Annotated in this window: 89 protein-coding genes, 7 pseudogenes and 1 riboswitch (1 of these 97 cut by a window edge); of the genes and pseudogenes, 41 read left to right on the top strand and 55 right to left on the bottom strand. The window is 71.6% G+C overall.

What is annotated here, in order from left to right; translation table 11 throughout:
- The 4 genes from ACP4J3_RS32165 to ACP4J3_RS32150 form a co-directional block, all read left to right on the top strand.
- On the top strand, positions 1-1,739 hold the 3' portion of the coding sequence (locus ACP4J3_RS32165; protein WP_426539654.1) for a putative Ig domain-containing protein. It extends 43 nt beyond the left edge of the window; only the last 1,739 of its 1,782 coding nucleotides appear in the window; the start codon falls outside the window, past its left edge; it ends in the stop codon at positions 1,737-1,739.
- A 16-nt stretch (positions 1,740-1,755) separates the two neighbouring features.
- Positions 1,756-5,085 (top strand): alginate lyase family protein, encoded by a 3,330-nt coding sequence (locus ACP4J3_RS32160; protein WP_426539652.1) that lies wholly within the window; start codon positions 1,756-1,758, stop codon positions 5,083-5,085.
- Between the two features lie 26 nt (positions 5,086-5,111).
- Positions 5,112-6,368, top strand: a complete 1,257-nt coding sequence (locus tag ACP4J3_RS32155) for an alginate lyase family protein (RefSeq protein WP_426539651.1) — start codon at positions 5,112-5,114, stop codon at positions 6,366-6,368.
- Positions 6,369-6,490: 122 nt separating this feature from the next.
- Positions 6,491-8,077, top strand: coding sequence for a carboxylesterase/lipase family protein (locus tag ACP4J3_RS32150; protein ID WP_426539650.1), 1,587 nt, complete (start codon positions 6,491-6,493; stop codon positions 8,075-8,077).
- On the opposite strand, the gene ACP4J3_RS32145 is transcribed toward ACP4J3_RS32150, so the two are convergent.
- Positions 8,045-8,884 carry a helix-turn-helix transcriptional regulator gene (locus ACP4J3_RS32145; protein ID WP_426539649.1) on the bottom strand — a complete coding sequence of 280 codons (840 nt, stop codon included), beginning with the start codon at positions 8,882-8,884 and terminating at the stop codon, positions 8,045-8,047. The two genes, ACP4J3_RS32150 and ACP4J3_RS32145, sit on opposite strands and share 33 nt — an antisense overlap.
- A gap of 142 nt (positions 8,885-9,026) precedes the next feature.
- On the opposite strand from ACP4J3_RS32145, the gene ACP4J3_RS32140 reads away from it, so the two are divergent.
- The 3 genes from ACP4J3_RS32140 to ACP4J3_RS32130 all read left to right on the top strand — a co-directional run bounded on the left by ACP4J3_RS32140 (position 9,027) and on the right by ACP4J3_RS32130 (position 13,200).
- Complete coding sequence (locus tag ACP4J3_RS32140) at positions 9,027-9,764, top strand: SDR family oxidoreductase (RefSeq protein WP_426539648.1); 738 nt, start codon at positions 9,027-9,029, stop codon at positions 9,762-9,764.
- Positions 9,765-10,365: 601 nt separating this feature from the next.
- Positions 10,366-10,485: riboswitch (guanidine-I (ykkC/yxkD leader) on the top strand.
- Between the two features lie 49 nt (positions 10,486-10,534).
- Positions 10,535-11,689, top strand: a complete 1,155-nt coding sequence (locus ACP4J3_RS32135; RefSeq protein ID WP_426539647.1) for an agmatinase family protein — start codon at positions 10,535-10,537, stop codon at positions 11,687-11,689.
- On the top strand, positions 11,686-13,200 hold the full coding sequence (locus ACP4J3_RS32130; RefSeq protein WP_426539645.1) for a sodium:solute symporter family protein: 1,515 nt from the start codon (positions 11,686-11,688) through the stop codon (positions 13,198-13,200). The genes ACP4J3_RS32135 and ACP4J3_RS32130 overlap by 4 nt, the downstream gene beginning before the upstream one ends.
- Positions 13,201-13,268: 68 nt before the next feature.
- Here ACP4J3_RS32130 and ACP4J3_RS32125 read toward each other — a convergent pair whose 3' ends face one another.
- From ACP4J3_RS32125 to ACP4J3_RS32115, 3 genes are all read right to left on the bottom strand, one after another.
- Positions 13,269-14,321 (bottom strand): LacI family DNA-binding transcriptional regulator, encoded by a 1,053-nt coding sequence (locus ACP4J3_RS32125; RefSeq protein WP_426539643.1) that lies wholly within the window; start codon positions 14,319-14,321, stop codon positions 13,269-13,271.
- Between the two features lie 88 nt (positions 14,322-14,409).
- A complete protein-coding gene (mmuM, locus tag ACP4J3_RS32120; RefSeq protein ID WP_426539642.1) occupies positions 14,410-15,330 on the bottom strand; it encodes a homocysteine S-methyltransferase in 921 nt (306 codons plus the stop codon).
- A gap of 190 nt (positions 15,331-15,520) precedes the next feature.
- On the bottom strand, positions 15,521-17,638 hold the full coding sequence (locus tag ACP4J3_RS32115) for an autotransporter (protein WP_426539641.1): 2,118 nt from the start codon (positions 17,636-17,638) through the stop codon (positions 15,521-15,523).
- 243 nt (positions 17,639-17,881) lie between these two features.
- Here ACP4J3_RS32115 and ACP4J3_RS32110 point away from each other — a divergent pair, with 243 nt between their 5' ends.
- Both ACP4J3_RS32110 and ACP4J3_RS32105 read left to right on the top strand, forming a co-directional pair.
- Positions 17,882-18,973 (top strand): glycoside hydrolase family 43 protein, encoded by a 1,092-nt coding sequence (locus ACP4J3_RS32110; RefSeq protein WP_426539639.1) that lies wholly within the window; start codon positions 17,882-17,884, stop codon positions 18,971-18,973.
- 1 nt (position 18,974) lies between these two features.
- Complete coding sequence (locus tag ACP4J3_RS32105; RefSeq protein ID WP_426539638.1) at positions 18,975-20,387, top strand: RICIN domain-containing protein; 1,413 nt, start codon at positions 18,975-18,977, stop codon at positions 20,385-20,387.
- Positions 20,388-20,394: 7 nt separating this feature from the next.
- Here ACP4J3_RS32105 and ACP4J3_RS32100 read toward each other — a convergent pair whose 3' ends face one another.
- Positions 20,395-22,059 carry a rhamnogalacturonan lyase B N-terminal domain-containing protein gene (locus tag ACP4J3_RS32100; RefSeq protein ID WP_426539637.1) on the bottom strand — a complete coding sequence of 555 codons (1,665 nt, stop codon included), beginning with the start codon at positions 22,057-22,059 and terminating at the stop codon, positions 20,395-20,397.
- Between the two features lie 187 nt (positions 22,060-22,246).
- Here ACP4J3_RS32100 and ACP4J3_RS32095 point away from each other — a divergent pair, with 187 nt between their 5' ends.
- The 4 genes from ACP4J3_RS32095 to ACP4J3_RS32080 all read left to right on the top strand — a co-directional run bounded on the left by ACP4J3_RS32095 (position 22,247) and on the right by ACP4J3_RS32080 (position 26,384).
- On the top strand, positions 22,247-23,272 hold the full coding sequence (locus tag ACP4J3_RS32095) for a rhamnogalacturonan acetylesterase (RefSeq protein WP_426539636.1): 1,026 nt from the start codon (positions 22,247-22,249) through the stop codon (positions 23,270-23,272).
- 69 nt (positions 23,273-23,341) lie between these two features.
- Positions 23,342-25,030, top strand: coding sequence for a DUF2264 domain-containing protein (locus ACP4J3_RS32090; RefSeq protein WP_426539635.1), 1,689 nt, complete (start codon positions 23,342-23,344; stop codon positions 25,028-25,030).
- Positions 25,031-25,094: 64 nt separating this feature from the next.
- Positions 25,095-25,892 carry an isocitrate lyase/PEP mutase family protein gene (locus tag ACP4J3_RS32085; RefSeq protein ID WP_426539634.1) on the top strand — a complete coding sequence of 266 codons (798 nt, stop codon included), beginning with the start codon at positions 25,095-25,097 and terminating at the stop codon, positions 25,890-25,892.
- Between the two features lie 72 nt (positions 25,893-25,964).
- Complete coding sequence (locus ACP4J3_RS32080; RefSeq protein WP_426539632.1) at positions 25,965-26,384, top strand: NUDIX hydrolase; 420 nt, start codon at positions 25,965-25,967, stop codon at positions 26,382-26,384.
- A 24-nt stretch (positions 26,385-26,408) separates the two neighbouring features.
- On the opposite strand, the gene ACP4J3_RS32075 is transcribed toward ACP4J3_RS32080, so the two are convergent.
- The 5 genes from ACP4J3_RS32075 to ACP4J3_RS32055 are packed head-to-tail and all read right to left on the bottom strand — an operon-like array spanning position 26,409 to position 30,834.
- Complete coding sequence (locus ACP4J3_RS32075; protein WP_426539630.1) at positions 26,409-27,134, bottom strand: hypothetical protein; 726 nt, start codon at positions 27,132-27,134, stop codon at positions 26,409-26,411.
- A 37-nt stretch (positions 27,135-27,171) separates the two neighbouring features.
- Complete coding sequence (locus tag ACP4J3_RS32070) at positions 27,172-28,593, bottom strand: hypothetical protein (protein ID WP_426539629.1); 1,422 nt, start codon at positions 28,591-28,593, stop codon at positions 27,172-27,174.
- 59 nt (positions 28,594-28,652) lie between these two features.
- Positions 28,653-29,255 (bottom strand): TetR-like C-terminal domain-containing protein, encoded by a 603-nt coding sequence (locus ACP4J3_RS32065; RefSeq protein WP_426539628.1) that lies wholly within the window; start codon positions 29,253-29,255, stop codon positions 28,653-28,655.
- Positions 29,256-29,314: 59 nt separating this feature from the next.
- Positions 29,315-29,995, bottom strand: a complete 681-nt coding sequence (locus ACP4J3_RS32060; RefSeq protein ID WP_426539627.1) for a response regulator — start codon at positions 29,993-29,995, stop codon at positions 29,315-29,317.
- Positions 29,992-30,834: a sensor histidine kinase gene (locus tag ACP4J3_RS32055; RefSeq protein ID WP_426539626.1), complete on the bottom strand. Its 843-nt coding sequence runs from the start codon at positions 30,832-30,834 to the stop codon at positions 29,992-29,994. Before ACP4J3_RS32055 ends, ACP4J3_RS32060 begins: the two co-directional genes overlap by 4 nt.
- Positions 30,835-30,973: 139 nt before the next feature.
- Between ACP4J3_RS32055 and ACP4J3_RS32050 the strand changes: the two genes are divergently transcribed.
- The 3 genes from ACP4J3_RS32050 to ACP4J3_RS32040 all read left to right on the top strand — a co-directional run bounded on the left by ACP4J3_RS32050 (position 30,974) and on the right by ACP4J3_RS32040 (position 35,021).
- On the top strand, positions 30,974-31,681 hold the full coding sequence (locus tag ACP4J3_RS32050) for an ABC transporter ATP-binding protein (protein ID WP_426539625.1): 708 nt from the start codon (positions 30,974-30,976) through the stop codon (positions 31,679-31,681).
- Positions 31,678-33,993 (top strand): ABC transporter permease, encoded by a 2,316-nt coding sequence (locus tag ACP4J3_RS32045; protein ID WP_426539623.1) that lies wholly within the window; start codon positions 31,678-31,680, stop codon positions 33,991-33,993. Before ACP4J3_RS32050 ends, ACP4J3_RS32045 begins: the two co-directional genes overlap by 4 nt.
- 155 nt (positions 33,994-34,148) lie before the next feature.
- Positions 34,149-35,021: an alpha/beta fold hydrolase gene (locus ACP4J3_RS32040; RefSeq protein ID WP_426539621.1), complete on the top strand. Its 873-nt coding sequence runs from the start codon at positions 34,149-34,151 to the stop codon at positions 35,019-35,021.
- 7 nt (positions 35,022-35,028) lie between these two features.
- On the opposite strand, the gene ACP4J3_RS32035 is transcribed toward ACP4J3_RS32040, so the two are convergent.
- Positions 35,029-36,348 (bottom strand): jacalin-like lectin, encoded by a 1,320-nt coding sequence (locus ACP4J3_RS32035; RefSeq protein ID WP_426539620.1) that lies wholly within the window; start codon positions 36,346-36,348, stop codon positions 35,029-35,031.
- 217 nt (positions 36,349-36,565) lie between these two features.
- Here ACP4J3_RS32035 and ACP4J3_RS32030 point away from each other — a divergent pair, with 217 nt between their 5' ends.
- Together ACP4J3_RS32030 and ACP4J3_RS32025 are read left to right on the top strand one after the other, a co-directional pair.
- The gene (locus tag ACP4J3_RS32030) at positions 36,566-38,296 is read left to right on the top strand and encodes a PHP domain-containing protein (protein ID WP_426539701.1); all 1,731 of its coding nucleotides are present in this window, start codon (positions 36,566-36,568) and stop codon (positions 38,294-38,296) included.
- Positions 38,293-38,805 carry a hypothetical protein gene (locus tag ACP4J3_RS32025; protein WP_426539619.1) on the top strand — a complete coding sequence of 171 codons (513 nt, stop codon included), beginning with the start codon at positions 38,293-38,295 and terminating at the stop codon, positions 38,803-38,805. Before ACP4J3_RS32030 ends, ACP4J3_RS32025 begins: the two co-directional genes overlap by 4 nt.
- Positions 38,806-38,837: 32 nt before the next feature.
- Here the strand turns inward: ACP4J3_RS32025 and ACP4J3_RS32020 are convergent, their stop codons facing one another.
- The 9 genes from ACP4J3_RS32020 to ACP4J3_RS31980 all read right to left on the bottom strand — a co-directional run bounded on the left by ACP4J3_RS32020 (position 38,838) and on the right by ACP4J3_RS31980 (position 50,395).
- A complete protein-coding gene (locus ACP4J3_RS32020; protein ID WP_426539700.1) occupies positions 38,838-39,632 on the bottom strand; it encodes an ABC transporter permease in 795 nt (264 codons plus the stop codon).
- A 16-nt stretch (positions 39,633-39,648) separates the two neighbouring features.
- Positions 39,649-40,455 (bottom strand): ABC-2 family transporter protein, encoded by an 807-nt coding sequence (locus ACP4J3_RS32015; RefSeq protein ID WP_426539617.1) that lies wholly within the window; start codon positions 40,453-40,455, stop codon positions 39,649-39,651.
- A gap of 1 nt (position 40,456) precedes the next feature.
- Complete coding sequence (locus tag ACP4J3_RS32010) at positions 40,457-41,464, bottom strand: ABC transporter ATP-binding protein (protein ID WP_426539616.1); 1,008 nt, start codon at positions 41,462-41,464, stop codon at positions 40,457-40,459.
- Between the two features lie 78 nt (positions 41,465-41,542).
- Entirely contained in the window at positions 41,543-44,419 is a 2,877-nt protein-coding gene (locus tag ACP4J3_RS32005; protein WP_426539614.1) for a glycoside hydrolase family 2 TIM barrel-domain containing protein, read from the bottom strand.
- Between the two features lie 28 nt (positions 44,420-44,447).
- Positions 44,448-45,332, bottom strand: coding sequence for a carbohydrate ABC transporter permease (locus tag ACP4J3_RS32000; RefSeq protein WP_426539699.1), 885 nt, complete (start codon positions 45,330-45,332; stop codon positions 44,448-44,450).
- A gap of 8 nt (positions 45,333-45,340) precedes the next feature.
- The gene (locus ACP4J3_RS31995; protein WP_426539613.1) at positions 45,341-46,306 is read right to left on the bottom strand and encodes a carbohydrate ABC transporter permease; all 966 of its coding nucleotides are present in this window, start codon (positions 46,304-46,306) and stop codon (positions 45,341-45,343) included.
- 20 nt (positions 46,307-46,326) lie between these two features.
- Positions 46,327-47,583: an ABC transporter substrate-binding protein gene (locus ACP4J3_RS31990; RefSeq protein WP_426539611.1), complete on the bottom strand. Its 1,257-nt coding sequence runs from the start codon at positions 47,581-47,583 to the stop codon at positions 46,327-46,329.
- Between the two features lie 187 nt (positions 47,584-47,770).
- Entirely contained in the window at positions 47,771-49,015 is a 1,245-nt protein-coding gene (locus ACP4J3_RS31985) for an ROK family transcriptional regulator (protein ID WP_426539609.1), read from the bottom strand.
- Between the two features lie 126 nt (positions 49,016-49,141).
- On the bottom strand, positions 49,142-50,395 hold the full coding sequence (locus ACP4J3_RS31980; RefSeq protein ID WP_426539607.1) for an FAD-binding protein: 1,254 nt from the start codon (positions 50,393-50,395) through the stop codon (positions 49,142-49,144).
- Positions 50,396-50,519: 124 nt separating this feature from the next.
- Between ACP4J3_RS31980 and ACP4J3_RS31975 the strand changes: the two genes are divergently transcribed.
- Positions 50,520-51,527 carry a hydroxyacid dehydrogenase gene (locus ACP4J3_RS31975; RefSeq protein WP_426539606.1) on the top strand — a complete coding sequence of 336 codons (1,008 nt, stop codon included), beginning with the start codon at positions 50,520-50,522 and terminating at the stop codon, positions 51,525-51,527.
- A 28-nt stretch (positions 51,528-51,555) separates the two neighbouring features.
- Here ACP4J3_RS31975 and ACP4J3_RS31970 read toward each other — a convergent pair.
- The 3 genes and pseudogenes from ACP4J3_RS31970 to ACP4J3_RS31960 all read right to left on the bottom strand — a co-directional run.
- Positions 51,556-51,823 (bottom strand): annotated as a pseudogene (locus ACP4J3_RS31970) (transposase); the annotation flags it as partial.
- Between the two features lie 119 nt (positions 51,824-51,942).
- Positions 51,943-52,353 carry a DUF6069 family protein gene (locus tag ACP4J3_RS31965; protein ID WP_426539605.1) on the bottom strand — a complete coding sequence of 137 codons (411 nt, stop codon included), beginning with the start codon at positions 52,351-52,353 and terminating at the stop codon, positions 51,943-51,945.
- Positions 52,350-52,889, bottom strand: a complete 540-nt coding sequence (locus ACP4J3_RS31960) for a TetR/AcrR family transcriptional regulator (protein ID WP_426539698.1) — start codon at positions 52,887-52,889, stop codon at positions 52,350-52,352. The genes ACP4J3_RS31965 and ACP4J3_RS31960 overlap by 4 nt, the downstream gene beginning before the upstream one ends.
- A gap of 313 nt (positions 52,890-53,202) precedes the next feature.
- On the opposite strand from ACP4J3_RS31960, the gene ACP4J3_RS31955 reads away from it, so the two are divergent.
- From ACP4J3_RS31955 to ACP4J3_RS31935, 5 genes are all read left to right on the top strand, one after another.
- Positions 53,203-54,522, top strand: a complete 1,320-nt coding sequence (locus ACP4J3_RS31955) for a radical SAM protein (RefSeq protein ID WP_426539604.1) — start codon at positions 53,203-53,205, stop codon at positions 54,520-54,522.
- Between the two features lie 190 nt (positions 54,523-54,712).
- Complete coding sequence (locus ACP4J3_RS31950; RefSeq protein ID WP_426539603.1) at positions 54,713-56,194, top strand: cellulose binding domain-containing protein; 1,482 nt, start codon at positions 54,713-54,715, stop codon at positions 56,192-56,194.
- A 255-nt stretch (positions 56,195-56,449) separates the two neighbouring features.
- Positions 56,450-57,541, top strand: a complete 1,092-nt coding sequence (gene rsgA / locus ACP4J3_RS31945; RefSeq protein ID WP_426539602.1) for a ribosome small subunit-dependent GTPase A — start codon at positions 56,450-56,452, stop codon at positions 57,539-57,541.
- A gap of 84 nt (positions 57,542-57,625) precedes the next feature.
- Positions 57,626-59,326, top strand: a complete 1,701-nt coding sequence (locus ACP4J3_RS31940) for an AlkA N-terminal domain-containing protein (protein ID WP_426539697.1) — start codon at positions 57,626-57,628, stop codon at positions 59,324-59,326.
- Between the two features lie 5 nt (positions 59,327-59,331).
- Positions 59,332-59,829 (top strand): methylated-DNA--[protein]-cysteine S-methyltransferase, encoded by a 498-nt coding sequence (locus ACP4J3_RS31935; protein ID WP_426539601.1) that lies wholly within the window; start codon positions 59,332-59,334, stop codon positions 59,827-59,829.
- Positions 59,830-59,878: 49 nt separating this feature from the next.
- Here the strand turns inward: ACP4J3_RS31935 and ACP4J3_RS31930 are convergent, their stop codons facing one another.
- Both ACP4J3_RS31930 and ACP4J3_RS31925 read right to left on the bottom strand, forming a co-directional pair.
- A complete protein-coding gene (locus ACP4J3_RS31930) occupies positions 59,879-60,361 on the bottom strand; it encodes a DUF456 domain-containing protein (protein ID WP_426539599.1) in 483 nt (160 codons plus the stop codon).
- Positions 60,362-60,426: 65 nt separating this feature from the next.
- Complete coding sequence (locus ACP4J3_RS31925; RefSeq protein ID WP_426539598.1) at positions 60,427-61,416, bottom strand: helix-turn-helix transcriptional regulator; 990 nt, start codon at positions 61,414-61,416, stop codon at positions 60,427-60,429.
- A 402-nt stretch (positions 61,417-61,818) separates the two neighbouring features.
- Between ACP4J3_RS31925 and ACP4J3_RS31920 the strand changes: the two genes are divergently transcribed.
- On the top strand, positions 61,819-63,156 hold the full coding sequence (locus ACP4J3_RS31920; RefSeq protein WP_426539597.1) for a PP2C family serine/threonine-protein phosphatase: 1,338 nt from the start codon (positions 61,819-61,821) through the stop codon (positions 63,154-63,156).
- Between the two features lie 7 nt (positions 63,157-63,163).
- On the opposite strand, the gene ACP4J3_RS31915 is transcribed toward ACP4J3_RS31920, so the two are convergent.
- Complete coding sequence (locus ACP4J3_RS31915) at positions 63,164-64,447, bottom strand: helix-turn-helix domain-containing protein (RefSeq protein ID WP_426539595.1); 1,284 nt, start codon at positions 64,445-64,447, stop codon at positions 63,164-63,166.
- 190 nt (positions 64,448-64,637) lie between these two features.
- Between ACP4J3_RS31915 and ACP4J3_RS31910 the strand changes: the two genes are divergently transcribed.
- Both ACP4J3_RS31910 and ACP4J3_RS31905 read left to right on the top strand, forming a co-directional pair.
- A complete protein-coding gene (locus ACP4J3_RS31910) occupies positions 64,638-65,252 on the top strand; it encodes a hypothetical protein (protein ID WP_426539594.1) in 615 nt (204 codons plus the stop codon).
- A 587-nt stretch (positions 65,253-65,839) separates the two neighbouring features.
- Positions 65,840-66,334 (top strand): ATP-binding protein, encoded by a 495-nt coding sequence (locus ACP4J3_RS31905; RefSeq protein ID WP_426539593.1) that lies wholly within the window; start codon positions 65,840-65,842, stop codon positions 66,332-66,334.
- An 81-nt stretch (positions 66,335-66,415) separates the two neighbouring features.
- Here the strand turns inward: ACP4J3_RS31905 and ACP4J3_RS31900 are convergent, their stop codons facing one another.
- Positions 66,416-67,459, bottom strand: a complete 1,044-nt coding sequence (locus tag ACP4J3_RS31900; RefSeq protein ID WP_426539592.1) for a DUF2637 domain-containing protein — start codon at positions 67,457-67,459, stop codon at positions 66,416-66,418.
- A 305-nt stretch (positions 67,460-67,764) separates the two neighbouring features.
- Entirely contained in the window at positions 67,765-68,616 is an 852-nt protein-coding gene (locus ACP4J3_RS31895) for a (2Fe-2S)-binding protein (RefSeq protein WP_426539591.1), read from the bottom strand.
- Positions 68,617-68,782: 166 nt separating this feature from the next.
- On the opposite strand from ACP4J3_RS31895, the gene ACP4J3_RS31890 reads away from it, so the two are divergent.
- Entirely contained in the window at positions 68,783-69,601 is an 819-nt protein-coding gene (locus tag ACP4J3_RS31890) for a GntR family transcriptional regulator (protein WP_426539590.1), read from the top strand.
- A 349-nt stretch (positions 69,602-69,950) separates the two neighbouring features.
- Here the strand turns inward: ACP4J3_RS31890 and ACP4J3_RS31885 are convergent, their stop codons facing one another.
- Both ACP4J3_RS31885 and ACP4J3_RS31880 read right to left on the bottom strand, forming a co-directional pair.
- Positions 69,951-70,739: a hypothetical protein gene (locus ACP4J3_RS31885; RefSeq protein ID WP_426539588.1), complete on the bottom strand. Its 789-nt coding sequence runs from the start codon at positions 70,737-70,739 to the stop codon at positions 69,951-69,953.
- Between the two features lie 153 nt (positions 70,740-70,892).
- Positions 70,893-72,575, bottom strand: coding sequence for a PucR family transcriptional regulator (locus tag ACP4J3_RS31880; RefSeq protein WP_426539586.1), 1,683 nt, complete (start codon positions 72,573-72,575; stop codon positions 70,893-70,895).
- 377 nt (positions 72,576-72,952) lie between these two features.
- On the opposite strand from ACP4J3_RS31880, the gene ACP4J3_RS31875 reads away from it, so the two are divergent.
- The 5 genes from ACP4J3_RS31875 to ACP4J3_RS31855 all read left to right on the top strand — a co-directional run bounded on the left by ACP4J3_RS31875 (position 72,953) and on the right by ACP4J3_RS31855 (position 79,647).
- A complete protein-coding gene (locus tag ACP4J3_RS31875) occupies positions 72,953-73,846 on the top strand; it encodes an FAD binding domain-containing protein (protein ID WP_426539585.1) in 894 nt (297 codons plus the stop codon).
- Positions 73,846-74,430 (top strand): (2Fe-2S)-binding protein, encoded by a 585-nt coding sequence (locus ACP4J3_RS31870; protein WP_426539584.1) that lies wholly within the window; start codon positions 73,846-73,848, stop codon positions 74,428-74,430. The genes ACP4J3_RS31875 and ACP4J3_RS31870 overlap by 1 nt, the downstream gene beginning before the upstream one ends.
- 5 nt (positions 74,431-74,435) lie before the next feature.
- Positions 74,436-76,832 (top strand): xanthine dehydrogenase family protein molybdopterin-binding subunit, encoded by a 2,397-nt coding sequence (locus tag ACP4J3_RS31865; protein WP_426539583.1) that lies wholly within the window; start codon positions 74,436-74,438, stop codon positions 76,830-76,832.
- Between the two features lie 150 nt (positions 76,833-76,982).
- Positions 76,983-78,440 carry an NCS2 family permease gene (locus ACP4J3_RS31860; protein WP_426539582.1) on the top strand — a complete coding sequence of 486 codons (1,458 nt, stop codon included), beginning with the start codon at positions 76,983-76,985 and terminating at the stop codon, positions 78,438-78,440.
- A 52-nt stretch (positions 78,441-78,492) separates the two neighbouring features.
- A complete protein-coding gene (locus ACP4J3_RS31855) occupies positions 78,493-79,647 on the top strand; it encodes an XdhC family protein (protein ID WP_426539581.1) in 1,155 nt (384 codons plus the stop codon).
- A 15-nt stretch (positions 79,648-79,662) separates the two neighbouring features.
- Here ACP4J3_RS31855 and ACP4J3_RS31850 read toward each other — a convergent pair whose 3' ends face one another.
- The 7 genes from ACP4J3_RS31850 to ACP4J3_RS31820 all read right to left on the bottom strand — a co-directional run bounded on the left by ACP4J3_RS31850 (position 79,663) and on the right by ACP4J3_RS31820 (position 90,658).
- Positions 79,663-80,103: an SRPBCC family protein gene (locus ACP4J3_RS31850; RefSeq protein ID WP_426539580.1), complete on the bottom strand. Its 441-nt coding sequence runs from the start codon at positions 80,101-80,103 to the stop codon at positions 79,663-79,665.
- Between the two features lie 76 nt (positions 80,104-80,179).
- Entirely contained in the window at positions 80,180-81,589 is a 1,410-nt protein-coding gene (locus ACP4J3_RS31845; RefSeq protein ID WP_426539696.1) for a family 43 glycosylhydrolase, read from the bottom strand.
- Between the two features lie 68 nt (positions 81,590-81,657).
- Entirely contained in the window at positions 81,658-83,157 is a 1,500-nt protein-coding gene (locus tag ACP4J3_RS31840; RefSeq protein WP_426539579.1) for a family 43 glycosylhydrolase, read from the bottom strand.
- A gap of 117 nt (positions 83,158-83,274) precedes the next feature.
- Positions 83,275-85,944: a SpoIIE family protein phosphatase gene (locus tag ACP4J3_RS31835; RefSeq protein ID WP_426539578.1), complete on the bottom strand. Its 2,670-nt coding sequence runs from the start codon at positions 85,942-85,944 to the stop codon at positions 83,275-83,277.
- A gap of 281 nt (positions 85,945-86,225) precedes the next feature.
- The gene (locus ACP4J3_RS31830) at positions 86,226-87,362 is read right to left on the bottom strand and encodes a PP2C family protein-serine/threonine phosphatase (RefSeq protein ID WP_426539577.1); all 1,137 of its coding nucleotides are present in this window, start codon (positions 87,360-87,362) and stop codon (positions 86,226-86,228) included.
- A gap of 103 nt (positions 87,363-87,465) precedes the next feature.
- Positions 87,466-88,245: an IclR family transcriptional regulator gene (locus ACP4J3_RS31825; RefSeq protein WP_426539576.1), complete on the bottom strand. Its 780-nt coding sequence runs from the start codon at positions 88,243-88,245 to the stop codon at positions 87,466-87,468.
- Positions 88,246-88,588: 343 nt separating this feature from the next.
- Positions 88,589-90,658, bottom strand: a complete 2,070-nt coding sequence (locus ACP4J3_RS31820) for a SpoIIE family protein phosphatase (RefSeq protein WP_426539575.1) — start codon at positions 90,656-90,658, stop codon at positions 88,589-88,591.
- Positions 90,659-90,867: 209 nt separating this feature from the next.
- On the opposite strand from ACP4J3_RS31820, the gene ACP4J3_RS31815 reads away from it, so the two are divergent.
- The gene (locus ACP4J3_RS31815; RefSeq protein WP_426539574.1) at positions 90,868-93,339 is read left to right on the top strand and encodes a SpoIIE family protein phosphatase; all 2,472 of its coding nucleotides are present in this window, start codon (positions 90,868-90,870) and stop codon (positions 93,337-93,339) included.
- 201 nt (positions 93,340-93,540) lie between these two features.
- On the opposite strand, the pseudogene ACP4J3_RS31810 reads toward ACP4J3_RS31815, so the two are convergent.
- The 4 genes and pseudogenes from ACP4J3_RS31810 to ACP4J3_RS31795 form a co-directional block, all read right to left on the bottom strand.
- Positions 93,541-94,386, bottom strand: a pseudogene (locus ACP4J3_RS31810) (MFS transporter); the annotation flags it as partial.
- 464 nt (positions 94,387-94,850) lie between these two features.
- Positions 94,851-95,999: a hypothetical protein gene (locus ACP4J3_RS31805; protein WP_426539572.1), complete on the bottom strand. Its 1,149-nt coding sequence runs from the start codon at positions 95,997-95,999 to the stop codon at positions 94,851-94,853.
- A gap of 156 nt (positions 96,000-96,155) precedes the next feature.
- The gene (locus ACP4J3_RS31800; RefSeq protein WP_426539571.1) at positions 96,156-96,854 is read right to left on the bottom strand and encodes a LuxR C-terminal-related transcriptional regulator; all 699 of its coding nucleotides are present in this window, start codon (positions 96,852-96,854) and stop codon (positions 96,156-96,158) included.
- A 279-nt stretch (positions 96,855-97,133) separates the two neighbouring features.
- Positions 97,134-97,535: pseudogene (locus ACP4J3_RS31795) on the bottom strand (cyclic nucleotide-binding domain-containing protein).
- 296 nt (positions 97,536-97,831) lie between these two features.
- Between ACP4J3_RS31795 and ACP4J3_RS31790 the strand changes: the two are divergent.
- Complete coding sequence (locus tag ACP4J3_RS31790; RefSeq protein ID WP_426539570.1) at positions 97,832-98,122, top strand: hypothetical protein; 291 nt, start codon at positions 97,832-97,834, stop codon at positions 98,120-98,122.
- A gap of 150 nt (positions 98,123-98,272) precedes the next feature.
- On the opposite strand, the gene ACP4J3_RS31785 is transcribed toward ACP4J3_RS31790, so the two are convergent.
- Positions 98,273-98,641 (bottom strand): winged helix-turn-helix transcriptional regulator, encoded by a 369-nt coding sequence (locus tag ACP4J3_RS31785; protein WP_426539569.1) that lies wholly within the window; start codon positions 98,639-98,641, stop codon positions 98,273-98,275.
- Positions 98,642-98,724: 83 nt separating this feature from the next.
- Between ACP4J3_RS31785 and ACP4J3_RS31780 the strand changes: the two genes are divergently transcribed.
- Together ACP4J3_RS31780 and ACP4J3_RS31775 are read left to right on the top strand one after the other, a co-directional pair.
- Complete coding sequence (locus ACP4J3_RS31780; protein ID WP_426539568.1) at positions 98,725-99,060, top strand: ArsR/SmtB family transcription factor; 336 nt, start codon at positions 98,725-98,727, stop codon at positions 99,058-99,060.
- Entirely contained in the window at positions 99,060-99,788 is a 729-nt protein-coding gene (locus ACP4J3_RS31775; protein ID WP_426539567.1) for a cation transporter, read from the top strand. The genes ACP4J3_RS31780 and ACP4J3_RS31775 overlap by 1 nt, the downstream gene beginning before the upstream one ends.
- A 43-nt stretch (positions 99,789-99,831) precedes the next feature.
- Here ACP4J3_RS31775 and ACP4J3_RS31770 read toward each other — a convergent pair.
- Positions 99,832-100,130, bottom strand: a pseudogene (locus tag ACP4J3_RS31770) (DUF302 domain-containing protein).
- A gap of 104 nt (positions 100,131-100,234) precedes the next feature.
- Here ACP4J3_RS31770 and ACP4J3_RS31765 point away from each other — a divergent pair.
- Positions 100,235-101,602 carry an MBL fold metallo-hydrolase gene (locus ACP4J3_RS31765; RefSeq protein ID WP_426539566.1) on the top strand — a complete coding sequence of 456 codons (1,368 nt, stop codon included), beginning with the start codon at positions 100,235-100,237 and terminating at the stop codon, positions 101,600-101,602.
- A gap of 237 nt (positions 101,603-101,839) precedes the next feature.
- Positions 101,840-101,991 (top strand): annotated as a pseudogene (locus ACP4J3_RS31760) (sulfite exporter TauE/SafE family protein); the annotation flags it as partial.
- Positions 101,992-102,176: 185 nt separating this feature from the next.
- Here the strand turns inward: ACP4J3_RS31760 and ACP4J3_RS31755 are convergent.
- From ACP4J3_RS31755 to ACP4J3_RS31740, 4 genes are read right to left on the bottom strand one after another with little or no spacing between them, the layout of a single operon-like run.
- Positions 102,177-102,473 (bottom strand): metal-sensitive transcriptional regulator, encoded by a 297-nt coding sequence (locus tag ACP4J3_RS31755; RefSeq protein ID WP_426539565.1) that lies wholly within the window; start codon positions 102,471-102,473, stop codon positions 102,177-102,179.
- A gap of 45 nt (positions 102,474-102,518) precedes the next feature.
- Positions 102,519-103,007: a hypothetical protein gene (locus tag ACP4J3_RS31750; RefSeq protein WP_426539564.1), complete on the bottom strand. Its 489-nt coding sequence runs from the start codon at positions 103,005-103,007 to the stop codon at positions 102,519-102,521.
- On the bottom strand, positions 102,893-104,170 hold the full coding sequence (locus ACP4J3_RS31745) for an aminotransferase class V-fold PLP-dependent enzyme (protein WP_426539562.1): 1,278 nt from the start codon (positions 104,168-104,170) through the stop codon (positions 102,893-102,895). The genes ACP4J3_RS31750 and ACP4J3_RS31745 overlap by 115 nt, the downstream gene beginning before the upstream one ends.
- A 21-nt stretch (positions 104,171-104,191) precedes the next feature.
- A complete protein-coding gene (locus ACP4J3_RS31740; protein ID WP_426539561.1) occupies positions 104,192-104,464 on the bottom strand; it encodes a hypothetical protein in 273 nt (90 codons plus the stop codon).
- Between the two features lie 339 nt (positions 104,465-104,803).
- On the opposite strand from ACP4J3_RS31740, the gene ACP4J3_RS31735 reads away from it, so the two are divergent.
- Positions 104,804-104,965, top strand: coding sequence for a hypothetical protein (locus ACP4J3_RS31735; RefSeq protein WP_426539560.1), 162 nt, complete (start codon positions 104,804-104,806; stop codon positions 104,963-104,965).
- On the opposite strand, the pseudogene ACP4J3_RS31730 reads toward ACP4J3_RS31735, so the two are convergent.
- From ACP4J3_RS31730 to ACP4J3_RS31695, 8 genes and pseudogenes are all read right to left on the bottom strand, one after another.
- Positions 104,956-105,824 (bottom strand): annotated as a pseudogene (locus ACP4J3_RS31730) (sulfite exporter TauE/SafE family protein). The gene ACP4J3_RS31735 and the pseudogene ACP4J3_RS31730 sit on opposite strands and share 10 nt — an antisense overlap.
- Positions 105,821-106,402 (bottom strand): rhodanese-like domain-containing protein, encoded by a 582-nt coding sequence (locus ACP4J3_RS31725; RefSeq protein WP_426539559.1) that lies wholly within the window; start codon positions 106,400-106,402, stop codon positions 105,821-105,823. Before ACP4J3_RS31725 ends, ACP4J3_RS31730 begins: the two are co-directional and overlap by 4 nt.
- 171 nt (positions 106,403-106,573) lie before the next feature.
- On the bottom strand, positions 106,574-107,959 hold the full coding sequence (locus tag ACP4J3_RS31720; RefSeq protein ID WP_426539557.1) for an MBL fold metallo-hydrolase: 1,386 nt from the start codon (positions 107,957-107,959) through the stop codon (positions 106,574-106,576).
- A gap of 123 nt (positions 107,960-108,082) precedes the next feature.
- Entirely contained in the window at positions 108,083-109,279 is a 1,197-nt protein-coding gene (locus ACP4J3_RS31715; protein WP_426539556.1) for an FAD-dependent oxidoreductase, read from the bottom strand.
- Between the two features lie 430 nt (positions 109,280-109,709).
- Positions 109,710-109,754 (bottom strand): annotated as a pseudogene (locus ACP4J3_RS31710) (hypothetical protein); the annotation flags it as partial.
- Positions 109,755-110,051: 297 nt separating this feature from the next.
- Positions 110,052-110,507 (bottom strand): DUF6069 family protein, encoded by a 456-nt coding sequence (locus ACP4J3_RS31705; RefSeq protein ID WP_426539555.1) that lies wholly within the window; start codon positions 110,505-110,507, stop codon positions 110,052-110,054.
- A gap of 57 nt (positions 110,508-110,564) precedes the next feature.
- A complete protein-coding gene (locus ACP4J3_RS31700) occupies positions 110,565-111,563 on the bottom strand; it encodes an RNA polymerase subunit sigma-70 (RefSeq protein WP_426539554.1) in 999 nt (332 codons plus the stop codon).
- A 220-nt stretch (positions 111,564-111,783) separates the two neighbouring features.
- On the bottom strand, positions 111,784-112,926 hold the full coding sequence (locus ACP4J3_RS31695; RefSeq protein WP_426539552.1) for an amidinotransferase: 1,143 nt from the start codon (positions 112,924-112,926) through the stop codon (positions 111,784-111,786).
- A gap of 372 nt (positions 112,927-113,298) precedes the next feature.
- Between ACP4J3_RS31695 and ACP4J3_RS31690 the strand changes: the two genes are divergently transcribed.
- On the top strand, positions 113,299-114,117 hold the full coding sequence (locus tag ACP4J3_RS31690) for an SAM-dependent methyltransferase (protein WP_426539551.1): 819 nt from the start codon (positions 113,299-113,301) through the stop codon (positions 114,115-114,117).
- Positions 114,118-114,286 lie beyond the last annotated feature (169 nt).

Genomic DNA, 114,286 nt, shown 5'->3' with positions numbered 1-114,286 from the left:
TCCAGGCCGCCGGCGCCACCGCCGCCGCTTACTCCCTGATCGGTACGGCGGCGGCCGGCACCGCGAGCGCGGAGGACAGACCGGAGGCCGCCGACCGGCTCGTGGTGCACCCCGTGCCGGGTGCCATGCCGATCAACACCAGCTATGTCGTCAAGGCCCGTACCCCCGGCGGCCAGTGGAAGCCGGTTCCGGTGCTGCGCGCCACCACGAAGACCATCAACGAGAAGACCGGCGGCGGCATCGTCCGGCCGACCTCGGTCGCCGGCCTCGACTTCACCGGCACCGTGGAGGTGCGGGTCACGTCCGCCAAGGGCGCGATCGGCAGCGCCCGCATCCGCCCGCTGTCGTACGACATCCAGCACGAGGTCAGCGGCGACACCATCACCTTCAGCCTCACCGAGCCGCGCAACCTCTCCATCGAGATCGACGGCGACATCTACGACAACCTGCAACTGCACGCCAACCCGATCGAGAAGACGCGGCCGGACGCGGACGACCCCGACGTCATCTACTTCGGCCCGGGTATGCACACCCCCTCGGGCGGTGTGGTGAAGGTGCCCAGCGGCAAGACGGTGTACCTGGCCGGCGGCGCGGTGCTCAAGGCCCGGGTGGAGTTCATCGACGTGGAGAACGCCCGCCTGCTCGGCCGGGGCATCATCACGGGCTCGGACGCCGCCACCCTGATCAAGTTCTCCAAGAACATCGAGATCGACGGCATCCTCGTCCTCAACCCGAAGTCCGGCTACTCCTGCACCATCGGCCAGTCCAAGCAGGTCACCGTCCGCAACCTGCACTCCTACAGCTCCGGCCAGTGGGGCGACGGCATCGACGTGTTCAGCAGCGAGGACGTCCTGATCGAGGGCGTCTGGATGCGCAACAGCGACGACTGCATCGCCATCTACGCCCACCGCTGGGACTACTACGGCGACTGCCGCAACGTCACCGTCCGCAACTCCACCCTGTGGGCCGACGTCGCCCACCCGGTGAACATGGGCACGCACGGCAACCCGGAGAACCCCGAGACGATCGAGAACATCGTCTTCAGCAACATCGACGTCCTCCAGCACCGCGAGCCGCAGGTCCTCTACCAGGGCTGCTTCGCCCTCAACCCGGGTGACAGCAACCTCATCCGCAATGTCCGCATCCAGGACGTCCGGGTCGAGGACTTCACCTGGGGCCAGCTGTTCAACATGCGGGTCATGGCCAACCGGTACAACGCCTCGCCCGGGCGTGGCATCGAGGACGTGTACGTGCGCAACCTCACCTACAACGGCAAGAACGAGCACATGCCGATCGTCGTGGGCTACGACGCGGACCGCCGGATCAAGAATCTCACCTTCCAGAACATGTCGATCAACGACACGGTCATCGCGGACACCATGCAGAAGCCCCGCTGGTACCTGACGCCGGACATGGTGCCGATGTTCGTCAACGAGCATGTGACAGGCCTGCGTTTCCTGAAGGACAGCGAGGCCGCCGCCACGGTGGCGCCCGAGATCACCAGCGCCGGCGAGGCCACGGCCACCGCACGCCAGGTCTTCAACCACCTCGTCACCGCGAGCGCGCTGCCGACGTCGTACGGCGCCGAGGGGCTGCCCGCGGGCCTGAAGGTCGACGACAGGACGGGCCAGATCTCCGGCATCCCGCAGGTCCCCGGCACCTACACCGTCACCGTCTCGGCCACGAACACCGTGGGCACCGCGACCAAGTCCCTCTCGATCACCGTGCAGCACCCGTAAGCCAGGAGACAGTTCCATGCAAGCCCTCAGCCGACGGACGTTCCTCGGCGCGGCAGGACTCGCGGGCGTGGCCGGGAGCGGACTGCTGTCCGCCCTCGCCGCCACGCCCGCGTGGGCCCAGGCCGCCGACGCGGCGTTCTCCTTCGCACACCCCGGTCTGCTGCACTCCTCCGCCGACCTGGACCGGATGAAGTCCGCGGTCGCGGAAGGCCGCGATCCCATCGCCGCCGGATTCGCCGCCCTGGCCGCCGACTTCCGTTCCCAGCACACCTACGGCATCCGCAACACCGGACAGATCACCACCTGGGGCCGCGGCCCCACCAACTGGACCCGTCAGGCCGCCGACGACGCGGCCGCCGCCTACCACAACGCCCTCATGTGGGCGGTCACCGGCGACATCCGCCACGCCGACAAGGCCCGCGACATCCTCGACGTGTGGGCCGGCTCCCTGACCGGCATCACCGGCGCCGACGGCCAACTCGGCGCCGGCATCCAGGGCTTCAAGCTCGTCAACGCCGCCGAGATCCTCCGGCACAGCGGCTACGACGGCTGGCCCGAGGAGTCGATACGCCGCTGCGAGCGCTCCTTCACCGACGTCTGGTACCCGTCCCTGTCCGGCTACTGCCTCTACGCCAACGGCAACTGGGACCTCGCGGCGCTGCGCACCATCCTCGCCATCGCCGTCTTCTGCGACAACCGCGTGATGTTCGAGGACGCGCTGCGGTTCGCGATCGCCGGCGCCGGCAACGGCTCGGTGCTGCACCGCGTCGTCACCGCCGCCGGCCAGGGCCAGGAGTCCGGCCGCGACCAGGCCCACGAACAACTCGCCCTCGGCCTGCTCGCCGACGCGGCCGAGGTCGCCTGGCAGCAGGGCGTCGACCTGTACTCCTTCGCCGACGACCGGATCCTCGCCAACTTCGAGTACTTCGGCCGCTACAACCTCGGCGACGACTCGGTCCCCTTCACCCCCGACCTCGACCGCACCGGCAAGTACATCAAGACGTCCGTCAACAACCGCCAGCGCGGAGTGTGGCGGCCGCTGTGGGAGATGGCGTACGCGCACTACGCAGGCCGGCTCGGCAAACCCGCCCCCTACACCGAGAAGGTCGTCTTCCGGGGCACCGGCGGAACGCGAGTCGTCGAGGGATACCAGGAGGACCACCCGGGCTGGGGCACCCTCACCTACGCCGGCACGACGGCCGCCTCGCCCACCGCGCCGACGGCCCCCGCCGGTCTCACAGCGACCACCGAGGGCCACTCCGTCACCGTGAGCTGGCTGCCGACCGCCTGGGCGAAGACGTACACCGTCCGCCGGGCCACCCGCCTGGAGGGCCCGTACGAGGAGGTAGCCTCCGGCGTCGACAAGCCGGCGTACCAGGACACCGACGTACGCGCGGGACGGACGTACTACTACACGGTCAGTGCCGCCAACTCCCATGGCAGCGGCGCCGATTCGCTCCCGACCGCACTCACTGCGGGCCTCCCCGAGCCCTGGGAGACCCAGGACCTCGGCGAGGTGAGGCTCCCCGGCTCGGCCGTCTTCGACGGCGAACGGTTCGTCCTGGAGGCGAGCGGCACCGCCGACACCTACCGCATCACCCACCTCCGGCTGCCCGGCGACGGCGCCATCACCGCGCGGATCGTCTTCCCGCTCAGCTCGCAGTACTCGAAGATCGGCGTCACCCTCCGCGCCTCCGTGGACCCGGACGCCGCGCACGCCGCCATGCTGATCCAGGGGCTGCCGCTGCACACCTTCAGCGGCGTGTGGAGCGTGCGTCCGAAGGCGGGGGCGGCCGTCTCCGGCACCGGCAGCACGCCCGTGCCGCCGTCCCAGCAGACGGCGATCACCAGCTCGGCCGCCTTCCCGATCTCCGACCTCGGCGCGCTGCCCGAGTCGGCGACGCCGCTTCAGGCCCCCTACGTCGAGGGCGCGGGCGACGGCTACCGGCTGCGGGCCCCGTACTGGGTGCGCGTGACCCGCAAGGGGCGGCGCTGCACCGGCGCGATCTCCCCGGACGGCATCCGCTGGACCGAAGTCGGCACCACCGAGGTCGAGTTGGGGCACACCGCGTACGCGGGCCTGGTCCTCACCTCCTGCCTCGGCGTCGACGAGGAGTACGCCGAGACCGGCACCGGCGCCTTCGACAACGTCTGCGTCTCCTCCGCGGCCATCGGCGAGATCTGGTCCCCGCCCCGCCCCGGCCGCACCGCCACCGGCCTCACGGCCGCCACCGGCGCCGACGCCGTCGAGCTGGCCTGGTCCGACCCGGACCTCTCCGCCCGCTACAAGGTGCTGCGCTCCGCCGCCCCCGACGGCCCGTACGAGACGATCGCCACCGGCATCGGCGCGGTCGGCTTCGGCACCCGCGTGCGGTACGCCGACGCCACCGGCAAGCCCGGGACGACGTACCACTACACCGTCGCCAAGACGAACTGCGGTGGCCGCGGCCCGCTCTCGGAGTCGGCCGCCGCGCCGATGCCGACCCCGAGCGTGCCCCAACTCACCTCCGCCACCAGCGCGTTCGCGAACCAGGGCGACGCCTTCCGGCACGTCCTGCGCGGCTCGCACGAGCCCATACGGTTCACCGCCGACGGCCTGCCCGACGGCCTCCGCCTCGACAGACGCACCGGTCTGATCACCGGAACGCCCACCGAGAGGGGCGAGTTCACCGTCGTCACAGGCGCAGGCAACGCGGCGGGCGACGGCACCGGCAAGCTCACCCTGACGGTCGGCACGCCCCCGCCCGCCCCGTGGACGTACGGCGACCTGGGCGATGTCGTCCTCGACGAACGGGACTTCGGGACCTTCGGTGTGGCGGCGATCCACACGCCGGGCAGCACGTCGTACACCGACGGCACCTTCACCGTGCGCGGCGCGGGCGTCGACCTGTCCACCAACAACCAGGGAATGACCGGGCAGTTCGTACGCCGGCCGGTGACCGGCGACTGTGAGATCACCGCCCGGCTCGTCTCCCGCACGGGCGCGAGCGCCGACCGGGTGGGGCTGCTGATGGCCAAGTCGCTGTCGCCGTTCGACCAGGCCGCCGGGGCGATCGTGACCGGCGGGACCACCGCGCAGCTCATGCTGCGCACGACCGTGGCCGGAAGGTCCACCTTCACCGGGAGCGGAACCGCCACCCTGCCCTCCCTGCTGCGGCTGAAGCGCGTCGGGACCGCCTTCACCGCAGCCCTGTCCACCGACGACGGCGCCACCTGGACCCCCCTCGCCGAGGGCTCGGTCCCCGGCTTCGGTGACGCCCCCTACTACGTGGGCCTGGTCTGCTCACGCAACCAACTGGCCCGCTGCACCACCGAGTTCGACGAGGTGAGCATCATCCCCATGTAGATCCTCCACGGAATGGAGATCCACGAATGAGCCGCACTTCCCCCCACAGGAATCTCCCCACACCACAGGTGAGCCGCCGCGGTCTGCTGAAGACCGCCGGCGGCCTCACCGCCGCCCTCGCCGTCGGCGGGTCCGCGGCCGTGCTGACGGGCAGCACGGCCGACGCGGCGCCCGCGACCTTCACCCACCCCGGCATGCTGCACAACTGGGGTGACATCAACCGCGCCAAGGCCAGGGTCGCCGCGGGCAACGACCCCTGGGCGTCCGGCTGGCGGCGGCTGACCGCCAACGGCCGTTCCCACTCCACCTGGACGCCCCGCCCCCAGGCCACGGTCCTCCGCGGCGGCACGGGGGACAACTACGGGATCCTCTACAGCGACATCGCCGCCGCCTACCAGAACGCCCTGCGCTGGCACGTGGGCGGCACCGCCGCCAACGGCGACTGCGCCGTGCGCATCCTCAACGCCTGGTCGTCCACCCTCACCGAGGTCACCGGAAACGCCGAGCGGTACCTGGCCGCCGGCCTGTCCGGCTGGCAGTTCGCGAACGCCGCCGAGCTCATGCGCGGCTACGCCGGATTCGACCTGAACCGGTTCAAGACGATGATGCTCAACGTCTTCTACCCGCTCAACGACGGCTTCCTCCGCAAGCACAACGACGCCTGCATCACCAACTACTGGGCCAACTGGGACCTGTGCAACATGGCCTCGATCATGGCCATCGGGATCCTGTGCGACGACGGCGCCAAGTACGACCAGGCCGTCAACTACTTCAAGAACGGCGGGGGCAACGGCGCCATCCGGCGCGCCGTGCCCTTCCTCTACAGCAACGTGGAGGGCTACGACCTCGGCCAGTGGCAGGAGTCCGGCCGCGACCAGGCTCACACCATCATGGGGATGGGTCAGATGGGCGCCCTGTGTGAGATGGCCTGGAACCAGGGCGACGACCTGTACTCCTACGACGGCCGCCGCTTCATGAAGGCCGCCCAGTACGTCGCCAAGTACAACCGGAACATGAACGTGCCCTTCACCACCTACACGTGGGGCACCGGCCAGAACTGTGCGCAGCGGTCACAGACGGTGATCAGCCCCAGCAGCCGCGGCGAGGTCCGCCCCGTCTGGGCGATGCTCCACTACCACTACAACCGGCGCCTGCACCTCGACGACAAGTACATCGCCGACATGTGCTTCTCGATAGCGCCCGAGGGCGGAGGAGGTGACTACGGCTCCGGCAGCAGCGGCTTCGACCAGCTCGGCTTCGGCACACTGATGTACGCCAAGTAGCCGCCAGGCAACCAGATAGGCCGAACAGCCCCTCACAACCGCTCGTGCGCCGGAATATCGGGCCACAATGAGTTGCTCTGATCTTCACGGTGCACGAGCGCGGTGAGGAGGCTGGTGGGCGTATGACGGCAGTCCAGACAGACCCCGTGGGCCCCGTGGTGAGCACGCCCTACGGTGCGGTACGGGGCCGGTACGACAACGGCGTCGCGGTGTTCCGGGGCATCCCCTATGCGGCGCCCCCCTTCGGTCCGCTGCGCTTCCGCCCACCCGCACCGCCCGAACCCTGGGACGGTGTGCGCGACGCCGGAACCTTCGGGCCGACGCCGCCGAAACCGCCGTACTCCGAGGCCTTCGCGCAGTACCTGTCGGACCCCGTCGTGCCCGGCGACGACTGTCTCAACCTCAACGTCTGGACCCCCGAACCCGGCCCCGGCGCCCGGCTGCCGGTCATGGTGTGGCTGCACGGCGGCGCCCTGACCCGCGGCTCCTCCGGCGTGCCCGTGTACGACGGTCGGCCCTTCGCCCGGGACGGGGTCGTGCTCGTCTCGGTCAACTACCGGCTGGGCGTCGAGGGCTACGGCTACTTCCCGGACGCCCCCGCCAACCCCGGCCTGCGCGACCAGCTCGCCGCCCTGACGTGGGTCCACGAGTCCATCGCGGCCTTCGGCGGCGACCCGGACCGCATCACCCTGTTCGGCCAGTCCGCCGGAGCGATCAGCATCGGCGCGCTGCTCGCCGCCCCGCAGGCCCAGGGCCTGGTCCGGCGCGCGATCCTGCAGAGCGGGCCGCCCGAGGCCGCCGAGCGGGACAAGGTGCGGCGGATGGTGCGCCGGATGGCGACCCGGCTGAAGATCCCCGCCACCGCCGCGGCCTTCGCCGAGATCGACCGTGAGCTGCTGCTGCGCACCCAGGCCGAGGTGGGCCGGCTCAGCAGCCCGGTGCTGGGCGGGCCCGCCTTCGGGATCGTCGTCGACGGGGACGTGGTGCCGCGCGATCCGATGGAGGCCCTGGTCGAGGGCGAGGCGGCCCGCGATGTCGGTCTGATGACGGGCTGGACCCGGGACGAGTACCGGCTGTGGCTGGTGCCCGGCGGCCTCCTCGAGCGCGTCGACCGGCTCGGCGCGGTTGCCCTGGCCGGCGCCATGGCCCGCTGCCACACCGGCGCGGAGGTGCCCCGCGGCTACCGCGCCCTGCACCCGGAGGCCGGCACCGCCGAGATCGTCGGCCAGATGGTCACCGACCACCTGCTGCGCATCCCCCTGCACCGCCTGGCCGACGCCCGCCCGGGAACGTACGTGTACGAGTTCGCCTGGCCCTCCACCCTCCCCGGCCTCGGCGCCTGCCACGCCCTGGAACTCGGCTTCGTCTTCGACACCGGGGACGTCCCCGAGTCCCGCAAGCTGGCCGGCGAGGGCGCCCCGCAGGAGCTGGCGGACGAGATCCACCGGGCGTGGGTGCGGTTCGCGGTCGAGGGCGGCCCGGGGTGGCAGGGCTGGGACGAATCGCATCCGGTACGGGTCTTCGGCGACGGCGGGACCCACACCGCACACGGCCCACGAGACCCCGAACTCGCCCTGTGGACCGCGCCTGCCCCGGCCCGGGAATCCAGCGCCGTGCCGGTCGCGGCCGACGGCTCGCCCCAGCGCGCCACGGAACTACGCTCGGTCGTCCGCCGACTACGGCTGCCGGGCGCCGTCCGCCGGCACTGAGAGGTGGCTGGGGACGGAGGAACTGCTGTCGAAATAGACGACCAGCGTGTGCTCCGGCTGTTCGGCCAGGTGAAAAGCGGTGTACGCATAATCGATGGCTCCCCGTCGCGGGTGCCGTAGCCGTTTTCGGCCGCTGTGCCGGGCCTGCACCTCGTACTGCGGCCACCAGTCCCGCACCTGTGGGCTGCCCTCGTTCAGGTCCTCGATCAACCGGGTGTAGCGCGGGTCGTCGCCATGGCGTGCCGCCAGCGTCCGAAGCCGGCCGAGCAGACCGCGGGCTTCGGGTTCCCAGTCGACCAGGACGTCCCGGGCCACCGGTTCGAGGAACACCCAGCGGGCGAAGTTGGCGGGCCGGTCCGCCTCGGTGATGAGCCTCGGGAACAGTTCGTGGGCCGCCTGGTTGTGACTGAGGACGTCATAGTTGCCGCCGATGATGTACGCCGGGTTCGGCTGGAGCAACAGGGGGACGGCACCCGCCTCGGCCGTCAGCGGCTCGTGTTCCTCGGCTTCGGCCGCAGGCGCGTGACCGGCGAGCCGGAGAAGGTGATCGCGCTCGTGCCGGTCGAGCCGCAGCGCCGCGGCGAGGGCGTTGAGCACCTGTTGCGAGACGCGGATGTCCCGCCCCTGCTCCAGGTACGTGTACCAGGTGGCGCTGATCCCGGCCAGCAGCGCCAGTTCCTCTCGGCGAAGTCCCGGAGTCCGACGGCGGCCGGTCTGGGGAAGGCCAACCTCGTCAGGGGTCAGGCGCTCTCTGCGGCTGCGCAGGAATTGACCGAGCTGACGGCGTTGGTCCGGCTGCGTGGGCATGGCGGGTGGCACCTTCAGTTCCAGAACAAATACGGTCTGGATACCAGGCTAAGTCCACCGGAGACTGGTCTGCGAACACGGGCCGCGGCACGGCCTCACATGGTCACACCGGCACCCGGCCGTCCGAGGGAGAGTGCAATTCATGTCCGGAATCAAGGGCAAGACGGTGGCGATCACGGGAGCCGGCAGTGGCATCGGCGAGGCGACCGCGCTGCTGCTCGCCGAGCGCGGCGCGCGACTCGTCCTCGGCGCACGCCGGTCCGAACGCCTGGCGGATCTGGTGTCCCGGATCGAGAAGGCGGGTGGCACGGCCGTGCAGATCCGCACCGACGTGACCCGGCGGGACGACCTGCAGGCCCTGGTCGCGCTGGCCGGTGAGCGCTTCGGCCGACTCGACGTGCTCGTCAGCAATGCCGGAGTCGGCACCATCTCGCCTCTCGACGATCTGCGCGTCGAGGAGTGGGACCACATGGTCGACGTCAACGTGAAGGGCGTGCTGCACGGGATCGGCGCCGCGCTGCCGGTCTTCCGGGCGCAGGGAACCGGCCACTTCATCACCACCGCCTCCACGGCCGCGTTTCGCATCGTGCCGACCATGGCCGTCTACGCCGGTACCAAGGTCGCGGTCCGGGCCATCTGCGAAGGACTGCGCCAGGAAGCCGGCGACTGCCTGCGGGTGACCACCGTCTCACCTGGTGCGACTGCGACCGACTTCGCCGAGGCGTCAACCAACCGCCAGGTCAGAGCAGAGATCACGAAGATGCGGGACGACATCGCGATCCCGCCCGACGCGATCGCCCGGGCCATCGCCTTCGCGATCGAACAGCCTGCCGCGGTCGACGTGAACGACATCGTCGTCCGGCCCACCGCCCAGAGCTGACCTCCCCCGCCCTTCCGGCGCGGACACCCCCAGGCCGTCGCCTGCGCTCTCCCGTAGCGGTCGGTGACCTGTGCCGTCTTGGTGTCCGGCACGCCCCAGGTGGCCGGCTCGGCGATGTCAGGCACCTTCCCGTCGCTGCCCGTTGCGCCACCACCCGGCAGTGCCTCACGCGCCTCGGCCGCGTCGGCCACCACCGGATCGCCCGCGGACACCCGGTCCGCGAACTGTCGCCGCTCCAGATCCATCCCACACGGCCAGCCCCGCCAGGCCGGCGTGGGGCTCGCCCCCCGCTACGGCTGCCCCTGCTGTGGCCAGGGGAGCTGTGGCGCTCATCGCGGCGGTCGCTACGACGGCGGCCAGCTTTCGCAGGCGCAGGACAGAGTCCTCTCCGGCGTCCTCGCCGACGCGTGCATGCACGGCGGTGATCAGTGCGAGCCCTGTACCCGAGCCATGCGTCGGTGCTCGCGGCGAAGATCCGGCGCCCGGCGTTGCCGGCCGGTAACGCCGGCCGGGCGATTCGGCCGGATCGCTGACGCGACGGAAATACGGCCGTCATCCCGCCCTCAAACCCGGCGGGTGTACTACTCGGCGACTCACACCGGTGAGGCGCACCTAGGGTTCCGTCGCCACCGCGGTCGCATCCGCACGGCGAGTCTGGTCCGAGAGGTGCAGGCGGGCCATGTCAGGGCCCGTTCCACGGCGGGACAAAAGCCCGGGAGGTCAGCCACGCTCGGCTGCCTCGCGGCCGGGCGTCGACCGTGGAGCAGCCGATGGTCCACTTCCACCAGCACTATCACGACAACTACGGGCCCGAAGCCCGCCGTGCCGTCGAGGCGGAGGCGAGCCTGCCCACCACCCGGCACGCCGAGGAGATCGCTCGCGGCCTCGAACTCGGACTGCCCGGCGCGGACTCGATCGTCGACCGCACGATCCCCACGTTCTCGCGCGGAGAACTGCCGCACTTCGCCGGGATCAACACCTTCCTCAAGGCCCCGTACATCGAGGACGTGCGGCGCTGCGGCGAGTACGACGTGGCGGTGCTCGGCGCGCCGTTCGACGGGGGCACCACCTACCGTTCCGGCACCCGGTTCGGTCCACAGGGGATTCGCAAGATATCCGCGCTCTACGGCCCGTACAGCTTCGAACTGGGCGTCGATCTGCGGGAGTCCATCACGATCGCGGACCTCGGCGACGTGTTCACCATTCCCGGCAACATCGAGAAGACCTTCGACCAGATCTCGAAGGCGGTGGGGCACGTCTACGCCTCGGGTGCGTTCCCCGTCGTGCTCGGCGGAGACCACTCGATCGGCTACCCGACGACCCGCGCCGTCGCCGAGCACCTCGACGGCGGCAACCTCGGCATCATCCACTTCGACCGGCACGTCGACACACAGGAGACCGACCTCGACGAGCGGATGCACACCACGCCGTGGTTCCACGCCACGGACATCCCCAACGTGCCGCCGAAGAACCTCGTGCAGATCGGCATCGGCGGCTGGCAGGCCCCGCGCCCCGGCGTCAGGGTCGGCCGGGAGCGCGGCACGACCGTCATGACTGTCACCGACTGTGTGGAGATGGGCATCGAGGCCGCCGCCCAGCGGGCCCTCGACGTCGCGTGGGACGGCGCCGACGCGGTCTGGCTCTCGTTCGACGTCGACTGCCTCGACGCGGCCTTCGTGCCCGGCACCGGCTGGCCCGAGCCGGGCGGATTCCTGCCCCGTGAGGTGCTCAAGTTCATCCAGCTGATCGCCGAGCGGCCGCTGGCGGGGATCGAGGTCGTCGAATGTGCCCCGCCGTACGACAACGCGGAGATCACCTCGCTCATCGCCACCCGCGTCATCTGCGACACGCTCGGCTGCCTCGTGCGCGCGGGGCACCTCCCACGCTCCCGGCCTGACGGCCGCTCCTCCAGGAGACAGCCATGATCCTTCTCGGTGTCGGCCTCAGCGTTCTCGCCATTGTCGCCGTCGGACTGTCCGTCGCGCGCAAAGTGGACGGTGACGCCACCAACTTCCTCGTCGCGGGCCGCTCGCTCGCGCTGCCGCTGTCCGCCGCGGGGCTCATGGGCCAGGCGGTGGACACCAACGCGACGCTCGGCAACACCGACCTGTCGGCGGCCGGCGGGTTCTGGGCCGGCGCGAGCCTGCCCATCGGGCTCGCGATCTGCCTCGTGCTGACCGGTCTCTTCTTCGCCAAACGCATGAACCGGATGAAGCTGCTGACCATCGGCGACTTCTATCGCCGCCGCTACGGGCGCGGCGTGGAGATCGCGGCGTCCCTGATGATGATCTTCAGCTTCTGCATTCTGCTCGCCGGGAACCTGGTCGCGGGCGGCTACCTGTTCGAGCAGTTCCTCGGCACCAGCTACACGCTCGGCGTGCTGCTGATCGTGCTCGTCGTGCTGGTCTACACCGCCACCGGCGGCATGTTCAGCGACGCCTACACCGCGTTCGCCCAGATGGTCATCACGGTGTGCGCCACGCTCGGGCTGTTCGTCTGGGTGGCCGTGCGGTACGGAATCAGCGTGCCCGAGGGCATGGGCCCGTTCGACCTCGGCCAGCTCGGCGACACCGCGCAGGGCGCGCCGCTGAACTGGGCGACACTGTTCGCCCTCGGTGTCGGCGACATCGTGGCCATCGACTTCATGCAGCGGATCTTCTCCGCGCGCTCGCCCCAGGTCGCGCAGCGGGCGTGTTTCGTCGGCGCGCTCGGCACCCTGGTCGTGGGCGTGCCGTTCTCTCTCGTGGCGCTGTCCGGCGGCGCGATCCTCGGCCCCGACGGCGCCGACGGGCCGGTGCTGTTCGCGATCCTGGAGCAGGCCGCCCCGACGGGGCTGACGATCCTCGTGCTGGCGGGCATCGTGGCCGCGTCGTGTTCGACCGCGAACGGCGCCATCCTCGGCACGTCGGCGGTCACCGCGCACAACGTGTTCGGAGTGCAGATCGGCGAGCACCAGTCCGGACGGGACCAGCTGCTCCGGGCGACCAGGATCACGCTGCTGCCGGTCGTGGGCATCGCGGTTCTGTTCGCACTGAAGGTGCCCGAGACCGGGATCCTGCTGACGCTCGCGTTCGACGTGATGCTCGCCGCGCTCACCGCGCCGTTCATCTTCGGGCATTACTGGCGGCGCAGCTGCGCACCGGCCGCGGTGGCCGCGATCGCGGTCGGCACGACCGTGCGGCTGGTGCTGTTCGTGCTCACGCCGACCATGTACGGGGCGCCCAACACGCTCTGGCACATCTCCAACGATCTCGTCGGCGCCGACTTCGACGGCTGGGGGACGTTCCTCGCGGCGGGCGCCTCGTTCGGGGCGTTCGCCGTGGTGGCCCTGGCACGCCGGCCCCGGCCGGTGCCGGACATGTTCGCCGTCGAGGAGGGCCCCGAGCCGAGCGGCGTGGCGGGCATCGCGTCGCAGCCTCATCCACAGGAGACGTAGAGCAACCGGCGAAAAGCTGCCCGGTCGGCGGGCATCGACGCCTGGTGGTGGTCCTCAACCGCCGTTCCCTACTCCACCCCCGCCACCGAATCCCGCACCACCACATGCGTGCCCAGCAGCAGATGCTCGTCCGGGTGCTCCGGGGTACGGCCCAGGGCCGTGCGTACCGCGAGGCGGCCCAGTTCCTCGTACGGGACGTGCACCGTCGTGAGCGCGGGGTGCAGGTCGCGGGCGAACGGGATGTCGTCGTAGCCGGCCAGTGACACATCGCCGGGCACGTCCAGGCCGGCCTCGTGCAGGGCGGTGAGCGCGCCCGCGGCGACCATGTCGGTGGCGGCCACCACGGCCGTGAACTCCAGCCCCTCCTTCAGGGCCTCCCGCATCAGGCGGTGGCCGGAGTCGCGGGTGAAGTCACCGTGCCGCAGCAGCACCGGGTCGGGGTCCAGGCCCCGGGCGCGGTGGGCGGCGAGATAGCCGCGCTCGCGGCCCTGCGCCGTGGTGTGGTCCGCCCCGCCGCCGAGGAACAGCACACGCCGGTGGCCCTGGGTGAGGACGTGGGCGACCAGCGCGTAGGCGCCGCCCTCGTTGTCGTACTCGATGACCGTGACCGGCGCCCCGGGGCCCAGCGGCGGCCTGCCGCACAGCACCAGCCGGGAGCCCGCCGACGCCAGCGAGTCGGCCATCCGGCGGGTGCGCTCGCGGTACTCGGGGGTGTCGGCCGAGCCGCCGACCAGGATCACGGCGGCGGCCCGCTGGGCGCGCATCATCTCGACGAACTCGACCTCGTGCTGGACATCGCCCTCCGTGGTGCACACCAGGCACAGATGCCCGAGCCGCCTCGCCTCCCGCTCCACCCCGTACGCCATGTGCGCGAACGACGGCCCGGTGATGTCCTCCAGCACGAACGCCAGCGTGGGCGTGCCGACCCCCGCCACCGCCTTGGCGCGCGCGTCCGCGACGTAGTCCAGGTCACGGACCGCCCGCTGCACACGCGAGCGGGTCGACGCGCTCACCGGATACACCCCGCCGAGCACCCGGGACACGGTCGACGCGGACACCCCCGCACGCGCCGCCACGTCCCGGATGGTGCTGCGCCCGGCGTCCTCGCTCTTTCTGGTCATGTCTGCCTCGCCCCCTGGAGCTGCGGGAACACGGCAGCAACCGGTTCCCGACCGGAGGCTAGCAGTGCGGTGGCAGGGCTGACAGGCGTTACGCCTTCAACACCCTCGCGATGGACGCGACCGCGTCCGGGCCCACCCGGCAGCAGCCGCCGATCAGCCGCGCACCGGACGCCCGCCACCCCAGGACCTCCTCGGCCGTGAAGGTGGCGCGCCCGTCCCAGGCCCGTGCCTCGGCGTTCCAGGCCTCACCGCTGTTGGGGTAGACGACGACCGGCTTGCCCGTGGCCCGGGCCGCGATCTCGACGGCGCCCTCGACGTCCCCGGGCGCACAGCAGTTCACGCCGACCGCGATCACCTCGTCCGCGTCCGCGGCCGGGGCGAAGGCCTCCTGAAGCGGCTGCCCGGCGCGGGTGCGCTCCCCGGCGACGGAGTACGACAGCCAGGCCGGGACGCCGAGCCCGCGCACCGCCCGCAGCAGCGCCCGCGCCTCGTCGGCGTCGGGAACCGTTTCCAGGGCGAGGACATCGGGCCGGGCCGCCGCCAGCACTTCCATGCGCGGCCGGTGGAAGCGCTCCAGCTCGTCCACGCTCAGCCCGTATCGGCCCCGGTACTCGGAGCCGTCCGCCAGCATCGCCCCGTACGGACCGACCGAGGCGGCCACCCACAACGGGCGCGTGACGCCCTCGGCCCGCGCCCGCCGCACCGCCTCGCGCGCCGACTCCACGCTCAGCGCGAGCAGTTCGGCCGCCCGTTCCCGACCGATGCCGCGCCGCGCGAACCCCTCGAACGTGGCCTGATAGCTGGCGGTGATCGCCACGTCCGCGCCCGCCCGGAAGTAGGCCAGGTGCGCCTCGGTGATCGCCTCCGGCGACTCCGCGAGCAGCCGCGCCGACCACAGTTCGTCACTCAGGTCGTGTCCGGCGGACTCGAGCTGGTTGGACATCCCGCCGTCGAGGACGACCGTCCCGGCGGCGAGGGCTGCGGCGAGGGGGATGGCGATGCTGGTCATGGTCTCGACGGTAGTCGAGACGGGGCCGGCCGCCGGAGCAGGGCCTGAGCTGAGCCGGGGGAGTCGGCCGCGGTTCGGCGGCGCCTTGAGAGTGCGCGGGGCTGCCGCCGGCCACGACCAGTCCGCGGACGGCCGACGGCACATCGCGGCCCCGCGGCGGAGCCGCCGACCGGCACAGCCGGCGGAGCGCTCAGCCCTGCGCCGCGTGCCGCCCGCCCCGCCGTCGGCCGCGCCCGCGTCCCCACCGCGTCGCCGGCACCATCAGCCCCACGAGCAGCCCGGCGGCCAGGACGTACGGCCACCAGCCGAGGCCGTTGCCCGCGGCGCTCGTGGTGCGGTCGCCGGGGGAGGCGGCCGTGTCGGCGGCGGTGCGGGGGCTGTCGGAGCCGGGGGAGGGGCTCGCGGTGACGGCCGTGAGGACCACGTCGTTGCCGTCGCCGCCCCGGTAGGAGATGCGGTACGTGGTGTCGTCGAGTTGGAGCCTGTCGCCCTCGTCGAGGCCGGTGAAGGTGCCGGTCGTCCTGGCCCGGCCCCGGTGGTCGAGGACCGTGATCGTGCGGGCCGGCTCGCTCGAGGTGGCGGCGGACGCGAGGTCCAGGTTCCCGGCCAGGCGGACCGTGCCGGTCACCTTCAACGGGCCGTCGCGCAGCACCAGTTCGCCCTTCGCCGACTGCGTGTAGTCGCCGGCGACGGTCAGCCCGGTCGCGACCACGCCGTCATTCGTCACCGCTCCCGCGACGGTGCCCTTGCCGCTCAGCGTCGTCGCCACGCGAAGGCCCGACGTGCCCGCGTCCAGGCGGGAGCCGGCGGAGGAGAGCGTGATCGCCCTGCTGCGGTCGAGGGTCGCGCCGCCGCGCAGCGCAAGGGTGCCCTTCTTGACCGTCGTCTTGCCGGTGTACGACACCGAGGTGCCGGTCAGCGTCGCCCTCGCGGACCCCGCCTGGGTCACCGAACCGGTGCCGCTGACGCGGGAGAGGGTGAGGGGCTTGCCGACGTTGTTCAGGACCAGCGAGCCGTTGTTGACGACCTTGTAGCTGCCGCCCTTCGTGTAGAGCCCGCCGTCGCCGCCCCGCTTGCCGCTGCCCAGCCGCAGCACCGCGCCCTTCTCGACCGTCGTCGAGCCGTCGTAGTACTGCACGGCCGCGAAGGTGACGTCGTTGCCCTTCGTGCCCTTGAGGACGATGTCGCCGGCGCCGGGCGCGGAGAGCGTGTCGTGGAACACTCCGCCGCCGATGGGGGCGCCCAGCGTCACCGGGCCGTTGTAGTTGAAGGTGAGGAGCGAACGCGACCTGGCCGCCAGCAGGTTGATGTAGACCGTCTCGGCGGTCCCGGGCATGAAGATCTTGTTCGTCGTCCCGTCGCCCCACTGGACGTTGGCGCCCTTGATGTTGGTGCCGCGCTTGTTGACGTTCTTGCGCGCCGGTGTCCAGTTCAGGGCCGGGTCGCTGAGCGAGGGGTTGGTGTCGCCGCCCTGGTCGGACCAGCTGTACTGGCCGGTGAGCACGACCTTGCTGCCCGGCCGGGACTGGACGTTGATGTCGCTGCCGTACTCGCGCTGGTAGAAGTCCATGCCCATGGTCACGGTCTGACCGAGCGGCGTGTCCACGGTCCAGGTGCCCTGGTTGAGGACCTTGCGCATGTTCGGCAGCGATGTGGCGAACTCCGGCGCGCCGGCGTTGAGCTGCGTGCCGTTGTCGATCACCCCGGAGAAGGAGTGGGTGCCCGACAGGGCCCAGCTGCCCCAGAGGAAGCGTGGCTGGGTGATCAGTCCGGAGCCGCTGATCGTGCCCAGGTTGTAGGCGCTCGTCAGGGACAGCCGCAGGGTGCCGTCGACCCGGATGTTGTTCTGGTTGAGCCGGAACGCCGGGGTGTTGTACGGGAAGTGGCCGATCAGCCCGCTGGTGCCGCCGTTGCCGTACTGCAGGGTCGCCCCGCGCTCGACGGTGATCGCGGGCGGGTCGGGGCGGGTCGTGGTGACGTAGGGGTGGTTGCCGCCGCGGACGCTCACCTTCTGCCGCTGCCGCGACTTCGGCAGCGTGAAGTCGCTGTCCCTGGTCAGGATCAGCGTGCCGGTGCCGCGCACGGTGAGGGTGCCCGCGCCGCGGAAGACGCCGTCGTACGTCGTCGTTCCGGGCGGCACGGTCACCACCGTGTCGCCGTCGAGCGTCACGTCCCGGCCCCCGAGCACATCGGCGGATATGTCCCGGGGGCCGGCGGCCACCGCCGTGGGGGAAGCGGTGACAGTGAGGGCGGCGACCGTGGCGAGGGCGCCGGCGGCCGCTGCTGTCTTGTGGGTAAAGGTGCGCACGGTATGGGAGACGGGGCGGGAGGCGGGCGATAACAAAAAATCGCACCCGGGACAGAAAATCGCACCCGGGACAGAAAGCGCGACCAGAAAGCGCTCTCCCTCATCCCGTCCGACCCGTTGACCTCCACGTTCCACGCCCTTACCTTTTCGGCGTTCGTAATGACAGATCATGCCCGGTATTTCGAACATCCCCATGGGGTCCCCCATGAGATCCCCCATAAGAACCCCCGAGAGGCAGTCCGTATGAGCCGCGAAAACGACCTGCCCGAACCCCCCAGCCGCAGGCTGCTGTTGAAGGGCGCCGCGGCCGCCGGCGCCCTGACCGCCGCCTCGGCCGTCCCCGGCGTCGCCCACGCCGCGCCCCGACGGGCCGTCCCGTACGAGAACCCCCTCGTCCGGCAGCGCGCCGACCCCCACATCCACCGCCACATCGACGGGCGCTACTACTTCACCGCCACCGCCCCCGAGTACGACCGGATCATCCTGCGCCGCTCCCGCACCCTGAACGGCCTGTCCACGGCCGCCGAGTCGGTCATCTGGAGGGCCCACCCCACCGGCGACATGGGCGCCCACATCTGGGCCCCGGAGCTGCACCGCATCGGCGGCAAGTGGTACATCTACTTCGCCGCCGCGCCCGCCGAGGACGTGTGGCGGATCCGTATCTGGGTCCTGGAGAACGCCCATCCCGACCCGTTCAAGGGCACCTGGGTGGAGCGGGGCCAGGTCAAGACGGCCTGGGAGACCTTCTCCCTGGACGCCACCACCTTCACCCACCGAGGCACCCGCTACCTCTGCTGGGCGCAGCACGAGCCCGGCATGGACAACAACACCGGCCTCTTCCTGTCGAAGATGGCGAACCCGTGGACCCTGACGGGTCCTCAAGTGCGGCTGTCCACCCCGGAGTACGACTGGGAGTGCATCGGCTTCAAGGTCAACGAGGGCGCGTACGTCCTCAAGCGCAACGGCCGGATCTTCCTCACCTACTCGGCCTCCGCCACCGACTCCAACTACTGCGTCGGCCTGCTGACCGCCGACGCCGACGGCGACCTGATGGACCCGGCGAGCTGGGCCAAGTCGCCGACCCCGGTCTTCACCAGCAACGACACCACCCAGCAGTACGGCCCCGGCCACAACTGCTTCACCGTCGCCGAGGACGGCCGCACCGACGTCCTCGTCTACCACGCCCGCCAGTACAAGGAGATCGACGGCGACCCGCTCAACGACCCCAACCGGCACACCCGCATCCAGAAGCTGAACTGGAACGCGGACGGCACCCCGGACTTCGGCATACCCGTGGCGGACACGTCCGCCGTGACCGTGGAGGAGAGTGCTTGAGATGAGACGTGTGTACGCGGTTCTGCTCGCCCTCTGTCTGGCCCTGGCCGGCGCCCTGGCCACCGCGGGTCCGGCCGCGGCGGCGCCGCAGACCGTCACCACCGGCACGCAGTTCACCGACACCTCGGGCAACCCGGTGCACGCCCACGGCGGCGGGGTCATCAAGGTCGGCTCCTACTACTACTGGTTCGGTGAGAACCGCAACGCCGACAACACGTTCCGGTACGTGTCCGCCTACCGCTCCACCGACCTGAAGAACTGGGAGTTCAGGAACCACGTCCTGACCCAGTCCAGCCACTCGGAGCTGGCCACGGCCAACATCGAGCGCCCGAAGGTCATGTACAACGCGGCCACCGGCAAGTTCGTGATGTGGATGCACAAGGAGAACGGCGTCGACTACAGCGAGGCCCGTGCCGCCGTCGCCGTCTCCGACACCGTGGACGGCGACTACACCTGGCAGGGCAGCTTCCGCCCGCTCGGCCGGCACATGTCCCGCGACATCACGGTGTTCGTCGACACCGACGGCACCGGGTACATGGTCTCCGCCGCCCGCGAGAACTACGACCTGCACATCTACCGTCTGACCAGCGACTACACCGGCATCGCCGCGCTGGTCGCCGACCCCTGGCACGGCGGCCACCGCGAGGCCCCCGCCCTGTTCAAGCGGGGCGGCGTCTATTTCATGCTGACGTCGGGCGCCACCGGCTGGTACCCCAACCAGCAGCAGTACGCCACCGCCACCAGCCTCGCCGGCCCGTGGACCGCGATGAGGAACGTCGGCGACTCCACGACCTACGGCTCGCAGACGGCGTACGTCCTGCCCGTACAGGGCAGTTCGACCACCTCGTACCTCTACCTCGGCGACCGCTGGGGCAACTCCTTCGGCGGCAAGGTCAACGACTCCCGCTACGTCTGGCTGCCGCTGGCCTTCCCGTCCTCGACCTCGATGTCCATGTCCTGGTCCCCGGAGGTCACCGTCGACACGGCCACCGGCTCGATCGGCGGCACCAGCGCCACGTACCACACGCTGACCGCGCGGCACAGCGGCCGGTGTGCCGATGTCACCAGCCAGTCGCAGTGGCAGGGCGCCCAGATCAAGCAGTACGACTGCAACGGCGGCACCAACCAGAGGTACTGGTTCAAGTCCGTCGGCAGCGGCTACTACCAGCTCGTCACCCGGCACAGCTCCCTGTGCGTCCAGGAGAACGCGAGCACGGTCACCCAGGAGAACTGCAACAGCTCCGCGACCGGCCAGCAGTGGTCGCTCACGACCACCGGCTCCTACGTGAACATCAAGTCCCGAGCGACCGGCGAGTGCCTGGACGTCAGCGGCGCGTCCACCGCCAACTCCGCCGCGGTCATCACCTACACCTGCAACGGAGGTACCAACCAGCAGTGGACGCGCGGGACGTGAGGTGCCGTCAGGCCAGCAGGTCGATCGCGTCGATCGCCGTGCCCGCGCTGAGATAGCCGGTCAGCCCCGAACCGCTCACCACGTCGATCCTGAGCACGTTGTACTGGCCGGTGTCCGTCTTCCAGGCGGACGCCGGCACGCTGTAGGTGAACGTGTGGTTGTTGCCCCGGTAGGAACCGTTGGTCAGCGACCGGGTGTTCGGCTGGGTGGGCGGGGAGGGGACGGCGGACGTCCAGGCGTCGTTCACCGTGATCTGGGGGCGGCCGTTGGCGTACGCCGTCGTCACTCCGATCCGCAGCGTGTGCGCGGCCGCCGCCTGGGCCGCCGTCAGCCGGAAGTACACCAGGATCCCGCTGTTGACGTCCTTCCAGAGATAGCAGGGGAAGGCCGACGTCTCGTTGTTGCCGATGACGACATTGCCGGTCCAGGGCGCCGCCCGGACGTCGGACGGATGCGCGTACGTCATCAGCTCGGCGTTCTTGAAGCCGCTCGGCGTGCCGTTCCAGTCGCCGATCCGCCAGATGGCCGCGGCGTTGGCCGGGTCGTTGGAGGACGGGATCGTGAGGGTGTTCAGGGTGGTCGTGGCACCGGCCGTAACCGTCACCGACCCCGTGTGCACGGCGAGTTCGCCCTTGAAGACGGTCAGGGTGTACGTCCCCGGCAGCACGCCCCCGATCGAGAAGTAGCCGTCCGAGGAGCGCGCCGAACCCCAGTACTGGGCCGCCGAGTTGGCGAGCCCGACGGTGTACGGGTACGCCGTGTTCCGCCCGGCGATCCCGACCCCGGCCACCTTGCCGCGCCCGCCCGCGCCGACGTACCCGGACATGCCGAGCGAGTCCGCCCACGAGGTGGTCAGCGTGCCCGGGAACAGCGACGCGGAGGGCGCCCCGCCGTCCGTGAGGGCGATGACGTACGGGCCCTGGAGGCCGAAGCGCTGGGCCTCGGTCTGGTTCTGGCCGTAGTACAGGATCTCGTACAGGCCGCCGCCGTCCGCGCTCTGGTGGCGCAGCAGGGAGCGGTAGAACGGGCCGCCGGAGGCCTTCTCGTGGTTGCTGCGCACGATCCACAGGCCGACGCCGCCGCCCGACCAGCCGATGTAGTCGTAGTCCATGACCCGCAGCCTCGAATAGTGCTTGGAGCGGGTCTGGCCGTCGGACTTGGCGAACACGTCCGAGGCCTCGACGGTGGTGGGCGCGTAGGTGTAGGAGTCGGGCTCGTCGTTGAGGAACAGGCCCTTGCGCACCCGCAGGATGTAGCGGGTCGCCGAGACGGACGTGTCGGCCTTGTTCGTCCACAGGTAGATGTTGTTCTCGCCGCTGCGGGCCGCGTAGTAGTGCCGCAGCGTGCCGTACGCGACCGAGATCAGGATCGTCGAACCCGACTGCCTGATGGACACCGTGGAGCTGCCGAGGCCGGACTCGATGTGCGAGTTCTTGCCTCCGTAGCCCTGGTACTCCGTGCCCCGGTAGATCAGCGAGGTCAGGTCGCCGTTGGACTTGCTGACCTTGAAGACGAGGTCGGCGCCGGTGTCGACGACGTAGTTCGAGCCGTCGTCGCGCCAGCCGAAGGCCGCGGCGCGCGCCGTGCCGGCGAGTGCCGCCGTGCCTGCGGCGGCCGTGGCGCCGAGGACGAAGGTGCGGCGGTGAACGGATCTGTCGGGGGATCCGGACATGGGGGTGCCTCCTTCGGTGTGGGGGTGCGAGTGCTGTGCAGAGTGACAGTTGAATCGATTTCGCGAAAGGGCTTGCGCCAAGGTTGGACTGGCATGTTCTGTTGTCTGGGTGCACGGTCTAGAAAGCGCTTGTCGAAACGGGTACGGTCCAGGCGCACGCCGGGTCCGTCCGAGCGAGGAGTCGCGTATGAGACGTTTCAGCACCGCCGTACTGGTGGCGGCCACCCTGGGAACCGCGTTGACCGCGACACCGGCCCAGGCCCGCGCCGACGCCCACTGCACCGCCACCGCCTGCCACTTCGACGTCCCGCCCGGTACCTACGACGTGAAGGTCCTCCTCGGCGGCGAGGCGGAGTCGAGCACGAGCATCGTCGGGGAGACGCGTCGCACCCTGCTCCCCGAGACATCCGCACCGGCGGGGCAGCGGGTGGCGCGCAGCTTCACCGTCGACGTGCGCACCCCCGAGGGTGAGCCGACGGGCCCCGAGGGCACCCCCGGCCTCGACCTGCTGCTCGGCGGCGCGGCCCCCGCACTGGCCGACATCAAGGTCACTCCCGCCCGCCGTGCCCGCCAGATCCTCCTCGTCGGCGACTCCACACTCTGCGACCAGCCCGGCGACCCGTACTCCGGCTGGGGCCAGCAACTGCCGCAGTACCTGCGCAAGGGCCTGTCCGTCGCCAACCACGCCGACTCCGGCGAGAGCACGGTCAGCTATCTCGCCGACCCCCGCCTGTGGGCCACCGTCGAGCCCCGCATCCGCCCCGGCGACCTGGTCCTGATCCAGCTCGCCCACAACGACAAGACGACCGACGGGGCGACGTACCGCGCGAATCTGGAGACACTGGTGGACGGCGTGCGCGCCAAGGGCGGCGAGCCGGTCCTCGTCACCCCGATCGTGCGCCGCTGGTTCAACTCCGACGGCACGCTGAACAATGGCACGGCCCTGCTGGTCAACGGCCTGGGCGTGAACCACCCCGCGGTCATCCGCTCGGTCGCCGCCGACCGGGAGGTCCCCCTGATCGACCTGACGGCGAAGACCAAGGCGCTGGTGGAGTCCCTGGGCGTGGAGGCGTCCAAGGCGCTGTACCTCTACAACGAGAAACGGGACAACACCCACACCTCGGTGCACGGCGCCACGGTGTACGCGAGCCTCGTCCGCGACGAACTCGTCGCCCGGCATCTGGTGCCCCAGGGCCAGGTGCGGGTGGGATGAACCCCTGGGGCGTCTCGACCGGAACCGGGGCGCCCCAGGTCCGATCTTTCTCGAGCCGGAATGAGAACCATGCACCTGCCGCCCGACGACCGCACCCTCAGCCCGTACACCGGCTACACCCGCGCCCACTGGGAGGCGGCCGCCGACGCCCTGCTGGCCGCGGTGGAGCCGTACGCCACCGAGGACCGCGCCCTCTACCACTTCCCCGGCGACCGGGAGAGCTGGTCGGGCCGTCTCTCCGACGGCCTGGAGGGGTACGCCCGGACGCTGCTGCTCGCGGCCTTCCGCCGGGACGAGACCGCGTTGGAGCGGTACGCCGACGGGCTCGCGGCCGGCACGTCAGGAGTCTGGCCCCGGATCGAGGACCGCAGCCAGCCGCTGGTCGAGGCGGCGTCGATCGCGCTCGCGCTGCGGCTGACCCGGCCGCTGCTGTGGGACCGGCTGGACGACGACGTACGACAGCGGGCGGCGGCCTGGCTCGGAGACGGGCTCACCGCCGAAGCCTGGCCCTGCAACTGGGAGTTGTTCCCGGTGACGGTGGGCGGCTTCCTGAAGGAGATCGGGTACGAGACCGAGGAGTCCGGCAAGGCGATCGACCGGGGCCTGGAGCGGATCGAGGACTGGTACGTCGGCGACGGCTGGTACACGGACGGCGACGGCCGGAAGTACGACTACTACAACGGCTGGGCGATGCACCTGTATCCGGTGCTGCACGCGTGGCTGGCCCGGGACGAGAGGCTGCTGGAGCTGTACGGGGGACGGCTCTCGCGCCATCTCGACGACTACGCCCGCCTGTTCGGCGGCGACGGCGCGCCGATGCACCAGGGCCGCTCCCTGACGTACCGGTTCGCGACGACGGCTCCGCTGTGGCTGGGCGCGCTCACCGGCCGTACGCCGCTGTCGCCGGGCGAGACCCGGCGGCTGGCCTCCGGTGCGCTGAGGTACTTCCTCCAGCGGGGCGCGGTGGACACGAACGGCCTGCTCACCCTCGGCTGGCACGGCCCCGACGAGACGGTCCTGCAAGGCTATTCGGGTCCGGCCTCCCCGTACTGGGCGAGCAAGGGCTTCCTCGCCCTGCTCCTGCCGGCGGAGCACGAGGTCTGGACGGCGACGGAGGAACCGGGCCCGGCCGAGCGCGCGGACGCGATCACGCCGATCGCCGCCCCCAACTGGCTGCTGCAGTCCACGAGTTCGGACGGCGTCGTGCGGCTCCACAACCACGGCAGCGAGGACGTCCGCTACGACCCGTACTACACGCGCCTCGCCTACTCGACGGCCACCCGGCCCGCACCGTCGTACGACAACAGCGTGCTCGTCGGCGGCGACCCGAGCCGTACGGACATCGTGCCGCTGGGGGCCGGGGAGGGCTGGGTGGCATCCCGGCACTCGGTCGGTGAGTCGGTCCGGGTGACCAACGTGGTGCTCGCGCAGGGGGCCGTGGAGGTGCGGGCCCATCTGGTGGCGGGGGCGGAGCCGGGGACGCCGGTGCGGGTCACCGGGTGGGCCTGCGGGGACGGTGTACGCGCCGAGCTGCGGCCCGTCACCGGTCTGAGCCGCGACCTCTCCGGTGTCACCGGCGACGGACCCACCCTCTTCGTCGCCCTCGCCCGCCTCACGGCCGAGCCGGACCCCGCGCCGCTGGAGGAGCTGGTGTCCGTGCACGTGGACGGCGAGGACGGGCTGCGCGTCCGCTGGAGCGACGGGCGTGAGGTCCGGGTGCGGTTGGTGGACGGGGAGGGTGTCGGCGTACGGGGCTGACGGGTCTTGCGGAAGTCATGCACTTCGGTGGCCACCGAACTGACGTGGGCCTAGCGTGCCTGACATGACGGAATCCGCCCACAAGCACCCGTTCGCCGAACTCCATCACGGCGACGAACCCCTGCTCCTCCCCAACGCCTGGGACCACGCCTCGGCGCGGGCGCTCGCCGCGCAGGGGTTCCCCGCGATCGGCACGACCAGCCTCGGGGTCGCGGCGGCCGTCGGCCTGCCCGACGGGGCGTCGGCCACCCGCGACGAGACCCTCCGCCTGGCCTTCGCCCTCGGCTCGGGACCGTACCTGCTGACCGTCGACGCGGAGGACGGCTACAGCGACGACCCCGACGAGGTGGGGGAGTTCGCCCGGGAGCTGGCCGCCGTGGGAGCCGTCGGCATCAACCTGGAGGACCGTCTCGGCCCGCCCGCGCCGCACGCCGCGAAGATCGCCGCCGTCAAGGCCGCCGCCCCGGTCCTCTTCGTCAACGCCCGCACCGACACGTACTGGCTGGGCGGCGGGGAGGCGGACACGAAGGACCGCCTCGATGTCTATCAACAGGCGGGCGCGGACGGGGTGTTCGTGCCGGGAGTCACCGAACCACGGCAGATCGCCGACCTGGTGAGACACCTCGACGTCCCCCTCAACATCCTCTACACCCCGGCCGGCCCCACCGTCCCCCAACTCGCCGGCCTCGGCGTCCGCCGCATCAGCCTCGGCTCGCTGCTCTACCGGCGGGCGCTGGGCGCGGCGGTGGAGGCCATGGGGGAGATCCGGGAGGGGCGGACGCCGGGTGGGGTCGTGCCCTCGTACGGCGATGTGGACGCGCTCAGCCGGCGAAGCGACCTGACTCACAGCGACGAGGCGTAGGCCCTGTTAGGCTTGAAGCTTTCCCGGGTATCAGACACTTTGGACTCATCACCGGCGAGGGACCGAGGAACCATGACCATGGACATCCCCGGCGACAGGCGACTGGCGGCCGCCGTCGTGATGGACGACCAGCAGCGGGTGCTCCTGGTGCGCCGCAGCGAGAAGGAGCGGTTCCTGCCCCGGGTCTGGGGTGTTCCCTGCGGGAAGCTGGAGCCCGGTGAGAGTCCCGAGGACGGCGCCCTGCGCGAGCTGAAGGAAGAGACCGGGCTGCTCGGCGAGATCGTCAGCCGGATCGGCGAGTCGTCCTTCGTCAGCGACTACCAGGGGCACGAGATCAAGAACTGGCAGGAGAACTTCCTGGTCAGGCCCTTGACCGGGGCGATCACCCTGCCCGAGCCCGACCAGGACTCCGCCTGGCTCGCCCGCGCCGACCTGACGAGCGTCGACATCGACGCGTACAACCTCGACATCGTCCGGCAGGCCTTCGCCTGAGTGACCTGAGCCGACCTGAGTGACCTATGTGCGGAGCTGCTCCGCCAGTCCTCGCAGCGCCGCCAGATACTCCGCCGTCGTCAGCGGCACCTTCGCCACCGCGCCCGGATGCGGGCCCGCCGCCGTGAACACATCGGTGTGGCTGCGCCGTTCGGCGCCCGTCTCCAGGAACAGCGTCACCGTCGGCGCGTCCGTGTCGCACCACGCCCGGTGCAGGGTGTGCGCGGGCAGGGCATAGGAGCTGCCCGCCGCGTACTGGCCCACATGCGTCAGCCGCAGCCGCGCCGGACCGGCCGGCGTGAGCACCCAGTCGGCCGAACTCTCCGCCAGCGACTCCTCGTACCGCGCCGCCGCGACCCCGCCTGCACTGTCGTCGACCTCATATAGCTCCATCGCCAGTCGGCCCCGCACGACACAGGAGGCCAGCGGAGAACGGTGGTTGTGGATGTCCTCCTTGCCGATCGCCCCGGCGCCGGGGTGCCACACATGCGCTCGCAGCATCTGGCGCGGGCCGCCGTCGATCAGCAACAGCTTGTCGAAGCCGAGCACATGACGGTACGACAGTGGGGCGCAGCTCTCCGGATCGCCCTCGCCGGAGGCGAGTTCGGCGATCAGCTCCAGCAGCCGCTCGGGGGAGCCGAGTTCGGTGACTACGGAGCGTGCCGCGGTGACCAGCTCGTGCCCGGGCGGGTCATCGCCCAGCGCCCCGGACAGCAGCCGCTGCGCCGCCAGGACCTGCCGACCACCCATGCACCCGTCCTCCGACTCCCGCTCTTCAACAGCGACTTCAGCCACCCGGCTGGTACATCCATACGGCATGCGCGCGCAGCGCCGAAAGACCTTGATAGGTCATCCACATCGGCCGCCGCTCCTCGGTGCTCTCACCCGGGCCCCACCGCCAGATGCCGTCCGTCTGCCCCGCCCACACCGCGGCCATCGCCCCCTCCAGCCGCACCCGCAGCTCGTCCTGAAGCCCCTCGGCGCGGGCGATCTCCAGGGCGCCCGGCGAGAGCAGGGCGCGGGCCAGCCAGGAGGCGGTGAAGTGCCGTACGTTCAGCACCTCGTGGCGGGTCGGGTCGTCCGTGCGGGGGCGGCGTACCTCCTCGTGGAGGTTGGCCAGGTCCGGGCAGGTGTCGTGCGGGGCGTCCGGGCAGGACAGCAGCCAGCGGATGCCGTCCTCGCGGGCGGCACGGGCGCGGGCGGCGCGCGCGTCGCCCTCCTCGCCCAGCGCCCGGGCGGCCCGGTCGAGGGCGACGACGGCCTGGGCGGTGTGCAGCGGGGACGGGCTGCCGTACGGGGGCTGGAGGCGGTAGCCCCAGGCGCGCAGATGGTCGCGGCGGGGGTCGCTGATCGCGCCGTCCGCGAGGGCCTCGCGCAGCACGGGCAGGATGTCGGAGCGGGGCGCGGCGCGCAGCAGCCCGCGCAGCACGGTCGTCACGACATGGGTCGACTCGTGCCCGGTGCGGTCGAGTCGGCGGGTGAACCCGTTGGCGCAGCGGTCCACCTCCGCCGCCAGCAGCTCCGCGGAGGCGCCCGCCCGGGCCAGCGCGCCCAGCACCAGCGCGGTGACCTCCGGACGCGGCTCGGACCCCTGCGAGCGCGCCGACCAGCCGCCCTCGGGCAGCCGCAGCCGCCACAGCGTGTCCACCAGGTCGCCGGTGCTCAGCCGTCCCTCGGGCACGCCGAGGTCGAGCATGATGTGCAGGCCGTACGCGGTGCCGACGGGCGTGGGCCGCGACGGAGTGTCCTCGCCGAGGGAGTGCGGCCAGCCGGTGAGCCGGCCGCGCTCGGGGTCCGGCACGACCGACACCTGCTCGACGAGGGTGTCGTAGGCGGCGGCGAAGACCCGCGGCAGCGGTCCGGGCGCCCCCGGAGCCATCGCGGCCGGCCCCACGACGGGGGCCGCGGCGGGAGCGGCCGCCGCCCGCGCCCGCAGCAGGCCCGCCGCCAGCCAGGCCGCGACGAAGGTGCCGAGTCCGCTGACGCCGGAGATCAGATACCGGGCGGCCGCACCGTCGATGGAGTCGGGCAGCACGCTGAACAGAAACTGGAACACGCCGTACCCGGCGGCCGCTGCCCCGAGCCCGCCGAGCCAGCCGACGAAGCGCGCCGGAGGCGAGTTGTCCGAGCGTTCCCCGTCGGGAGCGGGCGGCGTGGGGCCGGGGCGACGGGACCTCAAAGGGCCGCGTCCGAGCTGCTGTTGGGACAAGACGCTCCCTCCCCCGTGGTGGCGGCGTGTGACCTCCGCGAAGTTTCCAGTCTAAGTGGTCAGGGTGACAACTGGGGTGGGCGCCGGTCGTGCTCCTTGCGCGGCCAGTTCGCGAGCGCCACGTGCAGGGCGTCGACAGTGCGCTCCCACGACTCGCGTACGTCGCGGGGGTCGCCGAACGCGCCGGTGGACTCCAGGGAGCAGAAGCCGTGGAAGGTGCTGCGCAGCAGGCGGACGGCGTCGGTGAGGTCGGGTTCGGCGAGGCCGTAGGCGCGCAGCATGCCGTAGGTGATCTCGGCGGTGCGGCGCATGGCGGGGGAGTCGGCGACGAGGCTCTGGTCGATGCGGATCTGGGTCGCCGCGTAACGCCCCGGGTGCTCGAGCGCGTAGGCGCGATACGCGTCCGCGAACGCCACGAGCGCGTCCTTGCCGGCGCGTCCCGCCACCGCCGCGGCGATCCGGTCGATCATCTCGCCGCCGGCCAGCAGCGCGACCCGCGTCCGCAGGTCCTGCAGATTCCTGACGTGCGAGTACAGGCTCGCGTCCTTCACCCCGAACCGCCGGGCCAGCGCGGACAGGCTGACCTGGTCGAATCCGACCTCGTCGGCCAGCTCGGCCGCCGCCGCGGCGAGGCGGTCGGCGGTGAGTCCTGCGCGGGCCATGGGCGTGTGTCCTCCTGCGTTCTCCGACCACAGAAAACCTAGGGTGTCCAGGCGAGATGCTAGTGCCCGGCGCCGTCGCCCGCCCGCACCAACCCCGTCTCATACGCCAGCACGACCGCCTGGGCCCGGTCCCGCAGGGACAGCTTGGCGAAGATGCGGGCCACGTGGGACTTCACCGTGGCCTCGCTCAGGGTGAGCCGGGCGGCCAGTTCCGTGTTGGACAGGCCCCGGCCCAGGAGGGTCAGGACCTCCAGTTCGCGGGGTGTCAGGCTCGCCAGGTCGGCGGGGACGGTGGGCGGATGGGCGGCTGGGTCCTTCGCGAAGCGTTCCACCAGGCGGCGGGTGATGGCGGGGGCCAGCAGGGCGTCGCCGGTGCCGACCAGGCGTACGGCCGCCGCCAGGTGCTCGGGCGTGACGTCCTTGAGGAGGAAGCCGCTCGCCCCGATCGACAGGGCGGTGTAGACGTAGCGGTCCAGGTCGAAGGTCGTCAGCATCAGCACCCGGCAGTCCGGGGCCTGTCGGAGGATGCGCCGGGTGGCGTCCAGGCCGTCCATGTTCGGCATGCGGATGTCCATCAGCACCACGTCCGGGGCGAGTTCGCGCGCCATCGACACCGCCTCCACGCCGTCCGCCGCCTCGCCGACCACCTCGATGCCGCGGACGGTCAGGATCAGCCGGAACCCGGTGCGGATCAGCGTCTGGTCGTCGACGATCAGGACGCGGGGAGCAGGTTCGGTCACGGGCGGTCCAGGGGGATGCGGGCCCGCACGCGGTAGCCGCCGCCGAGCCGCCGTCGGGCGTCCAGATCACCGCCGTACACCGCGACCCGCTCCCGCAGCCCCAGCAGGCCGCGCCCGGTGCCCTCCCGCAGCCGCGGCCGCTTCGGTGCCGTGCCGGTCAGCACGCTCGGGCCGGTGTTCAGCACCTCCACCCGCAGCGCGTGGTCCGCGTACCGCACGGTGACCTCGGCCTTGCCCCCGTCGCCGTGCCGGAGCGCGTTGGTGAGCGCCTCCTGGACGATGCGGTACGCCGTCACGTCGATGCCCTGCGGAAGTGGGCGGGGCTCTCCGGAGACACGGACCTCGACCGGCAGGCCCGCGAAGGAGACGCGGTCGACCAGTTGGCCGAGCCGGTCCAGGCCGGGCTGAGGGGTGAGGTCGGCGGCGGGCTCGTCCCGTGTGCCGTCCGTGCCTTCGTCCTCGCCGCTCGCCGACGGGGCCAGCAGTCCCAGCAGATGCCGCAGGTCCGTCATCGCGCCCCGCCCGGCGTCCTCCACCGCCCGCAGGGCCGTCGAGGCCTCGTCCGGCATCGTGACCATCGCCTCGCGGGCGGCGCCGGCCTGGACGACCATGAGGCTGACGGTGTGGCTGACGATGTCGTGCAACTCGCGGGCGATCCGGTCGCGTTCGGCCGTCACCGCCGCCCGGGCCGCGCTCTCCCGCTCCCGCTCCAGCAGCCAGCCGCGCTCCCCGACGGCATCCCGCCAGCGGCGCCGCGTCCGCAGCAGAGCGACGGCCAGCACCAGTACGGCCGCACCCGCCACCGCCGCCGTGACCCAGCCCGCATCCCAGTCCCCCATGGGGTTCACCCTGGCAGACGGTCAGCGCGAGCGCATCGGCCGGGAGATGCAGGCCCTGCATCCACAGGATGAGGCGCCCGGCCAGGAGCCATCGGGAGAGGGATGTCCGGGCCCGGGCCCGCCTCGTAGCGTCCTGTCCATGAGCGGTGAGGACAGCAGGACACAGGCCGTCGTACGACTCGACGGCGTGCGCAAGGAGTACGGCGAGACCACCGCGTTGGCCGGTGTGTCGCTGGAGATCCGGGCCGGGGAGGCGGTCGCGGTGATGGGGCCGTCGGGGTGCGGGAAGTCCACGCTCCTCAACATGATCGCCGGCCTCGACCGGCCGACGGACGGCACGGTCGTCGTGCACGGGGAGAACGTGGGGGAGCTGAGCGAGAAGGGGCTCGCCCTGTACCGGCGGCGCCGGATCGGCATGATCTTCCAGTTCTTCAACCTGGTCGACGACCTGTCGGCCCTCGACAACGTGGCGCTGGCCGCGCAGTTGACGGGCACCCCGGCCCGGCAGGCCCGCCGCCGCGCCCTGGAGCTCTTCGACGAGCTCGGCATCGCCGACCGGCGGGGCGCCTACCCGGCCGTGCTCAGCGGCGGCGAGCGCCAACGCGTCGCCGTGGCCAGGGCGTTGATGAACCGCCCCGCCCTGCTGCTGGCCGACGAGCCGACCGGCGCCCTGGACAGCCGCTCCGGGGAGCAGGTGATGGACCTGCTGCTCGACCTCAACCAGATCGGCCAGACCCTGATCCTGGTCACCCACGACGAGCATCTCGCCCGGCGCTGCGCCGGCCGCCTCGTCGAGTTCGCCGACGGCCGGGTCACCGGCGAGCACACCCTGGAGCCGTCCGCATGAGGGCCGTATGGCGCGCCGCCCGCGCGGCAGTACGGCGGCGCAGGCTCCAGACCCTCGTCATCGCGCTGGTCACCCTGACCTCGACCGTGGCCATGGTGGTGGCCCTCGGCCTGCTCGACGCGGCCTCCGCACCCTTCGACAAGGCCTTCGGCAAGCAGCGCGGACCGCATGTGGTCGCCGTGTTCGACCCGGCGAAGGTCTCCGAGGAGCGGTTGGCCGAGGCGGCCCGGCGGCCCGGCGTCGAGGCCGCCGCCGGTCCCTACGCGCAGGCCACGGTCGAACTCGCGGACAACACCCTGCACTTCGGCCTCGGCGCCGAGATCACCGTCGTCGGCCGCGCCGACCCCGGCGGCCCCGTCGACCGGCTCGACCTGTGGGCCGGCCGCTGGGCGACCCGGCCCGGCGAGGTCGTGCTGAACCGGCAGTCCGACTGGACGGCGGACGACCTCGGCAAGCGGCTCCCGATGCCCTCGGGCGGACCGGACCTCACCGTCGTCGGGTTCGCCTTCGACCTGAGCCGCACCGCGGACGCCTGGGTCGCGCCCGAGCAGATCGACGCCCTGCGGCCGACGGCCACCCAGATGCTGTTCCGCTTCCCGGACGCGTCCTCGGACGACCGGCTGCGCGCACAGCTCGGCACGGTGACCGACGCGCTCCCCGCGGACGCGCTCACCGCCTCCCGGTCGTACCTCACCCTCAAGCACCAGGTGAGCAGCTCGGCCCGGGCCTACACCCCGTATCTGATGGCCTTCGGCATCCTGGGCATCGCGGTCGCGGTGCTCATCATCGCCAACGTGGTCAGCGGGGCCGTGATCTCCGGGTTCCGGCACATCGGCGTGCTCAAGGCGATCGGCTTCACGCCGGGGCAGGTGGTCGCCGTCCACCTCACGATGATCTCCGTGCCGGCGGTGGCCGGGTGCGTGCTCGGCACGGCCGTCGGCAACCTGATCGCGCGCCCCTTCTTCGAGTTCGTGTTCATGGGACCCGACGCCGGGGTGCTGCACGACAGTGTCTCCGTCGCCGCCTGGGTGAACGCCCTCACCCTGCTCGGCATGCCCGCGGTCTGCCTCCTCGCCGCGCTCGCCCCCGCACTGCGCGCCCACCGGATGCCGGCCGCCCGGGCGATCAGCGCGGGCAGCGCCCCACGCGCCGGCCGCGCCCTGGGCATCCAGCGCAAGCTGGCCGGCAGCAGGCTGCCGCGCTCGGTGAGCCTCGGCATGGGCCTGCCGTTCGCCCGGCCCGGCCGCAGCGCGCTGACGCTGGCCGCCGTGGTCCTCGGCGTGACCACGGTGACGTTCGCGACCGGCCTCGCGACGACCATGAACCGGTTCGGCAACGCCGGCCGCGACGCCTATCAGGTGACCGTGTACGCCTCGAACTTCAAGAACGGCAAGGAGATCCAGCCGGAGCACGACGACCCCGAACTCCAGTCGCTGCTGGGCGGTTTGCCGGGCGCGAGCGCGATCACCGCCCGGGCTTCCGTCGACGTACGCCTGGCGGGCTCCGCGCATCCGGTGATCCTCGAAGCCCGCCGCGGCGACCGGCCCGCTCTGGGCAATGTGCTCACCGACGGCCGGTGGATGCGGGCGAGCGGCGAGATCGTCGCCGGTTCGGCCTTCCTGCGGCAGAACGGCGTACAGGTCGGCGACCGGGTGCGCCTGGAGAAGGGCGGGCGGTCCGAACGGGTGCTGGTGGTGGGGGAGTTCATGGAGAGCAACGCCCGGGTCGTGGCCGCCGACTGGCCGACCCTGACGGCGCTGGCGCCGGACGAGAAGCCCATCGCCTACCACGTCGCGCTCCGCGCCGGCACCGACCCGGCCGCCTACGCCCGAGCCGCCCGCGCCGCCGACGCCGGGACCACACCGGATGTGCGGGGCGCCAACACCATCACGAAGACCATCGTCGGCTCAGCCTTTGCCCTCACCCTGATGCTCGCCCTGGTCGCCGCCCTCGGCGTCTTCAACACGGTCGTCCTCAACACCCGCGACCGCAGGCGGGACCTGGGCATGCTCAAGTCGATCGGTATGACGCCGCGGCAGGTCACGGCGATGACGGTGACGTCGATGGCCGTGCTCGGCGCGATCGGTTCGCTGCTCGGCATCCCGCTGGGCGTGGCGGGCTACGAGCTGGTGATCCCCCGCATGGCGGGCGCCGTGGACATCTCCCTGCCGCCGTACATGACGGACGTGTGGCGGGCCCCGGCCCTGGCCGGACTCGCCCTCGCGGGACTGGTGATCGCGGTGCTGGGGGCGTTCGTACCGGCGCGCAGGGCGGGGCGGCTGACGATCGCACAGGTGTTGCGCAGCGAGTGAACGGGGTGCCCCTTTCGGTGAGTCGGACGCGCGGACGGTTCGCGGGTGTCCCTCGGGTGGGTACGTCATCGCGTGCGGAGCACGGGCGTTCCCCGCCGCGCTCCGCTCATCCGCTCTACCGGGCAGGCCGGCGAGACGAACAGGTGGGAGAGACGATGAGCACAAACGGCCCCGGCGCGGAGACGATCCGGGCCCGGTCGGTCGTGGTGGACGGGGCCCGCGTGGCGTGCTGGGAATCGGGGCCCGCCGACGGCGAGCCGGTGCTGCTCCTGCACGGCTACCCGGCCGACCACCGCTGCTGGCGCCACCAGATCCCGGCACTGGCGCGCCGGTACCGGGTGATCGCGCCGGACCTCCTCGGCTGGGGAGAGTCCGAACGACCGCTGCACCTGCGGTTCGACTACAACACCGAGGTCGCCCGCGTCGGCCGGCTGCTCGACGCCCTCGGCATCGACGCCGTGAACCTGTTCGGGCACGACTACGGCGGTTTCCTCGCGCTCGGCCTCACCCAGGCCCACCCAGAGCGGGTACGCCGGCTGGCCATCCTCAACAGCCGCGCCCAGTCCTCCTTCGTGCCCCGCTGGTACGCCGCCTTCGGCCTGCTCACCCTGGGCGGGCGCACCCCCGGGCTGCGGGCACTGACGGCACGGCTCCCGCTCGCCGGCCTGCACCGCCGTTCGCTCGGGGGGCTGGTACGCGGCGGCCACCTCGACGAAGAGCTGCTGGACAGCCATGTCGACTGGATGGACACGCCCGAGGGCCGCCGCTGGCTGGTCCACTTCTTCGGCGACTACCGCGTCACGGTCCGCCCCGAGCTGCGTCGGCGGCTCGGCGACATCCGGTGCCCCACCGCGATCGTGTGGGGCCGCAGGGACGTCTACCTCAGGCCCGCGATCGCCGTCGAACTCGCCGAGCGTATTGCACACGCCGAGTTGACGATGTTCGACGACGCGGGCCACTGGGTGATGGACCAGTGCCCGGCCCACGTCACCGTGGCACTGGAACGGCTCCTTGCCCGGGCACTGTGACCAATGATCAGCGGATCGGCGCGTACAGCACGCCCAGCTTGTCGATCTCGTCGCCGGACCGCCCCGTGAATCCGACGATCTGCCAGCCCGACGGCGCCGTGAAGGTCCTGGCGTCCGACGTCGCCGTGCCGGAGGCCAGCGTGCGGCCCCGGTCCGTGGTGAAGGACGCCGAGAAGATCCTGGTACGGCCGTCCTTCTTGCCCTGCGTCAGCTTCACGGCGGTCAGGTGCTCGCCGGAGGCCAGGGTCAGGGACGCCGCCGTGCCGCCCGTGCCGCCGTGGGTGAGGGTGGTGCCGCCGTCGTGGGTCAGGGACAGCGCGTCCAGGCGGGAGGCGCCGCGCAGGGTCAGGGTGCGCGGCGCGGGCGTGGCCGGCAGGTCGTCGGCGTCGTTGAAGGCCGTGCCGTGCGGGCCGCCGAAGAAGTCGCTCGCCCTGAGGGACGGGTTGAGGGTGTAGGAGAAGTCGACCGCGTGCGGGAAGTGGTCCGAGAGGTGCTTGCCGTCCTCGCGCAGGAACTTCGCCCAGTCGTTGCTGTAGCGGGTGGCGTCGAGGGTCAGCAGGTCGCTGCCGCGGTAGAGGACCTTGTCCACGACCTCGCAGTCGTTGGTCGGGGCCGCCCCGTCGCACACCAGCGCGTCGCTGCCCGCCGCCGGGGGCGTGCCACCCTTGACCAGCTCCACCCAGGCGTCGGTCAGGCCGTTCTCGCCGACGAGGGTGCGGATGTTGTCGCCGGTGCGGGTGTAGCGCGTGTTGGTGTCGCCCATGACGATCACCGCGTTGCCGGCCGAATTGGCCTGGATGAAGTCCGAGAGCTGCTTGACGTTGGCGCGGCGGGCGGCGAGCGCGGCGTCGTCGGAGTCGGCGTTGGTGTGGACGTTGTAGAGGTCCACGAACACGCCCTCGGCGAGGCGCACCCGGGCGAGGGTGAAGCCCTTCGGGGTCAGGCAGTTGGTGCCGGTGCAGTCCTTCCACTTCACCCGCTGGAAGTCCTCGAAGGGATGGTCCGAGAGGGTGTTGAGGCCGTCGCCGAAGAGCGCGCCGCCGCTCGTCGCCGTGCGGTAGGGGTGGTTGTCGTTGGCGTACAGCGCAGCGTGGTAGTTGAAGTCCTCCTGGACGTTGACGATGTCGTACGGGGCGAGGCGCTGTCCGATGAGCGGCGTGTTCGTCTCGGGATCGCTGTCGCCGAGGCCTAGCGGGAGGCCCGCGATGTTGTACGTCAGGACGTTGAAGGACCCGGAGGTGGCGGCCGTCGCGGGCGTGGCCGCGGTGGCGGTGAGGCCGGTGACGGCCAGCGCGGCCGCCGCGAGCGTGCCGATGAGTCTTCTCATGGTGGGGGAGTCTCCGGTGGGTGGCGAAGGTGGGTGACCAAGAAGGTGAGTGTTGCTCAGGTTCGATGTCAACCAGGGTGACGTACAAGGGCCGTTGAGGAAACAGTGAAAGACGGGGAGTTCTGTAGCGTCCGTGGCGCCCGACGGCCACACGCCGCTCGTTCAATGTTCATGTTTCGCCTTGATCCTCCACACAATGGCATCGCAGGAGGCGTTCATGGGGCACGGGCACGCGCACGGCCATCACCACCACCACGGGCACGACCACGATCACGCGCACGACGAGGCGGCGGCCACCCTGCCCGCCGCCTTCGACCCCGCCGTGCCCGACGAGGCGCTGACCCCCGAGCAGCAGTCGCGCCGCACCCTGCTGCGCCGGGCGGGCCTGCTGGGCGCCGGCCTGACCGCCGCGAGCATCGTCGCCCCGACCGCGGCCGCCGCCTCTCCGTCCGCCTCCGCCGCCGAAGCCCCCGCCTCCGGCGGCCGCAGGACCCACGGCTTCCTGTGGCTGGCCGGTGACCACCACATCCACACCCAGTACAGCAACGACGGCAAGTACCGCGTCTCCGACCAGGTCCGCCAGGGTGCCCGGCACGGCATGGACTGGCTGGTCATCACCGACCACGGCAACGAGACCCACGCGAAGATCGGCGTGGAGAAGGTCAACCCGGACATCAGGCAGGCCCGCGCCGCCCACCGGGACACCCTCGTCTTCCAGGGCCTGGAGTGGAACATCCCCGCCGCCGAGCACGGCACCGTCTTCGTGCACCCCGGCCGCAACGAGGTCGCCGTCCTCCAGCAGTTCGAGACCGACTACGACGGCAGGGTCAAGGACGCCGGGGACTCCACGCCCGCCAACGAGGCGCTCGCCGTCGCGGGCCTGACCTTCCTCGCCGACCAGGTCAGGCGCCGCAAGGTCAAGGACGTCCTCATGCTCGCCAACCACCCGGCGCGCAAGGGCATCGACTCGCCGCACGAGATCCGCGCCTGGCGCGACGCCACCGGGAGCCGCCGCATCGCCGTCGGCATGGAGGGCGCCCCCGGCCACCAGGCCGCCGGGATCCCGGCGGACCTCGGCATGGGCCGGGCCCGCGGCCTGTACGACGGCAGCCCGGGCGCCAACTCCTTCCCCGGCTACCCCCTGGAGAGCTACCGCACCTGGGGCGGCTTCGACTGGATGACCGCCACCGTAGGGGGCCTGTGGGACAGCCTCCTCGCCGAGGGCAGGCCCTGGTGGATCACCGCCAACTCCGACTCCCACAACGTCTACACCGACACGGCGGTCCGCGGCCCGAACAGCGACTACGAGGCCAACGGCAAGTACGAGGATCCGGTCTACGGCGGCAAGATCGACCTCACCGAGGGCGACTACTGGCCCGGCCAGTACAGCCGTACCCACGTCGGCGCCGACGGCTTCTCCTACGCCGCCGTGATGGACGGCATCCGCGCCGGCCGCATCTGGGTCGACCACGGACAGCTCCTGAGCGGCCTCGACGTCCGGGTGAGGGGCGGCTACCGCTGGGCCACACTGGGCGGCGCCCTGCACGTCCGCAGGGGCACGAGCGTCACGCTGACGGTGGACGTGGCGATGGCCGGCGGCGCCAACTGGGCCGGTTTCGTGCCGAAGCTCGCCCGTGTGGACGTCATCCAGGGCGATGTGACCGGCCCGGTCGCGGACAAGGACACCTTCACCGCGCCGACGGCCAAGGTGGTCAAGTCGTACGAGGTGAACAAGTCGACCGGCACGGTCCGCCTCACCTACGACCTCGGCAGGGTCGACCGCCCCGTCTACGTCCGGGTCCGCGGCACCGACGGCAACCGCAACGCCGTCGGCCCGATGGGCGCCGCCGTCGACCCCGCGGGCCCCGCGATCGACGTCGTCGGCGACGCCGACCCGTGGCGCGACCTGTGGTTCTACTCCAACCCGGTGTGGGTCCTGCCCTCGTGACGCCGTACGCCCTGACGGTGGACGCGGGTGTGAGAGACCTCCGCGCGGCCGACCACCTGCTCCACACGCTGGCGGCCGAACTCGCCCTCCCCGAGGCCGCGTTCGGCTGCACCCACCTGGTGCGCGGAGACCGTCCCAGGGTGGCCGTCTCCCTCACCCTCCCGACCGAGCCGCTCCTGCGCACCGCCCAGGAGCGGCTCACGGCCGGGGGCCACGAGGTGGCACCCGGGACACCGGACGCCTGCGGCCGGGCGGTGATCTACCCGGGCGTGACGTCCCTGACCGGCACTCTGACCATCGCCGACGTCCTGTCCCGCTCGGCGATCGACCGCGTGACGGTCCTCGGTACCCCCGGCCGACCCGCCCCCGAGGACCGCCTGGTGACCGGGGGCCACGTACGCCCCCAGTGGCAGGACGGCGAACTCGTCCTGACCGCCATGCCGGCGGTGGGCGGAACGCTCGTGCCGTTCGAGGTGGCGGATCCCACGCCTTGCTGCGTGGATCACTGAGGACTGGGGCCCTCAGCGGTGCTGGGTCACCGTCACCCGTTCACGCCCGCGTAGTGACCCAGCGCCCACCGCCACAGCCCGCGCGCCCCGGCATACGCCACCAGCCCCAGCAGCGGCGAGGACGCCGCCAGCCAGTACGGGACGGCGGTGTCGTGGCCCGTGAGGACCGCGGCCGGGAAGTAGGCGACGAACGCCAGCGGGAGGGCGAAGGTGAGGAAGCCGCCCACTGCCTTCGGCAGGACGTTCAGGGGGTAGTTGCCGAAGGTGCCGAGGAGTTCCTCCAGCCAGCGGCCCCAGTAGTCGGCGGCGGGATAGCGCAGGCACGCTGAGGCCACGGCCGTGAACAGGGCCGCCTCCAGGAGCATGCCGCCGATGACCGCGGCGATCAGGTACCCGACCCGGCCCGCCGTCCAGTCCAGCCCGCTGCGGCTGAGCGCGCCCACCATCAGGCCCACCGCGACCGTCAGGTCGCCGATCGCGTTGGTCGGGAAGTACGCGAGCTGGACCTGGCGGTGCACCGGCATCGGACGCAGGAGGTAGATGTCGATCCGTCCCTCCTGGATCTGGCGGCCGATGAAGTGCATACGGCCGAGCAGCAGCACGAACAGACCGTGCGCGAGCATCCGGATCGCCGGGATCAGCAGGACGTCCGAGCTCTCCCAGCCGCCCATTCCGGTGAACCGGGCCAGCAGCACCGTCGCGAACACGATGACCGACATCTGCCAGATCGCGCCGATCGCGATGTTCAGCAGGAACTCGGTGCGGTACTCCATCGCGGCCCGGATGTTGAGCAGCGAGATGCGCCACACGATGCGCACGGACTTCATGGCTTTCGACGCCATCTCAGCCTCCCTGCGAGATCACGCGTCGCGCGGCCCGCCGCCACACCCATCGGGTGAACAGCCCCAGCGCCACCACCCAGGCCGCCTGAACGGCCAACTGGGCGGCCGCGTCGGACAGTTCGATACGGCCGACGTAGATCGACAACGGCACGCTCAACGTCGCCTGGAAGGGCAGGAATCCGCTCAGCGTGATGAACCAGTCCGGGAAGAACCACAGCGGCGCGTACACCCCGGACAGCAGGTTCTGCGCGAAGATCAGGATCAGCATCGCGGAGTTGTTGCGGATGGTGAAGAAGCAGAGCTGGTCGAGCAGGAGCATGACGTAGTACAGGACCCACTGGCCCAGCAGCATGCTCACCGCGAACACCCCCGCCACGGCCGCCGACCCGGGCGGTCTCACCACCCCCACCGCGAGACAGACCGCGTACGCTGCGAGCGCCCACGCCAGCCCGTAGAGCTGCTCGCCCAGGGCGCGCAGCGCGTAGTAGCGCTGGGGCGGCAGCGGGCGCAGGTACCAGTAGACGATCGTGCCGAAGTGCATGTGCTGCAGCACCGTGTCCCGGCCCGCGTACTGGTCCAACTCCCGCAGCCGGGAGGCGAGTACGGCCAGGACGGCGTACGTGACCGCCTGGTCGCGGGTCAGCCCGGCGGTGGTGCCGGTGTGGGAGTACAGGCCGCGCCACAGCGACGCCACCAGGACCACCTGCATCGTCAGCCGGAGCAGGACGGCCGTCATCCGGGGCGGCGTGTGCAGCTCACCGAGCGGCGTGACGCGCGCGGCGCGCCAGCCGTGCGGTAAGGCGGCCATCTCAGGCTCCCCCCGCCGCGGACTCGGCATGGACGTACGCGGCCCGCATCACGTCCTCCAGGTCCGCCTCGTCGAGGGCGAGGTCCGTCACCTCGTACCGCTCGACGAGCCGCTTCAGCGCCTGGTGCACGGTCGGCGCGTCGGGGCCGTCCGGGCCGAAGACGGCCTGCGGCCCCTCGCGGCGCAGCAGCGCGATGCCCGGCAGCGGGCCGGCCTCGGCGTGCGGGTCGGCCAGCGTCACCCGCACCTGCCAGGTCGAGCCGAACTTGCGGCGGATCTCGTCGAGCGTGCCGTCCAGCACCAGCCGCCCGTGGTTGATCAGAACCACGCGCTCGGCGAGCCGCTCGACCTCCGTCATGTCGTGGGTGGTGAGCAGGACGGTACGGCCGCGCTCCTCGACCTGGTGCCGCAGGAACTCCCGCACCTGCTCCTTCACCACCACGTCCATGCCGATGGTCGGCTCGTCGAGGAAGACCACCGGAGGGTCGTGCAGCAGGGCGGCGGCCAGGTCGGAGCGGACCCGCTGGCCCAGGGAGAGATGGCGGACCCGGGTGTCCCAGAAGGAGGAGAGGTCGAGGAGGTCGTCGAACTCCTGCAGGCGGGCGGCGTGTTCGGCCTTGGGCACCTCGTAGATGTCGCGCAGGATCGCGAACGACTCGCGCACCGGGAGGTCCCACCAGAGCTGGGTGCGCTGCCCGAAGACGGTGCCGATGTTGCGGGCGTTGCGCTCGCGTTCCTCGTACGGCACCACGCCCGCGACCCGGGCCTCGCCGGTGGTCGGCGTGAGGATGCCGGTGAGCATCTTGATGGTGGTGGACTTGCCGGCGCCGTTCGGGCCGAGCAGGGCCAGGAGTTCGCCGGGGGCGACGGAGAAGGTGACGTCGCAGACGGCGTGCTTGGCGACGCGTTCCGGGTTGACGAGTGAGCGCAGTGCGCCCGCCAGGCCGGGGCGGCGGACGGTGGTGTGGAAGGTTCGGGACAGACCGCGAACCTCGATACTGCCAATCAAGCGGCATCAACTCCTTTGCTCTGAACGCAAGGTGCGGCCGGTCGGCATGGCTGCCGACCGGCCGGTGGTGGCTGTGTGTCACTCGGCGATCGAGAACACGAACGAGAACTCCGTGGGCTCTGCCTTCAGGTAGTACTGCGGCAGCGGGCCCGGACCGCAGGACTGCGAGCCGATGCCGTGCTGGCCGTGGTCGAGGTTGACCCAGACCGTGCCGCCGGGCGTGAGACCGGTCAGGTGCTGTGCGGCGTCCAACTGCTCGTTGGTCCAGCGCCGGGCGCTGAACCAGAACTCCGGGTCGCCCTCGATCCGCAGCCCGCCGAGCTCCGCCCAGCGGACGTCGGCGCGGGCGCCGTTCTCCTGCGGGCGGACGTACGGCGTCTGCAGCTCGTCCACGGTGGAGTGCCAACGGCCCAGCATCGACGCCGACCTGGTGTCCGGGTACGCCTCACCGGGGCCGCCGCCGAACCACGTCACGGCGTCTGCCCGCGCGAGCCCGAACCGGACGCCGAGCCGGGGCAGCGGCACCGTCCAGTCGCCCTCGGGCGTCACGGACACGGTGAGCCGCAGCCGGGTGCCGTCGGAGGTCCAGCGGTACACGGTGGCGAGGCCGATCTCCCAGGCGGCGGGCGCCACCCGGGTCCGTACCGTCAGCGCGTCGTCGCTCAGTTCGACGGCGTCCAGGCGGTGCCGCATGCGGTGCAGGCCGTACTTGCGCCAGAGCATCCCGTAGCGGGTGTCCGTCTGCCACTCGGCGCCGTCGTCGTTGTCCGTCGGCGCCCGCCACACATCCAGGCGCGGAGCGGTCACCTCGACGTCGCCGATGGTCTTCAGCGCGCCGGTGCGCAGGTCGAAGGAGGCCGGGCCGAGGTGGATCAGCTTCTCGCTCGCGGTGGGACGGTCGGTCGCGGACACCGTGGGCAGCGGACGGGCGGCGACGGGGAACTGTCCCCACGCGACCTCGTGGTCCTTCGGTCCCCACGCCGTGTCCGACGCCAGCAGCGCCCGGACGGTCCACTGGCTCTCGCCACCGGACCCGTGGGCCGGCGGCTCCGGCAGCTTCACGTCCGCCGACTCACCGGGGGCGAGGGCCGGCACCGACAGGCTGCCCGCCGCGACCGTCTCGCCGTCCACCTGGTACGACCACTCGAAGGCGAGCCCCGACAGATCGGCGAAGTCGTACGCGTTCGTCACCCGTACGGTGCCGCCCGTGCCGTCGCCCTCGAAGCGGACCGGCTCGATCACCTTCTTGTACTCGGTGAGGCCAGGGGAGGGCCGCCGGTCCGGGAAGATCAGCCCGTCGCAGACGAAGTTGCCGTCGTGCAGCTCCTCGCCGAAGTCGCCGCCGTAGGCGTAGCCCAGCTCCGGGTGCTTGATGCCGTGGTCGATCCACTCCCAGATGAAGCCGCCCTGGAGGCGTTCGTACCGTTCGAAGATCTGCTGGTAGTCGGCGATCCCGCCCGGTCCGTTGCCCATCGCGTGGCCGTACTCGCACTGGATGAAGGGGAGCCGGCGCCTCTTGTGCGTGCCGCCGTCCAGAGCCCGCCCGATGTGCTCGACCTCCTCGTGGGAGGCGTACATCCGCGAGTACACATCCGTGTCCCGGCAGTTCCAGTCGCCCTCGTAGTGCACCAGGCGCGAGGAGTCCCGGCCATGGATCCACTCGGCCATCGCGGTCAGCCCGCGCCCGGTGCCCGCCTCGTTGCCGAGGGACCAGAACACGACGGACGGGTGGTTCTTGTCGCGCTCGACCATGCGGGCCGCCCGGTCGAGCAGGGCCGGGGTCCAGCGGTCGTCGTCGACGGGGTTGTCGCGCCAGGCCTGCTCGGTGAAGCCGTGGGTCTCCAGGTCGCACTCGTCGATGACCCACAGTCCGTACTCGTCGCACAGGTCGAGGAAGGCCGGGTGCGGCGGGTAGTGCGAGGTGCGCACCGCGTTGAGGTTGTGCCGCTTCATCAGCAGCACGTCCTCGCGCATGGTCACCAGGTCCAGGGCGCGGCCCTTCTCCGGGTGCCACTCGTGCCGGTTGACGCCCTTGAAGAGGACCGCCCGGCCGTTGACCTTGACCAGGCCGTCCTCCAGGACGACCGTACGGAAGCCGATGCGCAGCGGCACGCGCTCGCCGGGCGTGATCAGCTCGCCGTCGTACAGCTTGGGCGTCTCCGCGGACCACGGCTCGACGGGAACCGTCACCGTCTCCCCGGTCGCGACATCGATGTCGAGTGCGGGCACGGACACCCGCCCGTCGACGTCGGAGTCGACGCGCAGGGTGCCCTCGCCCGTGGTGTGGTCGTAGGAGGCGTGCACGAAGAAGTCGCCCGCCGCGCCCGCCGGGCGGTGCAGCAGGGTGACGTCACGGAAGATGCCCGGCAGCCACCACTGGTCCTGGTCCTCCAGGTAGGAGCCCGCCGACCACTGGTGCACCCGGACGGCGAGCACGTTCCCGGCCGGCTTCAGCAGCTGACCGACCGCGAACTCGTGCGGCAGCCGGGAGCCCTTGAACTCGCCGAGCTCCGTGCCGTTCAGCCAGACCCGGGCGCAGGACTCCACGCCGTCGAAGCGCAGCACGGCGCCGCCGTCGTCCAGGGCCGGCCAGTCCTGCGGCAGGTCGAAGACCCTCAGGTGGTCGCCGGTCGGGTTCTCGGTCGGGACGTGCGGCGGGTCCACCGGGAAGGGGTACAGGTGGTTGGTGTAGATGGGGGAGCCGAACGCGCCGTCGCCCTGCAGGACCCAGTGGCCGGGGACCGTGACCTCGGCCCAGTCCCCGGCGTCGTACCCCTGCGCGGCGAAGGAGTCGTCCTCGGCGTCGGCGGTCGCCGACAGCCTGAAGCGCCAGTCGCCGTTCAGCGACAGGGACTTCGCGTCCGAGAGGGCGTACCAGGCACGGGGCGGCAGGGCCCCGGTGCCGGGGGAGACGTCCTCGACGTAGTCGGCGGAAGAGGTGGTGCTCAAAGACATCGGTCTCCAGGTCTTGAGAACGAAAACGTCAGCCCTTGATGCCGGTCTGTGCGATCCCCTGCACCAGCCAGCGCTGGAGGAAGAGGAACACGAACACCAGGGGCAGGATGGAAACGGCCGTGGCCATGAAGATCATGTGGAAGACGACGGTCTGGTTGGTCATGTAGCTGGAGAGCGCGACCTGGACGGTCCAGGAACCGGGGTCCTGGCCGATGACCAGCGGCCACAGGAAGGCGTTCCAGCCGTTGATGAAGGTGATGGTCGCCATCGCGGCGAAGAAGTTCAGCGAGTTGGGCACCACGACGCGCCAGTACGCGCCCCAGTAGCCCAGTCCGTCCATCCGCGCCGCCTCCTCCAGCTCCTTGGGGAACCCCAAGAAGTACTGCCGGAACAGGAAGCAGGTGAAACCACTGAACAGGCCCGGAATGATGAGACCGCGGTAGGTGTCCACCCAGCCGAGCGAGGAGACCAGTACGAAGCTGGGGACGAAGGTGACCGCGGTCGGGACCATCAGGGTCCCCAGGACGGCGTAGAAGACCTTGTTGGCGTGCTTGTACGGGATACGGGCCAGACCGTAGCCCGCGAGGGAGCACACCAGCAGGACGCCGACGGTGTGCGCGGTGGCCACGACCGCCGAGTTCCACAGGGACTGGGCGAAGGGGACCGTCTCGTCCGTGAAGAGTTCGCCGATGTTGCCCCACTGGATGTCGGTGGGGAAGAACTTCCAGTTCTCTCCGGTGATCTCGGCATCGGTGGACAGGGCGTTGCGGACGAGGATGTAGAACGGGACCAGGAAGAGGAAGGCGGCGACGCCGGTGGCGATGTAGAGGCCGGTGGAGCTCATCACGCCGCCACCGCGCCGGACGCGGCGGGGCTTGTCCGTCGTCGGCGCGGACTTTTGCACCTCGGGCATGGTGGTGGTCACTTGGACTCGTCCCCCCTTCCAAAGCCCATGATCTTGCCCTGGAGCAGGGTCACGGCACAGATCAGCACGGTCAGGATGAGCGCTCCGGCGCTGCCGGCGCCGTAGTCCTGGCTCTCGCCCAGGGCCTTGTAGTACAACTCGACGAGGGGCGGGCGGCCCCAGGTGGTCTTCGACAGCAGGTTGAAGAACTCGTCGAAGGCCTGGTAGGCGGCGATGAGCAGCAGCAGGATCACCGCGGTGGACGTGGCGCGCAGCTGGGGCAGGGTGATGTACCGGAAGGTCTGCCAGCCCGGCTTGGCGCCGTCGATGGCGGCGGCCTCGTACAGCTCGTCCGGGATGTTCTGCAGCGCCGCGATGAACAGGATCATGAAGAAGCCGGACTGCAGCCACAGCCGGGCGGTCACGATGACCAGCCAGTACCAGGGCGGGTTGGGGTCGGCCAGCCAGGCGATGTTCTCGATCCCGAACCAGCCGAGGACGGTGTTCATCAGGCCGAAGCGGACGCCGCTGAAGATGGACATCTTCCAGATCAGCGAGGCGGCGACATAGCTGACGGCGGTGGGCAGGAAGAACACCGAGCGGAAGAACGCCCGCATGAAGCGCATCCGGTTCACCAGCAGGGCCAGGCCCAGCGAGAGCGCCCAGGTGGTGGGCACGATGAACGCGGCGAAGACGGTGAAGGTGCCGAGCGAGCCGACGAAGTCGTCGTTCGTCAGCATGTACTTGTAGTTGTCGAACCCGACGAACTTGTCGGGCGTGACGGTGAAGCGGGCCTCGAAGAAGCTGAGCCAGAGGCTCCACAGGATCGGCGCGTAGACGAAGATCCCCAGACCGATCAGGAACGGCCCGGTGAAGAGCCAGAAGTTGAAGGTGGAGCTGCCCCGCAGGCCCCGCCGCGGCTTGGCCGGTGAGGCCTTCGCCGAGGCGGGGCGCGCGAGGTCGCGCGGTGTGGTCGTCGACATGGCGTGGTCCGTCCTACGGCCTAGCCGAACAGCTTCTTGAGCTCGCGGTTGACGGCCGTGTCGCACCTGTCGAGAGCCTTCTCCGGGTCCATGTTCTTACGGACGCAGTTGGCGAAGACGTCCTCGAAGGCGGTGCGCATGGCCTGGGTCCAGCCGATGTTGTCGAAGTGCCCGAACTCGTTGAAGAGCCTGACGCCCTCGGCGGCGTTGCCCGACTTGAGCTTGGTGGCCTTCTCGGCGATCGAGGTGCGCGGCGGGATGTGGAAGCCGTAGGAGGTGGCCCAGTCCTCCTGGTACTCGGCTTGGTCGATCCACAGCCACTTCACGTACTCCTTGGCCGCGTCGACGTTCTTGCCCTTGGCGTTGACGAACATCGACCAGCCGCCGTTGTAGACCGACTGCTTGCCGGAGTCCGTGACCTTCGGGAAGGGGAAGATGCCCCAGTCGTCGCCGAGCGCGTCCTGGATCTGCGGCATGGCCCACATACCGCAGAACTGGATGGCGCACAGACCCTGGATGAACGAAGAGGGGTCCCAGGACTCGGTCGGGGCGCCGAGGAGCAGATCGCCGCTGGTGAACAGCGTGCGCATCTTCTTCAGGCCCTCGACGACGCCGTCCGTGTGGTAGGCGATCTCGTTGTTCTCGGTGAGGTGCTGGGCGCCGGACGACCAGATCAGGGTGTCGTTGACGCTGTGCAGGTCGTTGCCCATGTACAGGCCCTTGACCTTGCCGGTGGTGAGCTTGGCGGCGGCCTCCATCAGCTCGTCGAGCGTGGTGGGCACCTCGACCTTGGCCTTCTCCAGCATCGACTTGCGGTAGAAGAAGAACTGCGGGTCGTCGATCATGCGGACGCCGTATATCTTCCCGTCCACCGTGTGCGACTTGATGTCGGCCGGATTGAAGTCGTCCTTGACCGGGTCGATGATGTCGGTCAGGTCCGCCACCTGACCGCTCTTGACCATCTGGATCTGCGGGTGGAACTCGAACAGATCCGGCGCGTTGTCGGTGAGCAGGGACGAGAACAGCTTGCTCTCGAAGTCGGAGCTGGTGATCCACTGCGTGGTCACGTTGGCGTCCTTGTAGGCCTTCGCGTACCGCTTGATGGCCTGCTCGGTGCCCGCCTCGCCGTACGCGTGGAACATCTGCACGAGGGTGTCGCCGGAGCTGCTGCGGCCGGTGTTGCCCCCGCACGCGGCCAGACCGCCGGCGGCGGCCAGGCCCATCGCGGCTCGCAGTACGTTCCGGCGGTCCCAGTTGGTGTTGCTGAATGCCGACATGCTGACGTCCTTGTCTCGAGTGCGGCTGCGGCCGATGCGCCCATGGCTGGTGCGGCTCAGCGCCAGATGGCTCAAATGGGGTTGCGCTGCGGGACGTTAACCTTCGGCTAAGGCTTCGGCAAGGGGTTGGACGAAGTCTGCACGAAGCGTTGTGCAACGTTCGGGATACCGGACGTGAGGGGCTGCCTCACGAAGGCGGTGCGGTACGGCTCCTCGCGGGCGTGGTGCGCTTCGCCGACCGCTGCCCGACGGACTGGAGGGCCCCTTCGAGTGCGAACGTCGCCGCGCCCAGGCACGCGGGGTCGGTGGGGATCGGGGAGAGGACGATCTCGGTGGTGGACATCGGGCGCGGCAGCGCGTGCCGGGCGACGGCCTCACGGACCTCGGCGAGCAGGGGCTCGCCGAGGGCGGCGGCCACCCAGCTACTGAGCACGACCACCTCGGGGTTGAGCAGATTGACCAGGTCGGCGATGGCGACGCCCAGGTAACGGGCGGTGTCCCGGACCACCTTGCGCGCCACCGGGTCCTGCGCCCGCATGCCCGCGGCCAGCGCGGCGATGGTGGCCGTCTGGTCCTCGGGGTGCAGCAGCGGACTGTCGGGGCTCAACTCCCGCAGGTTCAGCATGATTCCGGAGGCGCCGACATACGCCTCCACACAGCCGTGCTTGCCGCAGCGGCACAGTCGGCCGTCCAGCACGATCGTGGTGTGGCCCCACTCGCCGGCGCTGTTGCTCACGCCCCGGTGCAGCCCGCCGCCCAGGACGAGCCCCGCGCCCACGCCGGTCCCGAGGTTGACCACCACGGCGTCCCCGTGCCCGCGCGCGGCCCCGAACCACAGCTCGGCCACCGCGACGGCGCGCAGCGGGTTGTCCAGGTAGAGGGGGTAGGCGATGTGCTCGGTGAGCAGGTCGAGCAGCGGCACGTCGTGCCAGTCCCAGTTCGGCGCGTACTCGGACATGCCGGTGGCCCGGTCCACCTGCCCCGGCACGCTCACCCCCACGCCGAGCACCCGAGCGCCCTCGACGCCCGCCTGTGCCACCACCGAGCCGACGGCGGCGGCCACATGGCCGACCATCTGCGCGGGGAGGTTCTCGCCGGGGCGGACGTCCTCATCGGCGCGGGCCAGCACGTTCAGCGCGAGGTCGAACAGCTCGACATGGACGTACGTCTCCGCGATGTCGACGCCGATCAGCGCGCCGCCCGACGTGTTGACCGCCACGAGCCCCCGGGGGCGGCCCCCGGCCGAGTCCTCGAACCCGACCTCGGTGATCATGCGGAGGTCGAGCAACTCGCCCACCAGCGTGGCGACGGTGGCCAGGCTCAGCCCGGTGGCCGCCGCCAACTCCTGCCGGGAGGTCGGCGACGCGGCGATGATCTGGCGCAGCACCTCGTAGCGGTTCGCGGTGCGGATGTCGCGTGATGTGCGCTTCAACGGGCCATGCCCCCGTTCCTTCCGTCATGCCGGGGTCGACATCGGCACCCGGCGCGGCGCAAGGCTATGGCGTGCGGGTTCTTTCGACAAGGGGTTAGGAAAGGGGGTATACGAAGTCCTCCCGGGTCAGTCACCCAGTATGTCCTGCACGAAGGCGTTGGCGAACTTCCGCCCCGGGTCCAGTTCGCGCGCCAGCGCCCGGAAGTCGGCGAGGCGGGGGTACCGCTCGCGCACGATCCCGGCCGGCATCGCGAACACCTTCCCCCAGTGCGGCCGCGGCTCGAACGCGGCCAGCGCCGCCTCCAGCCGCCGCACCACCGGCAGCACGGCCGCCGTGTCCGCGACCCAGGTGAAGTGCAGGGCGACGGTGTCCCGCCCGTAGGAGGGGCTCAGCCACTGCTCGTCGGCGGCGACCGTGCGCACCTCGCAGGTCTGGAGCACGGGGGCGACCGTGTCCCGGATCGCGTCGATCGCGTGCAGCGCGTCCACGGCGTGCCCGCGCGGCAGCAGGTACTCCGACTGCAGCTCCGCCCCGCTGCTCGGCGTGAACTCCGCCCGGAAGTGCGGCAGTCGCTCGTGCCACGGCCCCGGCACCCCGAACTGCTCAGTGCAGTTGACCGCGGGCATCCCCGGCACCGGGTGCAGCTTCTCGGTGGCGGGCGCGGCCCACGGGACGTCGGGCAGCGGCTGGTCGGTGCGCCGCTTGAGCCACACCTGGCCGAAGCCCGGCGCACGCCAGTCGGTGAACAGGCTGACGCTGTACGCCGAGGACATCACCGTCTCGAAGCCCGCCGCGTCCAGCCCGGCCAGCGGCAGTCCGGTGAAGACATGCTGCCGGACGTCGAAGGACGGCTCCAGGTCCAGGGTGAGCGCCGTGACGACCCCGAGGGCACCGAGCGAGGTGACGGCACCGCCGAACCGCGGGTCGCCGCGGCCGACGGTCACCACCGAACCGTCCGCCGTGACCAGCTCCACCTCCCGCACGGACGCGGCCAGCGAGCCGTTGCCGACCCCCGACCCATGGGTGCCGGTGGCGACCGAGCCGGCCACCGAGATGTGCGGCAGGGACGCCATGTTGGGCAGCGCGAGGCCGTGCGCGTACACCACGCGGGCCAGCTCCGCGTACCGTACGCCGCCCGAGACCCGTACCGTACGGGCCCCGCGGTCGACGTCGATCACCGGAGGCAGGGCGGCGATCGACAGCAGGACGCCCTCGGGGCCCGGCTCGGCGATCTGGTTGAACGAGTGCCCGCTGCCCAGCACCCGCACCTTCGCACTCCGGGCCACCAAGGCGCCGATCGCGGTCACCGAGTACGGCCGGTGCAGCTCCTTGGCCGTGTAGGTGATGTTGCCCGCCCAGTTGGTGATCGTCTCCGTCATCCCTGCCGTCCCTCCACGTGAGTGCGTGTACGTTGACCCTCTCATTCGCCGCCGCCTACGGTAGAGAGCGTTTTCTCAACGGTTTCCGCAGCCCGGTGGGGCGGCCCAGTGGGAAGGTACTTCGTTGCCCGAGCGTCCCCAGGCCCTGTTCGCCATGACCGCCGAGAACGTGCCGCTCGTCTTTCCGCCCCCGGTGCTGGCGCGGCTGCGGGAGTCCGTGGACATCGATCCCGCGCTGGTCGCCGAGGACTTCACGGACCCCGTCGTCGCCGAGGTGCTCGCCCGCACCGAGATCCTGGTCACCGGGTGGGGCTGCCCCCGCCTCGAGGCGGCCGTGCTCGACGCCGCCCCCAAGCTGCGTGCGGTGCTGCACTCGGCCGGCTCGGTCAAGGGCCTCGCCACGCCCGAGCTGTGGCGGCGGGGCGTCGCGGTGAGCTCGGCGGCGGCGGCCAACGCCGTGCCGGTCGCCGAGTACACGCTGGCCATGATCCTGCTCGCCGGCAAGGACCTCTTCGCCGCCCGCGACCGCCTGCGCACCGAGCGGGCCTTCCCCGGCTGGGGGCTGGTCCCCGGCATCGGCAACCACGGCCGCCGGGTCGGCGTCATCGGGGCCTCCCGCATCGGCCGCAAGGTGATCGAGCTGCTGCGCCCCTTCGACCTGGCCGTCGCCCTCACCGACCCCTACGTCGACGAGGCGGGCGCCGCCGCCCTCGGCGTAGCCCTCCTCCCCCTGGACGCCCTCCTGCGTACCTCGGACATCGTCACGATCCACGCCCCCGAGACCCCGGAGACCCACCACCTCGTCGGCGCCCGCGAGCTGGCCCTGATGCGGGACGGAACGGTCCTCATCAACACCGCGCGCGGCGGCCTGCTCGACCACGACGCCCTGATCGCCGAGCTTCGCACCGCCCGCCTCTCCGCGATCCTCGACGTCACCGACCCCGAGCCGCTGCCCACCGACTCACCCCTGTACGACCTGCCGAACGCCTTCATCACCCCGCACCTCGCGGGCTCCCAGGGCAATGAGGTGGCCCGTCTCGGGCTCGCGGTCGCGGAGGAGGCGGAACGGTTGTGGGCGGGAGGGGAGTTGGCGTATCCGGTGGACCCGGGAGTGCTGGAGCGGGAGGCCTGAGGGGTGCATGGACGCCTCCGGAGTGCGGCACGTCGCCCGGGCGGGCGCAGATCGGCACCGCCTGCTCGGCGCCCAGGTGGCCGACGACGTACGCACGCAGATCGTCACGGACTGCGTCCGCATCCCACTTCGCCCGCTCCAGCAGATGCTGCCATCCCATCCGGTGTGGCCTCACGGGCCCATTCCGCGATCGTCCAGCAGTTCTTCCGCGGCAGGTCCGCCGGCAGCCCTCGAATGAACTTCCCGACCCGACGGCGGGGTTCGGCACGCGCGAACCGTCCGGCTGTGCGTCGCATCAGCCCGCGAAGTCATCGTCCAGGCGGCCAGGGCCGACGCTGTGACCAGCGGCCACCGCCTGATCTTCAGTCTTCGCACACCGGTGATCATCGGTTCGCGGCGTACTTGGAGCTGGCGGTCACCCTCTGGCGGCACCGGCTCCCGCCCCGGGGGACCTGCCGCCCAGCCCCGGGATCAGCACCGCCGCCACCACCAGGTGCATCAGAGCGAGGAAGACCCGGGTGCCGCCGTCCATGCCGTCGCCGATCAACGGCAGGAAGGACACCGCCAGTACGGCGCCGGCCACCCCGGTCCAGATGGCGCGGGCGCGCCGCGCCCCGAACCGCTCAAGGGCGGCCAGCAGTCCCCAGCCGGAGAGCGACGCGAGCAGTGCGACGACCGCCACGGGCACGGCGCCTATGTCGAGCGTCTGCTCGCCGTCGGCGATCCGCAGCCGGTGCCCCAGCAGTGGGTCCGCGACCAGCCACACCAGGACCGGGGCCAGGACGGCCAGGGCCGTCACCCACAGGCGCCTTCTGCGCGCGCTCACTTGTCACCTCCCGAGAGCGCCCCGTGCAGGAAGACCTCCACCAGCTCCTGCGGCGTCAGGTCGGGCTCGTCCTCCGTACGCGGCTGGGTGAAGAGCAGCCCGAAGAAGAGGGCCGCGATCTGCTCCGGCGGCCGGCGCAGGGCGGCCTTGTCGGGCTCCAGCAGTTCCGCGAGGGCCGCACGGATACGGTTCGTCGAATCGTCGCGGCCCGCGCCGCGCACCGTGCCGGGGTGCTTGCCGCCGCGATGCCCCAGCGAACCGAGGATCGCGCCCATCCTGTCCATGTGCGCCTGCAGCGCCTCGGCCGCCTCCGCGAGCCGGTCGGGCAGCGGCTGGGATACGTCGATCGCGTCGAGCTCGCGGATCGCGTGCTCGGGGGAGAGCGCCTCGGCCATGCACGCTTGCAGCAGCTCGTCCTTGTCGGTGAAGACGCGGAAGATCGTGCCCTCGCCGATGCCCGCGGCGCGGGCGATCTTCGCGGTGGTGACAGCGGCGCCGTATTCGGTGATCAGCGGGATCGCGGTCTGGATGATCATTTCACGGCGCTGCTCCGGCGACATGGCGGGGGCGCGACGGCGGGTGGTCTGGTTCTTCTCGGGTGCTGTCATGACCGCGAGAGTACGGAGTGAGTGCTCACTCTGTCAATGAGTGAGCACTCACTCCGTTCGCCCGGCGCTGGTGCCCCTCCTCCAAGACCTGCGGCCTGGTCCTGGGCCGGGACGAGAACGCGGCCCGGCGAACCTTTTCGGTGGAAAAGCCGGAAATATGAGAGATGCTGAGTCCAACTCAGCTCTTGAGCAACGGATACCGTGAGGAGTCGTACGCATCCGATCCAGATGGAGAGACACGATGGGCAGCCGCACCGCACTGGTCGAGGATCTGATGGAGAGGTTCCCGCACGTTCCGCGGGAAGCCGTCTTCAAGGAGGATCTGCTCCGGGGCGGGGTTGCCTTCGACCCGTCGGCCCTCAGTGACAACGAGGGTGGTGAGGTCAAGCCGAAGTCGTACTTCATCTTCTCCTTCGACCACGGCACCCTGCCCGAGCTCGGCGAGGCCGCGCTGCGCCGCCCGCCGGAGGAGATCATCCTCACCGGCGGGCCGTACGACCTGCGCCGGACCGTCGTGTCCGTGCGCGTGAACCCGGCGTCGCCGTACCGGGTCGCCGCGGACGACGCAGGCATGCTCGGGCTCTACCTCGACGGCAAGCGCATCGCCGACGTGGGCGTGCCGCCGATGCCCGAGTACTACCGGCACACGCTCGCCAACGGGAAGTCCGTCATGGAGGTCGCCCCGACCATCCAGTGGGGCTACCTGATCTACCTCACCGTCTTCCGGGTCTGCCAGTACTTCGGCGCCAAGGAGGAGTGCCAGTACTGCGACATCAACCACAACTGGCGCCAGCACAAGGCGGCCGGCCGCCCGTACACCGGGGTGAAGGACGTCGAGGAGGTCCTGGAGGCCCTCGAGATCATCGACCGGTACGACACCGCCAAGGCCTCCACCGCCTATACCCTCACCGGCGGCGCCATCACCAAGACGGTCTCCGGCCGCGACGAGGCCGACTTCTACGGCCAGTACGCCAAGGCCATCGAGGAGCGCTTCCCGGGGCGGTGGATCGGCAAGGTCGTCGCCCAGGCACTGCCGCGCGACGACGTCCAGCGCTTCAAGGACTACGGCGTGCAGATCTACCACCCCAACTACGAGGTGTGGGACGAGTACCTCTTCAAGATGTACTGCCCGGGCAAGGAGCGCTACGTCGGCCGCGACGAGTGGCACAAGCGCATCCTCGACTCCGCCGAGGTCTTCGGCGCGCGCAACGTCATCCCCAACTTCGTCGCGGGCGTGGAGATGGCGGAGCCCTTCGGCTTCAAGACGGTCGACGAGGCCATCGCCTCCACCACCGAGGGCCTGCGCTTCTTCATGTCCCAGGGCATCACGCCCCGTTTCACCACCTGGTGCCCCGAGCCGACCACCCCGCTCGGCAAGGCCAACCCGCAGGGCGCCCCGCTGGAGTACCACATCCGGCTGCTGCAGGCCTATCGCCAGACGATGGAGGACTTCGGCCTGTCCTCGCCCCCCGGCTACGGCCCGCCCGGCCCCGGCCGCGCGGTGTTCTCGGTGAGCTCCTTCATGGACAGCCTTCCGGCCGAGGAGAACGCGACGGTGTAGTTGAGACGAACGGGGCTCGCGTCCGTACAAGTGGCTGGAGTTGTAGGGACGCGACGGCCTGTCATGACATGTGAACACGGCGCTTGTCAGTTGTGTTCTCCACGTGAAAGGCTCATGTTCTGCCGCGAGGTTCCCCCCAACTCCATTGCCAATATGGCGAGTTGACCTCGCATGTGGATGCAGGAGACCCATGCCCGACCTGCCGACTCCCCAGGACGCCACCGAGGCAGCGCTGCTCTCCGAGTGCTGGGACGCCGTGCTGTCGTACGCCGATCTGTGCACGGCCGGCTCCTCGGCGGCCAACCAGCTCGCCGCGGAGGCGTTTTCCGCCGGCATACGCGAGGCCCGCGAGGCCGAGACCGCGACCTTCCGAAGCGCGGGCCGCCGCCCGGCCCGCCTGCCCCGGATCCCCCTCCTCCTGACCGCCGTACGCACCACGGCGGCCGCCTGGGAGGAGAACGGCCAGGGCCAGGACCTCGACCCCGATCTGCGCCTGTGGCTCAACTCCGACAAGGCCGCCCGCTACACCGGCCCCCCGCTGCAGCGCCCGCTCGCCCTGCGCGGACTGCGCGACCTGCAGGAAGCCGACGCGGCCCTGCTGTGGCTGGCCGAGGTGGAGGCGCTGCCGCAGACAGTGGTGGCCCGCCGGCTCGGCCTCGACCCGGCCACCGTCGCCGACGAACTCGCCCAGGTCCGCGGCCTGTTCCGGGACCGCTGCCAGCGCAACCACCTCGACACGCCGATGGACGCGCAGTGCCGCAGCTATGCCCGCCTCCTCGACGCCGTCACCCGCTCGACCGGCGCCGAGACCCCGGGCGACCTCTCCCGCCACCTCGCCACCTGCATGCAGTGCGCCGAGGCCGCCGCCTGTCTGCGGCCGCACGGCGGCGGACTGCCCGGGGCGCTGGCCGGCGGGGTGATCGGCTGGGGCGGCCTTGCCTACCTGGAGCGCCGCCGCCGGGCCACCGAGGTGCGCCTCGGCGGGCGCCCCGACCCGGTGGACGCGGACACGGACCCGCCCAACCCCGGTGCGCACAAGGCCCGCGTCGTGCGCAGCGGGCTCCTCGTCGCCGCCGTCCTCGTCTCCGCGCTCGCCCTGGCGGTCTCGATGATGCCGGGCGGCTCCACCGGCGACGGCGCGACTGCGGGCGACAGCCCGTCCGACCGGCAGCCGGTCGCCGACCCCGGCTTCACCCTGCCGACCAACTCCGCCACCGGGCCCTCCGCGGACTCCCCGGAGCCCTCGGACTCCGGCTCCGGCGACGACTGGCCCGAGCCGAAGAACCCCGACCCCGAACCCCAGGGCACCAAGTCGTCCACGGCCCGCGAAGACGACCCGGACCCCTCAACGGACGACCCGTCGGCCTGCACGGTCGACTACGACCTCGTCAACGAATGGCCCGACGGCTTCCAGGCCACCATCACGGTCACCACCGAACGCGCCCTGGACGACTGGCGCGTCGCCTGGTCCTTCCGCGACGGCCAGAAGGTCGGCCAGATGTGGGACGCGAGCTTCGCCCAGAACGGCTCCCGGGTCACCGCCACCGCCGCCGACTACAACAAGGCCGTCTCCGCGGGCGGCGAGCTGGCCTTCGGGTTCCTGGCGTCGCGGGAGGGCGAGAACTCGGCGGGCGTCGACTTCAAGTTGAACGGCCACGACTGCGCGTCATGATTCGCACGCCATAAATAGATTGACGGGCCTTCGCGGGGCCGGGCTAGAGTGACAGCGGTTCAGAGCGGTGGCCGCACGGCCGCCGCCGTCGAGCGGACATGAGTGAGGAGGTGTCGACCGATGGCTGTCTTTGCGACGGGCGCTGCCCGCATCCAGATCATCACGTCCACCTCCGTGGCCGCCGGCTGACCTCACCTGATCTCTCCGCGTCCTGTGCACGCGGCGGCCGGGGCCTTCTCGTGAAGGGTCACCCCGTTGACTTCCACCTCTGTCTTTTCCGCGTTGGCTCCCTACGGCTGGGACTCCGCCTGGGCCGACGCGTTCACCCCGTACGACGCCGAGGGGCTGCTGCCCGGGCGGGTCGTACGGGTCGACCGCGGGCAGTGCGACGTCGTCACCGCCGACGGTGTCGTACGCGCCGACACGGCGTTCGTCACCCCGCACGACCCGATGCGGGTCGTGTGCACCGGTGACTGGGTCGCCGTCGAACCCGCGGGCAATCCGCGCTACGTACGGACGTATCTGCCGCGCCGTACCGCCTTCGTGCGCTCCACCTCCTCCAAGCGGTCCGAGGGGCAGATCCTCGCCGCCAACGTCGACCACGCCATCGTCGCCGTGTCACTGGCCGTCGACCTCGACCTCGGCCGCATCGAGCGCTTCCTCGCCCTGGCGTGGGAGTCGGGCGCGCAGCCGGTCGTCGTCCTCACCAAGGCCGACCTCGTGCCGGACGCGGTGACGCTCGGGCACCTCGTGCAGGACGTGGAGACCACCGCGCCGGGCGTGCCGGTGCTGACCGTCAGCGCCACGCTGGGGGACGGGCTCGACGTCCTCTCCGCGGTCGTCGGCGGCGGTACGACGGTGCTGCTCGGGCAGTCCGGCGCGGGCAAGTCCACGCTCGCGAACGCGCTGCTCGGCGAGGACGTGATGGAGGTCCGGGCGGCGCGCGACGTCGACGGCAAGGGCCGCCACACGACCACCACCCGCAATCTCCTCGCCCTGCCGGGCGGCGGTGTCCTCATCGACACACCGGGGCTGCGCGGCGTGGGCCTGTGGGACGCCGAGGCGGGCGTCGGCCAGGTCTTCTCGGAGATCGAGGAACTGGCCGAGCGGTGCCGCTTCCACGACTGCGCGCACGAGAGCGAGCCGGGATGCGCGGTGCTGGCCGCGATCGACGCCGGTGAGCTGCCGGTACGGCGACTGGAGAGCTACCGCAAGCTGAAGCGGGAGAACCAGTGGATCGTGGCCAAGACGGACGCGCGGCTGCGTGCGGAGATCAAGCGGGACTGGAAGCGGAAGGGCGCGGAGGGGAGGGCGGCGATGGAGGCGAAGCGGGGGCGTTGGAAGTGACGCCCGGCGGGCCGCCGGTCGGCCGGCGCCATGTCCGATTTCCGCCAGCCCGGCTCCCGGCCACCGCGCACACTGGACACCGTGATGGACGAAGACACCAGGTACGAGGCGGTCCGCAGCCGTGACGCGCGTTTCGACGGCGAGTTCTTCTTCGCCGTCGAGACGACCGGCATCTACTGCCGCCCGAGCTGCCCGGCGGTCACTCCCAAGCGGCGCAATGTGCGGTTCTTCCCGACGGCCGCCGCCGCGCAGCGCTCGGGATTCCGGGCCTGCCGGCGGTGCCGTCCGGACGCCGTGCCGGGGTCGGCCGCGTGGAACGTGCGGGCCGACGTCGTCGGCCGTGCCGTGCGGCTGATCGGCGACGGGATCGTCGACCGGGAGGGTGTCGCCGGGCTCGCCGCGCGGCTCGGCTACAGCGCGCGGCAGGTGCAGCGGCAGCTCACCGCGGAGCTGGGCGCCGGACCGGTCGCACTGGCCCGGGCCCAGCGGGCGCACACCGCGCGCGTGCTGCTGCAGACCACCGATCTGCCGATCACGGAGATCGCGTTCGCGGCCGGGTTCGCCAGTGTGCGGCAGTTCAACGACACGATCCGGGCGGTGTACGCCTCGACGCCGAGCGAGTTGCGCGCCGCCGCGCCGCGGGGTGGCCGCTCCGCCCGGCGCGCGGCCACCCCCTCGGCCGGGATCCCGCTGCGGCTCGCCCACCGGGGCCCCTACCAGGCCGGCGCCGTCTTCGACCTGCTGGCGCAGGAGGCGGTACCCGGCATCGAGACGGTCGACGGCCCACCCGGCCACCGCACCTACCGCCGCACCCTGCGCCTGCCGCACGGCACCGCCGTCGCGGCGGTGGAGGAGCGACGTGGTGGGGCGGTGGCGGCCGCGGGCACGCATCGCGGCGGTGTCGTGGCGGGCTCGGGCACGCATTCCGGTGGTGTCGTGTCCGCCTCCGGTACGCATCGCGGTGGTGTCGTGGCGGGCTCGGGCACGCATTCCGGTGGTGTCGTGTCCGCCTCCGGTACCCGTCCCGGTGGTGTCGTGGCGGGCTCGGGCACGCATCGCGACGGTGCGGTGGCCCCCTCCGGTACCCATCCCGGCAGTGTCGTGTCCGCCTCCGCCACCCGCCCCGGCGGTGTCCTGTCCGCCTCCGGTACCCGCCCCGGCGGTGTCGTGGCGTCCTCCGCCACCCACCCGGGCGGCTGGCTCGACGTTCGGATTCATCTCACCGATCTGCGTGATCTGACCACCGCCGTGCAGCGGCTTCGGCGGCTGTTCGACCTCGACTCCGATCCGTACGCCGTCGACGCCCGGCTCGGCGCCGACGCCCGGCTCGGGCCGCTCGTCGCCGCCCGGCCGGGGCTGCGGTCGCCCGGGGCAGCCGATGCGGAGGAGCTGGCCGTGCGGGCGCTGGTGGGGCCGGTGGCGGCCGAGCGGCTGGTGCGGCGGTACGGGAAGGCGCTGGACGCCCCCTGCGGCAGCCTCACCCATCTGTTCCCCGAACCGGGCGTCCTCGCCGAGGCCGAGCCCGGCCCGCACAGCGCCCTCGGCGCACTCACCGCCGCCCTGGCCGACGGTGCCGTACGGCTGGACCCGGGCGCCGACCGGGACGAGGCGCAGGACGCGCTGCTGCGGCTGCCCGGCCTCGACGCCCGTACCGTCGCCGTCATCCGCACCCGCGCCCTGGGCGACCCGGACGTCGCGCCGCCCGGCGTGGACGCCCCCGAAAGCTGGCGCCCCTGGCGCTCTTACGCCGTGCGACACCTGCGTGCAGCAGGGGAGTTGGAGTAGTAGTCATGTTGGTCGCGAATGTCACCCGTTGGGCTGAGCTGGACAGCCCCGTCGGCCCCCTTCTCCTCACCGCCGACCCCGCCACCGGCGCCCTGACCTCGCTCTCCGTGCCGGGTCAGAAGGGCGGCCGGACCGTGCAGGAGGGGTGGCGGCGCGACCCGGCGCCCTTCCGCGCGGCCGAGGAGCAGCTCGGCGCCTACTTCGCCGGTGAGCTCAAGGAGTTCCGGCTGGAGCTGAGCACGGACGGCAGTGGGTTCCGGGAGCGGGTCTGGGCGGCCCTCGACGACGTTCCGTACGGGGCCACGACGACGTACGGCGAGATCGCCGCCCGGATCGGTGCGTCCCGCGCCGCCGTGCGGGCCGTCGGCGGCGCGATCGGCGCGAACCCGCTGCTGATCGTCCGCCCCTGCCACCGTGTGATCGGGGCCGACGGATCGCTGACCGGCTATGCGGGCGGCCTCGAACGCAAGACGCGGCTGCTGACCCTGGAGGGCTCGCTCTAGGCGTCCCTCCAGTCCCCGGATACCCGCCAGTCCCCGGATACCCGATGTGTCAGCCCCAGATCACCGCCCCCAGCCACGCCCCCGCGATCAACTGGCAGGTGAACAGCTCCGCCAGCACGCTCCACCCACCCGACCGCAGCGCCGACCGCATCGCGGCCCGCGCCTCGCCCCGGCGGCCCAGGCGGAGCCGTTCCTCCAGGTAGATGCCGGCCATGAAGCCGGGGATCGAGCCGAGCACGGGGATCAGGAAGAACCCCAGGAACGACCCCGCCCCCGCGTACACGGTCATCCGGCGGCCGGCCCAGTTCGGGCGCAGCCGGCGGGGCGGGAGAGCCCAGCGCACCACCTGGGAGAGGAACAGCGCGACGGTGGCCCCCACGAGCACCCACCACGCGACCGGCTGGGGATCCTGCAGCGCCCACCACATCACCGCGGCCCACACCAGCCACGACCCCGGCACCCCGGGCACCAGTACTCCGCACAGGCCGAGCAGGAGGACCAGACCGACCAGCAGGAGGTCCCACACTCCCATCTGACCAGAGTGCCGGAGCGGGCGAGAGCGCGCAGATCAGCGCTCGCTTCCCTGGTGCACCGCCGTCACCCCTGCCGCTCCCGCGCCACCCACCCCCGCTCGTAGGCGTGCCACCCGAGCTGCAACCGGGTCGTCACCCCGGTCAGCTCCATGAGCCGCCGCACCCGGCGCTGCACGGTCCGCAGGCCCAGGTCGAGCTGCTTGGCCACGCTCGCGTCGGTGAGGCCGGCCAGCAGCAGCGAGAGCACCTCCAGGTCGGTCTCGTCGGGACCGTCCGGCTGCTGCTCGGTGACCCCGGAGGCGCCGAGACTGACCGGCAGCGCGTCCCGCCACACCGACTCGAACAGCCCGCTGAGCAGCTCCAGCAGCCCGCTCGCATGGACGACCAGCGCGGCCGGCTCGGCGCTGTGCGAGATGAGCGGCACCAGGGCGAGGGTCCGGTCGGCGATCACCAGCTTGGTCGGGACCCGGTCCACGACCCGGATCTGCTCCTCGCGGCCGAGGGCGGCGGACAGCTCGGTGATGCCGTGCGGCTGGTCGAGGACCGAGCGCTCCAGGACCACCCGGTAGCGCACACCCCGGCCGGCGGCCTGCTCCTCCGCCTCGTTCTCCGTGCCGGTGACGGCGACCGGGGTGCCGGTGACCAGCGCGCACACCTCGTCGCTCGCGCCGAGCTGGAGCTGCAGGAAGCGCTGCGACACGGCGGCCGCGCCGATCACCACCTCGACCAGGTCGTGCACGGCGGGCTCGGTGGCCCCCGCCCGGTACTCCTCGGCGAGCAGCGCGGCGGCCAGCTCCGCCTTCTCCAGCTCGTGCCGCTGCTGGGTGAGCAGCGCGCCGAGCGCCACCCCGGGCGGCGCGGCGACCCAGCGGCCGGGCCGGGCCGAGGACTGTGCGGCCAGCCCGTGCCGCTCCAGTTGGCGCAGGGCGCGCTCGGTGTCGTGCTCGGCGAGGGTCAGCCGCCGCGCGAGATCCGGCACGTCGGCGGCGCCCACGGACACCAGGGCCCGGTAGGCCGACTCGTGCGCCTCGTCGAGACCAATCGCTCCCAGCATCTGGCTGCGCCCCTCCCCAAGCGAACACCCGCGTCCGGTCCGTGGCGGAAAACGGCCACGGCGTAAAACCGCCTCAGCACATCATCGCCGTACCACCCGTCACTCTGCCAATGTGTCGCCACCGCAGCATCAACCACCCCCGCTTTGCCCGACTTGGGGCGGCGATGGGTCCTTGCGTATGCGTACGACGAGGGCGGGTACTGGAGTGAGGCGCGGACGGTGTGGCAGGCGCCCAGATCGTGACCCGGGCCCGGGTCACCCGGTAGTCGCCGGGCGGTTCTCCCGTGGGGGGTGGGGCCGCCCGGCGACGTGTGTCGGCAGCGGTTTCGCAAGGCTGTTCGCCGGGCCGGATTTTCCTGATGCCCCGTTTTCATCCGGGCCGTGCGGTGGACAATTGGGGGCATGAACCAGCAGGGGGGAAGGCCCAGCGGTCACGAGGACGACTGGTGGGGGCAGCTTTATGGCGACGTCGCCGACGACACCGGCCCGACGACGGCCCCCGACTCACTGGACGACCGGTTCGCCTCGGCGGCGGGGGCGGTGAACCAGCGGTCGGGGACGGGCGCGGCCGTTCCGTCGCCTCGCGCAGAGGCGGATGCCGCGCCGGCCCCGTCGGCGTTTCCGCCCGGTCTGCCGAAGCCGCCGGGATTCACCGTGGAGACGCCGCCGTCCGACGACGAACCGCCGTCCCCGGCCGACGTCCCCGAACCGCCGTCCCCGGCCGCCGTCCCCGAGCAACCGGCCCCGCAGGAGCCCGCCCCCACCCCGTCACCCCGCCCCCTCGACTACGTGGGCGACGGCCCTCCCACCTACGCCGCCGAACCCACCGCCCTCCCGCCCGCCGACCCGGACGACCTCGACGACCTGGTCGCCGACACCGTCCTCGACGGCGCCCACTACGGGGCCTGCACCCTGCGCGCCGTCTCCCTGCGCGGAGACTCCGCCCGCTACCGGGGCGAACCCCGCCGCGACTCCCTCCTCACCGCCCGCTTCGGCACCGGCGACCACGCCCTGCTCCTCGTCGCGATGGCCACCGGCGCCCGTGCCACCCCGGGCGCGCACCGCGCCGCCGCCGAGGCCTGCCACTGGATCGGCCGGGCCGTCGGCCGCAGCCATGCGAGGCTCTCCGAGGACATAAGGGCCGCCAGGCGCGGCGACCTCAAGTCCGGCCTGCACCGGCTGACCGACCGCAGCCTCGGCAAACTCCGTGCCAGCGCCGCCGAACAGGGCATCGACCCCGAGGAGTACGCGGCGACCCTGCGCTGCCTGCTGCTGCCCGCCGACCCCGAGTGCCGTACGCGCGTCTTCTTCGGCGTAGGCGCGGGCGGGCTGTTCCGGTTGCGCAACGGCGAGTTGCAGGACATCGAACCCCTCGTCACCGACGTCACCGGCGAACCCGTCGTGGGCTTCGGCTCGCTGCCCGCCGAGACCCCCGAGGGCGACCGCCTCACCATGGACCTCGGCATCACCACACCGCCGAGCCCCTACGACCCGGCCCCCGAGCCGCCCCGCGAACCCTTCCGCTTCCGCGCGTCCGTGGCCCGCCCCGGCGACACCCTCCTGATGTGCACGGGCGGCCTCGCCGACCCCCTGCGCGGCGAACCCGAACTCGCCGCCCACCTGACCGACCGCTGGTCCGGCTCCGAACCACCCGGCCTCGCGGAGTTCCTCCTCGCCACCCAGGTCCGCGTGAAGGGATACGCCGACGACCGCACGGCCGCCGCGGTGTGGGAGAGCTAGCAACCCCCTAGTCCCGCGACGGCACCCAGGCGCGGGCCGACGTGTCGTACGCGTAGTTCGGCAGCCCTTTGATGCTCGACGTACGGAACGGGCGGCCGTGGTCGTCGATGCGGAGTGTGCCGGTGCGGCCCTGGGACGACCAGTCCAGTTCCAGGTACCAGCGGCAGTCGCAGGTCTGGGTCCGCGCGTCGACCAGCAGCACCTCCGGGTCCTCGGCGGACACCCGGTACGGCAGCCGCATCGCGGGGATGGTGACGCCGGTGTCGTTGCCGTCGACCGGGCGGGCGATGGGCCGGTCCTTGTCCAGGGCGACGTCGAAGTAGCGGGGCGTCAGCGCTCCGCCGCACCCGTTGTCCATGGCGTAGGTGGTGCCCGCCATTGGCGCCGAACGGCCGACGACGCGTACGCGCAGCGCCTCCAGGACGACGGCCGTGGACGTCCGGCCCTGCACCGTGATCTCCACCATCGTCTGCTGCCCGTGCACGGCGTTCTGCGTCGCCGCCCAGGTCGCCGCGTCCTGCGGGGCCGGGGGCGGGGGCACCTGCCGCGGGGGCTTGGCGATGACGTAGTCGTGGCCGCAGCCGGCCTGCCAGACATGGGAGTCGGCGCTCCAGGTGAGGGGCAGGCCGGCCGGGGACTGCTGCGGGCCGGCTTCCTCGGAGTGCCCGCCGGCGGTGGCGGTGGGCGTCGCCGACGACTTCTTCGACGCGCCGGCCGAGGGCGAGGGGGTGGTGGGGGAGGGGCTGGGGGATCCGGTCGACTTCGGGCGCGGGGTGCCGGTGCCCGGCGCGGTCGTACGGGGCGGATCGGCGGCCTCGACGGAGTCGCTCGACCGGGGGCGGTCGTCGCCCGGCAGGGCGGAGAGGCTGCCGAGGGTGGCGAGGAGTGCGGTCGCCACGGCCGCGGAGACGAGGAGGCGTCGGCGGCGGTACCAGGGGCGGCGGGGAGGTCCGGGCGGTGGGGGCTCCTCGGCCGCTTCCCCGGCCGAGTCGTCCGTCGGCGGAGCGGCGGCCTCAGTCGCCGTACGCGGACGCTGTCGTGCCGCCACCGCCAGGATCCACCGGTGGTGCAGTTCCAGTCGCTCCGGTGGCGTCGCCCCGCACAGGGCGGCGAAGCGCTCCACGGGGGCGAAGTCGAGGGGGACCGCGTCACCGGCGCAGTAGCGGTGCAGCGTGGAGGTGTTCATGTTCAGGCGCCGGGCGAGCTGACCGTAGCTGCGGTCGGTGCGTTCCTTCAGGTGCCTGAGTAACGCCGCGAACTCCTGGACGTCGTCGTCCTGTGCTTCCGACACTGTTCTCCCGTGTCCTCCCCGTCCCGGGACGGCATCCCAGGCACTCCATATACCTGCACGTCACAAGGGCTGGGATGGTTCCACCGTCGCGGATCGGGCGACGGCGCTTGCCGCCGCCCGCTGTGACGGCTGATGCTCGAGCCACTTCCGACGCTTCACGCATTTTCCTGTCATCCACGGGGGGACATCCATGCCCAAGCGCATCCGAGCCGGCACGCTCACCGCACTCGCCGTCGTCGGCCTCACCGCGGGCACCGCACTGTGCGCCGCGCCGGCCGGCGCCACGACCAAGGCGCCCGCGCCGAAGTTCCTCGCGGCGTCCGAACTCCCGCCGCACCCCTCCGGCTGGACCGCCGGCAAGGTCACCGACGGCGTCCCGGACGAGATGCGGTACTGCTTCGGCGTAACGCTGCTCGGCTACGACTCCCGCCACCGCACCTTCCGCACCGAACTCGACACCGGTGCCCAGCAGCTCACCGTCGTCGTCGGCGACAGCCGCAAGGCCAAGGCCCTCGCCACCCGTCTCGACAGGGAGGTCAGGCGCTGCGTCGCGCGCATGGACGCGGACCCGGAGATCGAGGCCGACCACCGGCGCTACGGCAGCCTGCCGGTCGAGGAGGGCGCCCGCGTCCACGGCTTCGCGACCCGTGCCTCGTGGGGCGCCATGGACGTCCACCTCGTCTCCGTCGGCCGGGACGGCGGCACCGTCACCGTCGTGCAGTGGGGGCAGATGGGCGACTTCACGCACGCGCCGGTGAAGGCCTTCAAGAAGACGACCACGACCGCGGTCCACAAGCTCCACTGACCGACACGCCACCCACCAGCGGGGCCGCCCTCCCGGACGGGGGTCGGGCGGGCGGCCCCGCACCCATGAGATCCGGCCAGTTTCCCGGTGCGCGGGAAACTGGCCGAAGGCGTGTCGTCGCCTCGCCTCGGGACATGTGGGTGTCCGCCGCGCGTACGACCCCAACCGCCCCACCACTTCGTCGAGTACGGCCGGATCGGCAGTGCGGAGTCGGCAGACGGTCCGATGCGCCGCGGTCAGGCCGCCGGTGGGGGAGTCGACCCGATGCGGTGCGGGAGCGCACCGGACGGCCCTCCGGCTCCGGCATCGGATGTACCGCCTTGCCTCACCCCGCCCGAGCGGGCCACGCTCCCGGAATCCGGGCCGTGGCCGGTGGCCGACACGCCCGGTCACCGCGTATCGCGGCCCGCGGGCGGCCGACGGATGACGTTCCAGGGTTCAGCCACCCCGCGCGGAATGCCCCAACCATGGCCGAACACCTGGTCGTTGACGATTCGACATGACTGCCGAGGGTCCGACCGGGAAATGGTTCCCGTGAACGTGTTCGAGCCAGGAGGGGAACCGACATCGGCACGCGGGCGGGGGTCATGAAGAGGCAGGCGCGAGGAGGCGGTCCCATAGCGATCGGGGCCTCCTCGGTGGAGACAGTGGAGGACAGGGACGGGGACGGGGCCGCGAGCGGCGGGGAACACGCACAGCCGCCTCAGCTCAGCCGCAGACTGGGGCGGGCGGACCTGCGGGCCGTGCCGGAGGCGCGCAGGGCGCTGCGCGAGCTGCTGCGGCACTGGGGCAGGCCAGGACGATCGGACGTGGCCGAGCTGTTGACCAGCGAGCTCGTCACCAACGCGCTGGTGCACACCGACCGGGACGCCGTCCTGACGGCGACCGTCGGACCGGGCGGGCTCCGGGTGGAGGTGCGGGACTTCATGGCCCGGCTGCCCAGACCACGCGTGCCGAACGCCGACGACGCCACCAACGGCCGGGGTCTGCTCCTCGTCCAGTCCCTCGCGGACGCCTGGGGCGTGCGCGCGCACGGGGTGGGCAAGGCGGTGTGGTTCGAACTCGACGCGGACGCCGCGTGACGACACGGGATCGACGCCATCGACGGGAAGGGCGCGACCCGAGTCCCGGATCGCGCCCTTCCCGCCGATTGAGGGATGTGCTCAGCCGAACTGCTGCTCAAGATCCTTGAGCTTGCGCTCCAGTGAGTCGAGTCGGGGCAGCGCCATTGTGTCGTCCTCCGAAGTGAGGTCGACGGTGACCGGCTCAGAACCGGTGCGTACGGGCTGCAACGACGGACGCGTACGTACGGGCAACTGTTCCGGCGTAGATATGGCAGGCTCCGCGGTCACTGGGGCCGAGGCGCGCTCCAGGGTGGCCTGCGTCTCGACGTGCCGCCCGCCGCCGCGGCCGATGAAGCCGCGGTGACCCCGGCTGATCGCCTTCAACTGCGCCCGCTCCATGCGCTGCTGATCGCGGCGGCGCAGTCGGCTCTCGTCCTTCTGCCGCTTGTCCTCGCGGACCTCGTCGACGGCCTCGTCCAGGCTGCGCACGCCCTCCAGGAGCATCAGCGACCAGGCCTTGTAGGTCTCGCGGGGCGCCCGCAGCCAGCGGACGATGCGGATCTGCGGCAGGGGTCTCGGCACCAGCCCCTGCTCGCGCAGCGCGGCCCGGCGGGTCTGCTTCAGCGCCCGGTCGAACAGCACCGCCGCGGACAGGGACATGCCCGCGAAGAAGTGCGGGGCGCCGTCGTGGCCGATGCCCCTGGGCGCGTGCACCCAGTTGAACCAGGCCGCGGCGAAGGCGAACGTCCACACGAGTATCCGGGAGCCGAGCGCCGCGTCGCCGTGGCTGGCCTCCCGCACGGCGAGCACGGAGCAGAACATGGCCGCGCCGTCGAGGCCGAACGGCACGAGGTACTGCCAGCCGTTGGTCAGGCCGAGGTTCTGCTCACCGAAGCCGACCAGGCCATGGAAGGAGAGTGCCGCGGCCACCGCCGCACAGCAGAACAGCAGGACATAGGAGACGGTGCCGTAGACGGCCTCCTTGCGCCTACGGCGCTCCTCGCTGCGCTCCCACGAGTCGTCCGCGCTCGTGTCCTTCCTCGCGGTCTTCCCGCGCCGGAGCACCGCTATCGCCGCCAGCAGGCCCAGGAGCAGGACGGCGCCCGGAAGCAGCCAGTTCAGCGATATGTCGGTCAATCTCATCTGGGGTCCCTTGCATTGGGATAGGGCGTAACGCCCGCCATAGTGGCCCAATCCCACCGGCCCTCAGGGGGTTTCGGGGCAAGAGGCCGCCAAGGAAGTGCGAGGGGGGTGACCAGGGCAGCATTCTGCTCGAACTGCCGCTTGAGGGGCGGGAGTTGAGTTCGAGCAAGACTACCCGTACGGGTGGTTCCACGGAAAGTTCCTGCGCGTAGTGAGGAAATTGTGAAACGGCTGTAACCATAACGGGTGTCGCGCTCGCGGGTGATCTTACGGCACGACGAGTTACGGCCATGCCTGAGGGTGCCTCAACCGGCGGCGGCCACAAGCTTGGTGACCCGGTCCGCGTCGCAGGTGCGCGGGCAGGTGGCGCAGGTGTCCTCGGGGCGCAGTGTGTAGAACATGCAGCAACTGGCCCGGTCCCGGGTGGGCAGTGACTCGCCGTTCGGGCCGGTCAGCTCGCGGAAGGCGGCCGATCCGACGTACGGCTTCGTCGCGCCCGGCAGCAGCAGTTCCAGCTCGCGCCGCGCCCGGTCCTGCTCGCCGTCGCCGAAGAGGTGGGCGACGTACCACAGCCCCTCGACGACCTCGTCGGTCGCCATGCCCCACAGCGCGCGCCCGCGTCGCCGCATGCGCGGGCCGAAGCCGGCCAGGACGGGTTGAAGGTGCTCGGCGACGGCGGTGCGCACCTCGGCGCGCAGGGCCTCCTCGTCGGGGACGACCCTGGCGCCGGGCAGGATGGCCGCCGGGTCGTCGGGGAGGCAGGCGAAGGTGGTGGGACGGGCCGCCAGGCGGCCTATCGCGAGTCCGGGGACCGTGCGGTCGTAGGAGACATGCGTCACGGGGAGGCGCGGGACGCGGCGGAGCAGGAACCAGGGCACGGTGATCAGCAGGCAGGCGGGCCAGGCGTAGCGGTGCAGGCCGAAGCTTGCGACGACATCGGGGCGGGCGCGCTGTCCGTAGTCGCGCAGTATCTGGGTGTCGTCCCAGGCCAGGAAGGTGTCGAGGCCGGTGGCACCGTCCGCGAGCTCGGCCGCGGTGATCCAGCCACCGTGCCGGGGCACCGGCCGACCGGCGGTCGGCTGGGTGATCTCGAGCCCCGGGAAGACCTCGGTGAGACGGGCGTAGGCGTCTGCGAGGGCCGAAGGGGGCACGGACATGGAGACCGCCGATCCGTGAGGCTTTAAAGGTAAGCCTTACCTTACCCAAGATCGGTCGCAGTTTGAACTGTCGCGTTCTGCGCCTATGGTGCTTGACGGCTGAGTAACAACCCGCCGTAATGACCCCGTAATGACCCCAAGTACTGACACATCCCGAGGAGGACCCGTGAAGCAGGGCGCGCAGGGCTCCGCGGTGACGGGGAATCCACCGGGCGCTGGAGCCCCCGAGGTCCGTACGGACGCGCCGCGGGTGCCGGTGCAGGGTCGGGGCGCCGGGGTACGACAGGCCCAGGGCGACCCGGTGGCCTCGGCCCGCGGTGAGCACACGCACAGCGAGCCGCCGATGCCGCGCCCGCTCGTGCAGCGGGCCTCGGTGCGCGGGCAGATCCTGGACGCCCTGCGTACGGCGCTGGTCTCCGGTGAGCTGACGCCCGGGGCGGTCTACTCGGCGCCCGCGCTCGGCGAGCGGTTCGGGGTCTCGGCGACGCCGGTGCGCGAGGCGATGCAGCAGCTCGCCCTGGAGGGCGCGGTCGAGGTCGTGCCGAATCGGGGGTTCCGGGTGGTCGAGCGCGGGGCCCGGGAGCTGGCGGAGCTGGCCGAGGTGCGGGCGCTGATCGAGGTGCCGGTGATGCTGCGGCTCGCGCGTACGGTCGCCGCCGAACGGTGGGTGGAACTACGGCCGTTGGCGGAGGCGACGGTGCGTGCGGCGGCCACGGGCTGCCGGGCGACGTACGCGGAATCGGACCGCGCCTTCCATCGCGCCGTGCTCTCCCTGTGCGGCAACGAACAACTGGTCCAGGTCGCCGACGACCTCCACCGCCGGGCCCAGTGGCCCCTGGTGAGCCCCGTCCGCCCGTCCGGCCGGGGAAACGCGACCCTGCTCGCGGACGCGGCCGAACACGCGGCCCTGCTGGACGCGCTGATCGCCAGGGACCTGGATGCGGTGCGCTCCCTGGCGGGAGAGCACTTCGCAGGCGCACGCTGAACACCGAACACCAGTCGGTACCTCTCACCCGGTCCGACGTTTGAGCACGCGATACCGCCGCCCCAATCTCCCGCCCGCCTGGAGGGGGCTGTGCCTGCTGACGGCGGTGCGCAGCTCTCAGCCGGTCCTGCGTTTGAGGATGCGATGAGCCGTCCCATTCCCCCGCCCACCCGGAGAGGGCTGTACCTGGCGACGGCGGTGCGCAGTTCTCAGCCCGTCCGGCGTTTGAGGACGAGGCCGTTCAGGCCGATGGGGGTCCAGGGGGCGTAGCCCCCTGGCGGGGTGGAAGGGGCGGAGCCCCTTCAGGATGGGACGGGTAGGGGCGGCGGGGGCGAGGAAGCGCCGTACGTTACGCCGTCGCCGCACCCGCAGCCGGCGGAATAGGGGCCAGCTGTCGCGACAGCCACGTCGGCACGCCGCCCAGGAGCCGGAACAGCCGGCGCGCCTCCTCACGCAGCCGGGACGCCTCCGGCTCGGACTCCGCGTCCGCCAGGGACGCCAGCGCCGGAGCCGTGCCCACCAGATAGCCCAGTTCCTCCCGGATACGCAGCGACTCCGCGAAACCGTGCCGCGCCTCCGCCAACTCACCGTCACGCAGGGCCAGCCCGGCCAGATGGCGCCACGTGAAGGAGAGCAGCAGCGGGTCGGCGTGCGCCGTGGCCCCCGCGTGGGCCCGGCGGTAGGCGGCACGGGCGGCTTGCGGCGAGCGGGCCAGGTTCTCCGCCAGCAGTCCCCGGCGGAAGTCCAGCAGCGCCCTGCCCGCCGCCCCCGGAGGAATCAGGGCCGCCGCCCTGCCCAGCGCCGCCCGCGCCTCGTCCGCCCGGTCGCGCACCGAGTGCAGCGTCGCCGCGTACGCAAGTTGCCCGCGTTCACAAGCGGCCGCGCCCCGCTCGTCGTCACTGTGCGCGAGCGCCTCGGCCGTACGCAGCGCGTCCTCGGCCTCCTGCCAGCCCTGCTCGGTGTAGAGACAGCGCTCCACCAGCAGCGACGCCCGCTGCAGCGCGGCCGGCGCGGTCACCGGCTGGAGCAGGGCCGCCGCGTCCGCCCAGCAGGCGCGTGAGCGCAGCCGCCATACCGCGGTCTGGAGTGGATCGTCACCAGCGGTCGTTCCGTTACCAGACATGGCGGTATGCGCCACCTTGCCCTCCCCGAGCACGCCATCGAGCTGTTGAGTGGTGGCGGCATCTCAGCACGAATCGCCGGGCCCGGCCAAGAGGGTGGGTGAAGGATTTCACAAAGTCGTGGGACAGTGACGGCACTTGGTGCCATCCACTCGGGGTCCCGCGTGAGGTCAACTCATCCGCAATGCCAAGAAGAAATCCAGCTTGTCCTCCAGGCGCGAGAGGTCCCGACTCGTCAACTGCTCGATCCTGCCCACGCGGTAGCGCAGTGTGTTGACGTGCAGGTGGAGACGGGTCGCACAGCGGGTCCAGGAGCCGTCGCAGTCCAGGAAGGCCTCGAGGGTGGGGATCAGCTCGGCGCGGTGGCGGCGGTCGTAGTCGCGCAGCGGGTCGAGGAGGCGGGCCGTGAAGGCCCTGCGCACGTCGTCCGGGACGAACGGCAGCAGGAGCACGTGGGAGGCCAGCTCCTGGTGGCCCGCCGCGCAGACCCGGCCCGGGCGCGCCGCCGCCACCCGGCGGGCGTGGCGGGCCTCCTCCAGGGCGCCGCGCAGGCCCTCCGCCGAGTGCACCGCCGCGCTGACCCCGAGCGTGACCCGGCCGTCGCCGTCCAGGCCCGCGGCGAGCGGGTCGCGCACCGAGTCGAGGAGGGCGTCCGCGAGGATGCCGGCCTCCGAGCCGTCGTGCTCCGAGGACACCGCGGGGAGCGGCACCAGGGCGATCGCCTCGTCGCCCGTGTGGGCCACGGCGATGCGGTCGGACGGCTCGGGCCCCGTCGCCACCGGGTCCACCAGGATCTCCTCCAGGAGGGACTGCGCGATCGGACCCGCCTCGATGCCGCCGTCCCCGCCGTCCTCCCACTCGACCCGCGCGACCACCACCTGCCAGTGCGGAGCCGCCCCGAGCCCCGGCAGCAGGACCGGTGCCGCCACCCGCAGGCGCGCGGCGATCTCCGCGGGCGCCGCGCCCGTCTGGACCAGCTCCAGGACCTCCTGCGCGAGGCGGCGGCGGACCGTGCGCGCCGCGTCCCGGCGGTCCCGTTCGACCGCGATGAGCTGGGTGACGCCCTGGAGGAGGTCGAGCCGCTCCTCCGGCCAGTCGCCCGCGTCCGCCTCCACCGCCAGCAGCCAGTCCGACAGCAGCGTCTCGCGCACATCCCGCGCGCCCTGCGGGGAGCGGCCGCTGCTGCGGATCGGGAAGAGGGAGTACGTGGTGGTGCCGAGGGTCGACCGGTGCGGTCCGCGGCGGCCGGTGCGGGTGGCCGCCAGATGCTCCGCCGCCAGCCTCGCGCACGCCTCGGCGGGCAGCGCCGGGCCTCCGACCTTGGAGCCCGCGATGAGCCGGCCCGTCGGCGACATCACCCACGCCCGCAGGTCCAGGTCCGAGCCGAGCAGATCCAGGACCACGTCCGGGCCGCCGCCCGCCGGGCCCGAGGTCATCATCCGGCGGTGCCGGTCGACCACGGCCGCGAGGTCCCCGGCGCGCTCGCCGCTGACCTGCCGTACGACATGCTCGGTGACCGTCGCGAACGCCACCGACTCGTGCACCGCGAACAGCGGCAGACGGTGCCGGGCGCAGGCCACCACCAGGTCGTCGGGGATGTCGCCCAGCTCGGCCTCACCGGCCGCCAGGGCCGCGACCCCGGCCTGCACGAGGATCCGCACGAAAGGGTCCGAGTCCCCGGCGTTGCGACGCCAGGCCAGCCCGGTGAGCACCAGCTCCCCGCCCGACAGATAGCGGCTGGGGTCCCGGAGGTCGGTGGTCATCACACCGCGCACGGTGCGGTCCAGCTCGTCCTCGCCGCCGAGCAGCTTGAGGCCCAGCGCGTCCGTGTCCAGCAGTGCGCGCAGCCGCATTCTCGTCGCCGCCGTTCCTTGTCTCGAAATCTACGATGAATCTTGAGGGTCCGTGGGTGCGGCCCGGCCGGCGGGCCCGATGAGCGGGCGCCGTGGCGCGGTGCTCGTCGTCTTTCGGACGGTGTCCCAGGTCACAGGGCCGTGCCCGATGTTTCCGGAGAAAGACGTGGAGATTACTGGTGACCTCCTTTCATACGAATCTACAAGATGACCTCCCTGGCCAGCCAACTCCTTCATGGTTTCCGTGACTGACCCCGGTGCGGCAGGGCGCTGTGTACTGACGTCAATGCGCGTTAACAGCACATGAACGAGCCGGGCCCGCCGCACCCGATCTGGCTCAAACCGTACGACCCACGAGACGAAGAAGAGAGCCGGTCATGGACTTCCTTCGCCCCGCCAGTTGGGAGGAGGCGCTCGCCGCGAAGGCCGAGCACCCCACCGCTGTGCCGATTGCGGGTGGCACCGATGTGATGGTCGAGATCAACTTCGACCACCGCCGGCCCGAGTACCTCCTCGACCTGAACCGCGTCGGTGACCTCTACGAGTGGGAGGTCGGCGAGGACAGCGTGCGGCTCGGCGCCTCCGTGCCGTACACCACGATCATGGAGGCCCTGCGCGCCGAGCTGCCGGCCCTGGCCCTCGCCTCGCACACGGTCGCCTCCCCGCAGATCCGCAACCGCGGCGGCGTCGGCGGCAACCTCGGCACCGCCTCCCCGGCCGGCGACGCCCACCCCGCCCTCCTCGCGGCCGGCGCCGAGGTCGAGGCCGAGTCGGCCCAGCGCGGTACCCGCCTCATCCCGATCGACGAGTTCTACACCGGGGTCAAACGCAACGCCCTCGCCCCCGACGAGCTGATCCGGGCCGTGCACATCAAGAAGGCCGACGGGCCGCAGCAGTACTCGAAGGTCGGCACCCGCAACGCCATGGTCATCGCGGTGTGCGCCTTCGGGCTCGCGCTGCACCCCGAGACGCGGACCGTCCGTACCGGCATCGGCTCGGCCGCCCCGACGCCGATCCGGGCCGAGGCCGCCGAGCAGTTCCTGAACGCGGCCCTCGAGGAGGGCGGCTTCTGGGACAACGGCAAGATCATCACCCCGTCGGTCGCCAAGCAGTTCGCCGAGCTGTGCTCGGGCGCCTGCAACCCGATCGACGACGTCCGGGGCACGGCGAGCTACCGCCGGCACGCGGTCGGTGTCATGGCCCGCCGCACCCTGACCTGGACCTGGGAGTCGTACCGCGGCGCCCGCCGCATCACCGAGGGAGCCGCGTAATGCGTGTGAACTTCACCGTCAACGGACGGCCGCAGGAAGCCGACGACGTCTGGGAGGGCGAGAGCCTGCTGTACGTGCTGCGCGAGCGGCTCGGTCTGCCGGGCTCCAAGAACGCCTGTGAGCAGGGCGAGTGCGGGTCCTGCACGGTCCGCCTCGACGGCGTGCCGGTGTGCGCGTGCCTGGTCGCCGCCGGGCAGGTCGAGGGCCGCGAGGTCGTCACCGTCGAGGGCCTGGCGGACTTCGCCAAGCAGCGCGCCGAGGGCGGCGGTTGCGCCACCGGGGCCTGCGGCACGTCGCTGAACGAAGCCCAGCAGTGGGCCGCCAAGGGCCAGGACTCGCAGACCGGCGAGGGCACCGAACTCTCCCCGATCCAGCAGGCGTTCATCGACGCCGGCGCCGTCCAGTGCGGCTTCTGCACCCCGGGTCTGCTGGTCGCCGCCGACGAGATGCTGGAGCGCAACCCGAACCCGACCGACGCGGACATCCGCGAGGCGCTGTCGGGCAACCTGTGCCGCTGCACCGGCTACGAGAAGATCATGGACGCGGTCCGCCTCGCGGCCGCCCGGCAGTCAGAGGCGGTCTGAGCAGCATGCCCACCAACGGCGCTCCCACCAAGATCACCCAGGGTTCCCAGACCAAGGGCGGCATCGGCGAGTCCACCCTCCGCCCGGACGGCACCCTCAAGGTCACCGGCGAGTTCGCGTACTCGTCCGACATGTGGCACGAGGACATGCTCTGGGGGCAGATCCTCCGGTCGACCGTCGCACACGCCGAGATCGTCTCCATCGACACGAGCGAGGCGCTGGCCATGGCGGGCGTGTACGCCGTCATGACGTACGACGACCTGCCGACCGAGGTGAAGAACTACGGCCTGGAGATCCAGGACACCCCCGTCCTGGCCAACGGCAGGGTCCGGCACCACGGTGAGCCGGTCGCCATCGTCGCCGCCGACCACCCGGAGACCGCCCGCCGCGCCGCCGCGAAGATCAAGGTCGACTACCGCGAACTGCCCGTCATCACCGACGAGGCCTCCGCGACCGCCCCCGACGCGATCCTCATCCACGACAACCGCGACGACCACCACGCCGGCCACGTCCCGCACCCGAACATCGTCCACCGCCAGCCGATCCTCCGCGGCGACGCCGCCGAGGCGGCGAAGCGGGCCGACGTCATCGTCAAGGGCGAGTACACCTTCGGCATGCAGGACCAGGCCTTCCTCGGCCCGGAGTCCGGCCTCGCCGTGCCCGACGAGGACGGCGGCGTCCACCTCTACATCGCCACCCAGTGGCTGCACAGCGACCTGCGCCAGATCGCCCCCGTCCTCGGCCTGCCCGAGAGCAAGGTCCGCATGACGCTGGCCGGCGTCGGCGGTGCCTTCGGCGGCCGCGAGGACCTGTCGATGCAGATCCACGCCTGCCTGCTGGCGCTGCGCACCGGCAAGCCGGTCAAGATCGTCTACAACCGCTTCGAGTCCTTCTTCGGGCACGTCCACCGCCACCCCGCCAAGCTGTACTACGAGCACGGCGCCACCAAGGACGGCAAGCTCACCCACGTCAAGTGCCGGATCGTGCTGGACGGCGGCGCGTACGCCTCCGCCTCCCCGGCCGTGGTCGGCAACGCCTCCTCGCTGTCGATCGGCCCGTACGCGGTCGACGACGTCGACATCGAGGCCATCGCCCTCTACACCAACAACCCGCCCTGCGGCGCCATGCGCGGCTTCGGCGCGGTCCAGGCGTGCTTCGCCTACGAGGCGCAGATGGACAAGGTGGCCAAGCAGCTCGGCATGGACCCGGTCGAGTTCCGGCAGCGCAACGCCATGGAGCAGGGGACCATCATGCCGACCGGGCAGCCCGTCGACTCCCCGGCCCCGGTCGCCGAACTCCTGCGCCGCGTCAAGGCGATGCCGATGCCGCCGGAGCGCCAGTGGGAGTCCAGCGAGGGCTCGGACGTACGGCAGCTGCCGGGCGGTCTGTCCAACACCACGCACGGCGAAGGCGTCGTCCGCGGCGTCGGCTACGCGGTCGGCATCAAGAACGTCGGCTTCTCCGAGGGCTTCGACGACTACTCCACCGCCAAGGTGCGCATGGAGGTCATCGGCGGCGAGCCCGTCGCCACCGTGCACACCGCCATGGCGGAGGTCGGCCAGGGCGGCGTCACCGTCCACGCGCAGATCGCCCGCACCGAGCTGGGCGTCGCCCAGGTGACGATCCACCCGGCGGACACGCAGGTGGGCAGCGCCGGTTCGACATCCGCCTCGCGGCAGACGTACGTCACCGGCGGCGCCGTGAAGAACTCCTGCGAGCTGGTCCGCGAGAAGGTCCTTCAGATCGGGCGCCGCAAGTTCGGCTCCTACCACCCGGCTTGGGCGACGGCGGAGCTGCTCCTGGAGGGCGGCAAGGTCGTCACCGACGGCGGCGAAGTCCTCGCCGACCTGGTCGACGTACTCGAAGACGAGAGCGTCGAGGTCGAGGCCGAGTGGCGGCACCGCCCGACCGAGGCCTTCGACCTGCGCACCGGCCAGGGCAACGGCCACGTCCAGTACTCCTTCGCCGCGCACCGCGCCGTCGTCGAGGTCGACACCGAGCTCGGCCTGGTCAAGGTCATCGAGCTGGCCTGCGCCCAGGACGTCGGCAAGGCGCTCAACCCGCTGTCCGTCCTCGGCCAGATCCAGGGCGGCACCCTCCAGGGCATGGGCATCGCGGTGATGGAGGAGATCGTCATCGATCCCGAGACCGCCAAGGTCAGGAACCCGTCCTTCACGGACTACCTGCTCCCGACCATCCTCGACACGCCGATCATCCCCGTCGACGTGCTCGAACTCGCCGACGACCACGCCCCGTACGGGCTCCGTGGCGTCGGCGAGGCCCCCACCCTGTCGTCCACGCCGGCCGTCCTCGCGGCGATCCGGAACGCGACCGGGCTGGAGCTCAACCGCACGCCGGTACGGCCCGAACACCTCACGGGCACGCAACCCTCCGGGGGTTGAACCGGTGAATTTTCCTGGGGGGACTTCGTCCCCCCAGGACCCCCCGAATGTTCGTCTCGGGCCGTCCCCCGGGTCGTGCACCTCCCCAAACCCCGTCGATCGCCGAAGGCAATCCGCGGGTGCCCCTATGAACCTTGGGAGTAGGCCCACATGACCCAGCAGTCACTGGAGCCGACGACCACTGCCGAAGACGCGGGAGAAGGCACCCGCGTCCCCGCCGGCAGGTCGTGGCTCGACCGGTACTTTCACATATCCAAGCGGGGATCCTCGGTCGCGCGCGAGGTGCGCGGCGGCGTCACCACCTTCATGGCGATGGCGTACATCCTCCTGCTCAACCCCTTGATCCTGTCCGGCAAGGACGCGGCGGGCGACACCCTCGCCCAGAAGGCCCTGATCACCGCGACCGCGTTCGCGGCGGCCGTCACCACGCTGCTGATGGGCTTCTTCGGCAAGGTGCCGCTCGCCCTCGCCGCCGGCCTGTCCGTCTCCGGCGTGCTCGCCTCGCAGGTCGCCCCGCAGATGACCTGGCCGCAGGCCATGGGCATGTGTGTGATGTACGGCGTGGTCATCATGCTGCTGGTCGTCACCGGCCTGCGCGAGATGATCATGAACGCGATCCCCCTCGCGCTCAAGCACGCCATCACCATGGGCATCGGCCTCTTCGTCGCCCTGATCGGCTTCTACAAGGCCGGCTTCGTGCACCAGGGCGAGGCCACCCCGGTCACCCTCGGCCCGGCCGGCGAACTGGCCGGCTGGCCGGTGCTGCTCTTCGCGGCCACCCTGCTCGCGATCTTCATGCTCCAGGCGCGCGGCATCCCCGGCGCGATCCTGATCGGCATCATCGGCGGCACCGTCCTCGCCGTCGTCCTCAACGCCCTCGACGTCATCGACCCCAAGCAGTGGGCCAGCGGCACCCCCGAACTGCACGGCAGCGCGGTGTCCATGCCCGACTTCTCGATCTTCGGCAATGTCGAGTTCGGCGGCTGGGGCGAGGTCGGCGCCATGACGGTCGGCATGATCGTGTTCACCCTGGTGCTCGCCGGGTTCTTCGACGCGATGGCCACCATCATCGGCGTCGGCACCGAGGCCAAGCTCGCCGACGACAAGGGACGGATGCCGGGCCTGTCCAAGGCGCTGTTCATCGACGGCGCGGGCGGCGCGATCGGCGGTGTGTCCGGCGCGTCCGGCCAGACGGTGTTCGTCGAGTCGGCGACCGGCGTGGGCGAGGGCGCCCGTACGGGCCTGTCCTCCGTCGTCACCGGTCTGTTCTTCGCGGCCTGCCTGTTCTTCACCCCGCTCACGGCGATCGTGCCGGGCGAGGTCGCGGCGGCGGCCCTGGTGGTGATCGGCGCCATGATGATGATGAACGCACGGCATGTGGACTGGGCCGACCGGGCCACCGCGATCCCGGTGTTCCTGACGGTCGTCATCATGCCGTTCACGTACTCGATCACGGCCGGTGTCGCGGCCGGCGTCATCTCGTACGTGGCCATCAAGATCGCCCAGGGCAAGGCGAGGGAGATCGGGGCATTCATGTGGGCCCTGACAGGCATCTTCCTGGTCTTCTTCGCCCTCAATCCCATTGAGAGCTGGATGGGCGTGCACTAGCCGAAATCCTGGTGACAGCCCTCCACACAACCGCTGTTAAGGAGACCGACAGATGCTGGACATCGCCGAAGAGCTGCACCGGTGGGCCGGGCAGGGACGCGACTTCGCCGTGGCCACCGTGGTGGCGGTCGGCGGCAGCGCACCCCGCCTGCCCGGCGCCGCGCTCGCGGTGGACGCCGACGGCACGGCCATCGGCTCGGTCTCCGGCGGCTGTGTGGAGGGCGCGGTCTACGAGCTGTGCGAGCAGGCGCTGCGGGACGGCGAGACGGTCCTGCAGCGCTTCGGCTACAGCGACGAGGACGCCTTCGCGGTCGGCCTGACCTGCGGGGGCGTCATCGACATCCTGGTCACTCCGGTACGGGCGCACGACCCCGCCCGCCCGGTGGTGACGGCCGCACTGGCCGCGGCGTCGGCCGGCGAGGCGGCGGCCGTGGCGCGCATCGTGGCGGGCCCCGCGGAACTGATGGGGCGCGCGCTGCTGGTCCGCCCCGACGGCACGTACGACGGCGGCTACGGCGGCCACCCCGAGCTGGACCGCACGGTCGCGGCGGAGGCGGGCGCGTTCCTGGACGCGGGCCGCACCGGCACCCTGGAGATCGGCGAACAGGGCTCGCGCTGCGGAGCCCCGCTCACGGTCCTGGTCGAGTCCTCCGTACCGCCGCCCCGGATGATCGTCTTCGGCGCGATCGACTTCGCCTCGGCCCTGGTGCGGATCGGCAAGTTCCTGAACTACCACGTGACCGTGTGCGACGCCCGCCCGGTCTTCGCGACGCGGGCCCGCTTCCCGGAGGCCGACGAGATCGTCGTGGAGTGGCCGCACAGGTACCTGGAGCGCACACAGGTGGACGCGCGGACCGTCCTGTGCGTGCTCACCCACGACGCCAAGTTCGACGTACCGCTGTTGCGGTCGGCGTTGCGGTTGCCGGTCGCGTACGTCGGAGCGATGGGCTCGCGCCGCACCCACCTGGACCGCAACGAGCGCCTGCGTGAAGTCGGCGTCACCGAGCTGGAGCTGGCCCGGCTCAGGTCGCCCATCGGCCTGGACCTCGGCGCCCGGACCCCCGAGGAGACGGCCCTGTCCATCGCGTCGGAGATCGTCGCGGCCCGGCGCGGGGGCAGCGGGGTCTCGCTGACGGGGGCGCACACGCCGATCCACCACGAGGAGCCGCAGGACACCTCGCCCTTGCGGATCCCGCCCGCCGCCTAGGCAGATCAGTCGGAGTCACGCCCGCCGCAGCAGCCGATTCACCGCCCGTCCGAACACCGCCCGAGCCGTCCGCTCCACCACCCCGTCGAGCGCCCCGGGCAGGAACCGCACGCGCAACTCCTCCCGCCACAGCACCCGTGCCCGCCCGCCCGGCCCGGGCAGCACCTCGATCTCGGCCCAGCCCGTGAGCACCCGCCCCCGCTTCTCCAACCGGCACAGCCCCGGAGTGTCGTCCCCCGGCGGCCGCCACACCGTCACCTCCATCGGGTCGTCGAAGGAGAGGGGACCGATGCCGGAGCGGGCGATGAAGCGGGTGCCCTCGCGGGTCGGTTCGGGGGTGGTCACACGGACGCGGGTCAGCGGGACGACGTCGGCATGGCGGGGCCACTCCGTCAGGCGGCGCCACGCCTCGGGGAGGGGGAGCGGGACCGTGCGCTGAAGGAGGAAGTTCGCCACGGAGGTGATCTTACGGAACGGTTCTGCGGGATCCGGGCCGCACGGATGACCGGCCCGGATCCCGTTCCTCACCGGATCACTGGGCGTAGAACGTGGCGTCCGCCCGGTCCGTCGCGGTGCTCGGTGTCTGGAGGTACATCAGGTACTCGTAGTGCCTGAGATAGCGGCCCGCGTAGTTGTACGACTCGTAGGAGACCCCCGCCGAGTCGGCCAGCCCGGCCCGCTGGTGGAAGCTCGCGTCGGACGCGAACGTCGCCGTGCCGTCGTTCTTCTCCACCCTCACCTCGAAGTTCTTGTGCCGCAGGTAGTAGCCGGGGAAGTTGGTGGACTCCAGGGAGACGGTGCCGCTGCCGGCCAGGCCGGTGACCATGCGGAACTGCGAGTCCGCGAGCGGCGAGACATTCGCCTCGATGCGGGCGCGGTACTCCCAGTGCCGGATGAACCGGTCCGCGAAGTTGTACGACGACAGGCGCTGCGGCGTGACCCCGTCGGCCACCGGGATGCCGAAGTCGGGGGTGCCGTCGGCCTTCCAGTACAGCTTCTGGAAGCGGGTGCGGCGGTTGGGGTCGCTGAGCGGGTCGCCGCTGATGTTCTTGTAGTCGCGGTCGTGGTAGACGAGGATGTCCGACTTGCCGTCCTCGGAGACGGTGAAACTGTTGTGACCGGGACCGTACTGGCCGGTGGCGTCGTTGCTCTTGAAGACCGGCGAGGGGTTCTTGGTCCAGGACGCCGGGTTCATCAGGTCGGCCGTGGCGTCGGCGGTCAGCAGGCCGAGGCAGTAGTTGGCGTCGGTGGCGCTCGCGGAGAAGGTCATGAAGACCTTGCTGCCGTGCTGGATGAAGGCCGGGCCCTCGTTGACGGTCGCGCCGACCTTCTCCCAGGCGTGGGTGGGCCGGGCGATCATCACGGGGCTGCCGGTGATGGTCCATGGGCTGGACATCCGGGCCAGGTAGATGTTGGTGCCCGCGCCGACGGCGGGGTCGTGCTGCGCCCAGCTGAGGTAGCGGGTGCCGTTGTGCACGAACGTCGTGGCGTCGAGCGAGAAGGTGTCCAGGGGCAGGGAGATGCGGCCCTTCTCGGTCCAGGTGCCGGTGAGCGGGTTGGCGGAGCTGGACTCCAGGACGTACGGGCGGATCCGCCACTTGTCGTTGGACCAGCCGGCGGTGAAGTAGATGTACCACTTGCCGTCGATGAAGTGGATCTCCGGGGCCCAGATGTGGGCGCCCATCTCACCGCTCGCGTGCTTGGTCCAGATCGTGGTCTCCGGGGCGGTGGAGAGCCCCTGAAGAGTGGTGGCCCGGCGCATGACGATCTTGTCGTACGCAGGGACGGTCGCCGTGAAGTAGTAGAAGCCGTCGGTGTGCTTGAAGATGTGTGGATCGGCGCGCTGCAGAGCGATCGGGTTGGTGAAGGTCACGGCGGGGGAGGCGGGCACGGCGGCCCGGGCGGCGGGACCGGGCCCGGCGAGGCAGGCCGCGAGGGCCATCAGGACGGCCGTGAGCAGCCGCAGGGCGTTGCGTCTCAAGGTGGTTCTCCAGTACGGGAGTTGGAAGGTCAGGTCGTGGGGACGAGGCGCCACTGCTGGCAGTTGTTGTTCAGCCAGGTCCACTGGCGTACGTCGGCGCCGTTCGCGGTGGAGCAGTCGGCGACGTCGGCGACCTTGCCGGTGGACTCGTTGACGATCCGGACGTGGTCGCCGCTCGCGGTGAACACCAGCCGGTAGCGCTGGCACTTGTTGTTGAGCCAGGACCACTGCCGGATGCCGGCGCCGTCGGCGGCGGAGCACTCGGCGGTGTCCATCACCTTGCCGGTCGCGACGCTGACCAGCCGGTTGGTGTCGTCGCCGAGGTCCTCGACCCGCCACTTCTGGTTGGCCCCGCCGTTGCAGCTCCACTGGAGGATGTTCGTGCCGTCGGCGGTGTTGCCGCCGCTCACGTCCAGGCACTTGCCGCTGTTGCGGTTGACGAGGGTGTACGACGTCGGCGTCGCGGCCGTCTCGCCGGACGGGCCGGGCCGGGTGGCGCCGAGGGCTACGGGGGCGCCGAAGTCCGGGGTGCCGTCGGCGTTCCAGGTGAACTCCTGGGCACGGGTGGTGCGTCCGTTGCCGCAGCCGCCGTTCGACGCGGAGTTGGCGTGGTAGACGATCCAGTTCTCGGTGCCGTCGGGGGAGGTGAAGAAGCCGTTGTGGCCGGGGCCGTACACGCTGTTGGCGGCACTGCGCTGGAAGACCGGGGTCTGCTTCTTGGTCCAGGAGGCCGGGTTCAGCGGGTCGGAGCCGGTCAGCTCCAGCTGGCCGAGTTTGTAGTCGGGGGTCCCGCAGAAGCTCGCGGAGTAGGTGAGGAAGGTGCGGCCGCCCCGGTACAGCGGCTCGGGGCCCTCGTTGACCGGGTTGCCGGAGCGCTCCCAGTCCAGGGTCGGGCTGGAGATGATCGTGAAGGTGTTGCTCGCGAGGGTGTACGGGTTGCTCAGCGGGGCGATGACCAGGCTCTGCGTACTGCCGTTGATGAACCCGCTGCCCAGCAGATACAGCCTGTTGTTCGCCCGCAGCACGCTCGCGTCGATCAGCCAGCCGCCCGGCGTGAGATTGGATCCGGTCAGCGAGCCCTTGTAGGTGTACGGCCCCATCGGGTCCGTCCCGGCGCTCTCCAGCACATGCGTGCGCTGGGAGTCGCAGCAGGCGACGCCGCCCTGGCCAGCCGAGTAGTACACGTACCAGTGGCCGTCGATCAGATGCATCTCCGGCGCCCAGAAGTTGGTGTTGCGGGTCGGCGTGGTGTCCGACCACACCTGGACGTTGGGCGCGGTGGCGAGACCCGCGAGCGTCGGCGACTTGCGGATGCCGAGGATGCCGGTGAACGTCGTGGTGATCAGGTAGTAGTTGCCGTCGTGGTACTCCAGCCAGGGGTCGGCGCCCTTGAACGACTTCAGCGGGTTGGTGTACGGGCGGCCGTCGGCCGCGGATGCCGGCTGAGTGGTGGCCACCAGGGCGAGAAGGGCCGCGAGCACGCAGAGGATCAGTGATCTTCGGCGTCTCCCGAGTGGGGGATGAGACATTCGGGGCATACGAGACCGTCCCTGTCCGTAATTCCGAAATTTCGAACGTAGTTCGTGATTCCGATCGCGATGTTGGACAGAAGATAGAAGTGGGTCATGTTTCCGTCAACGGTTTCGTCACTCCGGCAGCGGCTGTTCCGTCCAGATCACCTTGCCGAGCGCCGTGTACCGCGTCCCCCACCGCTCGGCGAACTGCGCCACCAGGAACAGCCCCCGGCCGCCCTCGTCCGTCGCGGCCGCGCTGCGCAGATGCGGGGCGGTGCTGCTTCCGTCGGAGACCTCGCAGATCAGGGCGCGGTCGCGGACGAGGCGGACGCGGATGGGGCCGGTGGCGTGGCGCAGGGCGTTGGTGACCAGCTCGCTGAGGATCAGCTCGGTCGTGAACGCCTCCTCCGTCAGCCCCCACTCGTCCAGCGTCCGGGTGGCCGCCGCCCGCACCCGCGCCACGGCGGCGGGGTCGTCCGGGACGTCCCAGGCCGCCGTGCGGTCGGCGGGCAGCAGCCGGGTCCGGGCCACGACGAGGGCGACGTCGTCGCGCGGCCGCTCGGGCAGCAGGGCCCCGAGGACCGACTTGCACGTCTCCTCCGGCGTCCGGTCCCCGGTCGGCGGCGCCGCGGCCAGCGCTCCGCGCAGTTGCTCCAGCCCCTCGTCGATGTCCCGCCCCTGGTCCTCGACCAGCCCGTCCGTGTACAGCACCAGCCCGCTGCCCTCCGGCAGCCGCAGCTCGGTCGCCTCGAAGGGCAGGCTGCCGCCCAGGCCCAGCGGCGCCCCGCCGGGCACGGTCAGGAACTCGACCTCGCCGTCGGCGTGCACCAGGGCCGGTTCGAGGTGGCCGGCGCGGGAGAGGGCGCACTGCCCGGATGACGGGTCGTACACGGCGTACAGGCAGGTCGCCCCGGTGATCGGCGCTCTCTCGCCGTCGCCCTCGTCCTGGTCGATGCGGGCCACCAACTCGTCCAGATGGCCGAGGAGTTCGTCGGGCGGCAGGTCCAGGGTGGAGAAGTTGTGGACCGCCGTACGCAGCTGTCCCATGGTGGCCGCCGCGTGCAGCCCGTGCCCCACGACATCCCCCACGACCAGTGCCACCCGCGCGCCCGGCAGCGGGATGACGTCGAACCAGTCCCCGCCGACCCCGCCCTGCGCCGCCTGTGCGGGCAGATAGCGGTAGGCGACGTCGAGCGCGCTCTGCTCGGGCAGGGCCCGCGGCAGCAGGCTGCGCTGGAGGGTGACCGACAGGGTGTGCTCACGGGTGTAGCGGCGGGCGTTGTCGATGCTGACGGCGGCGCGTGCCACCAGCTCCTCGGCGAGGGAGACGTCGTCGGGCTCGAACGGCTCGGGCCGGTCGGCGCGCCAGAAGGTGGCCATGCCCATGATGACGCCGCGGGCGCGCAGCGGGACGGTGAGCATCGTGTGGATCCCGAACTCCACGATTCTGCGGGCGTTGTCGGGATCCTGCCGCTGCCAGCCGGAGAAGGCGGGCAGATCCTCCTCCAGCACGGACTCTCCCGTGCCGAAGCCGAAGGCCTGCGGGGTGCCCTTGGCGAAGTGGATCAGCTTGCCGACCGGATAGAGCGGGCTGCCCTCCCGTACGCCGTGGAAGGCGACCCGGCGCATGTCCGTACGGCCCTCCTTCGGCTCCTCGCCGCGCAGCACCGGATCGGCCAGGTCGATGGAGACGAAGTCCGCGAACCGCGGCACCGCGAACTCGGCCAGCTCCTGCGAGGTGCGCGTGACATCGAGGGTGGTGCCGATCTCCAGCCCCGCGTCGTACAGCAGCTTCAGCCGCTCCTGCGCCACATCCGCCCTGCCGGTCATCGTCCGCAGCTCGGTGGTGTCCCGCAGGGTGACCACGCTGCCGGGCGGTCCGCCGTCCCGGTCGGTCGAGCGCTGGCTGACGGCCAGCAGCTTGCCCCGCGCCAGGTGCACCTCGTCGGTGGCGTCCCGCCCGGAGCCGAACAGCCCCGCGAGGTCACTGCCGATGCCCAGGGCGATACAGGGCAGCCCCTCCGCGTCCGCCGACAGCCCGAGCAGCCGGCGCGCCTCGTCGTTCGCCAGCGCCAGCCGGCGCCGCCCGTCCATGATCAGCACGCCTTCCCGTACGGCGTGCAGGACGGCGTCGTGATGCTCGTACATCCGCGTCATCTCGGACGGCCCCAGCCCGCGCGTCTGCCGCAGCAGGCGTCGGCTGACCAGCGCGGTCCCGGCGGTGGCGAGGGCGAGCGCGGCCGCCGCCGAGCCCAGCAGCACCGGGAGCTGGTGGTCGACGATCCCGCCCACGCTGGCCAGCGTCACCCCGGCGGCCACAAGACCGACGATCCGGCCGTCGCCGTCGGTCACCGGGACCACGGCCCGCACCGACGGCCCCAGGGTCCCGGTGTACGTCTCCCGTACGACGCCGCCCTGCGCGGCCGGGGCGATGGTGCCGATGAAGTGCTTGCCGATCTGCTCCGGGTTGGGGTGGGTGTAGCGGATCCCGTCCCTGGTCATCACCACGATGAAGTCCACGTCGGTGGCCTCGCGCGCCGCCTCGGCCCGCGGCTGGAGCTCCGCGCTGGGATCCGGGCCGGCCAGGGCGTCGACCATGCCGGGCGCCTTCGCGAAGGCCTCGGCCACGGCGAGGGAGCGGTTGCCGGCCTCCCGCCTGCTGTCGGTGCGCACCTGGAGCACGAGGGCCACCACGGCGGCGACGACCAGGAGCACGACGATCGCCGCCTGCAGCACGAAGACCTGGCGGGCGACGGTGCGTGCGCTCAACAGGGAGCGCAGCCGGCCGAGGATTCCGGCCATGCCTCATTTCTACTGCATTTTCCGGGGGATGGCCCCCGGGCCGCAGCAGAAGGGACCGCGACGGCGTCAGCGATCGGCACCCGGCTCGGCGGTGCCGCTTCGGCGTCGCGTCCGTGGGCCTGCGGCGGCTTCGTGCTCCGCGGTGCCTCCAACACAGCCAACGACATCCCCGCGCCGATCACCACCGTCGAGGTGAACTCCGCGGCGTCGGACGCCTCGGCGGCGTACCGTCCCAGCAGCCCAGGGCCCAGACGGACACCCGGTCCGCGACCCTCGAACAGCTACGGCGAGCAGGACCCCACGTGGTCGCCGTCGGGTGTCCTGCAAGCCGCGGGGGCCTCCTCCGTGGCCGGCATGCGCAGGAGCAGCAGGGCCGCGTCGTCGTGGAGTCGGCCGCCCACGTGGGCCAGGAGTTCGGCGTGGAGTGCGGTGACCGTGTCCACCGGGTCGTCGCAGGTGTGCCGGGCCAGGCCCGCGGCGAGCGGATAGAACTCGCGGTCGTGGTCGCGGGCCTCGGTGACGCCGTCGGTGTAGAGCAGGAGCTGGTCCCCGTCGTCGAACGGCAGCACATGCAGCGCCGGCGTCTCGCCCGACAGGGCGCGCAGACCGAGCGGCGGGGCCGGACGGTCCGGCTCCACCGGTACGACGACGCTGTCGCGCACCAGCAGCGGCGGAGCGTGACCGCAGTTGACCACCTCGAGCCGCCCCCGCCGCGGATACCCGGCGACCACGGCGGTGACGAAGTCGTCACTGCCCAGGTTGCGCGCCAGGCTCCGCTCGATCCGCGCGACGACGTCCAGCAGCTCCGGCTCGTCATGGGCCGCCTCACGGAACACGCCGAGCACCAGGGCCGCCGTCCCCACGGCCGGCAGCCCCTTGCCGCGCACATCCCCGACGATCAGCCGGACCCCGTACGGCGTGGACACCAGGGCGTACAGATCGCCGCCGATGCGGGCCTCCGCCGCGGCGGCGCTGTAGCGGACGGCCACCTGGAACGGGCCGACCGTCGCCGGCACGGGTTGCAGCAGCGCGTGCTGGGCGGCCTCGGCGACCGAGCGGACGGCGGCCAGCACCCGCTCGCGCCGCCCGCGCAGCGCGCTGGTGACGGCGCACGCCAGGGTGACGACCAGCAGCGCGGCCAGCGCGACCGCCAGCTCACTGCCCGGCGCACCGCCCCGCAGGCCGAGGCCCACGCCCACGACGACCGAGAGCAGCCCCACGCCCAGGACGCCGCGCGGGCCGCAGGTGGTGGCGGCGAGGGCCGGTCCCGTGGCGAGCAGCGGCACCCACGCCATCCCCGATCCGCCGACGAGATCGACGAGCACGAGGGCGGAGACGATCAGTATGGGCAGTACCGGCGAGGCGGCGGTCAGCCGCCGCTGCCAATGGTCACGACCGTGGTCCTGGGCGTGGCTCATGTCTGGTCCGCTGTCCTCACCTGTGTGCGGGGCATGGATCCCGGGATATGTCCGGTTTATTCAGGAAATCGGTTCGACCCCGGATGCGACAAGGACACGGTTTTCAGATAGTGAGCGACAGGCCTCTGGTGATGCGGCTCGCGGTCGGGATCAGCCGCGCCCGGACCTCCTCCAGCCGTGCCCGCGTCTCCTCCAGGCGGGAGCGGCGGTCGGCGCGCAGCGAGACGCCGAGCGAGCCGAGGGTGGTCCCGCTGTAGACGGGCACCGCGACACAGACCGTGCCCAGGGAGTACTCCTCCATGTCCGTGACCGCCGGGGCCAGCGGCGAGGAGTCCAGCCGGCGCAGCAGCTCCGGGGGATCGGTGATGGTCCTGGGCGTGAGGTCGGCGAGCGCATGCCGGGACAGGTAGTCCTTGCGCTCCTCGTCGTCCAGCTCCCGCAGCACCGACTTGCCCAGCGCCGTGGCGTGCCCCGAGTCCTCGAACCCCACCCACAGGTCGACCCGGGGAGCGCGCGGACCGTCGACGATCTCGGCGACCCGGATCTCGCCCTCCTCGTAGAAGGTGAGGTAGGCGGCGCTCGACAGCTCGTCCCGCAGCGCGGTGAGCGTGGGCCGGACCCGGCTGAGCAGCGCCTGCGTCCGGCCCGCCGTGTGCAGCGTCTCGAGCCGCTCGCCCAGGATGAACCCGCCGTCGTCGAGCTTGCGCACATAGCCGTCGTGGACCAGCGTTCGCAGCAGGTGGTAGGCCGTGGCCAGCGGCAGCTGCGTCTCCCGGGCCAGTTGCTTGGCCGGCGCACCGTTCTCGTGCGCGCTCACCGCCTCCAGCAGGCGGAAGGCGCGCTGTACGGACCCGATCAGCGTGGGGCCGTCGCGAGCACCCATAGGACCAGCGTGCGCCGGGCGACCGGCACGGGCAAGGCGGATCGGGCGGCGGCGGGTGGCCGGGGGCATGTCCTGGCTCCGGGTGGCAGCATGCGGGAGCCGGGCCCCGGGCGCGCTCCCGAGTGCCGTGCGCTCGGGAGCGGCCCGAGCGAGGGTTGCAGCGCGACGGCGAGAGCGGCCCGGGCGCTCGCGGACCACTGCCCCGGGGTGGGTTCGCAGCGGGGGCCGGGGACGAGCTCAGCCTGTGTCGACGACGCCGGCCACCCGAAGCGCGGGGCCGCGCGGGCGCACCCTCGGAAAGGACCGAAAGGACCGAAAGGACCGAAACGGTTCCGCGGCAGCCTTACAGCACCCGAGCGACGAGCAGCGCGACATCGTCGTGGTCGTCGGGATGGCGCAGGCCGTACAGCAGCAGGTCGCAGGTCTCCTCAAGGGGCCTGGCGGGTTCGTCGAGGAAGCCGAGGAGGGCGTCCAGGCGGTCGTCGATGGGGTGGTGCCGGGTCTCGACGAGGCCATCGGTGTACAGGACCAGCAGATCGCCGGAGTGGAGATCGACCGTGGTGGTGCGGAACGTGATGCCGCCGACGCCGAGCGGGGCGCCCGTGGGCAGTTCGAGCAGCCGCGGCGGGTCGCCGGGGCGGGCCAGCGCGGGTGGCATATGGCCGGCGTTGGCGATGTGGCAGCGCCCGGTGTGCGGGTCGAACACCGCGTACAGGCAGGTGACGATGTAGTGCTCCAGATCGCAGGTGATCTTGTCCAGGTGTCTGAGCACGGCGCCCGGAGCGAGGTCGAGGTCGGCGTAGGCGCAGGTGGCGGTGCGCAGCCGGCCCATGGTGGCGGCGGCGTCGATGCCGTTGCCCATCACGTCGCCGACGACCAGCGTGGTCTTGTCGTCCTCCAGCGGAATCACGTCGTACCAGTCGCCGCCGACCTCGCTGGTGGCCTGCGCCGGCTGGTAGCGGGAGGCCAGCTCCAGGCCGGTGTGGTGCGGCGGATGGTCGGGCAGCAGGCTGCGCTGGAGGGTGAGGGCGGTGTTGCGCACGCTCTGGAACCAGCGGGCGTTGTCGATGGCCACCGCGGCCCGGCTGGCCAGCTCGCTCGCCAGGACCACGTCGTCCTCGTCGAACGGCACCGGATTGCGCGTCCGCTTGAGGTCGAGCGCGCCCAGCACCTCGCCGTGCGCGATCAACGGCACCGCGAGATAGGAGTGCACGCCCGCCCGCGCCAGCAGCGAGGTGGCCTCGGCGTCCCGGGCGATACGCCGCAGATCGTCCTCGCCGACATGCCGTACCAGCACCGGCCGGCCGGTGTGCACGCACAGCGTCACCAGCCGGTCCCCGTCGTACGCCGCGAGATCACCGGGCGGGTCGGCCGCGCGCAGGGCCACGCTGGGGTGCGCCGCCTTGAGGGCGAGGGCACGGAACAGCTCCGGGCCGTTGTCCGGCCGGCGCATCCGCCGGCACGCCAGCGCGGAGTCCAGGATGTCCACGGCGACCACGTCGGCCAGCTCCGGTGCGGCGACCTCCGCCAGCTCGTGCGCGGTGCGCTCCACCTCCAGCGTGGTGCCGACCCGGGTGGAGGCGTCGGCGATCAGGGCCAGCCGCCGGCGGGCCCGGTCGGCCTCGGCGGCCGCGCGGTGCCGCTCGGTGACGTCGACGAGCGAGATGGCCGCGCCCAGGACCCGCCCGCCGGGGTCCTCCAGCCGGTAGAAGGACAGCGACCAGGCGTGCTCGTGCTCGGGGTCGGCGGGCGGGCGGCCCACGTGGTACTGGTCGAGCAGCGGGGTTCCGGTGGTGAGGACCTGGCGCAGACACGACTCGACGGTGTCGATGTCGGGCAGCGACAGGGTCTCCCCCAGCGGGCGGCCCACATGGTTTTCGGCCGGGATGCCGTCGATGCGTTCCAGGGCCGGGTTGACCAGCAGGAAGTGCAGGTCGGGGTCGACGAGGGCGAGACCGATCGGGGACTGGTTGATCAGCCGCTCGCACAAGGCCAGATCGGTCTCCACACGCTGGAGCAGGGAGTGGTCGGCGGCGATGCCGAGGGCGTAGACGTCCCCGAGATCGTCGAGGAGCCGCATGTTGCGGAACTCCGTCAGCCGGGTACTGCCGTCCTTGTGCCGCACCGGGAAGGCACCGGCCCAACTGCGGCCGGTCTCCAGCACCTCCGTGAACAGCCGCACCACCGTCGGCAGATGCTCGGGGTGGATGAACAGCCGTGCCGCCGGCGTCCCCAGCGCCTCCTCGGCGGTGTATCCGAAGAGGTCCTCGGCCTGCGGCGTCCAGAACACGATGCGCCCGCTCGCGTCGACGACCACCGCGGCCACGCTCAGCACATCGAGCAGCCCGGTCGGCCGGGGCGGCGGCTCCGGGCCGTACCCGCCACCGTCGGACTGGAAGGACTCGGCTGTCATCACACAGCTCCTCCGCGGCCGGCAGGGCCCGCCGACCTTCCCAGCCGGGTACCACGCCTGCGACGACCTGCACCTTGATGCCCGCTCCGCCCGAGGAGCCGTCCGCAGCGGCTTCGGACGGGATCGGCGGCCTTCGGCCCGTGCACATCGCGCGGACTAGCAGGAACATGGTCGTGTAGAGGGACTTCAGGGACGCTGCGTGAGGACCCATGGATGCTCCGCGAGAAAGGCCCGACGCGCCCACGTTCGCAGAACCGCGCGCCCCCTTCGACGCGTCCAGCGACGCGGCGGCGGTGGTGTCCGGACAGGGCGTCGTGCTCGGCTGGACCCGGGCCGCGCAGGAACTCCTCGGCCTGGCCCCGTCGGAGATCGTCGGCACCTCCGCCGCCCGGTTGCTGGCGGTGCCCGGTGACCCGGTCCGGGTGGCCGGGGTCGCGGAGCGCTGCCGGGCCGGCATGGGGTGGAGCGGCCAGATCCCCGTACGGCATCGCGACGGCCACCGGATCGACGTGGACCTGCGGGTCTCCGCGTCCTTCCGGATCGGCGCCGACGAGTGCTTCCTGATCTCGGCGCGCGGGCCCCGGCGCCACTGGGAGGTGGGCCAGTCCGTCCTCGACGGCTTCCTGACCCGCTCCCCGGTCGGCATGGCCGTGATGGACACCGAGCTGCGCTACGTCTGGATCAACGACACCCTGGAGCGGTTCGGCGGCGTGCCCCGCGAACAGCGCCTCGGCCGCCGGCTCAGCGAACTGCTGCCCGGGCTGCAGGCGGACACCATCGAGGGACTGATGCGCAAGGTCCTGGAGACCGGCGTCCCGGTCACCGACTACGAGTACGTGGGCTGGAGCTGGGCCGACCCACACCGCCGGCACGCCTACTCGACGTCGTTCTTCCCCCTCGTGGACGCCGACGACTCGATCAACGGCGTCTGCTACATGGTCTCGGACGTCACCGAGCGGTGGAACGCCCGTCAGTTGCTGTCGCTGGTCAACGAGGCCGGGACACGCATCGGCACCACACTGGACGTGCTGTGGACGGCGCAGGAGCTGGCCGACTTCGCCGTGCCCCGGTTCGCCGACTTCGTCGTCGTGGACCTGCTGGAGCCCGTGCTCAGCAACGAGGGACACGGGGCGTGGCTGACCGACGCGGGCCCGGCCCCCGCCAAGCCGGTGATGCGCCGGGCCGGCATGAGCTCGGTGCGCGAGGGCTGCCCGGAGGCCGTGGCGCGGATCGGGGAACGGGTGGACTTCGTGCCGCCGCCGCACGGCGCGCATCTGCTCCTCGACGGCGACCCGATCCTCATCCCGGTCCTCGACCCGTCCGACGAACTGTGGGTCACCGAACAGCCCGAGCGGGCGGCCAGCATGCGCGAGTTCGGCCTGCACTCCCTCATCTCGGTGCCGATGCGGGCCCGCAACACCGCGCTCGGCCTCACCACGTTCGTCCGCTCGCTCAACCCCGTCTCCTTCCAGCCCGACGACGTCCTGGTCGCCCAGGAGCTGGTGGCCCGCGCGGCGCTGTGCGTCGACAACGCCCGCCGCTACACCCGCGAACACACAGCCGCCGTCACCCTCCAGCGCAGCCTGCTGCCGCATGCCCTGTCGGGCGGTACGGCCCTGGAGGTGGCCTCCTCCTACCTGCCGGCGGATCCGACGGGAGGCGTCGGCGGCGACTGGTTCGACGTCATCCCGCTGTCCGGCGCCCGCGTCGGCCTGGTCGTCGGCGACGTGGTCGGGCACGGCATCACGGCCGCGGCGACCATGGGCCGGCTGCGCACCGCCGTACAGACCCTCGCCGACATGGAGATGCCGCCCGACGAACTGCTGGCCCACCTCGACGACCTGGTGCTCCGCCTCAGCGAGGAGCGCCCCGAGGACGCCCCGGCGGACGCGGCCCGCCGCGGCACCACCGGATTCCTCGGCGCGACCTGTCTGTACGCCGTCTACGACCCGGTCACCAGGCGCTGCGCGCTGGCCCGCGCCGGACACCCGCCCCCGGTCGTCGTCGCGCCCGACGGGCAGGTCTCCTTCCCCGAACTCCCGCCCGGACCGCCGCTCGGGCTCGGCGGGATGGCGTTCGAGGTCGGCGAGATCGAACTCGCCGAGGACAGCCTGCTCGGCCTCTACACCGACGGCCTCGTCGCCGCCGCCGACCGCGACATGGAGCACGGCATGACCCGGCTCGGCGATCTGCTGTCCCGGCGGGACCTCGACCTCGACACGCTGTGCTCCACCGCGGTACGGGAGCTGGTGCCCGCGCCGCAGCCCGACGACATCGCCCTGCTCCTGGCCCGCACCCACGCCCTGGGCACCGACAACGTCGTGTCGTGGGACGTGCCCGTGGACCCGGCGGCCGTCGCCGACGTCCGCGCCCGGGCGACCCGCCAGACGCAGGCCTGGGGCTTCGGCGAACTGGCCATGACGACCGAGCTGATCGTGAGCGAGCTGGTCACCAACGCCATCCGCTACGCCGAACCCCCCATCCGCCTACGGCTGCTCCGCGACTCCCGGCTGACCTGCGAGGTCGCCGACGCCAGCAGCACCGCGCCACGCCTGCGGCACGCCCGGAGCATGGACGAGGGCGGCCGGGGCCTGTTCCTGGTGGCCCAGCTCGCCCACCGCTGGGGCGCCCGCTACACGGCCGGGGGGAAGATCATCTGGGCCGAGCAGGAGATCCCGTAGGCCTTCCGGTTCCGGGGGTGAAAGTCCCGGTTCCCGAGAGTCCCGCACAGCGCCCGCGGCGCCCGGCACACACCCTTGGCGTGCGGAACACCACAGGCACCGCACCCGACTCTCAGGACCCCTCTGGCGCCGGGTCCCGTACCCCGGCCGCAGCCGTCGTCGAGGGGAGCCACGAGGCGTTCATGAACGGCGTGCACACCGCGCGGGCATGTCGCCGGAGACCGGGGCGACGCCCATGGCCACCGCGTCCTTCGCCTCGGCCAGACCCCGCGCCGTCGGCGTCGGCACCCTGGCGGAGGTCAGTTCGCCGGTCAGGGTGGCGCCGACCCGGCTGCCGATGAGGGACACCAGCACGGAGGTGCCGAGCGCCCCGCCGATCTGCAGCGCGGTCGCTTGCAGTCCACCCGCCACACCGCCGTCCCGCACGGGCGCGTTGCCGACGACCGCGTCGGACGAGGAGGCCATCACCACTCGTGAACCGGGGCCGAACCGGTCGGTCAGCGCCGCGCCCAGCGGGGAGGCCACGACCGAGGCGAGGCTGAGCGGCAGGGTGCGCACGCCGGCCTCGACGGGGGTGAACCCGCGCACGTTCTGCAGGCAGAGCATGACGAAGAAGATCACGCCGAGCAGCACGAAGAAGTTCAGCGCGGTGATGACGGTGCCGATGGTGAGCGCCGGGCTGCGGAACAGCCGCACGGGCAGCAGCGGGGCGGCGACCCGCGTTTCGTGGCGGCCGCAGACCAGCAGGACGACCACGCCGATGTCGTACCTCTCCCGAGGGGCGTCGGCGTTCCTGCTCTGCGGCAGCACGAGGACGCTGAAGACGAGCGCGACGGCCGCGATGGCGCGTTGATGTAGAAGAAGACGGACTCCCAGTCGACGTGCTGCCCGAGTTGACGTGCTGCACGAGCAGCCCGCCGACGATGGGGCCGAGAGCGGTCGAGACCGAGGAGGCCATCGCCCAGACACCGACCGCCATACCGAACTTCCGCGGCGGGAAGACGGCAGCAGCACGCCGAGCGTGTTCGGCATCAGCAGCGCGCCGAAGGGACAGGCGGGACGGGTGGGACGGTGCAGGTGCTCGGTGAGCGCCTCCAGCGCGCCCAACGCGGAGCCAAGGGCATCCAGTTCGCCGTCGGGCAGGGCCGCAGCGCGTGCGTCAGATGGGCGCCCATCATGTCCGAGAGCTCGGCGTTGCGCTGCCGGGCGACCGGGGGTGAGGTGCAGATGCGCGATCCGCTTGTCGCCGGAGTCCTGTCGCCGCACCAGCATCCCCTGCTCGGTCATCTGCGTGACCAGCGCGCTGACGTTGTTCGGCTTCATCCGCAGCGCCTCGGGCGGCTTGAGATGCGGGAACTCCGGGCCCACCTGCCGGTCGAGGGCGCGGTGCAGCGCGGGCAGGCATGCCACGAGCACGGCGTCCATGTGGCCGATGAGACAGCGATGCCGGGCCCGGAGCGACCGGGCCCGGCATCACCGGGGCTGCACCAGCGGGGATCAGGCGCTCCTGGTTACCACTGACCCTTGTGGTGCTTGGTGTGGGTGGGCTTGGAGGGGTAGTGCGGCTTTGAGGGGTAGTGGGGCTTGACAGGGTGGGCGGGCTTGCTCGGGTAGGCGGGCTTGACCGGGTGAACGGGCTTGCTCGGGTAGGCCGGCTTCACCGGGTGGGCGGGCTTTGATGGGTAGGCCGGCTTGGCGGGCTTCGCCGGGTACGCGGGCTTGGCGGGCTTGGCCGGGTAGGCGGGTTTGGCCGGCTTGGCAGGGTAGGCCGGCTTGGAGGGGTAGGCGGGCTTGCTCGGGTAGGCAGGCTTCGCCGGGTACGCAGGCTTGGCCGGGTAGGCGGGTTTGGCCGGCTTCGCCGGGTAGGCAGGCTTGGCGGGGTAGGCCGGTTTCGCGGGCTTGCTGGGGTAGGCCGGCTTGGTCGGGTAGGCGGGCTTGACCGGCTTGACCGGCTTGGTCGGGTACACGGGCTTTGACGGGTAGTCAGGCTTCACGGGCTTTGCCGGGTAAGCAGGCTTGGCCGGATAGGCAGGCTTGGCCGGATACGCAGGCTTTGCCGGGTAGGCAGGCTTCGCCGGGTACGCAGGCTTGGCGGGCTTTGCCGGGTAAGCAGGCTTCGCGGGGTAGACAGGCTTGGCTGGGTACTCCGGCTTGGCCGGCTTGGCGGGGTAAACGGGCTTCGCGGGATAGGCGGGCTTGGCCGGCTTGACCGGGTACGCGGGCTTCACCGGATACTCGGGCTTCACGGGCTTCGCCGGGTAGGCGGGCTTCACCGGATGGACGGGCTTCGCCGGGTATGCCGGCCTGACCGGCTTCGCCGGGTACGCGGGCTTCACAGGGTGCTCGGGCTTGACCGGCTTCGCCGGGTACGCGGGCTTGGCAGGGTGGACCGGCTTCGCCGGATAGGCCGGCTTGGCAGGATGGGCCGGCTTGACTGGATGCGCGGGCTTCACCGGGTGCCCCGGATGTACCGGCTTCGCCGGGTACTCCGGCTTCGGTGCGTGCGCGGCCGGGTGGGTCTGCTTGCCGGGGTGTGGGGGGTGGGCGGGCTTGTGGTCATCGGCGTACGCGGTGCCCCCGCTCGCCAGGGCGGCTGCGGCGAGCGCGGCGGCCATGACGGCCGGCGTCAGAACAGATCGCCATCTCGGCGATGTCGTCATCTTCCACTCTCCTCGACTTGGTTCAGGGCCTCGTGACGGGTGGTCAGCACCAAGAGCCGGACAGTGGAATGGATAGGAAGTCGGCTGATATGAATAACATCGCGGCGGCGATAAGCCACCGGATGGTGTAGTGACGGGAGGCCAGTTGGCCCGGCGTCAGGCCGCGGGCACGACGAGACCGGACTCGTAGGCGAAGGTCACCGCCTGCACACGGGCACGGGCGCCGATCTTGGTCAGGATGTTGCTGACGTGGGTCTTCACGGTGGTCGGCGCGATCGACAGCCGCTCGGCGATCTCGGCGTTGGACCAACCGGCGGCGACGGCGACGAGGATGTCACGCTCACGCCCGGTGAGGGTGTCGAGCCCGGAGGTGCGGGGCAGGGCGCGCACGGTGGTCTGGTCGCGGACGGCGTCGATGAGCGCGCGGGTCAGCGCCGGGGTGCTGACGGCGTCCCCGGCGGCCACGACACGGACGGCCGATGCCAGTTCGTCGGGGGCGACGTCCTCGAGGAGGAATCCGTCCGCGCCGGCGCGCAGGGCGGCGTAGGCGTACTCGTCGTGACCGGCCGGCGTGAGCATCAGCACGCGGGGGGTGTGCGGGTACGTGTCCGCGGCTTGACGGGGGTGGGGGAGCTGGTGGCGGCGGGTGAGGTGCCGGACGGTCTCGATGCCGTCCGTGCCGGAGAGCCGGCCGGCCATCACGACGACGTCGGGGCGGAGCTCCGCGCTCATCCGGACCGCCTCCTCCCCGCTCGTCGCCTCCCCGGCGATGATCAGGTCGGGCTCGGCGCCGAGGAGCATGCGCAGGGCGAGGCGCTGGAGGGACTGGTCGTTCACCACGAGTACGGAGACCATGCCTGTCTTCTTCCTGGGGGGAGGCGGGTGGCGGCCTGCCAGCAGAACGAAACGGTTTCGTTCACAACGTTACCGCGGCTCGCGTAAAGGCGGAGTAGGAGGTCGGTCACAACGTCGGTCAGGCCCGCCGTACCAACCCGGACGAGCCGCACCAGACGGGCCGCCACGGGGACGAGCAACGTGCCCCGGACCCGGCCGGCGAGCCGTGCCGTGCCGTGCACCTTGAGCAGCTCGGCCTCTCGCATGGTGACTCTTCTTCGCGTCGGCTCGTGGGGACGCTCAGGCGAAGCCACCCGAGCCGTACGGGGCGTACAGGTCCAGCAGTCGGGTCCGGGCGGAGCGCAGGCGGTGGGCGAGCACGTCGCCGACCCATTGCGTGACGGCTCGGCCCAGCGCGGGGTCGTCCCCGCACAGCGTCCGGACGGCCTCGGCGTCGAACTCATACGCCCGCACCGGGGTCGTCGCCTCGGCGCCCAGGTGTCAGACGTGCGGGGTGAACAGCCAGGACCAGCCGATGAGTTCGTCGTGCCGGAGGGTCTCGACGACGGCCGGGCGTCGGCCCGGCACCCGCATGTCGAGCTCGACGGTGCCCGTGCGGATGACCCAGAACCGGTCGGCCCTGCCGCCCTCCTCGAACAGGCGCGTCCCCTGCGGGACGGACACCTCGCGGGCGACGCCCATGAGCCGCCGCCGGTGCTCGGCGGGCAGGGCGCGCAGTATGCCGGGTGCTTGCGTGATGATCACGGCGTGCCTCCCGACGGGTGCAGGGACCTCCAAGGCCGGCGTGCGCCCGCGATCGGCGACGACCCATGGGCCACCCGGTCCCTCGAGACGGGCCACCCGGCTCCGACCAGGGGACCTCCGGCACCCTCCGTCGACTCCGATCCGGAGGTTCCATGGGTGTGAGAGGCCCCCGACCGAGGAGGGAGTGCGAGGTGGGTGCGTCATCGAGGCCTGGCCTCTGGAGGCGCTTCGCGGTGCTTCTGGTGATCTCCACGGCGGTGACATTCGTGGTGTGCGCCGTACGCGACGCGGTGGCCACACACCGGCGCCTGGCGCGCCTTCGCCGGCACGCAGTGGTGCAGCACATCGACGTGCGCGGCTTCAGCCAGGACAACCACACGCCGTACGGAGGCGACGCGTCCTTCCTGACCGGCCCCACCGACCGCACCCGCACCGTCTGGGAGAAGGACAGGGCCCACACCCGGCGGCTGACCCGTGAGCAGCACCTCGACCTGATCAGCCGCACCTTCCACGGATCGTTGTGAGGACCGCGGTGAGAGCCCGGAACTCTCCGACGCAGGTCGTGCGCGAGCCGCTGTATCGGACCGGCGTCAGGATCGACCGGCTTCTCGCGACGTCCCACCGAGCGGCACCCTTCGCCTTTCGACTGCGGCTGAGCAGACGCCCACCCTAGGTCACTCGGTCATTGGCGGGCGTCGTAGCTCTCCCGCGCGGCGAGCACCTCGGTGGTGTAGTGCTCGGCCCGGCGCGTGCAGGGGCGCGTGCAGGGTGTGTCCCAGCGCCGTCAGCTCGTATTCGACCCTGGGCGGGACCTCGGCGTACACATGCCGCGTGACGATCCCGTCGCGCTCCAGGTCGCGCAGTGTCTCGGTGAGCACCTTGGCGCTGATCCCGTCGACCTTGGCCCGCAGATCGCGGAAGCGCATCCGGCCACCGCTGAGGGCGATGACCACCATCGCCGTCCACTTGTTGGCGATCCGGGCGAGCGAGGTGCGGGAGGGGCAGGTCGCCGTGAGGACATCGAAGGCCGGAAGCTGCGGCACTGATGGCGAGTACAGGAACAGGCAGGGACCTGAATTTCGATTCAGGATTTCCTGAATTCAGGATTCCCTGTACGGTAGGTCTCGTGCTGACCATCGCCGCAGACATCGACGCCCTCGCCCGCTTCGGCCGCGCCCTCGCCGACCCGATCCGCTGCCGGATCCTGCTCGCCCTGCGCAAAGCGCCGGCCCATCCGGCGGACCTGGCCGAGGAGTTGGGGATCTCGCGCACCCGCCTGTCGAACCACCTGGCCTGTCTGCGCGACTGCGGCATCGTCGTCACCGTCCCCGAAGGCCGACGCGTGCGCTACGAACTGGCCGACGCCCGCCTCGGCCACGCCCTGGACGACCTGCGCGGGGCGGTCCTCGCCGTCGAGGCGGACCGCACCTGCCTCGATGCGCGGGAGAAGGGCTGCTGCTGATGTCCCTGCCGATAGCCCTGGGCCCCACGCCGAGCCGACGTGCCCAACTGTCCCGGCGCATACGGCTTCTGGTCGCGGCGACCATCACCTACAACGTCGTCGAGGCGATCGTCGCGATCACCGCCGGCATGATCGCCTCCTCCACCGCCCTGATCGGCTTCGGCCTCGACTCCGTCATCGAGGTCTCCTCGGCCGCCGCCGTCGCCTGGCAGTTCTCGGCACGCGAGCACGCCGTACGCGAAGCGCGCGAGAAGGCCGCGCTGCGGATCATCGCGCTCTCGTTCTTCGCCCTGGCCGCCTACGTCACCGTCGAATCGGTCCGCGCCCTGGCCGGCACCGGTGAGGCCCAGCACTCGACACCGGGCATCGTGCTGGCCGCGCTCTCCCTGGCGGTCATGCCGTTCCTCTCGGCCGCCCAGCGCCGCGCCGGACGCGAACTGGGCTCGGCCTCGGCCGTCGCGGACTCCAAGCAGACCCTGCTGTGCACCTACCTGTCGGCGGTCCTCCTCGTCGGGCTGCTCGCCAACTCCCTCTTCGGCTGGTCGTGGGCGGACCCGGTCGCCGCGCTGGTGATCGCGGCCGTCGCGGTCAAGGAGGGCAGGGAGGCGTGGCGCGGCGACACATGCTGCGCCGTGCCGATCACCGGCATCTCCGAGGCGGCCACGGGCGACCGCGATGGCGCCTCCGGCTGCGGATGCTGTGGGCCTCAGGAGAAGTCGAGTCACTGATGACCGGCTGGGCCTGACGGGGCGGCCGGCGTTGACGGGGGACTCAGCCCTCTGTCTCGGTCGCCGTGAGTGAGGTCAGGGCGGCGTCGAAGCGGCGCGTGGCCTCCTCGGCGACCGGGCGCAGGGCGTCCAGTTCGGCGAGGGCGACCATCGTGTGCAGCAGCCCGATGGAGCGGTCTGTGTCCGGGGCCCGGCGGGCCAGGGGCGGATTGCAGGCCCCGAGGATGACGTAGTCCTTTTCATGGCGTGGTCGAGCTTCGCCTTGAGGGTGGCGGTCATGTCGATCTCGGTGAGGATGCCGAAGCCCTGTCCGGCGAGGGCGTCGCGGGTGCGGGTGGTGATGGCCTTTCTCGTCGGTTCGCGCGAGCGGGACGGGTGTCCGGTCCTGTGCGAGGTACTCGTGAGGTGCGCCCCTGGGGTAATTACGCACCAGAAGGGAGTACCTCGTGTTCTTCGTCGACACGATCGAGGTGCCGGGACTCGGCAACCGGAGCTATCTGGCGGGTGGCGAGCGCACGGCCGTGGCGGTGGATCCGCCGCGCGACGTCGATCGGGTGATCGCGGCGGCCGCTCGACGCGGAGTGCGGATCTCGCATGTCGTCGAGACGCATGTGCACAACGACTACGTCACCGGCGGACCGGAGCTGGCCCGGCTCACGGGCGCTGCCTACCTGGTGCCCGCCGGAGCCCGCGTCTCCTTCGCGCGCGTCCCGGTGCACGACGGCGACCGCACGGAGATCGACGCCGCCGCCGGCCTGGCCCTGCGCGCGCTGTCGACCCCCGGTCACACCCCGCACCACACCTCCTACGCACTGGAGCAGAACGGCGCGGCGGTCGCGGTGTTCAGCGGCGGTTCGCTGCTGATCGGCACCGTCGGACGCCCCGACCTGGTCGAGCCCCGGCTGACCGAGCGACTGGCCCGACAGCAGCACGCCTCCGCGCACAGGCTGGCCGCGGAGCTGCCCGACGACACGGCCGTACTGCCGACGCACGGATTCGGCAGCTTCTGCTCCTCCTCCCAGGCGGAGGGCGGTGACACGACCATCGGCAAGGAGAAGGTGTCCAACGAGGCCCTCACCCGGGACGTGGACACATTCGTCGCCGAGTTGTCGGCCGGCCTGGACGACATCCCCGCCTATTACGCGCACGTGGGCCCGCTCAACGCCGCCGGACCCGCCCCGGTCGACCTGACCCCGCCCGCGGTGGCCGACGCCGAGCAGATCGCGGCCCGGCTGGCGGCGGGGGAGTGGGTGGTGGACCTGCGCAACCGCGTCGCCTTCGCGGAAGAGCATGTCGCGGGCTCGTTCAACTTCGAGGCGGAGGGGCAGCTCGCGACCTATCTGGCCTGGCTGGTCCCGTGGGGCAAGCCGGTCACCCTGCTCGCCGAGTCGGTCGGGCAACTCGCCGCCGCCCAGCGCGAGTTGGCCCGGGTGGGCATCGACCGGCCGGCCGCGGCCGCCACCGGTGAGCCCGCGGACTGGGTGCGTGACGGCGACAAGCCGGTCTCCTTCCCGCGGGGGACCTTCGCCGATCTCGCGGACCGGCGTCCGGCCGAGGGCGTCGCCGTCCTCGACGTCCGGCGCGACTCGGAGCGGGCCGGCGGATACATCGAGGGCTCGGTCCACATTCCGATCCACACCCTGCACGGCCGACTGGACGAGGTGCCGGACGGCGAGGTGTGGGTGCACTGCGCGAGCGGCATGCGTGCGGCCATCGCCGCGTCCCTGCTGGACGCCGCAGGGCGCGACGTGGTCGCCGTGGACGACTCCATCGACGCGGCCGGGAAGGCCGGACTCACCGTCCGCACTTCGTGACGCCGCCGGGCGCTGCCGATCTTCCGTACGGCCGATCTTCCGTACGACATGGGAAACAGGAGCGGGCGCAGGCGCGGCCCCTGGTCGTGATCTGCCTCTCCGGCAACCGCTCCCGGCAGGCCGCCGAACTGCCGGCCGCCCGCGGGGCGGAGGCCGTGGACGTCATCGGAGGCATGAAGGACTGGGCCGGAGCGGGGCTGCCGGTGGTGGACGCGCGCGGGGGAACGGCATCGTCGCGTGAGCGCGCTCGTCCTCGCCCTGGCCAGCGGGCCGGCGGGCCGGTGATCGGCGGCAGCGGGCCGGCCGTGCCCGCGCTGGTCCATTTGCTCGGCTTCAGCCCAGTCGGCCCCACGACCGCGAGCCTGGTCATCGTCGCGCTCACCTGCGCGAGGCGGTGGGCACCGGGTCGTCGGCCCCTTCGACGGCGCCGTGATCCTCGGGGCCTGGGACGGCAAGCGGCTGTCCGTGAAGGTCTCCGGGCGCGCTTCAGTGGATCTTCGACGTGGTGCTGTCGGCGGTGGTGGCCTTCATGCTCGTCGACGCGATGCCGTGACGGCCGTAGTGGCGGTGGTCCTCACGCCAGCGACAGGAACAGCTTCTCCAGCCGGGCGCGCATCGCGGCCGGGTCCTCGCCGTCCGCGCCGTTCTTGCGGCCGGACTCGATGTCCGTCACGCACTGTTGCAGACCGGTGGCAATGATGGCGAAACCGGCACGGTCCAGTGCGCGTGAGGCGGCGGCGAGCTGCGTGACGACGTCCTCGCAGTCGCGTCCCTCCTCGATCATCCGGATCACACCGGAGATCTGACCCTGCGCGCGGCGCAGCCGGTTCAGCACGGCCTTCAGATCCGCGCCCTCGAGCTCCAGTTCCACGATCACTCCTCAGAAAACGCTCGTATACCCGGCTGGGTATTTGATTCAAGCACTCCCGGTCCCGGTTTGTTCCAGGCAGACCGGTGGCAGCGGGAACCAGCGCATCCGCTCGAAGTCGGGTGGCAGACCGGTCGGGCCGTCGTGGAGGCGGTCCGGGCGAGCGGCGAACACCTCGCGGGCGGCGTCCAGTTGCCCGGCGAGCGCATCCTCGCCCAGTCGGTGGTGGCGGCGGGCCGGGGCGGTGAGGTCTCCGGCGGCGGTGAAACGCACGTCGGTCAGCCGCAGCGGCGGGTCGGCGGCGCCGGCGCGGTGGTGCCACTGCCCGGTGTGCGGGTCGAAACGGTAGTCGGGCAGCAGGCGGTGGCCGTGCGCGGCGATCAGGTAGTCACGGACGGTGTCGCTGATGAAGTAGTGGAAGTTCAGGCGGATCCAGCCGGGCTTGACGCCGTCGCAGCCGTGGACGACCTCGTCGAGCAGGGCGTGCGAGGTGGCGGCGTCGATCGCCAGCAGCGGTGGCCGTAGGGCCCGGCGCACGAGCAGCCGCCGCGGGCCTGGATGCCGAACAGGTCGTTGAGCAGCGCGACCACGTAGTTGTGGTGCAGGTAGGCGCCGTCGCCGTACCGGATGCGGAACGAGACGACGGCCAGCCGCCGGGCCTGGTGGTTGCCGAGGATCTCGATCCTGGAGTCGGTGTCCCACCGGGTCAGGGCGTGGCGCCAGTGGCGTTCCTCGGCGGCCTGGATGGTGTCCGTGCCGACGGCCTGCTTCAGGGCGAAGACCAGCCCGGCGCGGATGGACTCCACGATGGCCGGGGTACCGCCCTCCTCGCGGGCGACCGGGTCGTCGAGGTAGCGGTGCCCGAGGGGATCGACGAAGGCCACGGTGCCGCCGCCCGGCGCGGTGGGCACCGGGTTGCGGACCAGGTCACGGCGGACGACCAGGACGCCCGGGGTCTGCGGGCCGCCGACGAACTTGTGCGGGGAGAGGAACAGCGCGTCCTTGTGGTCGCCCGCGCCGGGCGCGCTCGGCGCCACCCGGATCGCGACGTACGGGGCGGCGGCCGCGTAGTCCCAGAAGGACAGGGCGCCGTATGCGTGCAGCAGGCTCGCGACGCGGTCGGTGTCGGTCAGGATGCCGGTGACGTTCGAGGCGGCGGAGAAGCTGCCGATGCGCAGCGGCCGGCCGGCGTACCTGCGCAGGCCCGCCTCCAGCCGGGCGAGGTCGATGTGGCCGTCGGGGTCCTCGTCGATGACCACGACGTCGGCGATCGACTCCCGCCAGGGAAGCTCGTTGGAATGGTGCTCGTACGGTCCGACGAAGACCACCGGCCGCTGGGCCTCGGGCGGCTTCCCCGGGCGGCGCAGCTCCAGGATGCCCACCAGCTTGTTCACGGCCGCGGTGGCGCCCGAGCCGCAGAAGATCACCAGGTCGTCCGCGGTGCCGCCGACCGCGTCGCGGATGATCCGGCGGGCATCCTCGCGCAGCCGGGTCGTCTGCAGGCCGGTGCTGGAGCTCTCCGTGTGGGTGTTGCCGTAGCGCGGCAGGACCTCCTCGCGGATGAAGTCCTCGACGAAACGCAGCGAGCGGCCGGAGGCGGTGTAGTCCGCGTAGACGATCCGCTTCGGGCCGTACGGGCCGTCCAGCACCTCGTCGTCGCCGACGAGCCCGCCCCGGATGCGCTCCAGCAGCGCCGACATTGGCCGGCGCCGAGGCCGTACTCATGGCTCCAGCCCGATGTCGGCGGCGGGCGGCCGGTGCAGGGGGTTGTGGACCGTACAGTGCGAGGCCACGGCCGGCAGGGCGTCCCGGCGCCGCGCGCGGAGCTCCGGCGGCGGGACGACCACGACACGCAGCGCGTCGACCCGGGCCGGGCGGTCGGTGGCCATGTCCACGGCGTAGGCGTCGTGGTCGACGTGGGCGACCTCGAGGCGGTGCGCGTCCCCGTCCTGCGGCCGGTTGGTGTTCCGCGCCTGCGGTGCGATGGCGGTCATGGGAGCGGCCTCCTCCTCGTCGATGTCGACTTCCTTCCGATTCCAGTCGACCGCGGACGGCCCGCCGGGCGCAGAGGCCGACCGGGTGCGGCGGGGGCCGTTCGGCCCTGGGGCGCACGACTCTGCTGACATACCCTGCTGGGTATTTTCTCCAGCAGCTTCATGGTAGGCGGGCGGGTTCGTGGCGTCCTGTCGGCGCGGCGGCACATGCCTCACGGCCGTCCGCGGCGCCACCGTGGAGGCATGGGCCAGCACATCGTGATACTCGGCGGCGGAACGGCCGGCACATGACGGCCACCTCTCTTCGTCCCGTTCGGGCTCGCCCAGCCGCAGCACCTCGTGCGCTGTCGCCCGCGGCAACTGCACGCCATCGACTACACGCAGGCCTCGGTCGACCTGTTCGAGCTGGACGATCACGACCTGGTCGAGCAGGTCCAGGACGTCATCACGGTGGGGGAGTTCTACGAACGCGCCGTCGGCGGGCAGATCGTCTACACCTGAGGAGAGCGGCGGGTCCGTGCTGCCGGACGGCGTGCGGACCAGCTCACCACGACGCCCGCCGTCGCGGCCAGGCAGGCCCAGGTCCACGGGCTGGTGAGCAGGGTGTGGCGCAGACCGGGGGCGAGCTGCTGACCGAGGACGAAGACGCCCATGACGGCGACGAACCAGCCGAAGGACCTGCGCAGCGCGGCCTGCGGGATGCGCCCGGCCAGCCGGCCGCCGAGCAGGCCGCCGACGACGGCGGTCACCGTGACGAGGGCGGCGAAACCCCAGTCGATGTGCACACTCGCCAGGTATCCGGCCAGTCCGGCGAACGACTTCATGGCGATCACCAGCAGCGAGGTGCCGACGGCGACCGTCATCGGCAGCCCGCCGAGCAGGGCGAGGGCGGGGACGACGAGGAAGCCGCCGCCCGCGCCGACCAGGCCGGTGACCAGCCCCACGACGATGCCGTCCAACAGGACGTGAGCGACGGGGAGTTCGTGATGGACCCGCTTCGGTGCCCTCCGCCGGCCGCGGATCATGGCGACGGCGGTGGCGATCATCATCAGGGCGAACGCGATCAGCAGGACGGTGCCGGGTACGAACTCCGCGAGCCGCCCGCCCGCATAGGCGCCGGCCATGCCCGCCAGCCCGAACAGCAACCCGGTGCGCCAGCGGACGCGTCCGGCGCGGGCGTGCGGACGACCCCGGCGGCACTGGTGACACCCACGACGAAGAGGGAGGTGGCGATCGCCTCCTTGGTGCCCATCCCGGCCAGGTAGACCAGGATCGGCACGGTCAGGATGGACCCGCCGCCGCCCAGGACACCGAGGGCGACCCCGATGAGCAGGGAGGCGGCGATGACGACGGCGATCACGGGGCGCCCCGCAAGGCGGTGACGATGGACTCGAGGTCGGTGCGCGGGCCGCGGTTGTAGGGCAGCTTCGACAGCAGCATGCCCATGGCGCAGGTGTTGGTGAGCGCGGCGACGGTCAGCCCGGCGCCGACGGCCGTACCGACCAGATGCAGACCGGGCACGAACAGGCCCGCGACGCCGGTCACCAGCACGATGCTCCCGGCAACGAGCCGCACCTGGCGCTCCAGGTCCCAGCGTTCCGGGCCCCGGGTGAGGGCGCCTCCGGCCGCTTCCCACGCCATGACGCCGCCGTCGAGCACGCGCAGGTTGGGCAGCCCGGCCTCGGCGAGGGCCTGTTCGGCCTGGGCGGCGCGGGCGCCGGAGCGGCAGATCAGGACGACCTCGTCGTCGAGGTGGTGCAGCAGTTCGGCCCGGTGCTCGCGCAGGGTGTCGAGCGGGACGTTGTAGGAGCCGGGTATGTGGGCGGTGCGGAACTCGCCGGGCGTACGCACGTCCAGCAGCCGGGGGCCGTCGCCGCTGTCGTGGAGTGTGCGCAGGGCGGTGGGGTCGAGACGCGGCGGGTCGGTGTGTGTGGTCATGGGGGTGTTCCTCGCTGTCGCGGAAGCTGTCGCGGAAGTTGTCGCGGAAGCTGTCGTGGAAGCTGTCGTGGAAGAGGCATGGGGGCGGGCGGCGGCCCTGACGGCTGGGCCGCCGCCGGGAGCGGTCCCCGACGGCCGGGGCCGCCGCCCGGAGAGTGGGGTGGCGGTGGATCAGGCGTTGGCCGGGGCGGTCAGGGCGAGCCAGGCGCCGTAGCCGCCGAGGAGGTCGGAGACGTCGGTACGGCCCCGGTGGCGCAGCAGGCTGGCGGCGATGGAGGAGCGGTGGCCGCCCGCGCAGTGGACGACCAGGGGCCGGCCGGCCGGGATCTCATCGACGCGGCGGGTGAGTTCGGCCAGCGGGATGTGCAACGAACCGTCGATGAAGCCCTCTTCACGCTCGGCGGCGTTGCGCACGTCGAGGACCAGCGGCGGTTCGTCGCCGTCCAGCAGCCGGCGCAGTTCACCGGCGGTCAGGCGGCTTGCCTGTTCCATCTTGTCGTCCAGCGCCGGAAAGGCGCCCTCGGGCTCGCGCAGATAGCCGCCGACCCTGTCGAAGCCGATGCGGGCGAGCCGGGTGACGATCTCCTCCTCCCGGTCCTGCGGAGCGACCACCACGACCTCCTCCTCCGGGCCGACGACCATGCCGGCCTGCTCGGCGAAGCGTCCGTCGGCGGGCACGTTGACCGAGTTGCGCAGGTGCCCCGGGGCGAAGTCCTGCGGGGAGCGCGCGTCCAGCACGACCGCTCCGGCCGCGCGCCGCTCCATGAACTCCTCGACGGACAGCGGCCGCGGCGCCGCGGCCGCGTCGAACAGGCCGTGCTCCTTGCGGTTGAGGATGGCGTCGTAGACGAAGTAGGCGGGCGCGGAGGGCTGTCCCGCGGTGACCAGCTCGACGAACCTCTCCTCGCTCATCGGGCGGCAGGCGTAGTTGGTGGCGCGCTGCTCCCCGATGGTGGACTGGCGCCGGGTGGAGAGGTTCTTGCCGCAGGCGGATCCGGCACCGTGCGCGGGGAACACCCGCACGGCGTCGGGTAGGCCCATCAGTTTGTTCTGGATGCTGTCGTAGAGCATCCGGCCGAGTTCGTCGGCGGTGACGCCGATCGAGGCGAGCAGGTCGGGGCGGCCCACGTCACCGATGAACAGCGCGTCGCCGGTGAGGACGCCGTAGGGGACGCTGTCGTCGGCGTGCTCGTACACCAGGATGCTGATCGACTCCGGGGTGTGGCCGGGCGTTTCGAGGATCTGCAGAGTCACGTCACCGAGGCTGATCCGCTCGCCGTCGGCCAGCTTCAGGATGGGGTACTCGGTCTCGGCGCGTCGCCCGTACCCGATCCAGGAGCCGGTGCGGTCCGCCAGTTCCAGATGGCCGGCGAGGAAGTCGGCGTGGAAGTGGGTGTTGAGGACGGCCTCGACGGTGAAACCGTGGGCCTCGGCGTCGACGAGGTACTCGGAGACGTCACGGCGGGGATCGACGACCACGGCCTTGCCGGTCGTCTCGTCGGCGATCATGTACGACGCCTGGGAGAGGCAGTCGAGGTAGTACTGGGCGAAGAACATCGGGTGACCTCCGTGTCTGGAGAGAATCGGATGAAATACCCCGGGGGGTATTCGGGAACCAGTAGTCCGCCCCGGATCAGGTGGGGCGGTGGCCGGCCCGGGTCGGGGGGCCGGGCCGGCCGGTCAGAGGCGGCCGGTGAGCATGCCGCGCCAGTACACCGGCGGCAGGATGTAGCGCTTGAACACCCACATGTCCCGGCGCTCCTTGAACGTGTCGATCAGCGGGAAGCTGGGCGCGGGCCTCAGGTCGTAGTCGAACTCGGCCAGCAGCATCCGGTCCCGGGCGGTCACCAGCGGGCAGGAGGTGTAGCCGTCGTACCGGCGCGACGGGGCGCGGCCGCTCATGACGTCGAGCAGGTTGGCGGCCACGACCGGCGCCTGTTTGCGTACGGCCGCACCGGTCTTCGAGGTGGGCAGGTTCGCCACGTCGCCGATCGCGAAGACGGTGTCGTGGCGCGGGTGTCGCAGGGTGTGCCGGTCCGCGGCGACGAACCCGTGCGGGCCGGCCGGATCGGCGAGCGGGCCGCTCTTGACCCAGTCCGGCGCGCTCTGCGGCGGGACGGCGTGCAGGAGGTCGTAGCCGATGGTCTCCTTGGCGCCGGTGGCGTGGTCCGTGATCGTGACCTCGCGCGCCTCGCCGTCGACGGCCGTCATCTCCGAGCGCAGCCGCACCTCGATGCCGTAGCGGGCGGCGACCTTCTCCAGCACCTGCGACCAGGCGGGCACCTTGAACATCACCGGATCGGGCAGGACGAGGATGATCCGGATGTCGTCGAGGACCTTGCGCCGGCGCCAGTGGTCGGCGGCCAGGTAGGCGATCTTCTGCGGTGCGCCGCCGCACTTCAGCGGGGTCGCCGGGTGGGTGAACACGGCGGTGCCCGAGCGCATGCTCCTGATCAGCTCCCAGGTGCGCGGGGCGTACTCGGGCGCGTAGTTGCTGCTCACCCCGCCATGGCCGACGGCTTCGGCCAGCCCCGGCACGCCGTCCCAGTCGAGTTGCAGACCGGGCGCCATCACCAGGTGTTCGTAGGTCAGCTCGGCGCCGCCGGACAGTGTCACCGTACGGGCGTCGGGGTCGACGGCCAGCGCACGCCGGCGGACCCAGTGCACGCCGTCGGGTATGACGGCGCCTTCGGGGCGGCGGGAGCTGCGCAGGGGCGCCTGGCCGCCGCCGACCAGGGTCCACAGCGGCTGGTACCAGTGGGTGTCGGACGGTTCGACGAGGGTGATGTCGCCGACACCGGCACGGCGCAGCCGGGCGGCCACGCTGATGCCGGCGCTGCCGCCGCCGATGACGGCGACGCGGCTCACTCGAGCCATTCGTTGCCTCCTCAAATACCCCCGGGGGTTTCTTGAGGGCGAGAGTACGGCGGCTCCGGGAGGGGCGTCAAATACCCAGGGGGGTATTTGCCCGGCAGGCAAATACCCGGGAAGCGCCCTACTGAGGCGCGCATACAGCAGTGGCCCCGTTCCCGACAGTCGGGAAAGCCGGCGTTCACCTGCTGCTCGACGACTTCGCGGCCGCGGACGACCTCGCCGCGGGCGTCGTCGACGGTCTTGCCGTGCTCGGCGCAGATGATCCGGCCCAGCTCCTCCTCGTGCTCGACGAGGAGTTGAGGGCCGGCAGGTCCCGCCGATGTCGCGGGTGCGTGTGGCGGGGTTGTCCAGAACGGTGTCCACCGCGCTGGGAGAGCTCGGAGGCCTCGTCGGAGAGGATGTCGCCGAACATGTTGGTGGTGACGATGACGTCGAACCGCTGCGGGCTACGGACCAGCAGCCCGGCGGTGGCGTCCACGATGAGTTCTTCGAGTTCGACGTCGGGGAACTCGGCGGCACCTTGCCCACTTCGCGCAGGAACAGCCCGTCCGACAGCTTGACCACGTTGGCCGGCCCTCGGTGTTCGCGCGGACGATGACGAGATCCATCGGGCAGCGTCGATCCGGTGGCGGCCAGGGAGGCGAGGCCGATGCCCCGGGTGTCGTAGGCCAGGTCGAGCCCGAGGCGCTTGTCGTGGCCGCCGTGGTCTCGGGGCGCGTTCTGTGTACCTGCCACGCGGTTTCCGGACAGCAGGCGCTGTCCCGTTGCGGGATCGTCAATCGGTCCGGGTGCGCAGGCTCCGCGCCAGGGTGGGGATCATCACCGTCGCGGGGACGAGGTGGAGTCCGAGAAGGGCGGCGGTGGTGGCGGTGTCTGCCCCGGAGAGGAGGGGCGGGAGCAATGAGATCGCGGTCAGCGACACTGCCGTCCACACGAATCGCCCGGCGGGACGAGCGCTCCAACGAAGAAGAGCAAGGGCGATGACGGTGCCCACGACCGAGAAGAAGCCGGTCACCACGGCGACCCCGGACAACGGGATCGTCTCGCCGCCATCGGGGACCTCGAAGTCGACGCCTACGGCCTGGGCAAGCGCCGCGGCGAGGGTGGTGGCCGACGTCGCCGCGAGCGTGGCGACGAGGCCGGTGGCGGCGAGGCCGCGGAGTCGGTGGGTGTGGCTGGCCTGGCCCGATGCCGGGCCTGCGACGACCTCGGTGTCATTCCTGCCGTTCATGTCGTTCCTCCATCGTTCGGGCGGCCGCGGCGCGCAGCGTGATCGTCCGCACCGGGACTACTCCGTACCGTCGGCCGGCAGGCGCTCCGGCAGCCCGAGCCGCGGGAACTGGTCGTCGTGGAACGTGACGATCTCGGTGATCGCCCCGCCGGTGACGCGCAGGACGTCGATCGTCAGCGGCAGGTACGCGCCCTCCTGCTTCCGCCAGAGGTAGAAGGCGACGGCGGGCTGCCGGTTCACGGAGGTCGCGACGCTGCGCAGGCCCTTCATGCCCTCGAAGCCATCCTCGACCCAGTTGTTCACGACCGTGTCGCGGCCGACGTACAGCCCCGGCGTGGGCGGCATCGAACAGCGGACGTCGTCCCGCAGCATCGCGGTGAGCGCCGGGATGTCCGTGGCCACGCTGGCGTCGGTGTAGCGGCGTACCAGCTCGCGCGTCCCGGCGTCGTCCTCGCTGCCGGTCCAGTCCTGCCGCTCGGCGGGCAGATGCTCCCGCATGCCGGCGCGGGCCCGCTGCAGCGCGCTGTTCACGGAGTTGACGGAGTCCCCGAGGAGCCCCGCGACATCCTTCGCCGGCCAGCCGAGCACGTCCCGCAGGATCAGCACGGCCCGCGGGCGCGGCGCGAGGTGCTGGACCGCGACCAGGTACGCCAGCTCGATCGTCTCCCGCGCGACGGCGACGGCCTCCGGCTCGTCCGCGTCGCCCGCGGGCAGCTCGTCGAGCAGCCGGTCCGGATAGGGCTGCAGCCACAGCACCTCGCCGCCGGTCGCTGGCTCGGGGCGGCACTTGGCGAGCAGGTCGAGGCAGGCGTTGGTGGCGATCCGGTACAGCCAGGCCCGGAACGTCGACCGCCCCTCGAAGGTCTCCCGCCGCCGCCAGGCACGCAGGAACGTCTCCTGCACGGTGTCCTCGGCGTCCTCGAACGATCCGAGCATCCGGTAGCAGTGCACGTGCAGCTCTCGCCGGTGCCGCTCCGCCAGCCCCGAGAACGCCTGCTCGTCGACCTCGCCGAGCCCGCTGACGCCCAGCTCCTCCAGCCGCGTGTCCGCACTCATCACGTCATCCTTCCGCCTCGTCGTGGCCCGTCGTAGGTGTGACGGGTGCGGGCACGAAAACTCATCACCGGGTTCGGTCGGCATGGCTGATCCGGTGGGCGTGTGGCCCGCTCGAGGCTGAGGTCAATGAGGTCGATGAATTAGATGAGGTCGATGAGGCGATGAGGTCGACGAGGGGCGATCGTCTGCGGTCATTCGCCGAGGCGCGCCGGTGGGCCGATCAGTCGGCATACGATGCGAGCGTGCCGCGGCGCCGGACGTCGAGCGTCGCACAGTGGAACGAGCCGCCGAACGGCGCGTAGTGCAGCAGGTCGCACGGGATCGGCTCGAACCCCCACTGCTCGAGGGCGCGCAGCATGCCGGTGTGGTGGCGCTCGGCTATCACCCGCCGCTCGTCGACCATGAGCACGTTCATGCTGAGCCATTTGCCGCACATCGAGGTGATCCTGAGCAGGCGGTCGTCGATCGGATCGGGCTCGGGGGCGACCAGGACGTCCCACGAGTCCAGGACGTCGGGCAGGTGGTCGACGTCGACGTACTCGGGGTTGACGAGGACCTTGCCGGGCGCGAGCGGGACGAACGTCGTGTCGATGTGCATGGGCGTGCGGCAGCGGCTGGCGATCTCGTGGATCCGATAGCCGGGTCCGAGATGGCGACGCAGCCACTCGATACCCATCCGATTGGTGACATTGCTCCGCGTGACGAACAGATCGCGGCCGGCACGTACGAAATCCGCGGCATCGAAGACCGGCTCGAACTCGGTGAGGACGTAGCGCATGGGCTCGCCGGGCCCGGGCGTACGGAAACCGGGCTCGTACAGCGCATCGCTGAGCTGTGGTTTCGGCGCCGCCGTCCAGCGCGCGCCGCGCTGGAAGTAGTCCTTGAGGATCGGCCGGTAGGAGTGGGTCTCGAAGTACCGGCACGGCCACGCCATCGGGGTTTCGATGATCTCGTCGCCGATCACGAGCAGGCTGTCACGCGGACAGGAGTTGCAGAAGCCTCGCGACGACCAGTCGGGGGTGCCGAAGCGCCGCCCGTGATCGACCGCGTCCGGGCGCCTGACCGTGATGCCGAGGGACTGCAGGAGAGCGACGAACCGATCGAGCTCGTGCTGCGCCCGTTCGACCAGCACACGCGGATATCTGAAGCCGGCCACGAGCCCCTGCACCCGTGCCGCCCACGGGGGGATGTTGCAGGTCACGACCGGATGCTTGGAGGGGATGGTCGCGCCGTCCAGGCGCCCGACGATGATCTCCTCCAGCGGGTCCCACTCGTTGTGCGAATCGACCGGCGATACGAGAGGTTCCGCAGCGTCGTCATCGACCTTCGCCGTGGCCCCGTGGGGCCTTTGCACTACCGCCATGCTCAGCCGCTTCCGCTCGCAGGAATCCAGAATTCCGCTGTACCCAATGGGTACCCAGAACGCGCCTCGGCGGATCGTGTGGGTCGAGGCACCCTAGTCCTTGGGAACACGGGAGGTGGCCGTTCGCGGACGCGCCAGGTTCGCAGCCGGCGCGCCGCCGGCTCGACGACCACGTGAGGCGGGAACCGCACGGTTCGCAGGCTGCGCCAGCACCTGGCAAAATAGCCGCCCATTACTGACCCGGCGGCCGGGCGGCAGTTGTCCGTGGGCGGGCGCGGGGAGCCGAAATGCCGAATTCTCTGCGGTAGTTGAACAGTCATGCCTAGGTTGGACAGGTCCATGATTCATCCTGTCCGAAGGAGACCGCACGGCATGTCGGACCTCTCGCGCGGTGACGAAGGCGTCGCACGCCCTGACCGGCTCCGGACGGACGTTTCCCACTCCGCCCGAATCTGGAACTACTGGTTGGGAGGCAAGGACCACTATCAGGTCGATGAAGAGGTCGGGGACCAGATCCTGTCCTTCGTGCCCGAGCTTCCCCGCTCAGCCGTCGCCGACCGCCGCTTCCTCGCCCGCGCCGTCCGTTTCCTGGCCGCAGAGGCGGGCATCCGCCAGTTCTTGGACATCGGTACCGGCCTGCCCACCGCGAACAACACCCACGAGGTCGCCCAGCGCGTAGACCCGTCCTGCCGGATCGTCTACGTCGACAACGACCCCATAGTCCTCGCGCACGCCCACGCGCTCCTCACCAGCGCACCCGAGGGGGCCACCAGCTACATCGAGGCCGACGTGCATGCCCCCGAGGCGATCGTGGAGGGAGCCGCAGCCACGCTGGACTTCGAGCGGCCGATCGCGATCACCATGCTGGGCGTGCTCAACTTCGTCATGGACACCGACGAGGCGGTCACCGTCGTGCGGCGTCTGATGGACGCCGTACCGTCCGGCAGCCACCTCGTCATCTCCCACCCCACCACCGAGATCGATGGCGAGGCGATGGCCGCGGCGGTGGACTACTGGAACGGCCAGGGCTCGGCTCCGATGACGCTGCGCAGCCACGCCGACCTTGTGCGCCTCTTCGACGGCGTCGAGGTCCTGCCCCCGGGCATCGTCTCCTGCTCCCGCTGGCGTCCCGAAACCACGGACGAGGACGTTGACGTCACCCACTTCGGCGGTGTCGGGACCAAGCGGTAATCCGCCATACGACGGGGCGGTGCTGCCGGGCCGTACGCCCTTTCCCAGCACCCACGGAGATCTCGTGCGTGCTGCGATGCGGCCCTCGGCATCCGCCTAGGGCCTGTTGTGAAAGTGCTGGTCACAGCCACTCGTTGATGGCTGCGACCAGCACGGTCGCTTCGTAGCG

The sequence above is a fragment of the Streptomyces sp. UG1 genome (assembly GCF_049974585.1).
Taxonomy (GTDB): Bacteria; Actinomycetota; Actinomycetes; order Streptomycetales; family Streptomycetaceae; genus Streptomyces.
The sequence above is the reverse complement of the archived record's forward strand: the minus strand, read 5'-3'. Positions and strand labels throughout refer to the sequence as shown.

What these genes read in the sequence shown, in the direction of transcription:
- ACP4J3_RS32160 (WP_426539652.1), top strand. Translation starts at nt 1,756, where the DNA reads ATGCAAGCCCTCAGCCGACGGACGTTCCTCGGCGCGGCAGGACTCGCG.
- ACP4J3_RS32155 (WP_426539651.1), top strand. Translation starts at nt 5,112, where the DNA reads ATGAGCCGCACTTCCCCCCACAGGAATCTCCCCACACCACAGGTGAGC.
- ACP4J3_RS32150 (WP_426539650.1), top strand. Translation starts at nt 6,491, where the DNA reads ATGACGGCAGTCCAGACAGACCCCGTGGGCCCCGTGGTGAGCACGCCC.
- ACP4J3_RS32145 (WP_426539649.1), bottom strand. Translation starts at nt 8,884, where the DNA reads ATGCCCACGCAGCCGGACCAACGCCGTCAGCTCGGTCAATTCCTGCGC.
- ACP4J3_RS32140 (WP_426539648.1), top strand. Translation starts at nt 9,027, where the DNA reads ATGTCCGGAATCAAGGGCAAGACGGTGGCGATCACGGGAGCCGGCAGT.
- ACP4J3_RS32135 (WP_426539647.1), top strand. Translation starts at nt 10,535, where the DNA reads ATGGTCCACTTCCACCAGCACTATCACGACAACTACGGGCCCGAAGCC.
- ACP4J3_RS32130 (WP_426539645.1), top strand. Translation starts at nt 11,686, where the DNA reads ATGATCCTTCTCGGTGTCGGCCTCAGCGTTCTCGCCATTGTCGCCGTC.
- ACP4J3_RS32125 (WP_426539643.1), bottom strand. Translation starts at nt 14,321, where the DNA reads ATGACCAGAAAGAGCGAGGACGCCGGGCGCAGCACCATCCGGGACGTG.
- mmuM (WP_426539642.1), bottom strand. Translation starts at nt 15,330, where the DNA reads ATGACCAGCATCGCCATCCCCCTCGCCGCAGCCCTCGCCGCCGGGACG.
- ACP4J3_RS32110 (WP_426539639.1), top strand. Translation starts at nt 17,882, where the DNA reads ATGAGCCGCGAAAACGACCTGCCCGAACCCCCCAGCCGCAGGCTGCTG.
- ACP4J3_RS32105 (WP_426539638.1), top strand. Translation starts at nt 18,975, where the DNA reads ATGAGACGTGTGTACGCGGTTCTGCTCGCCCTCTGTCTGGCCCTGGCC.
- ACP4J3_RS32100 (WP_426539637.1), bottom strand. Translation starts at nt 22,059, where the DNA reads ATGTCCGGATCCCCCGACAGATCCGTTCACCGCCGCACCTTCGTCCTC.
- ACP4J3_RS32095 (WP_426539636.1), top strand. Translation starts at nt 22,247, where the DNA reads ATGAGACGTTTCAGCACCGCCGTACTGGTGGCGGCCACCCTGGGAACC.
- ACP4J3_RS32090 (WP_426539635.1), top strand. Translation starts at nt 23,342, where the DNA reads ATGCACCTGCCGCCCGACGACCGCACCCTCAGCCCGTACACCGGCTAC.
- ACP4J3_RS32085 (WP_426539634.1), top strand. Translation starts at nt 25,095, where the DNA reads ATGACGGAATCCGCCCACAAGCACCCGTTCGCCGAACTCCATCACGGC.
- ACP4J3_RS32080 (WP_426539632.1), top strand. Translation starts at nt 25,965, where the DNA reads ATGACCATGGACATCCCCGGCGACAGGCGACTGGCGGCCGCCGTCGTG.
- ACP4J3_RS32075 (WP_426539630.1), bottom strand. Translation starts at nt 27,134, where the DNA reads ATGGGTGGTCGGCAGGTCCTGGCGGCGCAGCGGCTGCTGTCCGGGGCG.
- ACP4J3_RS32065 (WP_426539628.1), bottom strand. Translation starts at nt 29,255, where the DNA reads ATGGCCCGCGCAGGACTCACCGCCGACCGCCTCGCCGCGGCGGCGGCC.
- ACP4J3_RS32055 (WP_426539626.1), bottom strand. Translation starts at nt 30,834, where the DNA reads ATGGGGGACTGGGATGCGGGCTGGGTCACGGCGGCGGTGGCGGGTGCG.
- ACP4J3_RS32050 (WP_426539625.1), top strand. Translation starts at nt 30,974, where the DNA reads ATGAGCGGTGAGGACAGCAGGACACAGGCCGTCGTACGACTCGACGGC.
- ACP4J3_RS32045 (WP_426539623.1), top strand. Translation starts at nt 31,678, where the DNA reads ATGAGGGCCGTATGGCGCGCCGCCCGCGCGGCAGTACGGCGGCGCAGG.
- ACP4J3_RS32040 (WP_426539621.1), top strand. Translation starts at nt 34,149, where the DNA reads ATGAGCACAAACGGCCCCGGCGCGGAGACGATCCGGGCCCGGTCGGTC.
- ACP4J3_RS32035 (WP_426539620.1), bottom strand. Translation starts at nt 36,348, where the DNA reads ATGAGAAGACTCATCGGCACGCTCGCGGCGGCCGCGCTGGCCGTCACC.
- ACP4J3_RS32030 (WP_426539701.1), top strand. Translation starts at nt 36,566, where the DNA reads ATGGGGCACGGGCACGCGCACGGCCATCACCACCACCACGGGCACGAC.
- ACP4J3_RS32020 (WP_426539700.1), bottom strand. Translation starts at nt 39,632, where the DNA reads ATGAAGTCCGTGCGCATCGTGTGGCGCATCTCGCTGCTCAACATCCGG.
- ACP4J3_RS32015 (WP_426539617.1), bottom strand. Translation starts at nt 40,455, where the DNA reads ATGGCCGCCTTACCGCACGGCTGGCGCGCCGCGCGCGTCACGCCGCTC.
- ACP4J3_RS32005 (WP_426539614.1), bottom strand. Translation starts at nt 44,419, where the DNA reads ATGTCTTTGAGCACCACCTCTTCCGCCGACTACGTCGAGGACGTCTCC.
- ACP4J3_RS32000 (WP_426539699.1), bottom strand. Translation starts at nt 45,332, where the DNA reads ATGCCCGAGGTGCAAAAGTCCGCGCCGACGACGGACAAGCCCCGCCGC.
- ACP4J3_RS31995 (WP_426539613.1), bottom strand. Translation starts at nt 46,306, where the DNA reads ATGTCGACGACCACACCGCGCGACCTCGCGCGCCCCGCCTCGGCGAAG.
- ACP4J3_RS31990 (WP_426539611.1), bottom strand. Translation starts at nt 47,583, where the DNA reads ATGTCGGCATTCAGCAACACCAACTGGGACCGCCGGAACGTACTGCGA.
- ACP4J3_RS31980 (WP_426539607.1), bottom strand. Translation starts at nt 50,395, where the DNA reads ATGACGGAGACGATCACCAACTGGGCGGGCAACATCACCTACACGGCC.
- ACP4J3_RS31960 (WP_426539698.1), bottom strand. Translation starts at nt 52,889, where the DNA reads ATGATCATCCAGACCGCGATCCCGCTGATCACCGAATACGGCGCCGCT.
- ACP4J3_RS31955 (WP_426539604.1), top strand. Translation starts at nt 53,203, where the DNA reads ATGGGCAGCCGCACCGCACTGGTCGAGGATCTGATGGAGAGGTTCCCG.
- ACP4J3_RS31950 (WP_426539603.1), top strand. Translation starts at nt 54,713, where the DNA reads ATGCCCGACCTGCCGACTCCCCAGGACGCCACCGAGGCAGCGCTGCTC.
- ACP4J3_RS31940 (WP_426539697.1), top strand. Translation starts at nt 57,626, where the DNA reads ATGGACGAAGACACCAGGTACGAGGCGGTCCGCAGCCGTGACGCGCGT.
- ACP4J3_RS31935 (WP_426539601.1), top strand. Translation starts at nt 59,332, where the DNA reads ATGTTGGTCGCGAATGTCACCCGTTGGGCTGAGCTGGACAGCCCCGTC.
- ACP4J3_RS31930 (WP_426539599.1), bottom strand. Translation starts at nt 60,361, where the DNA reads ATGGGAGTGTGGGACCTCCTGCTGGTCGGTCTGGTCCTCCTGCTCGGC.
- ACP4J3_RS31925 (WP_426539598.1), bottom strand. Translation starts at nt 61,416, where the DNA reads ATGCTGGGAGCGATTGGTCTCGACGAGGCGCACGAGTCGGCCTACCGG.
- ACP4J3_RS31920 (WP_426539597.1), top strand. Translation starts at nt 61,819, where the DNA reads ATGAACCAGCAGGGGGGAAGGCCCAGCGGTCACGAGGACGACTGGTGG.
- ACP4J3_RS31910 (WP_426539594.1), top strand. Translation starts at nt 64,638, where the DNA reads ATGCCCAAGCGCATCCGAGCCGGCACGCTCACCGCACTCGCCGTCGTC.
- ACP4J3_RS31905 (WP_426539593.1), top strand. Translation starts at nt 65,840, where the DNA reads ATGAAGAGGCAGGCGCGAGGAGGCGGTCCCATAGCGATCGGGGCCTCC.
- ACP4J3_RS31900 (WP_426539592.1), bottom strand. Translation starts at nt 67,459, where the DNA reads ATGAGATTGACCGACATATCGCTGAACTGGCTGCTTCCGGGCGCCGTC.
- ACP4J3_RS31895 (WP_426539591.1), bottom strand. Translation starts at nt 68,616, where the DNA reads ATGTCCGTGCCCCCTTCGGCCCTCGCAGACGCCTACGCCCGTCTCACC.
- ACP4J3_RS31880 (WP_426539586.1), bottom strand. Translation starts at nt 72,575, where the DNA reads ATGCGGCTGCGCGCACTGCTGGACACGGACGCGCTGGGCCTCAAGCTG.
- ACP4J3_RS31875 (WP_426539585.1), top strand. Translation starts at nt 72,953, where the DNA reads ATGGACTTCCTTCGCCCCGCCAGTTGGGAGGAGGCGCTCGCCGCGAAG.
- ACP4J3_RS31870 (WP_426539584.1), top strand. Translation starts at nt 73,846, where the DNA reads ATGCGTGTGAACTTCACCGTCAACGGACGGCCGCAGGAAGCCGACGAC.
- ACP4J3_RS31865 (WP_426539583.1), top strand. Translation starts at nt 74,436, where the DNA reads ATGCCCACCAACGGCGCTCCCACCAAGATCACCCAGGGTTCCCAGACC.
- ACP4J3_RS31860 (WP_426539582.1), top strand. Translation starts at nt 76,983, where the DNA reads ATGACCCAGCAGTCACTGGAGCCGACGACCACTGCCGAAGACGCGGGA.
- ACP4J3_RS31855 (WP_426539581.1), top strand. Translation starts at nt 78,493, where the DNA reads ATGCTGGACATCGCCGAAGAGCTGCACCGGTGGGCCGGGCAGGGACGC.
- ACP4J3_RS31845 (WP_426539696.1), bottom strand. Translation starts at nt 81,589, where the DNA reads ATGGCCCTCGCGGCCTGCCTCGCCGGGCCCGGTCCCGCCGCCCGGGCC.
- ACP4J3_RS31840 (WP_426539579.1), bottom strand. Translation starts at nt 83,157, where the DNA reads ATGTCTCATCCCCCACTCGGGAGACGCCGAAGATCACTGATCCTCTGC.
- ACP4J3_RS31835 (WP_426539578.1), bottom strand. Translation starts at nt 85,944, where the DNA reads ATGGCCGGAATCCTCGGCCGGCTGCGCTCCCTGTTGAGCGCACGCACC.
- ACP4J3_RS31830 (WP_426539577.1), bottom strand. Translation starts at nt 87,362, where the DNA reads ATGAGCCACGCCCAGGACCACGGTCGTGACCATTGGCAGCGGCGGCTG.
- ACP4J3_RS31825 (WP_426539576.1), bottom strand. Translation starts at nt 88,245, where the DNA reads ATGGGTGCTCGCGACGGCCCCACGCTGATCGGGTCCGTACAGCGCGCC.
- ACP4J3_RS31820 (WP_426539575.1), bottom strand. Translation starts at nt 90,658, where the DNA reads ATGACAGCCGAGTCCTTCCAGTCCGACGGTGGCGGGTACGGCCCGGAG.
- ACP4J3_RS31815 (WP_426539574.1), top strand. Translation starts at nt 90,868, where the DNA reads ATGGATGCTCCGCGAGAAAGGCCCGACGCGCCCACGTTCGCAGAACCG.
- ACP4J3_RS31805 (WP_426539572.1), bottom strand. Translation starts at nt 95,999, where the DNA reads ATGACGACATCGCCGAGATGGCGATCTGTTCTGACGCCGGCCGTCATG.
- ACP4J3_RS31800 (WP_426539571.1), bottom strand. Translation starts at nt 96,854, where the DNA reads ATGGTCTCCGTACTCGTGGTGAACGACCAGTCCCTCCAGCGCCTCGCC.
- ACP4J3_RS31775 (WP_426539567.1), top strand. Translation starts at nt 99,060, where the DNA reads ATGTCCCTGCCGATAGCCCTGGGCCCCACGCCGAGCCGACGTGCCCAA.
- ACP4J3_RS31745 (WP_426539562.1), bottom strand. Translation starts at nt 104,170, where the DNA reads ATGTCGGCGCTGCTGGAGCGCATCCGGGGCGGGCTCGTCGGCGACGAC.
- ACP4J3_RS31740 (WP_426539561.1), bottom strand. Translation starts at nt 104,464, where the DNA reads ATGACCGCCATCGCACCGCAGGCGCGGAACACCAACCGGCCGCAGGAC.
- ACP4J3_RS31725 (WP_426539559.1), bottom strand. Translation starts at nt 106,402, where the DNA reads ATGACCACACACACCGACCCGCCGCGTCTCGACCCCACCGCCCTGCGC.
- ACP4J3_RS31720 (WP_426539557.1), bottom strand. Translation starts at nt 107,959, where the DNA reads ATGTTCTTCGCCCAGTACTACCTCGACTGCCTCTCCCAGGCGTCGTAC.
- ACP4J3_RS31715 (WP_426539556.1), bottom strand. Translation starts at nt 109,279, where the DNA reads ATGGCTCGAGTGAGCCGCGTCGCCGTCATCGGCGGCGGCAGCGCCGGC.
- ACP4J3_RS31705 (WP_426539555.1), bottom strand. Translation starts at nt 110,507, where the DNA reads ATGAACGGCAGGAATGACACCGAGGTCGTCGCAGGCCCGGCATCGGGC.
- ACP4J3_RS31700 (WP_426539554.1), bottom strand. Translation starts at nt 111,563, where the DNA reads ATGAGTGCGGACACGCGGCTGGAGGAGCTGGGCGTCAGCGGGCTCGGC.
- ACP4J3_RS31695 (WP_426539552.1), bottom strand. Translation starts at nt 112,926, where the DNA reads ATGGCGGTAGTGCAAAGGCCCCACGGGGCCACGGCGAAGGTCGATGAC.
- ACP4J3_RS31690 (WP_426539551.1), top strand. Translation starts at nt 113,299, where the DNA reads ATGTCGGACCTCTCGCGCGGTGACGAAGGCGTCGCACGCCCTGACCGG.